Here is a 110,161-nt window from a genome sequence, read left to right as displayed (position 1 = left end):
GGCAGGACCGCGAGGGCGCCCTGCGCGAAACTCTCCAGCACACCCTGGACCGGCTGCGCGACTCGGTCGGCGCGGCCGTCTACATGAGCCGGTACGTCGACGGTGAGGTCAAGGTCACCCAGTGCGCGGTCGGCCCGGCCACGCCCGCGGTCAACGAGTGGGTCGACTTCCGTTACTCCGCCCACGCCACCGCGATCGGCAAGAGCCTGCTGACCCAGCTCGACCACAACGCGCGGCGCGACCACCTCTCCCGCCACAAGATGGCCCGCCTCACCTCGCGCACCATCACCAGCGACAAGCTCCTGCTCTCCCGCCTGGAGTCCCAGCCGCCGACGGTGCCCGTGCTGGACCTCCAGGAGTACGCGGTCGGCACGGTCTGCGCGGCGGTCCCGATCACGGCGGGCGCCTCGGTGGGCTGCCTCGCCCTGTCCCTCCCGATCGAGCACGCCCACCGCCTGCGCCAGGCCGCGGACGCCCTGAACCGGAACGCGGCGCCGGTGCTGCTGTCGCTGGCGATCTAGCGCAACCCCGTACCTGGTCCCGAGCACCCCTCGGGACCAGGTAGTATTTTCCTCGTCGCCGACCGCGGAAGCGGAAGGCGGGAGTCATGCGCCGCTAGCTCAGTTGGTTAGAGCAGCTGACTCTTAATCAGCGGGTCCGGGGTTCGAGTCCCTGGCGGCGCACACGGATGAGGGGCCCCTCGCTTCGAGCGAGGGGCCCCTTCTCGTCACCCAGGGCCGTCAGCGAGCGAGCAACCCCTCCCGCCCCCGCACCCGGTACTCCTCGACCAGCGCCGCCCTGTCCCCGGCGGTCAGCCTCCGGTACGCGGGCTCCCCCGGCGGCCGCCACCACACCGGATCCTCACACCCGAAGCCCTCCCGTCTGAGCGCCGCCCGCTGGATCTTGTTGGTCGCGGTCAACGGCATGCGCTCCGCCACCCGGACGAACCGGGGCGCCATCTTCGTGCCCAGGTCGGGCTGGGCGAGCAGGAACTCGGCGAAGGCCGGCGGGTCGAAGTCCCCGACGAGGGCCGCCATCACCTGGTCCCCGGCCACCGGGTCCGGCACCGCGTACACGGCGACGGCCGTGGCACCCTCGTACCGGGCGAGGATGTTCTCGATCATCGCGGCGGCCAGGTTCTCGCTGTCGACGCGGAGGCGGTCGTCGGCGCGGCCGGCGAAGTAGAGGTAGCCGTCGGTGTCCCGGCAGAAGAGGTCGCCCGTCCAGTACGCGCCGTCCCGGCGGCGCTCGGCCTCCGCCTCGGCGTTGCGCCAGTAGCCCTCGAACGGGTTCGGCCCTCGGTTGACCAGCTCGCCTATGGCCTCGTCCCCGTTGACCAGCCGCCCGGCGGAGTCGAAACGGGCCGGCGGGCACTCCTCGCTGGTCTCCGGATCGAGCACCACCAGCCCCGGCGCCGCCCGCCCCACCGCGCCGGACGGCGTGCCCGGCGACCACTGGATCGCGGCGCCGCCCTCGGAGGAGCCGTACCCCTCCACCAGCCGCACCCCGAACCGCCGCTCGAAGGCCGCCGCGTCCACCGCCCCGGCCTCCGTGCCGAAGCCGAGGCGCAGCGGGTTGTCCCGGTCGTCGGGGCGCGGCTCGGTGGCCAGGACGTAGCTCACCGCCCGGCCGACGTAGGTGAAGTACGTCGCCCGGTACCGGCGTACGTCCGCCAGGAACCCGGACGCCGAGAACCGCCGCCTGAGCGCCACCCCGGCCCCGGCCGCCAGCGCGGGCGCCCAGTCGGCGATCACCGCGTTGCCGTGGAACATCGGCATGCAGATGTAGTGCACGTCGTCCGGGCGGACCCCGAACTGTGCGGCGAGGGAGTCCCCGGCGGCGGCCAGGCGGCCCTGGGAGCAGATCGCGGCCTTGGGGGCGCCGGTGGAGCCGGAGGTGAAGTAGAGGAGCAGCCGGTCGGCCGGGGTGGCGCGGGCGGGATCCGGTACGGCGCCGGTGTACGGGGCCAGCAGGGCTTCGTACTCCGGGGTGCCGGTGACCAGGAGGCGTACTCCGGGCAGGTCGAGGCCGTCGAGGAGCCGGAGGTGGACCCGCTCGGTGACCAGGACCGGACACTCGGTGTGCAGGATGTCGCGGGCCAGTTCGGGGCCCCGGCGGGTGGGGTTGATCCCGGCGACCGCCGCGCCGGCCAGCGCGGCCGCGCCCAGCCACAGCGGGAACTCGGGGGTGTTGTCGAGCAGCACCCCGACGTGCGGTTCGGCGCCGGGCGGCAGCAGGTCGGCCAGGAGGGCGGCGCGGGCGGCGGCCCCGGCCGCGACCGCGTGGTGGGTCAGCACCCGCTCCTCGAACCACAGCCCCGGCCGGTGGTCGCCCCACCGCGCCGCCACCGACTCGGCGACCGTGCGTCTCCTGGACTCCCTGGGTTCCATGCGGGCGCACGGTAGTTGACATATCGTCAGATGTGGAGGCTCATGCTGTGGTACGTCACCATGAAGCCGACGCAGAACACCACGATCACGCCGAGGAAGCCCACCATGGCCAGCGCGCCGGCCGCGTTCTTGACCGGGCTCGGACGCTGGGCGGTGGCGGTGATCTCGTGGCCCTGCGCGTAGTACACGGTCACGATGTCGCCCTCGACGACCGTCGCCGGGCCGTTCTCCTCCTCGAACCGGACGGCACGGCCATCGCGCGCGGTGAACTCGTAGACATGGTGCAGCGTCGTGCGCACCGAGGTGTCGTTCGCACCGCCGTGCGTCGTCGTGAACATGCGCAGACACCGCGCCTCGGCCGTGAGGCCGCTGTTCCACGCGCCCCTGAGCTGCAACGACCGGCGCACGACCCGGTACGCCACGAAGAAGGCCACGGTCATGATGAGGCCTGGAATCACATAGAACATCGCGTCCATCGCGCTACCCCCGAGATGCGTACGCCGGCCCGAATGATCGGCGTGGCGGGAACGTACCCCGCCCACCGGCGCACGCTCCTCAAGAGAAGCTCTGAACCTGGGCGGCGGTCAGAACGTGACGTCCGAACAGGCGTAGAACGCGTTGCCCGTGTCGGCGATCGTCCATACCGCGAGGATGACGTGATGGCCGCTCAGCCCGGTCGGCAGGGTGCCGCTGTGGCTGAGGGTGGCGGGCGGGCGCTGACCGCCGTAGGGCACGGTCAGGAACGGGGTGGTGTTGAGGTCCGAGCGGGACAGGGCGTGGTTCTGGTTCCAGCCCTGCTTGGTGACGTAGTACTTGAAGTCGGTCGTGGCGTGCATGGCGGTGAACTGCCAGCGGAAGGTGTAGCTCTGACCGCCGTTCACCTTCGTCGTCGGCCAGGCCCCGCCGGACGGCGTCCTGGGCGAGCTGAGCTGGGCGAACCGGCTGAGGCCGCCGTTGCAGATCTGGCCGTCCGCCGGACCGGCCGCGGGGAAGCCCTTCGGGCCCTCGACGCTCTGCGGCTCCCACTGGATGTCGCCGCAGTTCGTCACCGTGCCGTTCTGGCAGAGCTTCTGCCTGCTGATGGGGAGATCGGTGTAGCCGTGACCGCTCGCGCCGCCGGTGGAGAGCACGAAGGCTCCGGCGGTGGCGAGGCCCAGCACGGCCGCGGACACCTTGGTCTGTGTGCGCATGCTGCCGCTCCTGGAGAACGTGGGGGAGGTTCAGTGAGCTGTGCAGGTCTAGACCAAGTTTCAGATTATTGCCGTTAGTTGAACATGTCCATACCAATCTGGCCCCCGGTTTTCGCTACACACCCGGCTGCGGCCGCCCCACGCAGAACGCCACCGTCAGATCCCTCACCAGCGACTTGCGTTCGTAGTCGTCGAGGTCGACGAGCCCCCGCACGGTCAGCCGGGTCACCGTGTCCTCGACCGAGTCGACGACCGAGGTGAGCATGCGGGACCGCTGCTGGGCGTCCATCGCGGCGATCCGCCGACGCTGCATCACCTCCGCCACCTCGGGCGCGTACTCGACCCGGACCGGCCGCACGGAGAACACCTCCAGGCCGACGGCCGCCGCGTCCGCGGCCACCAGCCGGGTCAGCGCGTCGCCCGCCGCCGCCACGAACGCCCGTCCGCCGTCCGGCACCTCCACCGGCACCCGGACCAGCGCCGCCTCCACACACTCCCGCAGGTACATCTCGTGGTCGTCCACACCGAGACAGGCCCGCGCCGTGTCCCGCACCCGCCACACCACCAGGACCACCACGCGCAGCGCCACCCCGTTGCCGTCGCCGGCGGGCATCGACCCACTGCGCCAGTGCCGCAGCCGTACGTCGACCCGGTGGCGCCGGGTCAGCGGGTTGACCCACAGCAGGCCGGTACGGCGAACCGTTCCTCCGTAGCGGCCGAACAGCCCGAGCACCCAGGCCCGTCCGGTCCGGCCCCGGGTGAGACCGCCGAACCCCAGCAGCCCGAGCGCGCCCGACCCGGCGTAGGCCGCCCACTGGGCCGGCCCCGCCGCCGCCCACCACGAGCCGGCCAGGCACCCGGCGATCCCGCAGGCCCCGGCGAGCACCCCGGCCGCCCCGGGCAGTGCCCGGGCCGGCCGTTCGACGAGCTCGGGGTCGGCCGCCGGCACCGGCCGCGGCCCCGCCGGCCCGGTCCGCCCCACCAGCCGCGGCTGCTCGCCCGTGCCCTGCCGGCGGCCCACCACGGCCGGCCGCAGCGGCACCGGCGCCGGGTCGGGGTCGTCGCGGAAGAGGAGGTGGACGGGGATCTCGGTGGTGGCCTCGTTGTGGATCAGCCGGGCGGGCCGGGGTGTTTCCCCGGCGGGTCCCTCGGAATCGGACGTGTGCTCAGTGGTCGTGCTCATGCGTGCCTCCAGCCTCCGCGCCAGACGCTTCACGAATGGATGGTCACAGGGGGGACGGCTACGAGAACAGCCGCCGCCAGGTCTCCGGCCCCGGGTAGCCGTCCGCCGCGCCGCCCCGCCAGCCCTGGGCGCGCTGGAAGGCCTCGACGGCCCGCCGGTCCGCCTCGCCCCAGCGCGAGTGGGGTCCGTCGGGGTAGTACCGGCCGAACCCCTTCTTCACCAGTTGCAGTCCGAGCCGGGAGACGTACGGGTTGTCCGCGCCGGGACGGAACAGGTTCCGGCCCGGGTAGCCGGCGACGCCGTGCGAGGCGGGGGCGCCGGGTGCGACGTCCTTGCCCTTGCCGGTCGCCAGCAACTCCCAGGTGCGCGGCCCGGGCAGCCCGTCCGCGCCCGCGCCCGTCCAGCCCTGGGCGAGCTGGAAGGCCCGCGTCGCCCGCCGGACCGCGTCGGTCCAGCGCGGGCCCGGCTCCTGGAGGTAGTACGCGCCGGCGCCCCGGGCGATCAGCATCCGGCCGAGCTGGGTGACGTACTTGTTGTCGGCGCCGGGACCGAAGTACACCGCCCCCGGGAAGGGGGCCGGTGTCGCTCCGGCGGAGGCGGGGGCGGCGTCGCCCGGCTTCGAGTCGGCCGTGGAGTCGGCCGAGGCGGTGGTCACCCCTTTGTAGCGGTAGGGCACGTACTTGTCGGAGTTGGTCCAGTAGGCGTACGGGGTGGCCTGGCGGCGGGCGTGCGGGGGTGTCTGCTCGTAGGCGGTGTAGTTGGTGTGCGTGTAGTCGGTCCAGCCGCCGAAGAGGACGACGTGCGAGCCCTTCTCCGGGTCGGAGGGGTTGTGGAAGAGCAGCATGTCGCCGGGTTGCAGCTCCTCCTTGGTGATCTTCACGCCGTACTGGTCGAGGCTGCCGGTCCATTCGTTGCTGCCCAGGTTCCAGGCCATCGAGACGTAGCCCGAGCAGTCCTGCCGGTACCCGTCGGACCAGTACTCGGTCATGCTGTACGGCACCTGCGCGGTGACCCAGGTCTTGGCCCGGTCGATGATCGCCGTGCGGGTGGTGGCGGGCGGGCTGGCCGGGTCGGCGGGCTCGGCCGGTTTGCCGCCGGGGCCGTGCAGCGGGGCCTTGGCGCCCTGCGGGGTGCCGGGCACGTCGCCGTCCGCCGGGGCGTGGGGGCCGCCGGGCCGGTCCGGGGCGTGGGCCGCGGCGAGGGCGGCGGCCGGGTGGCCCGCTACGACGGCGGCGGCGGACGCGGCGGCAGCCACGACCAGGGCCCGGCCGGCCGCCGGGTGGCCGCCGAGCCCGCCGGTCAGGGCCGAGGGGCGCAGGCGCCGCTGGTCGGCGCATCCGGGGCAGTCGCAGTCGCTCGCGGGGTCGACGTCCTCGAATACCGGAGCCACCATGCGATCTGCCTCACATTCCGGGTCGATGTCCGGGTTGAAATGTCCGCGTCTGTGCACGTTGATCAGTTTCCCAACTGTCGTCAACGTGCGCATGCTGACGGTCCGAATGATGTACGCGACACTCACCCGACCGGGGACACCTGACACCTCTGGCGGCACCCGGCCGGCACCCCGGTGGTCCGGAGCACCCTCCGAGGTCGGGTAGAGTTAACGACGTCAGCAGGCGCCGCTAGCTCAGTTGGTTAGAGCAGCTGACTCTTAATCAGCGGGTCCGGGGTTCGAGTCCCTGGCGGCGCACGATGACGATGGGTCTCTCGTACGAACGAGGGGCCCATCTTCTGTTTGGCCGGATACCCTCTGGCCATGGCAGCCCGAGACCTCCAGGAGCGGATCAAGAAGCTCATCGTCGACCGCAGGCTGCCCTCAGGGGCCCCGCTGCCGACCGAGCCCGAGCTGATGGAGTTCCTCGGCGCCAGCCGGAACTCCGTGCGGGAGGCACTGAAGGCGCTCCAGGCGATGGGCATCGTCGAGATCCGGCACGGCTTCGGCACCTACGTCGGACCCATGTCCTTCGCTCCCCTGATCGAGGGCCTCGCCTTCCGCACGGTCGCCGGGCACTACCGGGGCGAGGACTCCCTGCTCCAGCTGCTCGAGCTGCGCGAGGCGGTGGAGACCGGCCTGGTCTCCCGGCTGGCGGGGCGGCTGCCGGAGGCCGACCTGGTGGAGCTGGACCGGCTGGTCGACCGCATGGGTCAGCAGGCCGAGCAGGGCGCCGGCCTCGCGGAGACCGACCGCGCGTTTCACGCCACCCTCTACCGGGGGCTGGACAACACCCTGCTGAGCGAGGTGCTCGAGGCGTTCTGGGACGCCTTCCACCGCGTCCAGCGGGACCTGGTGGAGGTGCCGCAGGACCCGCGGATCACCTGTCGGCAGCACCGGGAGATCCTGGACGCGGTGCGCTCAGGTGACTCCATACGAGCGGAGCGCGCCATAAGGGACCACTTCGGCAACATTCGTGCACGGCTGTCCCCTGTGGCCGCGTTCGACCGGTGACCACCGCGCTCCGCGACTTGCGATCATGCTGGACAGCGTAGAACCCTGGTCGTTCAACATGCCGCCGATTCGCGGTAGTTGGGGGGCGAGTAACCGGTTGCGGGGGCTACGGGATGAGGGGTCCCGTTCATGAACGGATGCCGAGGGGGGCGTCCGGCGACCGGAATGTCACGGTTCCCTGCGCCCGGGGAGTGGAAGACATGGTGACTGTGACTCACCAGGACCAAACAGACACGCGCTGACCTGCGTGTGGGGGGATGACTCATGACGTCGACGCCGACGGGCGCCCGGCATAATCACGAATCGTCACACAGTGCACACGATCGATCACAAAACGGTCTTCTGAGGAGGCCATCGCACCGGACCACGAAGACCTTGCCGAGATACGACTACGAGCACTACAGCCGGCTCGCCGGACCCCTCACCCAGCCGGACCCTGACAAGCCCTACCGAGTGCGCTACCGCTCACTGCTCTCGCAGGAGCCGCACCGCGTCCGGGCCGCGCTCATGCTGGGCGCGGCACCACTGCTCTCGCTGGTCCTGCTGGTCTGGCTGCTCCAGCCCGGCCACTGGACCGAACGCGACTACCCGGCCTACGACTTCCTGCCGGCGCTCGATGTGGTGATGCTGGTCTCGATCGGCCTGATCGAGCTCTTCCGCTGCATGAACGTGCTGTCCAACGCGCACGCCACCCTCGTCGCCCGCGACCCCGTCCCGGTGGTGCCCGAGACCGGCACCCGGGTCGCCTTCATCACCACCTTCGTGCCCGGCAAGGAACCGCTGGAGATGGTGACCAGGACCCTGGAGGCGGCCGTCCGGCTGCGCCACCGGGGCGTCCTGCACGTCTGGCTGCTCGACGAGGGCGACGACCCGGAGGTGAAGGCGGTCTGCGCGCGCCTGGGCGTGCACCACTTCACCCGCAAGGGCGTCGAGCGCTGGAACCGGCCCACGGGCCCGCACCGCGCCAGAACCAAGCACGGCAACTACAACGCCTGGCTCGAGGCGCACGGCGACGCCTACGACTTCTTCGCCTCCGTCGACACCGACCACGTGCCGCTGCCCAACTACCTGGAACGGATGCTCGGTTACTTCCGCGACCCGGACGTCGGCTTCGTCATCGGCCCGCAGGTCTACGGCAACTACGACAACTTCGTCACCAAGGCCGCGGAGTCGCAGCAGTTCCTCTTCCACGCGCTCATCCAGCGGGCGGGCAACCGGTACGGCGCCCCGATGTTCGTCGGCACGTCGAACGCCGTGCGCATCAGGGCGATCAAACAGATCGGCGGCCTGTACGACTCGATCACCGAGGACATGGCCACCGGCTTCGAGATGCACCGCGCCGAGAACCCGGCCACGGGCCGCAAGTGGCGGTCCGTCTACACCCCGGACGTGCTCGCGGTCGGCGAGGGCCCGAACGCCTGGACGGACTTCTTCACCCAGCAGCTGCGCTGGTCGCGGGGGACGTACGAGACGATCCTCAAGCAGTACTGGAAGGGCTTCTTCTCGATGCCCCCGGGCAAGCTCTTCAACTACACGATGATGATCATCTTCTATCCGATGTCCGCCCTCAACTGGATCCTTGCGGCCCTGAGTTGCGCCCTGTTCCTGGGCCTGGGCGCCTCGGGTGTGAACATCGACCCGACCGTGTGGCTGATGCTGTACGGCAACGCCTCCGCGCTCCAGATCGGCCTGTACATCTGGAACCGGCGGCACAACGTCTCCCCGCACGAGCCGGAGGGGTCCGGCGGTGTCGCGGGCATGGTGATGTCGGCGCTGTCGGCACCGGTCTACGCCCGCTCGCTGATGGACGCCGTGCTGCGCCGCAAGAGCAGGTTCGTGGTGACCCCGAAGGGCGAGTCGGCCAGCCCCGACACGCTGTTCGGGACCTTCCGGATCCACTGGTTCTTCATCCTGGTCTTCGCCGGTTCGCTCGCCGCCGGCTTCGTCTTCGGCCACTCCCACCCGGCGATGATCACCTGGACCTCCTTCGCCCTGCTGGTCACGGCCTCACCGGTCTTCGCATGGCGGTACACGCTGCGGCGGGAGAGAAAACAGCCCGCCGCCACCGGTACCGATGCCACCGATGCCACCAGTACGGATGCCACCAGCGGCCCTGATGCCGCTCAGGGGCCGGCCAAGCCGCAGGACGCCGTGCCCGCGGGACTTGGGGGACGTGAGAAATGAACGACAGTGCCGGCCTCCGCCGGGCCCGTCGGTTCGCGATCGGTACGGCGGCGGTAGCCGCGCTGGCCGCGATGAACGGGCCGTGGGTGTACCGCGTCGGAAGCGAGGAGTACCACCAGTACAAGATCAACAGACCCGGGTACAAGGCCGAGAACGGCCACTGGGACATCGTCCAGTTCCCCGAGGAGTACCGCCAGGACACCATCCACGCGGCGCTCCTGCACACCGGCAAGGTGCTGCTGGTCGCCGGCTCGGGCAACAACCAGAAGAACTTCGACAAGAAGCGGTTCGACACCCGGGTCTGGGACCCCGTGAAGGGCACGATCAAGAAGATCCCCACACCCAAGGACCTGTTCTGCACCGGCCACACCCAGCTGGCCAACGGCAACCTGCTGATCGCGGGCGGCACGAAACGGTACGAGAAGCTCAAGGGCGACGTCACCAAGGCCGGCGGCCTGATGATCGTCCACAACGAGAACCCGGACAAGCCGATCACGCTGCCCGCGGGCACCGGCTTCACCGGCAGGGAGAACGGCAGGACCTTCGTCTCCAAGGACCCGGTGCTGGTCCCGAGGGCGAAGAAGGTCTTCGACAAGAAGACCGGGAAGTACCTGCGCAACGACCCCGGCCTCGGCCGGATCTACGTCGAGGCGCAGCGCAGCGGCACCAAGTACGAGACGGGCACCCAGGACAACTACCGCATCCGGGGCCTGACCGGCCTCGACGCGCGCAACACCTACGGCATCGCGCAGAAGCTGGCCCTCGACAAGAAGGACTTCCAGGGGATCCGGGACGCCTTCGAGTTCGACCCGGTCGCCGAGAGGTACATCAAGGTCGACCCGATGAACGAGGCCCGCTGGTACCCGACGCTCACCACCTTGAGCGACGGGAAGATCCTCAGCGTCTCCGGCCTCGACGACATCGGCCAGCTCGTCCCCGGGAAGAACGAGATCTTCGACCCCGGCACCAGGAAGTGGTCCTACACCGGGAGGGTCCGGCAGTTCCCGACCTACCCGGCGCTGTTCCTGATGCAGAACGGGAAGATCTTCTACTCGGGGTCCAACGCGGGCTACGGGCCGGACGACGTCGGCCGTGACCCGGGCGTCTGGGACGTGGGCACCAACGAGTTCACCAAGCTGCCCGGGCTGAGCGACCCGGACAGGATGGAGACGTCCGGCACGGTGCTGCTGCCGCCGGCGCAGGACGAGAAGTTCCTGGTGATCGGAGGCGGCGGGGTCGGCGAGTCCAAGCTGTCCAGCAGGAAGACCCGGCTGATCGACCTGAAGGCCGCCGACCCGAGGTTCACGGACGGGCCGTCGCTGGAGAAGGGCACCCGGTATCCGCAGTCCTCGATCCTTCCCGACGACACCGTGCTGGTGTCGGGCGGCTCCGAGGACTACCGGGGCCGCGGCGACTCCAACATCCACCAGGCGCGGCTCTACCACCCGGACAGCAACAGCTTCACCCGGGTCGCCGACCCGCTGGTGGGCCGCAACTACCACTCCGGGTCGGTCCTGCTGCCCGACGGCCGCGTGATGTTCTTCGGCTCCGACTCGCTGTACGGGGACCGGGCCGGCACCAAGCCCGGCACGTTCGAGCAGCGGATCGAGATCTACACCCCGCCGTACCTCTACCGGGGGTCGCGGCCGGCGCTCGGCGGAGGCCCGCGGACCATCGCGCGGGGCTCTTCGGGCACGTTCACCTCGCGGGACGCGGCGCACGTCAGGAAGGCGCGGTTGATCCGGCCCAGCGCGTCGACGCATGTGACGGACGTGGACCAGCGGTCCATCGCACTGGACTTCAAGACGTCCGGGGACAAGATCACGGTGACCGTGCCGAAGAACCGGAACCTGGTGCAGTCGGGGTGGTACATGCTGTTCGTGGACGACGGGCGCGGGACGCCCAGCAAGGCGCAGTGGGTCAAGGTGCCGTAGCGGCGCGGCGGGGCGTCACACGGACCGTGGGGCGCCCCGCGCCTGCGGACTACCTGCTGGCTTTCGCGAGGCGCAACGCGTAACTCGCCCACCAGTCACCGGCTTTCGGGCCGCCCTTGCAGGTTCCGTCCGACTCCCCCGGCCGCTTCACCCACAGGTACGCGTCCACCAGCGGGTCCGCCGTGCTGGTCGTCGGCGTGTCCCCCAGTGCCCGGCCCGGCGGATTGCACCACCGTTCGGCCGGATCGCCGCCCGTGTACGGGCCGTTGCCGTTGCGGCTGGTGTCGATGACGAAGTGCTTGCCGCCCACCTTGGCGGAGAGCTGCTTGCCGTAGGTGATGGAGTCGTGGGTGGAGTAGAAGTTGGCGACGTTGACGGCGAAGCCGTCGGCCCGGTCGATGCCCGCCCTCCGGAGGGGCTCGTCGATCTGGTCGGGGCGGCCCCAGCCGGCGTTTCCGGCGTCCAGGTACACCTTCGTGTTCTTCAGGGACTTGAGCCTGGTGACGGCGCTCTTGAGGAGGAAGTAGCGCTCCTCGCGGAACCGGTCGGGGGTGCAGCCGTCCACCAGGTGCAGGACGGCGTCGGGTTCGACGATCACCGTCGCGGCGCGGTCGCCGATGCCCCGGGCGACCGCGTCGACCCAGGCCCGGTAGGCGTCGCCGTCGGCGGCTCCTCCGCTCGAGTACTGGCCGCAGTCGCGGTGCGGGATGTCGTAGAGGACGAGCAGGGCCCTGCGGTCGGACCTCTCCGCGGCCTCCGTGAAGCCCCGGGCCTCCCGCTCGGGGTTCTCGGGGCCGATCCACTCCGCGGTCGGCTGCTCGGCCATCTTCCTGATCTGCTCGGCGGCGGACCTGTCGCCGTCCTTCTCGTAGGCGGCGACCTGCCGGGCCGCGTTCCCGTCCGGGTTCACCCAGAACGGGTCGGCGCCCTTGGGCTGTTGGGTGATCGTGAGACGCGGGGCGTCCCCCTTGTCCCCCCGCTCGGCCCCTCCCCCGGCCGAACACGCGGCGACTGATAACGCCGCCGCCAGGACCCCCGCCGACGCCGCGGCCCACACCGACCGGGCCCCCCAGCTGTCGTACATCCAATTCCCCCCTGGTGCACGGTATTTCAGGCGCCAATCGTGACATATCCGCCGGGCCGGCCACGAGGTCCTTCGAGGATGTCGGGAAGGGTGTGAGAAGGGTGTGCGGAGGATGCCGGGGAGCTGTTACGGCCCGGTGCGCATGGCCGGCCGCAGGTTAACCCACCGTGGTCTTCCACACCTCCCGTGCAGTACGCCGGGTCACTCCCGCAGCCCGCGCGCGCACGGTCGAGGACCAGCCCGGTCGGCGGCCTCCGGGGGAGCGGGGCGCCGACCGGGCCAGGTGACTCAGGGCCCGGTCCCCGTCAGATACGCCGACACCACCACGTTCGCCGTGTAGCTGCGGCTCGCCCGGTCGAAGGTGCCGCCGCAGGTGATCAGCCGCAGTTCCGCCCGCCCCGACTCGCGGGGGCCGTAGGCCTGCTGGGCGTCGAAGCGGTCGCGGGGCAGGACCCGGACGTCGTCCACGGTGAACTCGGCGACCCGGCCGTCGCTGCGGACCACCCGCACCGTCTCGCCGGGCCGCAGCGCGCTGATCCGGTAGAAGACGGCGGGCCGGGTCTCGGTGTCCACGTGCCCCACCATCAGCGCGGTCCCGGTCGCCCCGGGCTTCGCCCCGGCCGCGTACCAGCCGACCACACCGGCCTGGTCGAACGGCGGTGGATCGATCGCGCCCTGCCCGTCCAGGCCACGGGCCACCACCGGCGCCTGCACACCGAGGTCGGGAATGTCGATGCGCTGCGGCAGCGCCTCGCCCAACGGCCGGGCGGCGGGCGGCAGTCCGGACCCGTCTGGGCGTCCCACGGCGGCCACGTCGCCGGTGGCGGACCCCGGTATCCCGGCGGGTACGTCGGTCACCTCACGGCCCCACAGCCACAGCCCGAGCAGCAGCAGCGCCCAGGTCACGCCCGCCAGCAGCCGCCCGGTACCGGAGGAGGCCTCGTGGTCGGACATCACCGGCCGCCTCACCGGGTGCCGCGGCTCCGGCGGGCCCCGAGCAGCCCGACGGCGACCGCGGCGATACCGGCGAGGACCAGACCGGTCACCGCGTGGGCGGTACCGGGGGCGGCCGGGCGGGCGTCAGCCGAGGCGAGGCGGGCGGTTCCGCCGCCGCCCGCGTGGACGGGGGCGGTGGGTGAGGCGGGGGCGGCGGGCAAGGCCGGGGCGGCGGGCAAGGCCGGGGCGGCGGGCGAGGCCGGGGCGGCCGGTGAGGCGGGCGAGGCGTGGGCAGCCTGCGAGGCCGGGGCGACCGGTGAGGCAGGGGCGGCGGGCTGCCCCGAGGCTGTCGCCATGACGGTGATACTGCCGCCCACCACGTGGTCGGCGCAGGTGACCCGCACGTCGTGCGAGCCGGGCTTCAGCGAGGTGCGGATCCGGGTCTCGCCGGTGAGCGTGCCGTCGGCCCCGGTCAGCCGGGCGTCCGCGACGAACGCGTCCGAGACGGCGGTGCCGGCCGCCCCGGGGCAGCCGCTCACCCGGAGCGTCACGTCGGTGCCGGGGGCGGGGGGCGACGGGGCCACCGAGAGCCCGGCAGCACCGTCCGCCGCGCATGCCGCCGGGGCGAACGCGACCGCCATGACGAGTCCGGTGCAAAGAGTCCGGAGAGTGCGGAGAGTGAGACGCGCTGAGCCCATCGTAAAACCTCCAGGAATATCTGGAGGCTGCCCCGTCCGGCGCCCCTCCGCATCCTCGGGAGGCGCCGTGTTGCTCCGTACGGAGTAGGGGCTTCCGCAGGGCTGTCAGACCCGGTCGACGAGGTCCGCGATGGAGTCGACCACCTTGGAAGGCCGGTACGGGAAGTCCTCGACCTGCTCGGGCCGGGTCAGCCCGGTGAGCACCAGGAACGTCTGCATCCCGGCCTCCATGCCGGCCAGTACGTCGGTGTCCATGCGGTCGCCGATCATCGCGCTGGTCTCGGAGTGGGCGCCGATGGTGTTCAGACCGGTGCGCATCATCAGCGGGTTCGGCTTGCCCGCGAAGTACGGCTGCTTGCCCGTCGCCTTGGTGATCAGCGCGGCGACGGCACCGGTCGCGGGCAGCGGGCCCTCGGTGGAGGGACCGGTCTCGTCCGGGTTGGTGCAGATGAAGCGGGCGCCGCCGTTGATCAGGCGTACGGCCTTGGTCATGGCCTCGAAGGAGTAGGTACGGGTCTCGCCGAGGACCACGTAGTCGGGCTCGTGGTCGGTCAGGATGTAGCCGATGTCGTGCAGCGCGGTGGTCAGCCCCGCCTCGCCTATCACGTACGCCGACCCGCAGGGCCGCTGGTCGTCCAGGAACTTGGCGGTGGCCAGCGCCGACGTCCAGATGTTCTCGATCGGCACGTCCAGACCCATACGGACGAGCCGCGCGTGCAGGTCGCGCGGGGTGTAGATCGAGTTGTTGGTCAGCACCAGGAAGGGCTTCCCGGACTCGCGCAGCTTCTTCAGGAAGGCATCCGCGCCGGGGATCGGCACGCCCTCATGGATGAGCACTCCGTCCATGTCGGTGAGCCAGGACTCGATGGGCTTGCGGTCTGCCATGGGCCGTCTCCTGCCGTACAGCGTGCTGCGTGGGCCCCAGCCTAAACACACCTCCGATCTTGCGGGAACGGCCTGCTCACTGTGTGGTCGCCCGGCCTCAGCGCTTCCGCCGCGCGAGCAGCAGCGCCCCGCCGACGATGAGCAGGAGAGCGGCGGCCGTGAGCGCGCCGTAGGGGGTGCCGAGGCCGGTGCGGGCGAGTTCGTCGGCGAAGGGGAGGTCGTCGAGGGGGGCGGGGGTCGGCGGTGAGAGGGACGGCGAAGGGGACAGGGAGGGGGAGGGGGAGGTCGTGGAGACGGAAGAGGATGGAGAGACGACGAGGCCGGGGATCGGGGTGAGGGCGGGGGGCGGTGTAGCGGTGGACGTGATAGCTGGGTCGGGGGTCGCGGCGGTGGTACCGGCGGCGGTCGGCTCGGGGGCGGCGTCGCTGTCGATCCCGAACCGGTAGTCGCCTGACTCGCCCAGCCACTCGCCGTCGTCACCCCGCCGTTCCACGACGGCGGCCTTGGCGGTGACCTGGTTCGGTACGGCGTCCGAGGTGACCATGAGCCTGACCTTCACCGAGACGGTCTTGCCCGGACCCACGGCGAACCCCGGGAACCCGTCGTCGAAGGCCCCCACCAGTTCGTCCTCGTCGGTGCCCTCGAAGTGGACCGGGTGGGCGCGCGGACCGTCGTAGAACTCCATCCGGGCCTGCTCGGGCTTCAGGGCCCGCTTGTCGTCGACGAGCACGACGACCGGGTGTACGGCGGTGCAGGCGCGGTCGGTGGTGTTGGTGAGGTCGATGTACCAGGTGCCCAATCCTCCGCCGGCCTCGTACGACGTGGGCCCGCCGTGAATCCGGGCGCCGAGGGGGAAGTCCCGCTCCCCGGACCCGGCACAGTCGAGGTCGGCCTCCCGTCCGTGCGCCGGCCCCACGGGGCCGAGAACGACGGCGGCGGCCGCGGCGAGGCAGAGGGGCAGGGGCATACGCAGTCGCATGAACACATAACTCTCGGGCAGAGCGGCACCCGAACAACGCCACGCCGCCCCACCCCCCGAACGGCCGCCGACTTCCCCTCGTTCAGCACCCCGAACTTGCGAACCGTGGGCAGCCCACGTAGCTGCGGGCAATCGTGCGGCTGGGGCGGCACGGGTGGGCGCAGCGGCACCCCGCCAGCGCCGGGCCGTGCGACCCCTACCCCGACCGCAACCCCGGGCGCACCACCAACCCCGCCCCGGCAAACCCCCCGCCCACCCCAAACCGTCACCCATCCACCCGCCCGAACAACGGCCCCAACAACAACTGCGCCGCCCCCTCAGCCACCCCCCACCCCCCATCGCCGAAGGCAACCCGCACGGGCACCCCCACCGCCCCTTCCCGCCGAGCCCGCTCCCCCAGCACCGCCCCGACCCCGTCGACGAAGACCTCCGGCGCCCCCTCCACCGTCCGCCCGCCCAACAGCACCGCGTCGATGTCGAGCAGCCCCACCAGGTTCGCCGCCCCCGCCCCGAGCACCCGCGCCGCCTCCCCCGTCTCGCCGCGCGCCACGGCCCCGAGGCAGAGCACCTCCACGCACCCGCGGTTCCCGCACCCGCACACGGGCCCGTCGAGCTGGATCACCTGATGCCCGAACTCCCCGGCCCCGGTCCGCGCCCCGCGGTGCACCCGCCCTCCGATCACGAGCCCGGCCCCCAGCCCCGTACCGAGATGCAGATACGCGAAGGAGCCAACAGCTCCCGCCCCGCCAGAACCCAAGCCGTCAGAACCCGCCCCGCCAGAACCCAAGCCGTCAGAACCCGACCCGCCGGAACCCAAGCCGCCACAACCCGACCCGCCGGAACCCGAACCGCCGGAACCCAATCCCTCGGCACCAACTCCCCGCACCGCCAGCCCCAGCGCAGCCGCATTCGTGTCCTTGTCGACCACCACCGGCACCCCCAGCCGCCCCGCCAGCGCCTCCCGCAGGGGGAACCCGTCCCACTCCGGAAACCCGGTGACCCGGCGCAGTACACCCCGCGCATGGTCCAGCGGCCCGGGCAGCGCGACCCCGGCACCGAGCACGGTCGCCCCCGACTCGGACAGCAGTTCCCCCACCTGCCCGGCCACGGCCTCGACGACCACCTCCGCCCCGTCCCCCGGCCGGAGGTCGAGCGGCACCCTCCGCCCGGCCACCACGGCGCCCGTCAGATCGCACAGCACCACCCGCAGCTCGTCCCGGTCGAGATGCGCCCCCACCGCGTGCCCGGCCCCCGGCACCAGCCGCAGCACGGTCCGCGGCTTGCCCCCGGTGGACGCCCGCCGCCCGGCCTCGACCGCGAGCCCCTCCTCGCGCAGCCGCGCGGTGATCTTGCTGACGGCCTGCGGGGTGAGCCCGGTCCGTTCGGCCAGCTCCAGCCTGCTGATCCCCTCGGCCCCGGCGGTCCGCAGCAGATCCAGCACCAGCGCGGTGTTGTGGCTGCGCACCGCGAGCAGGTTCGCCCCCGCCGGCCCGCCGCTCCTCGTCCTGTTCACGGGACCCATTCTCCCCGCCGCTTGCACTTTGGCAACAGCGTTGCGAAAGTGGGAGGCATGACTGGAACTGGTACCCCTCTCCGCGTCGGCCTCATCGGCTACGGCCTCGCGGGCTCCGTCTTCCACGCCCCGCTGATCGCCGCCACCGAGGGCCTCGCGCTCGACACGGTGGTCACCTCCAACCCCGAACGGCAGGAGCAGGCGAGGGCCGAGTTCCCGGACGTCCGTGTCGCCGCCACCCCCGACGAGCTGTTCGACCGCGCCGACGAGCTGGACCTGATCGTCATCGCCTCCCCGAACAAGACCCACGTCCCGCTGGCCACCACCGCCCTCAAGGCCGGCCTGCCGGTGGTCGTGGACAAGCCGGTCGCGGGCACGGCCGCCGAGGCACGGGAGCTCGCCGCCCTCGCCGAGGAACGCGGCCTGCTGCTGTCGGTCTTCCAGAACCGCCGCTGGGACAACGACTTCCTGACCCTGCGGTGGCTCCTGGACGAGGGCGAACTGGGCGACGCCTGGCGCTTCGAGTCCCGCTTCGAGCGCTGGCGCCCGCAGCCCAAGGGCGGCTGGCGCGAGTCCGGCGACCCGGCAGAGATCGGAGGTCTGCTGTACGACCTCGGCAGCCATGTCGTCGACCAGGCCCTCGTGCTGTTCGGCCCGGCCACCCAGGTGTACGCCGAGACGGACATCCGCCGCCCCGGCGCCGAGACCGACGACGACACCTTCATCGCGCTGACCCACGCGAGCGGCGTCCGCTCCCACCTCTACGTCTCCGCCACCACCGCCCAGCTCGGCCCCCGCTTCCGCGTACTGGGCTCGCGCGCGGGCTACGTGAAGTACGGCCTGGACCCGCAGGAGGCGGCCCTGCGGGAGGGGCAGCGGCCCGGCTCCGGCTGGGGCGAGGAGGCCGAGTCCCTGTGGGGCCGCGTCGGCGCCGGCGAGTCCCCGCTGTCCGGCGGCGGCCGCCCCGTACCGACCCTGGCCGGCGACTACCCCGCCTACTACAAGTCCGTGGCCGCTGCCCTGACCGGCACCGGCCCCAACCCGGTGACCGCGCTGGAGGCGGCCGCCGCCCTCGACGTACTGGAGGCGGCCCGGCGCTCGGCCCGCGACGGTGTGGCGGTGGCACTGTGACCGACCACCCGCGGATCACCCCGAAGTTCGCCCCCGAACTCACCCCCTCGGTCGAGGAACTGGAGGCGCAGGAGCGCCGGCTGGTCTTCCGGCAGTTCACCCACGAGGACGCCTGGGCCCTGGGCTCCCTCCTGGTGGACCTGGCCAGGGAGCGCCAGGCCCCGGTGGCCATCGACATCCACCGCGCCGGCCAGCAGCTCTTCCACGCGGCCCTGCCCGGCTCGACCCCCGACAACGACGCCTGGATCGCCCGCAAGCGCCGTGTCGTGGAGCGCTACGGCTCCGCGTCGTACCTGGTCGGCGCCCGCTTCCGGGCCAAGGGCACGACGTTCGAGGAGTCCTCCCGCCTCGACCCCGACACGTACGCCGCCCACGGCGGCTCGTTCCCGGTCAACGTCGAGGGCGTGGGCGTGATCGGCGCGGTGACCGTGTCCGGGCTGCCGCAGTTGCAGGACCACCGGTTCGTGGTGGAGGCGCTGGAGCAGTTCCTGGACCGGGATTAACTGGATGCCCCCTCCGGTTGGCACCGTCACAGGTGCCGTAACAGGTGCCGCCACAGGTGCTGTCGCGGCACCACACCCGACCGGAGGGAACGAAACCCGATGAGCGTCGCTGCACTGAAGGAGACCGTCGGACGGTACGGCGTCTGGAGCGCCGGCCTCCGCGCGGAGGACCCCGCCCGGCGCGGCGAACTGGGCGAGGCCGCGGCGGAGCTGGAGGAGCTCGGCTACGGAGCCGCATGGCTGGGCGGCAGCAGCGCCGCCCGCCACGCCGTACCGCTCCTCGACGCCACCAGCACCCTCGTCGTCGGCACCAGCATCCAGAGCATCTGGCAGTACGAGGCCGGGGCGAGCGCGGCGGCCTTCGCCGAGGTGGACGCGGCCCACCCCGGCCGCTTCCTCCTCGGCCTGGGCGTCAGCCACGCCAAGCTCGCCGACCAGTACCGCCGCCCGTACTCGGCGCTGGTCTCCTACCTCGACGCCCTCGACGAGGCCGGAGTACCGGCCGGGCGCCGGGTCCTGGCCGCCCTCGGCCCGAAGACCCTGGAGCTGTCCCGCGACCGGGCGGCGGGCGCGGTGCCGTACCTGGTCACGGCCGAGCACACCGCACAGGCCCGCGAAATCCTGGGTGCGGACCCGCTGTTGGCCCCGGAGCTCAAGGTCGTCCTGGAGACCGACCCGGCCCGCGCCCGCTCCCTGGCCCGCGAGAGCCTCGCCCTGTACCTCGCCCTCCCGAACTACACCAACAACTTCCTCCGCCACGGCTTCACCGAGGACGACCTGGCCGACGGCGGCAGCGACCGGCTGATCGACGCGGTGTACGCGTGGGGCGACGAGGGCCGCATCCGCGAGCGGATCAACTCCTTCGAGGAGGCGGGCGCGGACCACATCGCTCTCCAGGTGGTGGACGGAGGCCCGAGGGACGGCCTCCAGCGGGAGGGCTGGCGCAGGCTGGCCGAACTGCTGGCCTGATACCCGCCCGAGGTCCGAGGGGCTAGGCCGGCTTGAACTCCTGCCGCTGACGCCCGAGCCCCTCGATCTCCAGCTCGACGACGTCCCCGGCGCGGAGGAAGGGCTTGGGCTCGGGCCGCCCGAGCGCGACCCCCGCCGGCGTACCGGTGTTGATCACATCTCCGGGGTACAGGGTCATGAACTGACTGACGTACCGCACCACTTCGGCGACCGGGAAGATCTGCTCGGCGGTGTTCCCGTCCTGCTTCAGCTCCCCGTTCACCCACAACTGCAGCGCCAGCGCCTGCGGGTCGGACACCTCGTCCGCCGTCACCAGCCACGGCCCCAGCGGGTTGAACGTCTCGCAGTTCTTCCCCTTGTCCCAGGTCCCGCCCCGCTCGATCTGGAACTCCCGCTCCGACACGTCGTGCGCCACCGCGTACCCGGCGACATGCGCGAGCGCCTCCTCGTGCGACCCCAGGTAGCGGGCGGTGCGCCCGATGACGACCGCGAGCTCCACCTCCCAGTCGGTCTTGGTGGACCCGCGCGGGACGAGCACGGTGTCGTAGGGGCCGACCACCGTGTCCGCGGCCTTGAAGAAGATCACCGGCTCGGCGGGCGGCTCGGCCCCGGTCTCGCGGGCGTGGTCGTGGTAGTTGAGCCCGATGCACACGATCTTGCCGATCCGCCCCAGCGGCGGCCCGACCCGCAGCCCGGTCGCGTCCAGCACGGGCAGTTCGCCCGCGTCCGAGGCGGCCCGGATCCGGCCGAGCGCGGCGTCGTCGGCGAGCAGCGCCCCGTCGATGTCCGGCACGATCCCCGACAGGTCCCGCAGGTTCCCCTCGGCGTCCAGCAACGCGGGCCGCTCCGACCCCGCCGTACCGACTCGCAGCAGCTTCATGATCACAATCTCCCTCGATCGCGGGCGCCCGCCCGATGTGTGCAGCCATCGGAGGACTGGTCGATCCTCCAAGCCGGATGTCCAGTCCGCAAGACCCTGTTCACGAACTGGACCGTGACCGGAAGGACGAAGGCCGGTTCGGCTCAGCGATACAGCGCCGCCCGCTCCACCGCGCTCCACGCCGTACTGGTCACCACGTACAGGGCGGCGGCCAGCGGCACCACGGCGACCGTGACGAGGGTGAAGAAGGACATGAACGGCATGACCTTGCTGACCGCTCCGAGGCCGGGAATCTGCTCCCCGTCACCCCCGCCGACGGCGACCGGGTCCTTGGCCGTCGCCATCGTCTGCTTCGTACGGCGGTAGTTGAACAGGGCGATGGCGGCGACGACCACGAACAGCCCGAGGTAGACCAGCCCGGCCGCGCCGAACACCCCGCCGTGGCCCAGCGCGTCCGCCCAACGCCCGCCGAGCGGCGCGGCGAACAGCTGGTGCGTCAGCAGCCCGTTGACCTCCCCGCCGACCGTCGAGTTGGAGAACAGGTGGTAGAGGAGGAAGAAGGCGGGGAGCTGGAGCAGGCTGGGCAGGCAGCCGGCCAGCGGCGACACCTTCTCCTCGGCGTGCAGTTCGAGGATCGCCTTCTGAAGCTTCTCCGGGTTCTTCCGGTGTCTCTTCCGCAGCTCGGCGACCTTCGGCCGGAGCTCGGCCTGGGCGCGCTGCCCGCGCGCGGCGGCCCGGGAGAGGGGGTGGACGAGGAGTCGTACGAGCGCGGTGAACAGAACGATCGCGGCAGCCGCCGCCGAGGCGTGGAAGAGGGGCTGGAGCAGATCGGCGAGCTGCTCGACGAGATGCGCGAAAACGGACATGGGTGAGCCCTCCGTGGGTCACGTCGTGCCGGAATGGAGACAGGCATGGCGGCATGACGACCCGCGCTGGGTCACGGATGTGAGGTCACGAATGTGAGGTCACGGATGCTGGGAGCGCTCGCGCCCTACGCGGTGGTCGTCGCGAGGGCGTGCCCGGGCGCCCGGGGCCGGCGGCGGCCCGCGGCATCGGGGTCACGTTGCGGCAGGAACGCCGTACGGCGGGCCCGGTCGCGTATGGCCGTACGTATTCGCGTGGGCGGCACGGCGGGCGCGGAGCGAGCGGCCAGGAGGGAACAGGCGGCGAGCGCGGCCCCGGCCGCGGCGGTCGCGGCGAGCGCGACGGTGGTGAAGAGGCTGCCGGTGTCGAGCAGCGCGACGGAGAGCAGGAAGAGCAGGAGGGTTACAGCGGGGCGTGCGGTGACCCGGTAACGCGCCATCGGCCCTCCCCCCTCACGATCCTCGTTCGATTATGCCTGTTCGGTCTCGATGGGCTGCAACAGCCGCTTGGGCTTGAGCAGCGCCCGGCTGACCGGATCGGCCGGGTCCGGGTCGAGTCCAGGACCCGGTGTCATGAGAACGTCCGGGACCGCCACGGAAGTTCCGCAGGCGGGACATTCGCCGGACGGCCCGAGTTCCGTACCGCAGTCCGCGTGGCGGAGGTATCGCAGCTGGGTCTGCATGAGCTGCTCGCGCCCCCAGAGGGCGAGCGCGCGCAGCGCGGGCCAGAGCGCGACGCCGCGCTCGGTGAGGACGTACTCGTCCCGGGGCGGCGACTCCTGGTACCGGCGCTTCTCGAGGATCCCCTCCTCCGTCAGCGTCCGCAGCCGGGCCGACAGGACGGCGCGCGGGATGCCGAGGTGGACGAGGAAGTCGTTGTAGCGCCGCACGCCGTAGATCGCGTCGCGGACAACGAGGAGCGTCCCGGCACTGCTGCAACAGTCCCTCGGCCTCTCCGCCATGGACACGGCATGGCTGTTCCTGCTCTGGTCCGGCCTGTCCTTCCTGGTCGCCCTCCAGGCGAAGCGCCTCGCGGGCCGGGTGGCACCGCGCCACCAACTGGCGGCCGGCTTCCTCCTCCACGCGGTGGGCGCCCTGTCGATGCTCGGCGCGCTCGGCGCGGGATCCTGGACCCGGCTACTGCCCGGCCTGATCATCGGCGGAGTGGGCAGCGGCCTGCTGAACGCGGCACTGCCGCTGCTCGCGGTCGAGTCCGTACCGGCGGCACGGGCGGCCATGGGCTCAGGAGCCCAGCAGACGTTCCGCTACATCGGCTCCTGCGCGGGCGTGGCCCTGACGATCGCCTTGGCCACGTCGTCCGGCGGGGGCCTGGCCCGGGGCGCCGATGTCGCGATGGTGGTGTCGGCGGGGCTGGCCGTGGTGGGAGCGGTGACGGTGGGTGTGGCCCGCGGGCGGGAGTAGCCTCAGCGGGGACGCCGGATCAGTGACTCCCCGCCGGATACGTGCGGTTCTCGGCGAGGCGGGCAGCGGCGGCCCGGAAGGTGATCCCGGATCGCGGAGCACCGAGGACGACGTCGAAGCCCGTGTCCGCACGGACGGACACCCGGACGTCCTGCGCTTCCTCGGCGCCCCACCCGGTGACCGTCAGACGGCGCACTCCCGTGAACACGACATGGAACTCGCAACCCTCGCCCCGCTCCACCTTCTCGAACCCGAGGGTCACCGAATCCCCGCGCTCGTCGATGTGCACGTAGAAGAGCCCGTACCCACCGGCTTCCACGAGCGCCGGCCAGTCACCGCCCATAGAAGCTCTTCTCCTCCGTTGCGGGCAGCGAGCGGTACCGCAGCGCATCGACCTTGCCCAGGAACAGATGCCGCCCACCGTCCGACCCGTCGGCCCCACCCCTGAACGCACTCACATGCCCCAGGGTCACGAACTCACTGCACTCGAACCGCAAGGACACCCCCTCGCCGGCCACTGTCACCCGCATACGCCGCTCGGTCCCGAACGGAGCGAGGTCGATGCCACTGACAGCGGGCGGATTCCATTCGCTGAGGGAAAGACGCTCCACCGCCAGGAACTCCAACTGACACTGCACGGTGTCCGCGCCCTCTTCGACCCACTCAGGTGGCGGGAACCGCGGGAAGGACGGCAGATCGACGCGCAAACGCACCGTTGGCCCCCGCCAGTTCAGGTTGAGGGACCGAATCCGGAAACGGCTCGGCTGCGCAGGAACCTCACCGTAGACGGCCAGGAGCGCTTCCGAGTTCACCAGACGCTCAGCGATACCCCGCATCCGTCACCCCTCCAGCCTCTGCGCAGTAATCGGCAACCCAGACGTCGAAGTCCTCCCGCCCGTGCAGGTACTGCCCTGGCGCCACCATGAGATCCACTCCGGACAAGCGGTCGAGCGCCATCCAGATCCTGTCGTCACGCAGTTCGGGCGCGTCCGACTCCATCGCGCTCATCGCCCAGTCGGCAAGCTCACCACGACTGACGGCCCCGGCAACGAGGAGGCTCAGCCGAGAGCGGATCTCGCCCGCCAGCCCTTCGGCGCCCATCAGGAACCAGAATCCGCCGGCCGTCCCACCGCCTGGCATCGCTCCCCGCCCCGGGTCAGCAGGCACTCGCCGCAACCCAGTCACCCGCACCCGCCAGCACGGGACCAGTCACTTCCTCCCCGCCGGAGACGTGAGCGAGCCACCGGAAGTCATCGCAACCGAAGAAGTCCTCACCCCACGAGTCCACCCAGACCCGAGCAGCACCGTCACCCGTCTCCGTGAGGTCCCACCAGGCCCAGCCACGGAACTCGTTCTCCGGATCGAACTGATAGAGCCAGTTCTGCAGCTCCCACTTCCCGTCCCCACCCTGACGGCACGCGACGGCGAACCAGTCGGGGACGAGATCGACGGGAAGATCCGAACCGTCGAAGGGATGGGACAGCGCGAGGCGCAGCGCGGCATCGAGCACCGCCCGCATCCGGGCGCCGAACTCCGCCACAGAGCATTTCGTGCGGACGTCGAAGGCGGAGAGGACGGGTGGCACCTCCTCCGGCACGGGCCGCCGCGCCAGCCTCAACCGCTCCCGCTCGATGTCCTCGATCTCGTGAATCACGTGTTGCTTCCTCCGACCACGATGAACTCCAGCACGCTGCCGGAGAGCTTGCCTCCACAAGCGCGCAGGTCAGCACCGCCGGCCGGATGAGTGACACGCAGAGGCTCTCCGACAACGGCCCCGGCGAAGTCCGCTTCGGTCGCCACCCCGGAAGCCACACGCTTGTCGAGCGGAACCAGATCGGTTCCATGAGGACCGGTTTCGGGTCTGCGCCATGCGCACCAAGGCCAAATCACTGCCCCCTATTGAAACTCGGAACGCTCTCGGTACTCCTCCAACGCCACCCGGAAGAACCGCGCACTGGAATCGTCCACGGGGTTGTCCATGTTCAGCATCGGGAGGTTCACCTCAACCGCCGAGATGAGGTTCTCCCGATCCGGTTCCTTATTCCATTCGGCGATCGCCTGGAAGGAGCGTGTCGCCCCGTAGTATGCGGGCTGGATATCCTCGTACCCGGACTGCACCTGCCAGCCCCCTTGGCCGTCGCGAGCCATCGGAAGTGTGGGGGGAACGATGATCAGGTCATGCCAGCCGTCACCTCGACGGTTCTCGAGGATCTGGGCCTTCTGGAAATCGGGGCGGCTGCCGTAGCGCTCGATCGCGAAGATACCGGCCATGAGCACTGCATCGACCGGCGTTTCGGCGCGTAGACCGCGTTCGAAGAGCACGTCGTCGCAGCCCTCAAAAACGCGCCGCCACCTGTCCAGGGTTTCGGCCTTCTGTGATGTGATGACGAGTTGCAAAATCGCTCTCTAATTGTGAGGTCTCGGTCAGGGAACCGGCATCCCAGGAAGGATACGGATACGTCCCATCTTCTCAAGGGCTTCCGTGGGCAGGGCCATGGCCTCGATGCCACCTGCCTCCACCAATTGGACTCTACTGATCTCCGGAATGTGATCAACATGGATGGTCGACCGTACCAGGGTGTACGGGCCCTCATGAGGAAACCGTCCGTACATCTCTCGTGCGTAGGCGGAAGCTCCCTCCGCCGTGCTGGAGAAATACTTCGTCTCGATGCCATCCGGATTTCGGAAGGTTCTGGTGCTCGCGATCTGGTCGAGCTCCTTGTTCATCACCGCGCGGTACACGTATATCTCACCTGGGTTCAGTTTGTCCTCACGGCCAGTACAGGACAGCAGACCCAGCGGATCGACCCAGGAATGGGGGTTGTCGACGTACCCGTAGTGGTTGGGATCCGGCTCGAGTCCGAGCGGGTCAGGCGAGGCATAGCGCCCGATCAGCGGGTCGTAGTACCGGAAGTAGTTGTAGTGCAGGCCGGTTTCCGGGTCGAAGTACTGGCCCGGGAAGCGTAGCGGGGTATATGCCGTGCTGCCGACGGCCCATGCCGTGGTGCCCCAGAGCGTGGCTCGGGTGCGCCAGGCTATGTCACCGTTCTCAGCGACGAGTTCCGTGGGAGTACCCACAAGGTCGGTGACGATGGCATAGAAGCGTGAGTCGATCTCGTCCTGTGACGAGTCGCCGGCGAATATCCGCTCGGTCTGGACGAGAGGCCGGTGCGCGTCGTACTCCCAGGTCAAGGTGACGGAGGACGGAAGGTCACCGTAACGCGTCGTCTGCTCGCAAAGTGTGGCGCCGTCCCAAGTGAAGTCGACTCGCTCGGCGACCGTCGTCCCGTCGCTGACGAGCTGTTCCTTCGCGATGCGCCGGCCCAGTGGGTCGTAGCTGTACCGCCACGTTGTTCCGTCCGGGGTGACGACCGATGTGAGCCGGTCCTCGGCATCCCATGTGTAACGCCAGATGTCGGGCTTGTGCGACAGACGGACCCGTCGGCGCAGGACCACACGCCCAGCCGCGTCGTACTCGTACCGGACGCCTCCGGCCCGCAGGACCCGGGTGCCGAGGTACTCGCGTCTCCCCTGTCCCTCCCCTCCCGGGTGGCCGGCCGGCCATGAGGCATCCGTCTGATTGCCCAGCGAGTCGTATGTGTAGGTCTCGCTCCACTCCTCGGCCCGCACACGCGCAACGCGACCGACCGGGTCCAGATCGAACTCCCGTGTGCTGCCGTCCGCCTGCCTGACGCCCGTCAGATGGCCGTCTGCCCGGTAGGTGTAGGACCGTTCCTGCACGGAGCGTCCCGCGGGGCCCGCGACGGTCTGGGTGTTCAAGCGCCCCAGTGGATCGAAGACGGAGGTGAGAGTCACGTGGTCGCCGATGCGGCGGGTGACCTCACGTCCCGCCGCGTCGTACGCGAAGCGCACGGTGCGTCCGGACGTCGCCAGCTCGCTGCGGTTCCCGGCCGCGTCGTAGGCCCAGGTGCTCACCACCCCGCCGGGCGTCGTACGGCGGGTTCGGCGACCGAGGTCGTCGTAAGCGCAGCTCAGAATGCGGCTCGGCAGTCCGTCCGCGGTGACCGTTTCCGCGCGCAGTTCACCGCGTTCGTCCCACGTCCTCTCCAGCACCACGTCAGCCCCGGAGGCACGGACCAGGCGACCCGCCGTGTCGTACGAGTAGTCGGTGGCACTGCCCGACACGTCCTTGCGGATCACTTGGCCCAGCGCGTTCCGCGAGTAGCAAATGACATCGCCGAGCGGCGTCGTGCGGGTGGCCAGACGACCATTCGCATCGAGCCCGTAGCGCTGTACTCGGCCGTCGAAATCCGACTCAGCGACCAGGTGACCGGCGGCGTCGTATTCGTATTCCCAGACCAGTCCGAGCGGGTTGAGTACTCGAGTGAGCCGGAGTTCTGTGTCGTAGGCGAACTCGTGACGCACACCGTCCGGGCCGGTGCGGGCCGAGAGCAGATCGAAGTGGGTGTATTCGAAGCGCGAGACGCCGCCGTAGGCGTCGGTGTGATGCGTGCGGTTCCCCTCGCCGTCGTAGAGCCACGTCTCCTGAGAGCCATCGGCCGCCGTGCGGCGGGCGAGCCTGCCCTCGACGGTCCACTCCAGATGTGTACCGGCCCCCAGCGGATCCGTCAGGACAACGGGACGGCCGAAAGCGTCCCGCTCACAGGAACTCACTCCGCCCAGAGCGTCGGTCACTTCCACGGGCAGGCCGGCCTTGTCGTTACGGAGCACGACGCTCTGCCCGAGGGCGTCGGTCACACGTGAGATCGCACCGACACGGTCATAGCCGAAGCGTGTCGTACGACCGACCGGGTCGATTACGGCCAGCAAGTTGCCCGAACCGTCGTACTGGTGCACCCAGCGTTCCCCACTCGGTCCCTTAACGGAGATCGGCTGGTCCAACTCGTTGTGCTCGGAGCGCACATCCCCGCCGTCCGGGCGGACGACCCGGATGACGCGGCCTCGGTCGTCGTGGGTGAATCGAGTGGTCTGGCCGAGTGGATCCGTGACCGCGACGAGTTGGAGGTTCTCGTCCCAATCCTGGGTGGTGACGTTGCCGAGCGGGTCCGTTTCACGGACCAGACGGAGGTCCTCGTTGTGCTCGTAGACACGGGTGTGACCGACGGAGTCCGTGACCCGCGTGGTGCGGGTGGCGGTGTCGTAGGTGAGAGCGGAGGCAAGAGCGCCGCCGGTGCCATCGGTCGCGATGACGCGGCCGTGGTCGTCGTACCGGTACCAGTACGTGATGTCGTTGCGGTCGGTCCAGGAGGTGATGCGGCCGTCGGTGTCGTAGGTGTACCGCAGTGGCAGGCCGGAGGAGTTCGTCTCCTCGGTCAGGTGGCCCTGCTCGTCGTAGCCGAAGGTGAGCAGGGTGGTGCCGGGCCGGTCCGGGGCCGCCGGGTCGATAAGGCGCAGCCCGGTGATGCGGGAGCGGGCGTGGTCGAGGTCGATCGCGATGCGGTAGCCGCCGGAGTGGACGACCGCGCCGGGGATGTCGCCCTCGGCGTACTCGATGGTGATGCGGTTGCCGTTGCGGTCCTGGATGTGCTGCAGGGGCAGGTCCACGGCCGTGTCGCCGGCGGCGGCCACCGGTGAGTGGAAGACGTACGCCAGCCCGGTGTCCGGGTCGCTGACACGCACGGCGCCGTCGACCTCCGCGTCCCAGGACAGCAGCAGCCGCGAGCCGGCCGTGACCGGCCGGACGGGCTCGTCGCTCTCCACGTCCGGGCGCGGGAAGCACAGCCGCGCCCCGTCCGCCGCCGCGTAGACGAAGCCTTCGTCATCGGCCTGGACGCGCTGGTCGAGCGTCGAGGCCCAGGACGGCCCGAACCAGCCGCCCCACCGGTACGACGAGAGGTGCGTGCGCTCCAGCACCAGCGGCAGCACCCCCGGCAGCGACACGTCCGTACGCGGCAGCGACATGTCCCCGGTGGCCACATCGATCGGGTCCCGCACGAACTTCTTGACCATGTTCCGGATCGAGGCCGGCAGCTTGTCGAAGCCCGGGTTCAGCTTCAGCCGCTCGAAGGCCGCGCAGTCCAGCCCCATCGACTTGCTCAGCTTCGCCAGAGCCGCCGGCCCCAGCGCCTTGAGCCCCTTGCCGAGGGCCTTGCCCAGCACGCCGAAGCCGACGCCCATCAACGCGCCTTCGGCCAGGATCCCCGCCAGCTTGTCCGGGTCCCCGAAGGCGGAAGGGTCCTCCAGCATCGTCTGGAAGGCGGTGAACTCCATCCCCTCCTTGGCCATCCGCCCGACCGCCGCGACCCCCCGGATCTCCTTCAGCGCCTTCAGCGCCCGCTCCACCCCCCGGATGACCTCCATCACCCCACGCACCACGGACCCGAGAGCCGTCCCCTCCTCCTCGATCCGCCCGACCAGCGCGACCACCTTCAGCGCCCGCTCACCGGCCATCAGCGTGGACGCCACCTCCGACGCACCCGCCGTCAGGATGGACAGCGCCAGCCCCGCGATCTCGAACTCCGCGATCTCCGCGAGCATCACACCGATCTCGGACAGCAGCTCATGCGCCTTGTCCGCGAAGTCGTCCAGCGCCTTCGCACCCTCCCGCAGCGAATGCGCCATATCCGTCGCGGACTTACGGGCCGCCTTGGACCGCTTGTGGAAGGCCTTGGCCGCCTTGCCCTCCCACACCACCCCCGCCAGCGCCCGATCGGAAGCACCGGCGGCGTCCTCCAACCCCTTGGCCAGCTGCCGCCACTTCTTCGCGATCTCCCGGACCCCGTCCGGATCCACCGCCGGATCCGAGATCCCCAGGAACTCCAGCCCACTGGCGATCGAATCGCCGAACATGTGGTTGAACTTGTTGATGTAGTGCAGCGGGTTGAGATCCACCATGACCGCGGCGCCTCAGCCCTTCTTCGCCCGGGCCTGGGCGGCCAGCAGCACGTCCAGCAGGTCGAAGGCGTCGGACACCTCACCGATCAGCTTGGCCTCCGCCTCCCACTCCTCGTCCAACTGCTCGGTCAGCTTGGACAGGGTGGTCATGCCCTTCTCTATCTCGTCCTTCGCACCCAGCAACGACCCGAGCGCCCCCAGCGCCTTCAGGTCGTGCTGCTGCTCCTTGAAGTCGGCGAGCGGCTTCGCCGTGTGATGCCCCACCGTCCGCAGCCCCGCGGCGGCCTTGTGCATCGACGTGGCTTCCTTCTTCAGGTCAGACATGCGGCCATCCCCCGTACTTCACTCTGTGCACATGCCAACCCCACGACACTAGGGAGACGGGTTATGCGGGAGGTATGGGGAAGCTCAAGCAGCGGCAAAGAACGCAGACCCGGCCCTCGCTGTATCTACGTACGCGGCCGCATCGACACCAACTTCCCCCACACCACCATCCGGTACCGGGAGGTGAAATCCGGGGTGCACGTCGTCAGGGTGATGTAGTACCCCGGCTCGCTGTACCCGTACGCCGGCCTGACGACGGACCGGGGTACGGGCCGGATGACCCCCGAGTCACGCGACGAGGTCTGCGGAAGGATCTTGTCGACCGTGTACGTGTACGTCGCCGAGCGCGTCTCGACCTCCACCGTGTCCGCGCGGCGCAACCGCGGCAGGTGGCGGAACGGCTCGCCGTGCGTGTTCCGGTGCCCGGCGACCGCGAAGTTCCCGGACTGGCCCGGCTGTTGGGTGCCGGGGTAGTGCCCCACGTACCCCCGGTTGAGGACGTTCGGCTTGCTCACGCCCTCCGCGATCGGGACGCGCAGCCCGAGGCGCGGGATGGTGAGGATGGCGTAGGCCTGGGAGCTGCGGGGTCGCGTCGAGTCGGTGCCGGCGGCGTACCGCTGCCCCGCGGTACTCCCCGTACCCGACGGGGAAGACGACGCCGTGGACGACGTACCCGCACCGGAAGACGCCCGGCCGGAGCCCCCACCAGCGCCCCCACCAGCGCCCTCGCCGGAGGAACCGCCGCCCCCCGCCCCCCATGCCCGCTCCAGCGCCTCCACCTTCCGCTCGGCCCCCCGCCGGGCCTCCCGGTTGGTCCACCACAGCTGGTGCACGACCAGGAGCGCGAGGACGACCCCGACGGTCACCAGGACCTCGCCCCCGCCCCACAGCACCCGCCGGCGCCGGGCGCGCCGCCGCAGGGTGCCGTGCCGCACGACAGGCAGCGGCCGAACGACGGAAGCCCGCATACGCAGTACGCCCCCTCACACGCCACCTCGACCAGGGCCGCCCGCACGATAAGGCGCGGGCCTCCAAGTCACCAGAGCCGCAGGGATACCGGTTGGCCGCCCACCGGCCGATCACTTCCTACACCGGTTTTAGAAAGGGCTGTCGCAACCCTCGACAACCCCACGGGCCACACCCGATGCTTCCCCTTGGCATGCGGGGGGACGAGTCGACACCGGCCCGGTCGAGGTACCACCGACCCGGACGACCGGTGTCCGAGCCGCACGGAGAGGCAGACGACACAAGCCATGATCCGACGCAGAACACTCCTGGCCGCCGCGGGAGGCGGCCTCCTGGGCAGCGCGCTCGCCACGGGCACCGCCCGCGCCGACGCGACGATCGCCGTCAACCCGTCGACGACCTACGGGACCTGGGAAGGCTGGGGCACATCCCTGGCCTGGTGGGCGAACGTCTTCGGCGCCCGCGACGACTTCGCCGACATCTTCTTCACCACCAAGTCGATGACGTACAACGGCACTTCACTCCCCGGCCTGGGCCTGAACATCGCCCGCTACAACCTCGGCGCGTGCAGCTCGAACAGCGTGGGCGGCGCGAGCATGGTGGCCTCCCCCAACATCCCCGCGTTCAAGCAGATCGAGGGGTACTGGCAGGACTGGAACAACGAGGACCCCACCTCCTCGGCCTGGAAGTGGACGGCGGACGCCACCCAGCGCGCGATGCTGGTGAAGGCGACGGCCCGCGGCGCGACCAGCGAACTCTTCGCGAACTCCCCCATGTGGTGGATGTGCCTGAACCACAACCCGTCCGGCGCCTCCGACGGCGGCAACAACCTCCAGTCCTGGAACTACCGCCAGCACGCCTCCCACCTCGCCGCCGTCGCCCTCTACGCCAAGAACAACTGGGGCGTGAACTTCGCGACCGTCGAGGCCTTCAACGAGCCCAGCTCCGGCTGGTGGACGGCGACCGGCACCCAGGAGGGCTGCCACATGGACGCGACCGTCCAGGCGGCCGTACTCCCCTACCTGCGCAGCGAGTTGGACAAGCGAGGCCTGACGACTACGAAGATCTCCGCGTCCGACGAGACGAGCTACGACCTGGCGCGCACCACGTGGGGCTCCTTCAGCTCCACCACGAAGGGCTACGTCAACCGCGTCAACGTCCACGGCTACCAGGGCTCGGGCGGCCGCCGGGACCTGCTCTACACGGACGTGGTGACGACCGCCGGCAAGGCCCTGTGGAACTCGGAGACGGGGGACAAGGACGGCACCGGCTACACGATGGCCTTCAACCTCCTCTACGACTTCCGCTGGCTGCACCCGACGGCCTGGGTCTACTGGCAGGTGATGGACCCGTCGACGGGCTGGGCGATGATCGCGTACGACCAGAACACCCTGCAGCCGACGACGATCCAGACGAAGTACTACGTGATGGCGCAGTTCAGCCGCCACATCCGGCCGGGGATGAAGATCCTGGACACGGGCGTGAGCAACGCGATGGCGGCCTACGACGCGTCGGCGAAGCGACTGGTCATCGTGGCGCTGAACACGTCCACCTCGGCCCAGACCCTGACCTTCGACCTCTCCCGCTTCACCACGGTGACGGGCGGCTCCGGCGGCCTGGTCCCCCGCTGGAACACGGTCACGACCGGCGGCAGCGACCTCTACGCCTCCCACTCGGACACCCACCTCTCCGGCAAGACGGTGAGCGTGCCCTTCGCGGCGCAGGCGGTGCAGACGCTGCAGATCGACGGAGTGACGGTGTAGGGCGACGGGCGACGGCGACGCGACTGCCCCTCGGCGGACCGGACGGGGGGGCACCGCGGACCGGTGACCGCGGGACTTGTAGGAGTTCGCCCCTCCCCTTGTCACCGGTCGGCAGTACGGTGTCCCCCATGCGCCCCGACACGCCTGCCGAGAACGTCGACCACACCGCCGAAGCGGCACGCCTGGAGCGGACCGCCGGCCTGTACCCGGAGGACGCCGAGGCCCTGCTCCTCCAGGCCGCGGCCCACCTGGAACTCTCCGGCGACCGCCCCGCCGCGACCGCGCTGTACGACCGCCTGCTGTCGCCTTCCGACGGCTCTTCGCCCGGCTCTTCGGCCCGCCTGGAGAACCCCCACCTCGTACGCGCCCTGAAGGCCTCCAACCTCTGGGAGTACGACCACGAGGCCGAGGCCCGCGCGATCATCGACGGCGTACGCGCGAGCGCTCCGCGGGATCCGGCCCCCTGGGTCATCGTGGCGGAGGCCCTCGAGTCCCACGACGAGCTGGAGGCGGCGCACGACACGTTCACGGAGGCCGCGACGCTGCTCCTGACGGACATCGCGGAGCCCCCCTACTCCACCCATCCCCTCCTCTACGGCCGCCACCGCGTCCGCCGCATGCTCGGCCTCCCCCACGACGACTGGGACGCCCTCGCCGACACCCTCCACTCCTCGCCCGTCTCCCTGGACGAACTCCACGACCCCAAGCGGGTCTGGTCCCTCGGCTCGGACAACCCCGCCGAACTGGAAGCGGAGATCTCCCGCCTGCGAGCCGAGCTCGGCACCTACCGCGAGGCCCTGTCCCGCCCCTTCCCGGTCGCGATCCTCCACTGGCCCGCCGACGAGCTGACCGAACTGCTCACCGCGTACCCGAGCCTCGCGACGGAGTACCCCTCCCACGACCAGCACCTCGCGACCATAGAGTCCTCGCTGAGGGAGCTGGCCTCCTCCGGCACCCCGAACCTTGGGATCGTGACGGGGACGGTGCCGTCCTATGAGGCCTTCGCCGCGTCGGAGGGGTCTTCCCCGGCGGACGTGACTTTGCTCCCGCAGTACGCGACGACGCTGGCGGCCCGGGGGCGGGCTGTGGCTTGGCCGCCTCAGCGGGGGGTGGCTTGCTGGTGTGCGTCGGGGCGGGGGTACGAGGGGTGCCACGGGGCGTGATCGGGTCGCCTCAACCTCGGCCTGCCTGCCGTCCAACCGCCTGAGGAAGCCCCCAACCAGTCGGGCTCAGCTCGATCCGGCGTAGGGGCGTTATGTACGCAAGGAGGGATATGGGAGGAAAATCCCAGGCCAAAGCTGCCGACAAATAAGGGACTTATCGCCCCTGTTCGGCATCCACCTCCCCCTATGTCCAACCTTTGCAGTACGGTCACATCCACCGTCTATTGGATGTAGGGGGCCGCTATCTGTGGAGCGGGCCCTGACCTGTGCATTTTGAGGAACCATGCCCTACGAGCCCGGCGCCGACTGGCAGTACGACGTCCCCACGACCGGCAGCAAGCGACTCCCCCCGGCGGCCAGGTCGTTCGAATCGCTCGCGCACCAGGGCTACGGCTTCGAGGCGGCCATCGCCGACCTGATCGACAACTCGATCGACGCGGGAGCCCGCAACGTCGTCGTGAGTTTCCTGCGGGACACCGGTGAGCGCGGCGGACGAGACCGCCTCGTCGGGCTGCTCGTCATCGACGACGGCCACGGCATGGACGAGGCGGGCCTGGACACGGCGATGACCGTCGGGGGGCGCGAGATGTACGCCGCCGGCGCCCTCGGGCACTTCGGCGCCGGGCTGAAGGCCGCCTCACTGTCGCACGCCGACGCGCTCACCGTGATCAGCCGAACCAAGAGCAGCCCGTCGGCCGGCCGCCGCTGGCTCACCGCCCGTGCGCAGGCTGATTTCACCTGCGACATCGTCGATGCGATGTACAGCCAGAGCCTGGTCGACCGCTACGACGGGATCATCGGCTGGCACGGCACGATCGTGCGCTGGGACCAGGTGCGCGCGTTCGAGACCATCACCACCGGACAGACTGACCGCTACCTCAATGACGCGATCGAACGGCTCGAGACCCACCTCGGTCTCTATCTCCACCGCTTCCTGGCCCACGACGACTTCCACGTAGACATCGTCGTCGAGGACGTACACACCCGCGAAGAGCTGGACCACCGGGGCGTGGAGCCCATCGACCCGTTCGGCTACCGGGTCCCGGGCCGCCCCGGTTATCCCCGCACGTATGTCGCGCCTGTCGAGGGCGTAGGCGATGTCGCACTCACCGCACACATATGGCCGCCCAAGTCACCGCTCGTCGCATACCGCGGCATCGGACCGCTCGCCGAGCGTCAGGGCTTCTACCTCTACCGCAACGACCGGCTCGTCCAGGCCGGCGGCTGGAACGACACCCGGAGCCCGGAGGGCCACCTGGCTCTCGCCCGCATCGCCGTCGATCTGCCGCCCGAGCCCAACGACGTGTTCGCCTTGACGGTCAAGAAGGACGGCGTCCAGGTCACGCCGGCGTTCGCCCGAGGGCTGGAGAAGGCAGCAGACGCCGCCACCGGCCACACCTTCACCGAGTACGTCCGCGAGGCCGAGACGACCTACCGCGAAGCCGCCAAGCGGCGTACCGAGGTCAAACGCCTGGCCGTCATCCCACCCGGAAAGGGCATCGACCCGAAGCTGAAGCGGACGCTGCGGGACGAACTGCCGCAGCTGGAGGGCGACGACCCCATCACCTTCACCTGGGCGAAGCTCGACGTACCTGCCGGAGCCGACTCCGCCGAACTGCTCTTCACGATCGACCACAAGGAGCGCCTGGTCGTCCTCAACAAGGACTACCGGCACGCGTTCAACGGCGGCCGACGCGGGGGCTCCAACGATGCCCCGGTCCTCAAGAGCCTTCTCTATCTGATGCTCAACGAGATCTTCCAGAAGGAGCGCGTCTGGGCCAACCAGACCGACAAGGTCGCCCTGTGGAACAGCGTGCTCGTCACCGCGGCCCGGGCCGAACTCGCTCGCGCCGAGGGTTAGCTCACCCCTCTCCCCCCACCCCTTCCCGTCCCCCTAGAGAGGCCGCCCAGCCGCCGTGACCGCCGAGAACACGCCGACCCCCGACTGTCTCACCGACCTCCACGGCGAGGTCCTCGACGCGATGAGCCGACGCGGCCCCAAGCACTTCGCCAAACTCGCCTTCGTGCTCGCCGACGCCGACGAACCAGCGGACACGGACATGTCCCACTTCCGCGACCGCATCCTGGCCGCTGACGCCGGCGACGAGTTGCTCGCCCTCTGGCGCAGCAAGCTCACGGCATGGGACTTCGAACAATCCCCCACATGGTCGGCCACCGCGCCTCGCACCCCGGAGCGCCGTGCCGAGGTCTACGACAAGCTCGCCTTCGGCGCGGACCTGCGCAAAGCGCTCGACACAGCCGTCCCGGTCCACAAAGAACCGGGCCCTGTCACCATCAGCCGTGATTTCGAGCCCTGGTACACCCGGGAGCAGGCCGCGAACCGCTCCTTCTACTGGACTTCGTACGAGCGGCTGCTGCGCCGCAAGGGCTGGAGCGACGCGGCGGTCTCCAGTCTGGACGAGGCCGCCCATGCCGTCGTGGAGCGGCTTGCCGACCCCACCCGCGACGACCCTTATGGCGCACGCGGGCTGGTCGTCGGCTACGTACAGTCCGGCAAGACCGCCAATTTCACCGGTGTCACGGCCAAGGCCATCGACGCGGGCTACCGCCTGGTCATCGTTCTGGGCGGCACCCTGAACCTGCTGCGCGGTCAGACCCAGCGCCGTCTCGACATGGAACTGATCGGCCAGGAGAACATCCTGGGCGCGGCCGACCCGAACGACCCGGACGCCCTGGTCGGCATCGACTACCAGGACGACGAGGACTGGCCCGCGAAGTTCGTCTCGTTCGGTGCCCGGCCCTCCCTGCTCGGTGCCTTCGACATCGAGCGTCTGACGTCTCGCGACCGTGACTACATGTCACTGGAGCGCGGCATCAGTGCCCTGGAGTTCGAGAAGCCCGATCGCACCCGGCCCCTGTACGCCCCGGCCAACCTGCACGCCGCTCGTGCCCGCGTCATGGTCGTGAAGAAGAACAAGTCGGTTCTGGAGAAGCTGGTCAAGGACCTCAAGAAGATCGGTCCGATCCTCGGGGAGATACCAGCCCTGATCATCGACGACGAGTCGGACCAGGCCTCGGTGAACACGACGGACCCCAAGAAGTGGGAGGCCGGCACGGTCACCCGGACCGCGATCAACGGCCAGATCAGCAAGCTGCTCAAGCTCTTGCCTCGCGCCCAGTACGTGGGCTACACCGCGACTCCCTTCGCCAACGTCTTCGTCGACCCGGGTGACGAGGAGGACATCTTCCCGCGCGACTTCCTGATCTCCCTGCCCCGCCCCACCGGCTACATGGGCGTACAGGACTTCCACGACCTGGACGGCGTCGAGGACGGCGAGGAGGAGGCCGAGAAGAAGCACGTCCGAGGCATCTACGACTCCACGGGCGACCGGCTCCAGGAGGCCTTGGACGCCTTCGTTCTCACTGGCGCACTCAAGCTGTACCGAGTTGACCACGGCGTCCCGGAGGGCCCATTCCGCCACCACACCATGCTGGTGCACGAGTCGGTCAGGATGGCCGAGCACGCCGCCCTCGCCCTGCGCATCAGCACGATGTGGCACAACGGGGCGTACACAGGGCCGGAAGGCCACGCCCGCCTCGCCTCCCTCTTCGAGAGGGACTTCCACGCGTACGCGGACGACGCCTTGCCCACCCCGGCGGCGTACGCGGACCTCAAGCGCTACATCTCCCGCGCCCACCAACTCATCGCCAAGGGTGGCACCCCGGTCATCGTCGTCAACGGAGACAGCGAACGCGACTACGCTCAGCCCGATCTGGACTTCGACCGCACCCCGAACGTGTGGAAGATCCTCGTAGGCGGCACCAAGCTGTCCCGTGGCTTCACGGTCGAAGGCCTGACGATCACGTATTACCGCCGCACCACGCAACAGGCCGACACCCTGATGCAGATGGGTCGCTGGTTCGGTTTCCGGCCCGGGTACCGCGATCTCGTACGTCTCTACATCGGCCGTGAGGAGTCTCTCGGGCGTGGCCGCACTGCCAAGACCGTCGACCTGTACGAGGCCTTCGAGGCGATCTGTCGCGACGAGGAACTCTTCCGCGCCGAACTGGCCCGCTACGCACCTTTGGTGGACGGCCGCCCCCAGGTCACCCCTGCGCAGATCCCACCGCTTGTGGCCCAGCACCTGCCGTGGGTGAAGCCGTCTGCTCGGAACAAGATGTTCAACGCGGAGTTGGTGGAGGTACGGTCACCGGGTACGCCGATCGAACCGGCGGCGTACCCGCAAGACGACAAGATGACGGCACGGAACACCGAGCGCTGGAAGCCCGTCCTCGCGGCAGTCAGTGGGGCCCCAACGACTTGCCGACTGCTGCCGGATGACACTTCACCGCTGTCCCGTAGCTTCCAGGCAGCTACCACGGTGATCTCGCACGCCCAGCTCCTTTCCATTCTCAGCTCGCTGGAGTGGGAAGAAGGCAACGTGCTCGCCCCGCACCTGACCTACCTGTCCCAGCTCGACGGACGTCTGGCCAAGGTCGATGACTGGCTGGTGATCGCTCCGCAGCGCACACAGCGCAACCGGATCGAGGCGACCGTGCTGGGCCAAGGCCCCTTCTCCCTGTTCCGCCGAAGCCGCCAGTCCGGAAAGCTGTCCTTTGGCCGCATCTCGAGCCTGGAACATCGTCTGTACGCCCAGCAGTTGATCGACGGATCAAACTCAGCCTTCGCTGGAGACAGCTCCGCCGTGCTCGGACCGACTCGAGGTGTCCTCCTCCTGTATCCCGTCGTAGAAGCCACCCAAGACGATGAGGTGGAGGTCGTTGCCGCAACAGGCAGTGCGGCGGCTGACCGGGTCATCATGGCTTTCACCATAATCCCACCGAAAACAGCCATCGACACGAAACAGCGTCTCGTGCGCTTCCAGACAAGGGATTCCACTCGTCCGGATGCGGTTGTCGTCAACGCGTCCTGAGGCGCCATGGCTCGACATGTAACGAATGACTCACCGGCGGGGAGAGCATGCTTCCTTTCGAAGAGGCCGATATCAAGGCCGCTGCTTCGGTCGCCCTACAGCATGCGGCGTCCGGAGTGGACCATGAACTCGACAAGGTCTACGAGCACATTAAGGCGCTCGACCCTACGGGCCGTCGGTTCGCCAGGGCCCTTCGCGACACCATCGACCAGCTGCTCAACGGCGAGGTAACCGGACGCTACGACTGGAAGACGCTCTTCAAGACCGAGAAGACTCACGCGGGAACTCTGGTGGAGATCAACTTCCAGCGTGAGTTCAGGTTCGCGGACGGCAAGGCTATGGACTACCAGATCGCCGGCGTCGACGTCGACTGCAAGTACTCCCAGCAGTTCGGCGGCTGGATGATTCCACCAGAAGCAGTGGGCCACCTCTGCCTGCTGGCTTGGGCGGACGACTACAAGTCTCTCTGGAGCGTCGGCCTCGTCCGGATACGCAACGAGTGGCTGAATACGGGGAACAACCGTGACCTCAAGCTCACGATCAAGGCGAGTCACCGAGACAAGATCAAATGGATCTGGCATGACGAGGATCTCCCGGAGAACGTGCTGCTCCACATGAATGCCGCAGACCGGGACGCCGTTTTCACAGCGAGCTCGGGGCAGCGCCGATTGAACGAACTCTTCCGGCGAGTCCAGAAGCGACGCATCGGCCGAAACGTGGTGCGCACAGTGGCCCAGCAGAAGGACTACATGAAACGGGTCCGCGGCAACGGCGGCAGCCGGTCGGCACTGAGGGCGGAGGGCATCCTCATCATGGGGGACTACGCCAGCCACCGCGAGATCGCCGACCGACTTGGCCTTCCTCTCCCCGAAGAAGGCGAATTCGTCAGCGCCCGTGTGGCCCCCTCCGGACCCCAGCACGGGGATGCCCCGCGAGTCTCCCTGGACGGGAAGGAATGGGTCCTCGCTCAGCCGGATGACCTGGTTGTACCCGCACCGGATCTTCCTTCCCACACCAGAGCAGACTGACGCCGGACGCGCCGTTCACATTTGCCTGCCGCAGTACCCTATAAGCAAATAAAGAGTCCGATTGCCACAAATAGCACACCATGAGATTCATCAAATGCTCGGTCCTCAACGTGCCCGGCCCCTACCTGATGATGGACGGCGGAGACCGGTCGCAGCGAGATCACCGAACAGGACTGTCTTCTCCTGATGGAACGTTGCCGCCAACTCTGCCCGGCTGATAGCTCACTACTGATGACTACTCCCACCCCAGAACCAGATCAGTCCAAGGCCGCCTGGGTGCCGCCCGAGGGCTCTTGGGCGTCGTCCGCCGCACGCCGCCGCAACATGCAGGCGATCCGGAGCCGGGACACCACGCCGGAACGGCTTGTCCGCCGACTGGTGCACGCCCAAGGTCTGCGCTACCGAGTGGCGGCTCGTCCGCTGCCCGACCTCCGTCGCACCGCCGATATGGTCTTCCGGCCCGCGAAAGTAGCCGTATTCATCGATGGGTGCTACTGGCACGGCTGCCCTGAACACTACGTTTCCCCGAAAACCAATCACGGCTACTGGTCCGACAAAGTGGCCCGGAACATGACCCGGGACCGCGATACGGACGAGCGCCTGCGGGCAGCCGGCTGGCTTGTCCTGCGCTTCTGGGAGCACGAGTCAGCGGAAGAAAGCAGTGCAGCGATCTGCCAGGCGGTGATATCGAGGCGTCCGGCCTCTCCTGCCGGCAAGGCAGACTCCGCTACAGAGCCAGGGACATCTTGAGTACCCGCCGGGCCATGATGTTGTCTTCGATCCGCAGAAGCTCATAGGCGATCTCCGCAAGCTGGCGCCCATCGCGTCCGGTCTGCGCGTAGCGGAGTATCACGTCTGCCTCGGAACCCAGCCCGCATGCCTGGCACGCGGCCACCGCGTGAGCCACTTCGGCCGGCTCGCTGGCCACGCCCACGTGCCTCAGGATGCCGGCAACATCCTCGGCCCTTCGGTTCTGCTTCATGTCCAGCAGAGTCAGCGCGGTGGGCCAACGACCTTGCGCGTGTTGCCGGTCCCCCTGCGCTCGGGGGACCGGCAACACGGTGCGCTCGCAGTTCGCGCACACAGCCGCCGGCGGTTCACATGCCTTGGCCCGAAGGTTCTCAAGCTCTTCCCAGGTGATTGGCATGGAGGCGTCGCTTGTCCTCGCGACTGTCTCGGCCAGTTCGTAGATTCCGCGGATCACCTCAGGCTTTGGCTTGTGGATACGTGCGTTGAGCAGGTCGGAGAGTGCGCTCGCCGAGGTGTCGCAGCCGCGGTCCCGCCTCGCCAGCTCCTTGTGTATCTCCCTCAGAGAGAGGCCGACCACGCTCAGCAAGCGGCGCACGGCCCTGGCCAGAGCCTTTCTCTCCTCCGGTATTCCAGCATCCAGTTCTTTGAAGCGACCCGGTCTCGGCACGCCAGCTCCTTCTGTCCCACCCCGTCAAAGCTTTGACGACAGTGTGCCTCTGCCCATCCCCCACTGGACCCTCAGTTTTGTCCGGATGCTCATCCGGACACCCAGACACTTCGCTTTCAGGCGGTCTTGCTGTTCCGTTGTGTCTTGCGGGCCACTGTCAGGCACCAACTGTCCTGACACGCAGTCGGGCTGGCCCGCTCAGGCTCTGCGAGGTGGAGATGAGCACGGCCTTGCCTTCTTGGCAGGACAGCAAACTGGGCACGATGAAGCGCGCCGCTCTCTGGCTCGTCCAGGTGGTCGGCGAGGGGAACGTCTTCACCAAGACGGAACTCCGAGACGCCTTTCCGGATGTGGCGCAGATCGACCGCCGCATGCGGGATCTCCGCGACTTCGGATGGAAGATCGACACCAAGCGCGAGGACATCGACCTCGATGCGAACGAACAGCGCTACGTCCAGCGCGGCGAAGCCGTCTGGGAGCCCGGCCGTGGCACTCGTCCGAAGAGCGCGATCACGGTGAACCAGCGCCGGGAGCTGCTGGCCGCCTACAACCACAAGTGCAGTTCGTGTGGTGCCACTCCCGGGGACACGTACACCGACTCGGAAGTCACCGCTCAGCTCGATGTGGCCAAGCGCGAGGTCCGTCTGCCGAACGGCACGAAGGCTCAGCAGTACGTCGTCGAGTGCAACCGGTGCCGAGTCGGCGGTATCGGTTCCACGTACGACGTGCCGGCGCTGCTCTCGGAGGCCTCCGCGCTCCCTTCGTTCGAACTCGACATCCTGAAGTCCTGGATCAGGGAGGATGCCCGGACCTTCAGTTCCGTGGAGGATGTCTGGGCGAAGTACCGGGCACTGCCGGCTGAGGCACGCGAAGCCTTCCGCAGCGGCTTGGGCTAAACGCCGATGGGGGCGGGCCAGCCGCCGGCGACCGCCCCCACCCGTTCCAAACCGGTCCCACAGACCGCTCCAGCTATGAGAGGTAATCATGCCGACGGACTTCGGCGTCCCGCCCACAGCGAACGAAATCCGCGCCAAGGTGGAGCAGCGTCTCCAAGACGCGCGCTCAGGAGACTCTGTACCCGAAACACTCCGGGTGGAGTTCCGGGGTCGTCCGATCCACGTCGAAGTCATCGACATGCCGGTGGATGAGCTCTACTACAATCCGGCAACTCACAGGGTCAGCGCACAGCGCGCCTACGACCCCGCACAGGAAGAGGCACTGACGAAGGACCACTGGTCCGAGGCCGGCCAGGGCTACCTGCACCAGCTGCTGATGGCGAAGCCGTCTGACCCGCACCTGCGCGACCCGGATTTCGAAAAGCTGAAGCAAAGCCTCCAGGACCACCATCAGAACGAGCCTGGGCTCATCTCCCGTGATGGTGTTCTCGTCAACGGAAACACCCGGCGAGCCGCTCTCAAGGAGCTCGGTGTCCAGTCCATCCGCGTAGGTGTACTGCCTGCCAGCTGCACCTGGGACGACATTCGCTCTGTCGAATTGTCGTTGCAGCTCAGGCCCGACCGTCGACGTGAATACTCCTACATCAACCGCCTGATGGCCGTTGAGGAGCAGATCCAGCAAGGTCTTCCTCTCGCTGCCATCGCCAAGCTGTTCCACACCTCGACACCCGCACTTGAGCGAGACACCTGGGTTCTCGGACAGTTGCGTGATCTAGTGAAGCGCAGCGAGCACGGTCGGGCCAAGCTACGACTGATGGATTTTGAAGACGCTCAGGAACGCTTCGCTGAGCTGTACCGGACCTACGTCAAGGAGAAGGCCAAGGACAAGGAGAAGGCCGACACCCTGCTTGAGTACCGGCTGGCAGCCATCGTCCTTGATGTCGCCAAGACCGACATCCGTTTCATCCGCACGGACTTCCGGGAAAGCTATCTGGCTCATCGTCTGCCTGAGGGTCCCTGGGACATGCCTGCGGCGTCTCCGAAGGCAGTCTCCATTCCGGGCCTCAACCGCAGTGTGCCAGGGCCTAGTTCTGAGACCGCCAAGGCGCGTGCCCTTACTGACACGCTCCTCAGAGCCAAGGCCACGCAGAACTCCGGGACCACCGCGACTCCCGAAGAGATGGTTGAGGCCAACCGCTCCATAACCCTGCTGGAGAAGGCGTTCGACGAATCGATCGATGCCGCTGAAGATGCGATCCGCAAGCAGAAGAAGCGGCTTGTCGCTCCCGACCGCATCATCGCCGCAGTCGATGATCTTCAGCAGTGCGTCACAGACCTGGTACTGGCGCGGGGCAACAACAGCCTGGACGAGGGTGCTTTCGACGACACGCTGATCGTGCTCAGGCAAACGCTGGCCAAGCTGTCAGCGGAGGCGTCAAGGAGCATCCAGCTCCCAGGGGAGGGCCTTTCGTGGCTGCGTGAGGCCGTGGCAGACCAGCGATGACGCACTCTGACCTCCCGTCTCTCCGGATTGCCTTCGACATCACCAGGACGCGGGCAGTGCTCCGTGCCCGGCCCGGTCTGGAAGGGGACTTCGGGATGCTGGCCACCCGGGTGACTCCGGGTGGCCAGCGTGGCCCGCTGACCTCGGATGCCGATCTGGACAGCTTTCTGTTCTCCATCGGCGAGCTGGCCAGCTGGCCCCACTCTGATGTCGAGTGGGAGCCTGAGCTGGCCAGCCTGGTCACCGGTGTCCTCGATGACGCCGAGACTGTGCAGACCCGGCTCAGCTCCTCAGCTGTCATTTCTGATGAGGTACCGCTCGCGCCCGACGGCGTACACGCACTGCTGGGCGCAGGCTGGCAAGCAGACCTCACTTCGTTCCAGCTGAGGGACATCACGGAGCTGCTGTCACTGGGACACGGCGCTAACTTCAGCGTTCCCGGTGCCGGCAAGACCCGGACGGCGCTGGCGGTTTTCAGTGCCTTGCGCGAGCGGGGAGAAGTCCGGCGCCTGCTCGTCGTATGCCCCAAGCCGGCGTACGAGGCCTGGCAGTTCGAAGGAGACGCCTGCTTCAAGGAGCCCTTGCTCACTTCCGTCATGGACAGTGGGTTCCCCGATCCACGAGCTGATGTCGTTCTGGTCAACTACGAACGGCTGGCTGGCTCTGTCAGCCACCTGTCAGAGTGGCTGCGTACGGCCCCGGCGATGTTCGTGCTTGATGAAGCGCACCGCATGAAACTCGGAGCCCGCGGCACCTACGGCTCCGCCTGTCTGTCGCTCGGGCCGCTGGCCCGGCGGCGCCTCATCCTCACCGGGACACCAGCTCCAAACGGTGCCCGGGATCTGGAGAGCCTCCTCTCGTTCGTCTGGCCAGGACGCGGCAAGCAACTCGTCGTCGAAGCGGTCAGCGGCGGGGATCTCGCTTACGCCAGCCAAGCCCTGCGCCCGCTGTTCACTCGGACGACGAAGAAGGAGTTGGGCCTCCCACCCTTCGAACCCACAGTCCGCTATGTCGATCTCCCGCCACTGCACCGCGAGTTGTACGACGCGCTCAAGGGGGATCCGTCCGCACGCCGAGGTGACCTGGCCGCACTCGGCAAGGCGGCCATGCGCACGCTCATGGCCGCAATCAGCCCGGCCCTGCTGGCCCCGAGCGACACCCCCTATGAAGCGCTCGCCTTTCAGCTTCCGGCGCTTGACGTCTCCGACGACGACTCGCTTCACTCTCTGCTCCAGCGGCTCCCTCGGCATGAACTGTCGCCCAAATACGAGGAAACCGTTCGCATCGTCGCGAAGAACGCACGGGCCGGCCGTAAGACACTGGTCTGGACTGGGTTCATTCGAAGCCAGAAAACCCTGGAGGAGCTACTGGCGCCGCATGCCCCAGCTTCCGTCCACGGAGCCACCCAGGACCGGGAAGCTGAGCTCAGCCGCTTCCGTGAGGACCCATCCTGCATGGTCCTGATCTCCAACCCCGCGACCCTGGGCGAGGGGATCAGCCTTCACCAGGTCTGCCATGACGCCGTGTACGTGGACCGCGACTTCATGGCCGGCCGCTTCCTCCAGAGCCTTGACCGCATTCACCGGCTAGGACTGCCCCCAGCAACCGAGACACGCGTGACCGTACTGGCCGCCCGGGGCACGATCGACGAAATCGTGGCCGTGCGCCTCGAAAAGAAGCTGCACTTCCTGGGCAGCGTGCTCGATGACCCGGCGGTGCGCCAGCTAGGCGACCTCCAGGAGGAGGAGAGCACGGGCCTGGGCATGGACGCCGATGACATCCATGCCCTGCTCGCGCACTTGAACAGCTGACTGCCCTGACGGACGGCTGAGCTGCGACACCGTCTACGTGCGCCGCGGCTCGGCCGCCCTCAGTCACTTGCTGGCGGCGCGGTTGCGGTCCGCCTTGAGCACTTCCATGATCGATTCGCCGATGGCCTGTGCGACGGGCGGCGGAAACGCGTTCCCGACCTGCCGGTACTGGGCCGTCTTGCCGCCCGAGAATTCCCAGTACGTCGGGAATCCCTGAATGATCGCAGCTTGGCGAACCGTGAGCATGGGCCCCCCGGCACGAAACAGATCGCGATCCTCAGTGCCGGTCGGCTTGCCGTCTACAGGCGCGTTGGCCACACCCATGCCCGAGACGCCCAGATTTGCCCATGCCTTCTTAGCCCGGCTGGGGCCGAGGTCAGCGCCACCGTGCTTCTTGGAACCGCCCACGAGCGTGGGGGCTACGCCCTTTTTGGAGCGGTCTGCCCAATCGTCGAAGACCTTCTGCGCCTGGGCGGCTTTAATTCCCTGCAAAAAGGGTGCGATGCGCTCTTGCATCGTGCCCTCAAGCGCCTCATAGACCGTCACCACCTCGGCGCTCGGCGCAGGAGCTTCGTACTTCAGATCCTTGAGCACGTCTTTCCGGAAAGCGACGAGAATGGAACGCGGCCGAAGCTGCGGAACACCGAACTCCGCCGCCTCGTAAACGTCCCACCCCACGACCTCGTAGCCTGGCCGCCCGTCCTCGTCAGCCCCCATCTCCTCAAGGCTGGCCTGGATCCGTGACCTGTAGTCGTCGAACTTGGGGTCCATGAGTCCGCGGACGTTCTCGATCATCACGGCGCGAGGACGGATGAGTTCGGCCAGCTCCAAGATACGCGGGAAGAGATCACGCTCATCGTCCTCACCGAGCTGCTTGCCAGCGTGAGAGAAGGGCGGGCACGGCACGCCTCCGGCAAGCAGGTCAACCTCACCCCGCTTGTAGAGACCGGCACTCTTCACCAAGTCACGCGCGGGGTCGAACTCCACCACGTCTTGGCAGAGAACATCGCAGTTGGCGCGCTCCCAGTCCCACTTGGGGTGCACCTCGATGTTTTCGCGCAGGGTCGCCACCGCATACTTGTCGATCTCGACGAGGGCGAGGTGCCTGAAGCCCGCCAGGTGCAGTCCGATCGCCTGTCCGCCAGCACCGGCGCAGATCTCGATCGACGTGTAGTCCCGGTCAGTGCCCGTCATGGCCCCTCCTCTTGCACGAATTCCAGTGACGCCTCATACGGCAGCCATCACAGAGGGTGACATGACCCACTGACATTGCGACTCGACACGGCGGCACACACCAGTGTGCGGCATCCTCTGCCCCACCTCGGTCACCAACAGCATGACAATTTCGAATGTCCGTACGATACCGCTGCGGCGCAAATCAACTGGGCACGTGACGAGCTGCTGCTGGCCTGCGCGCTCGTTGTCGAAAACGGCTGGCGTGAGCTGGGGCCAGCGGACGAGCGGGTGCAGCACCTGTCCAAGCTCCTTAGGAGGCTTCCGTTGCACGATGGCGCGGCGGAAGATCCACGGTTCCGCTCCCCTGGCAGCGTCAGCTTCAAGACCGGCAACATCGTGACAGCCCGTGCCGGGTATCACGGGGGCACCATGAAGGGCGGCCAGCTGACCCGTGAGGTGGTGGCCGACTTCACAGAGCGCACCGCCGAGATGCTCGCCGCCGCCCGCGCTCTGCGTGCGGGCTTGGCATCCGCCGAAATCGTCCGCATACCTGCCCAGGATGGCGAGACCGATTCGGCACGCGAGGGTCAGCTCCTCAGACGCTGGGCCCTCTACCGTGAGCGAAACAAGCCCCTGCGCGACCGAAAGATCCAGGCAGCCCTGGAAGAGGGCGCCCGTCTGCGGTGTGAGGTGTGCTCGTTCGACTTTGCCGCCGCCTACGGCGATCTGGGAGACGGCTACATCGAGGTCCACCACAGGCTGCCTCTCCACATATCGGGCGTGACGGAGACCCAAATCGCGGATCTTGCCCTCCTGTGCGCGAACTGCCACCGCATGTGCCACAAGAGCTACCGCGGAGAATCCTGGCGCACCCCGGACGCCCTCCGGACGCAGATACAGAAGTCCGCTTAAGCGCTGCCCCACTAGGCCGCGCCCGCTTCGGCTTCGTAGTGCATCTGAGCTTGGTCAAGGACGTCGTCCGGGTCATGGCCACGAGCAGCGGTCCAGTGGAGCAGGTCCGCGATCAGTTCAATAGCTGACTCCTCCATGCCTGCTTCCCGACCTTTGCCGCGCAGCCGAGCACGGCCATCAGTGCCCTGGTAGCCCTCAAGCGCTTCGACAGCTCGCTCAATGCGTCGGCAAGTGCGCCCCGCGCTGAGCCGGATCTCGCACCACACCGCCTTGCCGACCGCTGTCAGTATGGTTCCCCAGTCATCGGCCAGCGTTGCGAGCAAGTGCAGGCCGCGGCCGCACTCCTCGTCGCACTCCGCCGCCCTGAGGGTGGGGACCGCAGGGCTCTTGTCGTGCACCTCGAGTCGCAGCCGCTCGCCTCTCCACTCCAGGATCAGCGTCGCTGACGTGCCTTCGCCTACGTGTTTGATCACATTGGTCGCCAGCTCTGTCACGAGCAGACTGGCCTCATCAGCGGCCACGGGCATTCCCCACCGGTCCAGTTGCCTGGTCGTAGCTCGCCGCAGGAGCCGCACCTCTGCCGGCGCCGCCTCGAAAGGCAGGACGCAGCGGAGTCGGCGTTCGGGGGCCTCGCAGTCGGGCATGATCGCTCCTCCCTCCCAAGCTACGCAGAGCTGCGCCTGCCGTGTCCGTACGGCTGCACTACGTAGCTGTCGGTAAGGCGAGCATGACACAGAGAAATCTCGCTGTGTAACTTCTCATGAGAATCTATTGAGTGAATGCGATGGTGAGCCGCTGGGACGCGTACCTAGCCTGTTGGGATCTCGGGCATTGACCGAGGTACACAGCGAAGGAGCCGAATGTCAGAGCGGATGACCACCCGCCGCCGCCAACTGGGCGCCACTCTCCGCAAGTTTCGGACCCGCGCAGGGCTGACGTTGGAGGAAGCCGGGCAGCTTGTCGGTGTCTCGAAGGCCACAGTCAGCCGGTACGAGACCCAGGCCGGGCCGGTCAAGTGGATCGTCGTCGACGCCCTGTGCCGTGAGTACGGCGCGACGGAGGCCGAGCGGCAGGCCGTCGTCGGGCTCGCGAAGGACGCCAAACAGCAAGGTTGGTGGAGTTCCTTCGCCGACTCGATCCCCGAGAGCATGAACCTGCTGCTCACGCTGGAGGACGAAGCCGTCGGTGAGAGCCACTTCTCGTGCGTCTATGTACCGGGGCTCCTGCAGACTCGCGCATACAGCACAGCGCTACAGAAGGCGAACGAAGTACCCCTTGAGGCCCCGGAGATCGAGCGTCTGGTCGATATCCGGATGATGCGGCAGGACATCCTTGCCCGGCCGAAGCCGCTGCGGCTCTGGGCGATCCTCGACGAGTCCGTGATCCGCCGCGTCGTCGGGTCGCCGCAGATCATGAAGGAACAGCTCGACCGGCTGCTCGAAGCCAACGAGTCCCCTCACATCACCCTTCAGGTGCTGCCCTTCTCCAAGGGTGCTCATGCGGCGGCACTGGGCAGCTTCGTCATCATCGGTGGCCGTGAACCCGCTCTCGACGTGGTGTACGTCGACTTCCACACCGGCTCCCTCTTCCTGGAGAAGGACGAGGAACTGGAGCGCTACCGACTTGCGTTCGAGTACCTACGGGCACAAGCGTTGGACATGGAGGCTTCTTCCGCCGTGATCCACCGTGCTCGCAAGGAGTTGTGAATGACCGTCGGCACGCAGTCCGTATCCGACCCCGTCTGGTTCAAGTCGTCGTACAGCGGCGGGAACACCACCGAGTGTGTGGAGGCAGCCTTCGTAGCGGACTTTGTGCTGATACGGGACTCTAAGCGGCCCGGAGGGTCCCGCCTCACCGTGTCGGCCGAGGCGTGGCACAGGTTCTTGGTCACATCCGCGAAGTAGTCGAACGGCTCGTTGGCAACGACCTCAGGTGGGCCCGGAGTAAGGGCTGATTCAGCGGTCGGCCGGGAGTAGCTCCCCCATCCGTGGCAAGTCCGGCAAGTTCCTGTTTCCCGCCACGGCTTGGCGGCAGGCTCTGGCATACGGATCGTCACCCATGACGGAGGTGGACACCATGGCCCTGCGCCAGCTTGGCAAGGATCCCGAGAGCCCTAGCGGTGGCTCCCCCACGGTGTACCTGGACGACGAGAAGGACACCTATCTCGTACAGGGCTGGAAGGTGCTGGACGACGAGCGACTGGGCCAGATGGACATCCCCGGCCACGAGTCCGTGGTGGAGATTCCGCGACGCATGGTTCAGTTCTTCCTGGAGGTGCAGCATGGCCACGGTTCCGACGTTCGAGGAGCTGTTCCGCGACTGCCGTGAGTCGGCTGTCCATCTGGAGATGCGGGACTCCTACATGAGGTCGGACCCTGCCTATGTCGACTGGGCAGCCGGCGTCGCCATCGACCCAGCCGAGAGGTGGGCCGACTGGCTCACCCTGGTCTCCGAGGCGACGAGCCGGGGCGTGAAGGTCCGCCGCGCCCGCATCGTGTCCGAGCCGGTCAGCAAGTACATCCAGTTCGAGCACGAGGTGACGGATGGCCTGAACATCGCCGCGGGCGAGGACGTGCGCTGGCTCCCACGACGGAGCGCCACCGGCATAGCCTTGCCCGGCAACGACTTCTGGCTGTTCGACTCGTCCTTGCTGCTGGTGAACCACTTCGACGGCGAGGGCGAGTGGCTGGAGCCGTCCCTGAGCACGGACCGCCGGGAGATCGCGCTGTGCGCGAGCGCCTTTGAGGCGGTCTGGGAACTGGGCATCCCGCACACCGACTACCAGCTCGTTTGACCGGCCGGGGAAGGTCGTGAGGCGTGACGTTTGAGGGTGCCGGTGCTCATCTCTCGGGGTCCGGCCACGTCGCCACAAGGGCTCGCCTATCGGGAAAGCGGGGACCGAAGACCATCTCCTGGGTGGGCTCGCCGTTGAGCCAGCAGACTTGCTCGGGGCCGCCGTCGCCGGTGTCGAACAGGCAACACACTCCGCCGCTGGCGGCGGTGAGGTCGGTGAACGCCTTCCTGATGTTGGGCGACCGCGCGAACAAGCGGCTCATCCCGGACGTCGCTGCCGAGCATTCCACCGACGCATAACCGGGGTGCAGGAAGGACTCGAACCGGATCGTCGCGTAGATGTACCCGATCTGGATGCGCCCGTCCGCCTGGGGCTGATGGCCGCCCGTCTTCGCGTACTCGCGCAGTGCGTCATCGGCGTCGAACATGAGGGACGTGTCGAGATCGAGCGTGCTGCTCGTGGAGCAGTCGACCGGCTCGCTCTCGAAGTGGGACGTGAACGGGAGGACGAGCCGTTCACCGCCGGGCAGGGTGATGTCGAGGGGCGGCACGCGAGCAACCGGTGGCGCCAGTTGGGCCAGATTGGCCAGCGCCTTGGCTATGTTTCGGGGACGCAGGTAGATGTCGTAGCTGTAGACCAGTCCCATTCTTCCCCCTCTGCCGGGTCGAACCGCACCTTCTCATGACCCGCCTTGGTGGAGCCCGCCAGTTTTCCCCAGGGGTTGCGCCGATCCGGCTGAGTAAAGGGCGCTTCCGCTCCGCTGCGCTCTCGCGTCGGCTGGCGCCGATGGCCCTGCGGGCCACCCTTGACTCGGCTCGCGGAATCACGGGGGAGAAGCGAGCGGGCGGCGCGGGGAAAGTGGGGACCTGGGTGGGGTGCCCTTGGGTTGGCGTGAAGGGGAGCCTCAGGCCGGGCCTCCTCCTCGGATACTGGCGGGTATGGCGCTCTACGACTCGCTCGGTACGACCTATGCGCGGACACGGCGGCCCGATCCGCGGATCGCGGTGCGGATTCATGCCGCGCTGGACGGCATGGCTGATGTGATCAACGTGGGGGCGGGGGCCGGGTCGTATGAGCCGGAGAGGACTGTGCTTGCCGTGGAGCCCAGTCGGGTCATGGTGGATCAGCGGCCGGTGGGGGCCGCGCCGGCCGTGCAGGGGGTGGCGGAGCGGTTGCCGGTGCGGGATGGGGCCGCTGATGCCGTGATGGCGTTGCTCACCGTGCATCACTGGGGGGATCTGGCCGCGGGGGTGCGGGAGTTACGGCGGGTGGCTCGGCGGCGGGTTGTCGTGCTGACCTGGGATCAGGTGGTCTTTCGGGAGCGGTTCTGGCTCGTGCGGGAGTATCTGCCGGAGGCAGTGGCGTTTGATGATGCGCGGGCCGTGCCTGTGGAGGTGTTGGCTGAGCTGCTCGGTGGGGCTCGGGTGGAGGTTGTTCCTGTTCCGCATGACTGTACGGACGGGTTCGGGGCTGCTTATTGGCGTCGGCCCGAGGCTTATCTCGATCCGGAGGTGCGGGCGGGGATCTCGCTGTGTGCGCAGACCGGGGAAGACGTCATCCGGACTGGGCTGAGCCGGCTTGCGAATGATCTGGCGAGTGGGCGTTGGCGCGCGCGGCACGCTGAGCTGCTGGGGCTCGATGCCATCGATGTGGGTTACCGGCTCCTCGTGAGTAACGTGTGACGTCTGACGAGGGGAGCAGGGGCCAGCATGAACGCGGTGGTTACGGCGGTCAGCAGCAACGGCGAGTACTCGTTCACCAAGCCCAACCGGGAGAGCATCAAGCTGCTCGCACGGCTTGGGGTGGAGGGGGACGTGCATTCCGGGGTGACGGTCAAGCATCGGTCCCGGGTCGCGCAGGATCCCACGCAGCCGAATCTTCGGCAGGTGCACCTCATTCATGAGGAGCTCTTCGGGGAGGTGGAGGGTGCGGGTTTTCGGGTTGCGGCCGGCGAGCTCGGGGAGAACATCACCACCCGGGGGATCGATCTGCTGGCGCTGCCCACCGGCACGCTGTTGCGGATCGGGGACGAGGCCGTGGTCGAGGTGACCGGGCTGCGGAATCCGTGTCTTCAGATCGACAACTTTCAGCGGGGACTGTTGAAGCAGGTCGTCGGGCGAGGGGAGGACGGGAGCCTCGTGCGGAAGGCCGGTGTGATGAGTGTCGTGGTGGTGGGCGGGGTCGTGCGGGCCGGGGATGCGATCGGAGTCGAGCTTCCGGAGGGGCCGCATCGGCCGTTGGAGCGCGTCTGAGTCGCCCAGTGGGCCGGGCCGCCGCCACATCGATTCGGCGGCGCGGCGGCCCGGCCCGGCGGATGGTCAGCGAGTGGTCACGGGGTGCGGGACAGGTCCGCTCGGCCGAACAGCAGGGCGTAGCCGGGCGGGAGTTGGGCGATGATGCGGGTGATCAGGTCGTCGCCGACAAGGTCAGGGAGCACGCTGAGGACCGAGCTGACGTCCCAGCGGGCCATGGCGGGGGTCGCTCCCTCGATGCGGGCCGCGATCGAGTCGACGAACTCGGGGGCGGTCCGGGGGTGGGTGGCCGGAATCTGGGAGGCCACCGTCTTCGCCGCCTCCTCGGGGAGGGCGCGGGCCAGGGCCACGCGTTCGTCGCCGATCACGTGGGCGCCGAGGGCCGTCAGAACTGTGCGGGTGATGTGTTCCGCCTCCTCGCGCGTGGGGTAACGGCCGGCTTCCTGGACCTTCTCGATCAGGTCCGTCCAGGTGCCTCCTCCGGTCCGTGCGCCCGGTGCGGCTTCATGCGGTTCGTGCGGTGTGCGTGGTCCGCTCAGTGTCGTCGGCGTCGGCAGTGTCACTCTGGGCACTGTCACGGTCGGCACCGTCGTCGCGGTCATCGTGTGTGGGCTCCCTTGCCTGGGTGACCTCGTCCCGCGGGCCGGGGAGGGGGTGCCGGCCCGCGGGACGCTTCTTTCCTGGTGCGGCAGTCGACTGGTTCGGTCAGCTGGTCGTTCGGCTGGTCCTGTCAGCTGGTTCGGTCAGCTGGTCCTGTCAGTTGCTGCGGTCAGCCGCTGATCTGCCTGCGGCCGGTTTCGCCGCCCGTGATCTGGATGCGGCGCGGCTTGGCCTGCTCGGCCACCGGGATGCGCAGGGTCAGGACTCCGGCCTCGTAGGAGGCGTCGATGCGCTCCGTGTCGAGGGTGTCGCCGAGGAAGAGCTGGCGGGTGAAGGAGCCCGTGGGCCGTTCGGCGACGAGTAGTTCCGCGCCCTCGGGGGCGGGGGACCTGCGCTCGGCACGGACGTTGAGGACGTTGCGTTCGACGTCCAGTTCGATCGTCTCGGGGTCGACGCCGGGGAGGTCGAAGTGGACCAGGAAGTCGTCCCCGGAACGGTAGGCGTCCATCGCCATCGCGGACGGGCGGGCGTCGGATCCGAAGACCTGCTGCGCGAGACGGTCGAATTCGCGGAACGGGTCGGTACGCATGAGCATCACGGGTCACTCCTCTCTTCGGGTGCTGGGTGCGATGCCCTACGGCTTCTTATATAACTCCGAAGAGGAAAGTTGACAACCCCCGACTCAGGTTCAGCGTGTCGTCGATCCGGGAGTTAGTTTCGGCGCAGACAGCAGAAGGAGGCAGGTATGGCCAGGGTTCCCAGTTCGGTGGTGGCCGCCACGGGGCTCGTCGGTGGGTACGGTGTCGCCCGCTGGACCAGGAAGCGGCAGCTCGGCGGGGCCGTTCTGGCCGTCGCGGGGGCGGCGGCCGCGCAGCAGTGGCGCAGGCAGGCCGGCGGGAAGGCCGCGGGTGCGCTGAGCGCCGTTTATGTCGCCGCGTTCGCCGGGTCGCATCCGCTGGCGAAGAAGGTCGGGGCGTGGCCGTCGGTGTTCGGGGTCGCCGGGGCCGTGGCGCTGACCTCCTGGGCGGTGGCCGACCGGCGGGCGTAGCGGCCAGGGAGGCATGAAGCAGGGGTGGCGTTCTGGCATTTTTCCGTTGGATGCTGGCGATAACGCCACTTCCGCAAGATCATCGCGCGGCCTAGCGTCAGCCCGTGAACAAGTTTCTCCTCGCCGTCCACGTCCTCGCCGCGATCGTCGCCGTCGGGCCCGTCACCGTCGCCGCCAGCATGTTCCCGCCCGCCGCCCGGCGGGCCCTGGCCGCGCCGGACGATCCCCGGGCCGGTGAGACCGTGCGGCTGCTGCACCGGATCTGCAAGGTGTACGCCGTCGTCGGTGTCACCGTCCCGGTCTTCGGGTTCGCCACCGCCAGCAACATGGGTGTGCTGGGCAGCGCCTGGCTGATCGTGTCGATCGCGTTGACGGCGCTCGCCGCGCTGGTGCTGGTCGCGCTGGTGCTGCCCGGGCAGAGCGCGCTGGTGGAGGGCGGCGGTACGCGCGAGGCGACCGTCCGGGTCGCCATGTTCACCGGGATCTTCAACCTGCTCTGGGCCGCCGTGACGATCCTGATGATCGTGCGGCCGGGATCGACCACCGGGGCCTGAGTCCCTGACTGGGATTTTTTGTTATCGGCCGGTCCGGGCCCCGTCTCCGGGGCATGCACGAGACTCGACACCTCACCCGCCGCGGTCTGCTTAACGCCGCGGGAGCCGTAGGGGCCGCGGGCGCCCTCGTGGGCGTCGCCGCCCCTTCCGCCGCGGCCGCCGGCGCGGCCTTCGCGCACCCGGGGCTGCTGCACACCCGTACCGACCTCGACCGCATGGCGGCCAGGGTGAAGGCCGGTGCCGCCCCCTACACGGCCGGATTCGCCAAGCTGACCGCCAACCGGCACGCGCAGAGCGGCTGGCGGGCCAACCCGCAGGCGACCGTGTACCGGGGGGCGGGCAGCCCGCAGAACTACGCGATCCTCTACAACGACATCCACGCCGCCTACCAGAACGCCCTGCGCCACCATGTCAGCGGCGAGAGCGCCCACGCGGACACCGCCGTGGCGATCCTCAACGCCTGGTCGGCGAAGCTGACCTCGATCGCGGGCAGCGCCGACCGGTTCCTCGCGGCCGGGCTGTACGGCTACCAGTTCGCCAACGCGGCGGAGCTCGTCCGCGACCACCCCGACTTCGACCTGGCGGGGGCGAAGAAGGTGCTGCGGGAGGTGTTCTCGCCGCTCAGCGAGTCCTTCCTGAGCCGGCACAACGGCGCCGTCATCACCAACTACTGGCCCAACTGGGACCTGACCGCCATGGCCTGCGTCCTGGCCACCGGCATCTTCTGCGACGACCGGGCCAAGGTCGAGCGGGTGGTCAAGTACTTCAAGAACGGGGCCGGGCTCGGCTCGGTGAGGAACGCGATCCCCGTGGTGCACGACGACGGGCTCGCCGAGTGGCTGGAGGCCGGCCGCGACCAGGGGCACGCGCTGCTCGGCGTCGGGCTGATGGGCACCGTCTGCGAGATGGCCTGGAGTCAGGGGATCGACCTGTACGGGTACGACGACAGCCGCTTCCTGAAGGGCGCGCAGTACGTGGCCAGGTGGAGCCTGGGCGGCACTGTCCCGTACACCGCCAACACCCGGAAGAAGGGCGCCGTCAACGGCTGGTCCGGTTCGGAGACCGCCAGTGCCGCGGCGGGCGTCGACCCGGGCATGATCCGGCCGATCTGGGCGATGATCGCCAACCACTACACCAAGCGCCGGGGGCTGTCCGCCACCTACCTGACCCGGGCCGCCGCCAAGGCCGCGCCCGAGGGCGGCGGCGGGGACTACGGGCCGAACAGCGGCGGGTACGACCAGCTCGGCTTCGGCACGCTGGCGTACACGCGGGACAAGGCGGCGGACCCGACGGCCGCGCCGACCCCGGCGGCCACCGCCAAGGCGTCCACGAGCGGCTCCGGGACCCGCCCGCGGTCGGCCGCCTCCCCCTCACCCGCCACCGGTTCCGGCTCCGGCTCCGGCTCCGGCTCCGGCAACGACCACGACCTCGCCGCCACCGGTTCCAGCGACCTCCTCGGCTGGTCCGCCGCCGCGGGTGTCACCGCCGTGGCCGGAGGGCTGCTCCTGCTGCGGCGGCGGGACCGGGGGCGGCGCGGGAGCGAGAGCTCGTAACCGCGCCGCCCCCGCGCCCGCTACGCCGTCCGCCCCTCCCGCGTCCTCGCCGACTTGGAGCGGGCGGCGGCGTCCTTGCGGCCCTTCGTCACCGCCTTCGCCTTGCCCGCCGCGGCCGACAGCGGGCGGGCGACGTCCTCCAGGGAGCGGCGTTCGGCGTCGACCGCGAGGAACGCGGCGACCAGGCCGGCCGCGCACATCAGGGACGCGCCGATCTGGAAGGCGAGGACCGTGTCGCCGACCTTGCCGGTGCTGGTGAGGTCGGCGAACAGCAGGGGGCCGCTGATGCCGCCGGCGGCGGTGCCAAGGGCGTAGAAGAAGGCGATGGACATCGCCCGGGTCTCCATCGGGAAGACCTCGGAGACGGTCAGGTAGGCGCTGGACGCGCCGGCCGAGGCGAAGAACAGCACCGCGCACCAGCACGCCGTCAGGGTGGTCGCGCTCAGCGACCCCCGGTCGAACAGCCAGGCCGTGCCGAACAGGAGCAGGCCGGACAGGAGGTAGGTCGAGGAGATCATCACGCGGCGGCCGACGGTGTCGAAGAGTTTGCCGAGCAGCAGCGGGCCGCAGAAGTTGCCGACCGCGATGACGGCGAAGTAGTAGCCGGTGCGGTCGGAGGGCACGTCGAAGAACTTGGTGAGGATCGCGCCGAAGCCGAAGGTGATGGCGTTGTACAGGAACGCCTGGCCGATGAAGAGGGAGAACCCGAGCACGGACCGCTTGCGGTACTGCGCGAACACCGTGCGGGCGATCTCCAGGAAGCTGACGGTCCCGCGCTGGTGGATCTCCAGCTCGCCCTCGGGCTCCGCGAGCGGCTCGCCCTTGTCCGCCTCGACCTGCTGTTCTATCGAGGAGACGATGTCCTCCGCCTCGCGTTCCCGGCCGTGGATCAGCAGCCAGCGCGGGCTCTCCGGCACATGGCGGCGGACCAGCAGGATCACCAGGGCGAGGACGGTACCGAGCGCGAAGGTCAGGCGCCAGCCGACGTTCTCGGGCAGCAGGGCCGTGTTCAGCGCGACGATCGACAGCAGGGAGCCGCCGACCGCGCCCAGCCAGAAGCTGCCGTTGATGACCAGGTCGACGCGGCCCCGGTACTTCGCCGGGATCAGCTCGTCGATCGCGGAGTTGATCGCCGCGTACTCGCCGCCGATGCCGAAGCCGGTCAGGAAGCGGAAGAGGAAGAACCACCAGGCCTGGGTGGAGACGGCGGTCAGCGCCGTCGCCGCGAGGTACACCGCGAGGGTGATCATGAAGAGTTTCTTGCGGCCGAAGCGGTCGGTCAGCCGGCCCCAGAACAGGGCCCCGGCGCAGGCGCCCGCGACGTACAGCGCGGCCGCGATGCCGGTGACCTGCCCGGAGGAGATCGACAGCCCGCTGCCCGGCTCGGACAGGCGGCTCGCGATGTTGCCGACGACCGTCACTTCCAGGCCGTCGAGGATCCACACGGTGCCCAGGCCGATGACGATCGTCCAGTGCCACCGGGACCAGGGCAGGCGGTCGAGCCTGGCGGGGATGCGGGTGGTGACGGTCCCGCCGGCCGGGGCCTCGGCTGTGCTCATGGACTCCCTCCTCCTGACCTTCTTCGCAAGGTCGGAGTGCGGGTTCCCGTGACCTGCGCCCGTACGCTCCTACGCCCCCAGCACCCGCGACACCGTGAAGATCAGCAGCCCCACCAGCGAGCCCACCACGGTGCCGTTGATCCGGATGAACTGCAGGTCACGGCCGATGTGGGCCTCGATCTTGCGGGTGGTGTGCTCGGCGTCCCAGCTCGCGACCGTGTCGGTGATCAGGGAGGTGATCTCCTTGCGGTAGGTGGTGACGACGTGCACCGCCGCGCCCTCGACCCAGCTGTCGACCTTGTCCTGGACCTTGGGCTCGACGGCCATCCGGGAGCCCAGGGAGAGCAGGGAGGCGCGGACCCGCAGCCGCAGTTCGCTGCGCTCGTCCTCGGCCGCGGAGACGATCATGGCGCGTACGGCGGTCCAGGCGGACGCGATCAGGTCCTGGACCTCGCCGCGGCCCAGCACCTCGCCCTTGAGGCGCTCCACGCGCGCGCGGGTGTCCGTGTCGGACTGGAGGTCGGAGGCGAAGTCGGCGAGGAAGCGGTCGAGGGCGCCGCGCGCGGGGTGGGACGGCATGTCCCGCATCTCCGTGCAGAAGCGCAGCAGCTCCTTGTAGACGCGTTCGCCGACCTTCCTGTCGACGAAGCGCGGGGTCCAGCCGGGGGCGCCGCCCTGGACGGCGTCCATCACGCTGTCGCCGTGCAGGACGAGCCAGTCGTGGGCGCGGGCGACCACCAGGTCGACGACCCGTTTGTGGCCGCCGTCCGCGACGATCTTCTCCAGCATCTTGCCGATGCCGGGCGCGATCTCCTGGGCGTCGGCGCGGCGGGTGATCGCCTCGCCGACCACCGCCTGCACGTCCTGGTCGCGCAGCACGGTCAGCGCGCCGCGCAGGGCGGTGGCGAGTTCGGCGGTCACCCGGTCCGCGTTCTCCGGTTCCGCCAGCCAGGCGCCCAGCCGGCTGCCGATGCCGACGGCGCGCAGCCGCTGCCGTACGACGTCCTGGGAGAGGAAGTTCTCGCCGACGAACTCGCCCAGGGAGACGCCCAGGGCGTCCTTCTTGGTGGGGATGATCGCGGTGTGCGGGATGGGCAGGCCGAGGGGGTGGCGGAAGAGGGCGGTGACCGCGAACCAGTCGGCCATGGCGCCGACCATGCCCGCCTCGGCGGCCGCGGCGACATAGTCCGCCCAGGCGCCGGCGCCCTCGTGGGAGGCCACCTTGGCGAGGACGTACACCACGGCCACGAACAGCAGCATGGCGGTCGCCGTGAGCTTCATGCGCCGTACCCCGCGCTGCCGCTCCTCGTCGGCGGGGGTGAAGGCGGTCATGGTGCGGTAGGACGGCGCCGTGCCGCCGGGTGCCCCCGCGGCCGTTCCCGGCGTTCCCGAGTCGGCTCCCCGTGTCCCTGAGGCCGCTTGCGTTCTCGTTTCCGTACGTTCCATCTGCTCCACCCGTCCGGTGATCCCGCACACAATTGTCCCTTCCTGACCTACTCCCGGAACAGAAAGGGAGTTCCCGGCGTCAATGTGGGCGGGTTCATGACGCATCATGGACTCATCAGATCGGAGCCTTGGGCTCCCATCGCCCGAGGAGAACAACACACGCATGACCAAGCGTCATGGTTATGCCCTGCTCAGTGCGCTCGTCGCACTGGTCGTGGCCCTTTCCGCCGCCATCTGTGTCGGGTTCGCGGCCGACGAAGGCACTTCCAGCGGCACCGTCGCCGACGACCGCCCCCACCACGGCACCGCCGTCGCCCCCGCCTCCACCGGCACCTGGGTCGGCGCCTGGTCCACCTCCCCGGCGGGAGCCGAACCCGGCACGGAGACGAACGGCATGGCGGGCCGCTCGGTGCGCAACGTCGTGCACGCCGGCACCGGGGGTACGAGTGCCCGCGTCACGCTGTCCAATCTCTACGGCCAGTCCCCGCTGACCATCACGCACGCCACGATCGCGGTCGCCGCCGGCGACAACACGGCGGAGGCAGCCGCGGAAACGATGCGGCGGCTCACCTTCGGCGGCAGCACGAGCGTCGTCATCCCGGCCGGCGGCCAGACGGTCAGCGACGCGGTCCGCGTCACCATCCCGCTCGGCACGGACGTCCTGGTCACCACCTACTCCCCCACCCCCTCGGGCCCGGTGACCTACCACCCGCACGCGCAGCAGGTGTCGTACATCGCCGCGGGCGACCGCACCGAGGACACCACGGCCGCCGGCTACACCGAACAGACGCCGTACTGGCGCTACCTGACGGCCCTTGACGTGCTGAGCAACGAGTCCGACGGCACCGTCGTCGCGCTCGGCGACTCCATAACCGACGGCATAACCTCCACCGTCGGCGCCAACCACCGCTGGACCGACGTGCTCGGCGAGCGGCTGCGCACGGCCGTCGAGGGCGGCGCCGACCTGCCCCGCTACAGCGTCGTCAACCAGGGCATCAGCGGCAACCAGGTCCTCGCCGACGGCCTCGGGCGGCCCGCCGACAACCAGAGCGGGCTCGGCCGCTTCGGCCGTGACGTGCTCTCCCGTACGAACGTCAAGGTCGTCGTCATCGACCTCGGCGTCAACGACATCCTGCGCAACCCGAAGCTCGCCGACCCCGCGAAGGTCACCGCCGGTCTGCGCACCCTGGTCCGCCAGGCCCACGCCCGCGGCCTGAGGGTCGTCGGCGCCACCTTGATGCCGTTCGGGGGCCACCGCGGCTACACGCCGGCCCGTGAGGCGGTGCGCGAGCAGATCAACGCCGAGATACGCGCGGGCCGGGTCTACGACGCCGTGGTCGACTTCGACAAGGCCCTGCGGGACCCGTACGACCCGCGCCGGCTGCGCTCCGACTACGACTCGGGCGACCACCTGCACCCAAGCGACCAGGGCTTCCGGAAGATGGCCGAGGTGTTCGACCTGCGCGAGCTGAAGGGCGCCGGACAGGCCGAGCTGTAGGCACCGCCCCGCGCAGTCGTGCCGCCGGGGAGCGGCTCAGCGCTCCCCGTACCGGCGGTGCTCCCGCTCCTCACGGCGGTGCTCCCGCTCCTCGCGGCGACGCTCGTGCCGGGCCTCGCCCAGCTCGTGCCGCCGGGCCTCCTGCAACTCGTGCCGCTCCGCCCTGCGGTCCAGCTTCTCCTGGCGCCGCTCCTCCTTCAGACGGGCCCGCTCGGCCCGGGTCCGCTTGCGTTCGATGCCGACGCCGCCCCAGAAGGCGAAGCCCGACACGATCACCCGCGGGGCTCCCGGCTCCCCGGGGACGCCGTCCTCACGGTGGTCGAAGCCGCCCATGATCCCGAAACCGCGCACGACGACCTCGACGCCGGGCGGCACCACGATCTGCACCCCGCCCATGATCGCGACGCAGTTGATCTCCACCTCGTGGTCGGCGAAGTCCGCCTCCCGCAGGTCGATCTCCCCGCCGCCCCAGAAGGCGAGGCAGTTGAACCGCTTCGGCATCGTCCAGCGCCCCTTGCGCTGGAAGCCGGACATGATGGCGACGGCCCCCGCGGACGAGCCCTCGCGGCCCACGATCCGACCCGCCCAACTCCCGTCCGGGACAGGCTCCTTGCGCATCGACACGGCGGGCGCGGCAGCGGGCACCGGCAGGTCGCGGGTGATCGGCGTCAGCTCCCCGTAGGTGCGCGCCTTGTACGTCGCCTCCAGCCGCTCCTCGAACTCCTCCATTTCGAGCCGCCCTTCGGCCAGGGCGTCCCGCAGGATCTCGGTGACCCGCTCACGATCGGCGTCGGAGGCACGGAGTTCCGGGGCGTTGTCCGTCATGGCAGCAGCCTACGAGTTCGCCGCGCGCAGGGCTATGACACCGGCTCCTCCCGGCTGCCGCCCCGCGCCTCCCGGGCCGGCTGCTCCGGCTGCTCCGACTTCTCGGCGTACATCGTCGCGATCACCGCCTCGATGTCCGGCTCCCGCACCGACAGGTCCACCAGCGGATACTCCGCCGCGACCCGCGCCACCAGCGGCGCCGCCGACTGCGCGGCGGGGAACGCCAGCCACTGCCGGGGCCCCTCGACCCTGACCACCCGCGCCTGAGGCACCTCGATCGGCGGCAACTCCCGCTCCAGGTCCACCACCAGGGTCCGCTCGCTCTCCCCCACCTCGTGCAGGCCCGCGAGCGGACCGTCGTACATCAGCCGGCCGTGGTCGATGACCATCACCCGCGAGCACAGCTGCTCGATGTCCTGGAGGTCGTGCGTGGTCAGCAGGACCGTCGTGCCGCGCTCGGCGTTCAGCTCCCGCAGGAAGCCACGCACCTTGGCCTTGGAGATGACGTCCAGGCCGATGGTCGGCTCGTCGAGGTAGAGCACCTCGGGGTCGTGCAGCAGCGCCGCGGCGATGTCGCCGCGCATCCGCTGGCCGAGGGAGAGCTGACGGACCGGCACGTCCAGCAGGTCGGACAGCTCCAGGAGTTCCACGCAGCGTTCCAGGTTCTCCTCGTAACGCCGGTCCGGGACACGGTACATGCGGTGCACCAGCCGGTAGGAGTCGATCAGCGGCAGGTCCCACCACAGCGTCGTACGCTGCCCGAACACCACCCCGATGCGGTGCGCCAGGCGGGAGCGCTCGCGGGAGGGGTCGATGCCGGCGACCCGCAGCCGGCCGCCGCTCGGGGTCAGGATGCCCGTCAGCATCTTGATCGTCGTCGACTTCCCGGCACCGTTCGGGCCGATGTAGCCCACCATCTCGCCGCGCGCCACCCGGAAGGAGATCGAGTCGACCGCCCGCACCTGCCTGCGCTCCCGCTTCAGGAAGCCGGCCTTCTTGCGGACGTCGAAGACCTTCTCGACGCGGTCGAGTTCGATGAAGCCGCCGTCCACCGCGGCGGCGTCGTCCATTGCGAGGTCCATTGCGAACTAGCTCCCTGTACTCCGATACGACCGAAGCCCCGTCCGCCACGCCAGCCCGGCGAGCGCCAGGCACGCCGTGGCGGCGAGCGGCGGCGTGAACGCCATCCACCTCGGCAGGTCCAGTGGGTACGGCCGCCCCAAGACGTAAGTCGCCGGGATCCAGTTGACGAAAGCCAGCGGCAGCACGAAGGTCACCCCGCGCACCAGCTCCGTCGCGAACACCGTCGGCGGGTACTGCAACATCGTCGTACCGCCGTAGGTGAAGGCGTTCTGCACTTCGGAGGCGTCCTGGGCCACGAACTGGAAGGCCGCGCCCGCGAAGAACACCGCGCAGAAGATTCCACAACCGCTCAACAGCATCACCGGCATCACCAGCACCTTGAGCGGCGTCCAGTCGATGTCGACCCGCACCAGCGCGTACGACAGCACCAGCAGCCCCTGCGTGACCCGCCCGAGCCGCCGCAGCGCGAACTGGTCGGCGGCCATCTGCGCCAGCACCGGTGCCGGGCGCACCAGCAGCGTGTCCAGCGTGCCGTCGCGCACCCGCCGCCCCAGCTTCTCCATGGACCCGACCGTCAAGTCGGCGAGGCCGAAGGAAACACCGGACAGGCCGTACAGGAAGGCGACCTCGGACAGCGAGTAGCCGCCGAGCGCGTCGACGCGGGAGAACATCAGCAGGACCGCGACGAAGTCGAGCATGGTCGCCGCGAAGTTGCCGACCGTGGTCATGACGAACGAGGCACGGTACGCCATCGTGGAGCGGATCCACATCGCGGCGATCAGACGGTACGCCCGCAGCCCGTCCGCCACCCGGGAGGCCTCAACCACCCTGCACCACCACTCTCCGCGTCGCGACCGCCTGGAGCATCCGCCCGGCCGCCAGAAGCGCCACCGCCCACGTGATCTGGAAGGCGTACGTGCCGAGCGGGTCGGCGTGCCCGAGCAGCACGTCCGCCGGCGCCTGGAGCAGCGAGGACCAGGGCAGAGCCCGTACGACATCGCCCAAGGCGCCCGGGAACACATTGAGCGGCAGCAGCATTCCGGAACAGAACCAGCCGACCAGCCACGCCATCTGGGTCACCCCCGTCCCGTCCAGCAGCCAGAACGCCGTCAGCGCCACCAGGTACCGGATCCCGAAGCTGACCAGCATCGCGAGCAGCACGGCGAGCAGGAACGCGCCCCAGGTCGCAACGTCCGTGGGCAGAGCCAGGTCGAAGAACAGCCCCCCGAAGAGGAAGGGCACCACACCGCGCCCCAGTAACTCGAATCCCGCCCGCCCCAGATCGGCCGACAACCACCACAGCTGAAGATCGACCGGCCGGTACAGGTCGATCGCGATGTCCCCCGTACGGATGCGTTCCATCAGTTCGCCCTCGACGCCTCCGCCACCGCTGGCCAGGGTCTTGAACAGCGCCTGCCCGAGCCACACATAGGTCACGGCCTGCGCCTGGTCGTAGCCCCCGAGGTGGGGCCGCTGGTCCCACAGGGCCAGGTAGGTGTAGACGAGGATCAGACCGAATACCGTGTTGGTGAACACCCCTGCCGCGGTGGCCGCGCGATACGTCGCGTACCGTCTGAAACCCCCCGCCGCGACGGCCGCGTACAACCGTCCCGCGCCCACGTCGATCTACCTCCCGGAGCTTTTGACACCGAAGCGCAGGAGCCTACTGCGCGGCCGGTCCGGCCGACCACGCATTTTCCTGCCGGACGCGCGCCGGAATCCGGGAACGGAACGCTTGGTGCGAGAGTCTTCACTCGGGGGTGCAGAAGGCGTACGAGTGCGTACGGCGACACGACGTTACACAGGAGTCCGTGCACGACATGAGCGACGAGCCGCAGCCGCAGCAGCCGAACAAGGGCGGGGCGCCGGGAGAGCCACTGGCGGCTGAAGGGCCCGGAGAGCCGGAGGGCCGGGAGGAGACGGCGGACAAGAGCGACAAAGCCGATAAGGCCGCCAAGTCCGACCGGAACGGCGGGAACGGCGACCAGGGCGAGAACCACGCCCCGGCGGCGCCGACGCCCCCCGCAGCCGCGGAGCCCGGGGCGGCCGAGAAGACCCAGACCCTCCGGCGCATCAAGGCGACCCAGGCGACGCCCTCGACCCCGAAGGGCACGGCTGCTCCGACGACCCCTGCGGCTCCGTCGGCTCCGTCGGCGCCCTCGGCCAAGGGGAACGCAGCGGCCAAGGCGCCCCGGGAGCCCGGGGAGGCCGGGGCTGCGGAGAAGACCCAGGTCCTCCGGCGCATCAAGGCGACCCAGGCGACTCCCGCGACACCGTCGGCTCCCGCGGCCGCGGACGGTACGGCGGCCCCGGCGGCCCCGAAGAGCCCGACGGCCCCCGCTGCCGCGCCGGGTTCGGCGGGTACGGCGGCCAAGGCCGCTGAGGGAGCTGAGGCAGCCGAGAAGACCCAGGTCCTCCGGCGCATCAAGGCGACCCACGCGACCCCGGCAGCCCCCGCGGGCCCCGCCGGTCCCGCGACCCCCGCGGCTTCGGCTGGTCCGACGGCCCCGGCGGCCATGGCGGGCCCGACGCCCCCGGCACGCAGGGTGCCCCAGCAGCCCAAGGCGCCGGACAGGACCCAGACGACCGGGGCAACCGGGACGACCGGGGCGGCCACCGCTGCCCAGGCGGCGCACGGGTCCGAGGCCCCCGCGACCACCCGGCTCCCCCGGCAGACGGCCCCGGCCCCCGCCGCGGCCACCCCCACGGCCAACGCGGCCGACGGAGGAAGCGACGGGCCCGGCACCGGCGACGGCAAGGGGAAGAAGCCCAAGCGCCCCAAGCGCACCGGCTTGCGCCGGCTGGTCCCGACCTGGCGGATGGTGCTCGGCACCTTCGTCATCGGCGTCCTGCTGCTCTTCGGCCTGTTCTTCCTCGGCTACTCGATGGTGAAGATCCCGCCGGCCAACGCGCTCGCCATGAAGCAGAGCAACGTCTTCCTCTACGCGGACGGCTCCCAGCTGGCCCGCGACGGCGAGGTCAACCGGGAGAACGTCACCCTCGCCCAGATCTCCAAGGACGCCCAGCACGCCGTGCTGGCCGCCGAGGACCGCGACTTCTACACCGAGTCGGCAGTCGACCCCAAGGCGATGATCCGCGCCGCCTGGAACACCGCGACCGGCAAGGGCAAGCAGTCCGGCTCGACGATCACCCAGCAGTACGTGAAGAACTACTACCTCGCGCAGGAGCAGACCGTCACGCGCAAGGCCAAGGAGTTCTTCATCTCGATCAAGCTGGACCGCAACAAGACCAAGGGCCAGATCCTCGAGGGCTACCTCAACACCAGCTACTTCGGCCGCAACGCCTACGGCATCCAGGCCGCCGCCCAGGCCTACTACGGCCGGGACGCCGCCGGCCTCGACCCGGCCCGCGCCGCCTACCTCGCCGCGCTGGTCAACGCGCCCAGCGAGTACGACGTCGTCGCCCACCCCGAGAACAAGTCGGCGGCCGTCGCCCGCTGGAACTACGTACTCGACGGCATGGTGAAGAAGGGCTGGCTGAGCCAGTCGAAGCGGACCGGCATGAAGTTCCCGATGCCGAAGGAGCAGACGACCTCCACCGGTCTGTCCGGGCAGCGCGGCTACATCGTCTACGCGATCAAGGACTACCTCGTCCAAAACAAGATCCTCACCAAGGACCAGCTCGAAGCGGGCGGCTACCGCATCACGACGACCCTCCAGAAGAGCAAGCAGAACGCCTTCGTGAAGGCCGTCGACGACAAGCTGATCTCCAAGCTGGACAAGAAGAACAACAAGGTCGACAACTACGTCCGCGCGGGCGGCGCCTCCGTCGACCCCAAGACCGGCAAGGTCGTCGCGATGTACGGCGGCATCGACTTCGTCAAGCAGTACACCAACGGCGCGACCCGGGGTGACTACCAGGTCGGCTCCACCTTCAAGCCGTTCGTGTTCACCTCGGCGGTCCAGAACGGCTCGACCACCCAGTCCGGCCAGACCATCACGCCGAACACGTACTACGACGGCACCAACCAGCGGCCCGTCCAGGGCTGGAGCGGCGGCGCCTACGCCCCGGAGAACGAGGACTCCAAGTCGTACGGCGAGATCACCGTGCGCAAGGCGACCGACCTGTCCGTGAACTCGGTGTACGCGCAGATGGCCGTCGACGTCGGCCCGACCAAGGTCAAGCAGACCGCGGTCGACCTCGGCATCCCGTCCGGCACCAAGGACCTCCAGCCGTACCCGTCCATCGCGCTCGGCACGGCCACCGCGAGCGTCCTGGACATGGCGGAGGCGTACGCCACGCTCGCCAACCACGGCAAGCACGGCACGTACACGATGATCGAGAAGATCACCAAGGACAACAAGAGCGAGGTACGACTGCCCGAGCAGACGACCAAGCAGGCCGTCAGCCGCGAGGCCGCCGACACCACGACCTCCATCCTCCAGAGCGTCGTCCAGACCGGCACCGCGACCGCCGCCCAGCAGGCCGGCCGCCCCGCCGCCGGCAAGACGGGCACCGCGGAGGAGGACACCGCGGCCTGGTTCGCGGGCTACACCCCCGACCTCGCCACGGTCGTGTCCGTCATGGGACAGGACCCGGAGACGGCCCACCACAAGCCGCTGTACGGCGCCCTCGGCCTGCCCCGCATCAACGGCGGCGGCGCGCCCACCGAGATCTGGGCGCAGTACACCAAGAACGCGCTGAAGGGTAAGGCGGTGAGCGACTTCGACCTGGAGCTCCAGCAGGGCGCGGACGTCCAGGCGCCCAGCTCCAAGGCGCCCAGCCAGCCGGCCACCGGCACCCCCACCGAAGGTGGCACCCCGACCACCGGCAGCCCGGACACCCAGGGCCAGACGGCCGGCCAGACCGACGGCGGCACCACCACCGGCACCGGCGACGGCGGCACCCCCACCACCGGCAGCCCGGACACCCAGGGCCAGACGGCCGGCCAGACCGACGGCGGCACCACCACCGGCACCGGCGACGGCGGCACCACCACCGGCACAGGGGACGCCGGCACCACGACCGGCACGGGCGACGGCGGCACACCTACGGGCGGCGGCGCGCCCGGAGGAGCCGGGGACACCGCGGGCGCCTTCGCTCCGCAGGCGGCATTCAGACGCCAGTGACCGCGAACAAGTGAAAGGGCTGGTGACCGTAGACGGTCACCAGCCCTTCCGCTTGTCGCACGTACGACGCACGACGTATGGCGTACGGCTACAGATACAGCCCCGTGGAGTCCTCCGACCCCTCGAACCGGTCCGCGGCCACCGCGTGCAGATCACGCTCGCGCATGAGCACGTACGCGACGCCCCGCACCTCGACCTCGGCCCGGTCCTCCGGGTCGTACAGGACCCGGTCGCCGGGCTCCACGGTCCGTACGTTCTGACCGACCGCGACGACCTCCGCCCAGGCCAGCCGACGCCCGACCGCCGCCGTCGCGGGGATCAGGATGCCGCCGCCCGAACGCCGCTCGCCCTCGCCGGTCTCCTGCCGGACCAGAACCCGGTCGTGCAGCATCCGGATGGGCAGCTTGTCGTGATGGGTGCTGTGCACGTTTCTGTTGGCGCTCACGTTCTCGAACCTACCTGCCTTTGCCGCGCCCGGACGCCGCCGGGTCAGCCCTTACGACGGCGAGTCCCCAGGGCGAGCAACCCCACGAGCCCGACCGCCACGAGCGCGACGGGCACGACGCGCTCCAGCCGGGGGGCTCCGGCCTCGTCCACGAACTGGGCCCGTACCTCGCTCACGGCCCGGTTGACCTGGATGTAGGCGCGCCCGAGGGTGTGGTCGATGTTCGAGACCACCTTGGCCTTGGCGTCTCCGACGATGGTCTTCGGATGCACCCGCACCCCGATCTCGTCCAGCGTCTCGGCCAGCACCTCGCGGCGGCGCTTGATGTCCGCCTCGATCTGCGCCGGGGTTCTGGTGTCCGACGTCTCCGCCACCGTACGGCCTCCGAAGTCTGATGGGTGCGCTTTGTGCTGGACAGTCTGTCAGCTCCGTGGCCGACAGCACCGTCAGGACCCCCGGTTACGCTAGATCGATGAGCGAGCGACTCCAGCCCGGGGACGTGGCCCCCGCCTTCACCCTGCCCGACGCCGACGGCACCGAGGTGTCCCTGGCCGACCACAAGGGCCGCAAGGTCATCGTCTACTTCTACCCCGCGGCACTCACTCCAGGCTGCACCAAGCAGGCCTGCGACTTCACCGACAACCTCGACCTCCTGGCCGGCGCGGGCTACGACGTCATCGGCATCTCCCCCGACGCCCCCGAGAAGCTCGCGAAGTTCCGCGAGAAGGAATCCCTGCGGGTCACCCTCCTCGCCGACCCCGACAAGAAGGTCACCGAGGCCTACGGCGCCTACGGCGAGAAGAAGAACTACGGCAAGACCTACCTCGGCGTCATCCGCTCCACGATCGTCGTGGACGAGGAGGGCAAGGTGGAACGAGCCCTGTACAACGTCAGGGCAACGGGCCACGTGGCCAAGATCATCAAGGACTTGGGGATCTGAGGATGCCGCCCGGCCAGTAGCATGGCCGGGCAGCACCGGGCGGCCGTGGTGGAATTGGCAGTCACGCTGGGTTTAGGTCCCAGTGGGGTAACTCCCGTGAGGGTTCGAGTCCCTCCGGCCGCACCAACTACTGACCGAGCAGTTCTCGTACCACCGGCACCAGTGCGCGGAACGCCTTCCCCCGGTGGCTGATCGCGTTCTTCTCCTCGGGGGAGAGTTCCGCGCAGGTCCGCGTCTCGCCCTCCGGCTGGAGGATGGGGTCGTAGCCGAAGCCGTTCGTGCCGGCGGGGGCGTGGCGCAGGAGCCCCCTCAGCCGGCCCTCGACCACCCGCTCCCGGCCGTCCGGCAACGCCAGTGCCGCCGCGCAGGCGAAGTGGGCCGCGCGGTGTTCGTCGGCGATGTCGGAGAGCTGGGCCAGCAAGAGGTCCAGGTTGGCCTTGTCGTCGCCGTGGCGGCCCGACCAGCGGGCCGAGAAGATGCCGGGGGCGCCGTTCAGGACGTCGACGCAGAGGCCGGAGTCGTCGGCGACGGCGGGCAGGCCGGTGGCCTGGGCGAGGGCGTGGGCCTTCAGCAGGGCGTTCTCGGCGAAGGTGACGCCGGTTTCCTTGACGTCGGGGATGTCGGGGTAGGCGTCCGCGCCGACGAGTTCGTGGGGCAGGCCTGCGTCGGCGAGGATCGCCCTGAGTTCGGTGATCTTTCCGGCGTTTCGGGTGGCGAGGATCAGGCGGGTCATGAACCCAGTATCAGGGGGTGCAGACCTTCGTCAGTTCGCCGGTCGCGTCGCGGACGGGGCGGAGGTCCGGGGTGCTGTCGCCGTCCTTGATGGCGGTGCGGACGTTGTCGACGGCTTTGTTGAGGTCGTCGACCGCCTTGTTGACGTCCGCGTTGTCCGTCTCGTTCTTTATCTCCTTCAGGTCCTTGTCGATGTCGTCGAGGGAGGCGTCGGCCCGTTTCGGGTTGACGGCCGCGTGGGCGGCCGCGAACTGTAAGTCGGTGACGTCGTCGGCGACGGAGTGGGCGGTCTGCATGCAGTCCAGGGCCTTGTCGACGGCGGAGCAGCCGGCGGCCAGGCAGGCGGTGACTGCGGTGCCGGCGGCGGCGAGGGCGATCGCGGTACGGAGGTGTCGGCGCGCGGCCATGGCTGGGTTCCCTCCCCTGGTCGGGCCCCCGCGGGAGGCCCCCGTTGATATCCGTTGGGACGCGGGGGCGGGGGGTCGGGTTGCGTGCGCCGACCACCCCGCCCGATGCTCCCGACGCCGGCTGGGGGACGTCTCGAGTGCCGCCTGAGGACCGCCTGAGGCCGGTTACCTGGCGAGGACCGTTTCGAGCGCCTTGCGCTGGAGGTCGGCCAGCTCGGTGCAGCCGGCGACGGCGAGGTCGAGCAGGGCGTTGAGCTCGTCGCGGGCGAAGGGTTCGGCCTCGGCGGTGCCCTGGACCTCGACGAAGCGGCCGTCGCCGGTGCAGACGACGTTCATGTCGGTCTCGGCCTTGACGTCCTCCTCGTAGCAGAGGTCGAGGAGGGGGGTTCCGCCGACGATGCCGACGGAGACGGCGGAGACCGTGCCGGTCAGCGGCTGGCGGCCGGCCTTGATGAGTTTCCTGCCCTGGGCCCAGGCGACGGCGTCGGCGAGGGCGACGTACGCGCCGGTGATGGCGGCGGTGCGGGTGCCGCCGTCGGCCTGGAGGACGTCGCAGTCGAGGACGATGGTGTTCTCGCCGAGCGCCTTGTAGTCGATGACGGCGCGCAGGGAGCGGCCGATGAGGCGGCTGATCTCGTGGGTCCGGCCGCCGATGCGGCCCTTGACGGACTCGCGGTCGCCGCGGGTGTTGGTGGAGCGGGGCAGCATGGCGTACTCCGCGGTGACCCAGCCCTCGCCGCTGCCCTTGCGCCAGCGGGGGACGCCTTCGGTGACGGAGGCCGTGCAGAAGACCTTGGTGTCGCCGAAGGAGACGAGGACGGAGCCCTCGGCGTGCTTGCTCCAGCCGCGTTCGATGGTGACCGGGCGGAGCTGTTCGGGGGTGCGGCCGTCGATTCGAGACATGGCGACGAGCCTAGTCGCAGATGGGGGCGGGGCTCCTCCCCCGGTGGGAGCAGCCCCGTCCGGGTGAGCCGGGGGCTCACATCATGTCTTCGATCTCCGCGGCGATCGGGTCGGCGTCGGTGCCGATGACGACCTGGATGGCGGTGCCCATCTTGACGACGCCGTGGGCGCCGGCGGCCTTCAGGGCGGACTCGTCGACCAGCGAGGGGTCGGCGACCTCGGTGCGCAGCCGGGTGATGCAGCCCTCGATCTCCTCGATGTTGTCGATGCCGCCGAGCCCGGCGACGATCCTCTCAGCCTTGCTGGCCATGTCCGTCTCCCTGAATCCCATGGTCCGAACCGCTGTGTCGCGGTAGTCACAGTTGTCCGATTTCGCTCGCTTTCATGTCGGACATACCGAATGATGGCGACCGCGACAACGGAACCGAACTGTATCGACTGGTCTACACCAGCTGACCGATGGTCGCCAAGCCCGGCAGGCAGTGGGCATCCCTGATTGGGAATGGCGGGTTCCTTATGCCGCCTTCATCTGCTACAACATGGTCTACACCACTCAGTGGTGTAGACCAGAGACGCCGCCGTCCTCCCTCCCCACGCCATGCGGGCGGCGCCATGCCCATATGGAGGAAGTATGAGCACCGCCACCGCGCCCACGACGGCGGCTCCCCCGAAGAAGCGGGGATCCGGCCTGTTCCAGGGCCTCCAGAAGGTCGGCCGCAGCCTTCAGCTCCCGATCGCCGTGCTCCCGGCGGCGGGCATCCTGCTCCGGCTGGGCCAGCAGGATGTGCACGACAAGCTCAATCTGCCCGACAAGGTCACCGCGGTGTTCGCAACGGCCGGTGGCGCGATCTTCGACAACCTGCCGCTGCTGTTCTGCATCGGTGTCGCGATCGGCTTCGCCAAGAAGGCGGACGGCTCCACGGCCCTTGCCGCCCTGGTCGGCTTCCTGGTCTACAGCAACGTCCTGAAGGCGTTCCCGGTCACCGAGGCGAAGGTCCAGAAGGGCGCGGACATAGCCGCGACCTACAACAACCCCGGGGTCCTCGGCGGCATCCTGATGGGTCTGCTGGCCGCCGTGCTGTGGCAGCGCTACCACCGCAAGAAGCTGGTGGACTGGCTCGGCTTCTTCAACGGCCGCCGTCTGGTCCCGATCATCATGGCCTTCGTCGGCACCGCCATGGGCGTCTTCTTCGGGCTGGTCTGGAAGCCGATCGGCGAGGGCATCTCACACGTCGGCGAGCAGATCACCGGTCTCGGCGCCGCGGGTGCCGGTCTGTTCGGTCTGATCAACCGCGCGCTGATCCCGATCGGCATGCACCAGTTCGTGAACTCCGTCGCCTGGTTCCAGATCGGCGACTTCAAGAACTCCGCCGGCACGGTCGTGCACGGCGACCTCACCCGCTTCTTCGCCCACGACCCGACCGCCGGACAGTTCATGTCGGGCTTCTTCCCCATCATGATGTTCGGCCTCCCGGCCGCCGCGATCGCCATCGCCCACTCCGCCCGCCCCGAGCGCCGCAAGGCCGTGCTGGGCATGATGATCTCGCTCGCGCTCACCTCCTTCGTGACCGGTGTGACCGAGCCGATCGAGTTCTCCTTCATGTTCATCGCCCCGGTGCTGTACGCGATCCACGCGGTGCTCACCGCCCTGTCCATGGCGATCACCTGGGCACTCGGCGTGCACGCGGGCTTCACCTTCTCCGCGGGCTTCATCGACTACGCGCTCAACTGGAACCTCGCCACCAAGCCCTGGCTGATCATCCCCATCGGCCTGGTGTTCGCGGCGATCTACTACTCGGTCTTCCGCTTCGCCATCACCAAGTGGAACCTCCCCACCCCGGGCCGGGAGCCCGAGGAGGAGGTCGAGGACCTCACCAAGGCGTGAGTCCCGCCCCGGCACGACGAAGGCCCCGGAACCGTGGAGGTTCCGGGGCCTTCGCGTACGCGCACGTACGCGGGGGTCAGATCTCGTACGACTTCCTCGGCACCGCCAGCTCCACCGGCCCGTCGAAGACCTCGCGGGCGTCGGTCAGGTTGGCCTCGGGGTCGGTCCACGGGGGGATGTGGGTGAGGACCAGGCGGCGGGCGCCGGCGCGGGCGGCGGTCTGGCCGGCCTCGCGGCCGTTGAGGTGGAGGTCGGGGATGTCCTCCTTGCCGTGCGTGAACGCGGCCTCGCACAGGAACAGGTCGGCGTCCCGGGCCAGCGTGTCGAGCGCCTCGGTGACGCCGGTGTCGCCGGAGTACGTCAGCGACTTCCCGCCGTGCTCGAGGCGGATGGCGTAGGCCTCCACGGGGTGGCGGACCCTCTCGGTGTGCACGGTGAACGGGCCGATCTCGAACGTGGACGGCTTGACCGTGTGGAAGTCGAAGACCTCGCTCATGGAGGAGGCGGTGGGGGTGTCCGCGTAGGCCGTGGTCAGGCGGTGCTCGGTGCCCTCGGGGCCGTAGACCGGGATCGGGTCGCAGCGGCCGCCGTCGTGGCGGTAGTAGCGCGCCACGAAGTACCCGAGCATGTCGATGCAGTGGTCGGCGTGCAGATGGCTGAGGAAGATCGCGTCGAGGTCGTAGAGACCGCAGTGGCGCTGCAATTCGCCAAGGGCGCCGTTGCCCATGTCGAGAAGCAGCCGGAAGCCGTCGGCCTCGACGAGGTAGCTCGAGCAGGCCGATTCCGCGGACGGGAACGACCCCGAGCAGCCGACGACGGTGAGCTTCATGAAGCAGAAACCTCCGTTGGCGGGATAACCGGGATAGCCGGGATAGCCGGGATAAGGGGCGAAATCGGGGAGCTGACAGGGGTCGTGCGGTGCGTCGAGCGTAAGGCGCAAAAGCCCCGGTCGCTCCTCCGCCAGGGGCCGTTGTGGGCGAACTCACCTGTGCTGTCACCGGTTCGGCTGGACCCGGGACGCAAAAGGCTAACGAGAGGGCGCGCAATGGGATTCGCACGCCGGTAACGTCATCCGTATGGACACGTCCTGGTGGCTCGCGCTCGCGGCAGTGGTATTGCTCGCGCTGGTAGCCACGCTAGTCGACGGCTGGGGGCGGGGCCGTCGGCCGCCGCGGCGCAGGACCCGCCCGCCGGGCCGCCCCGAGGGCTTCCACGGCCAGGCGGCCCGTCCGCACCCCGGGGACATCTGGTGGGCCAGCGTTCCCTACGAGGACGGTCCGGGCGGCAAGGACCGGCCCTGCCTGGTGCTGGCGGTGCGCGGCGACCGGGCGACCGTAGCGAAGATCACCAGCAAGTACCACGACGAGCGCGCCGGGGTGATCCCGCTGCCGCCGGGTTCCGTCGGGGACGCGCACGGGCGGCCGAGCTTCCTGGAGACGGACGAGCTCAGGCACGTGGCGGTGTGGGACTTCCGGCGCCGGGTGGGCGTGGTGGACCCGGTCCTATGGGACCAGGTGCGGCACTTGGCGGGCTGAACCCGCCGTCTCGCAGGCCGCGTACCCGCCGTCCCGCAGGCCGCGTATCGGACTCAGCGGACCTCCACGGTCACCTTCCAGTCCTGGATGCCCTTGCAGGACAGCTGACCGGGGCGGCTCGCGCACAGCGGGCGGGACGAGGTCAGGTGGGCCGTGCCGGGCGCGACCGCTTCGAACGCGGCGACCGCGTCGCCCGGCTGGATCACGAACCCCGGGTTGGTGGCCTTCAGCGCGCCGCCCTCGGCGGCGACCGGTTTCCAGGGCCGGCTCTTGGTGCCGTCCAGGGTGAGCCGGAGCACCTGGCCCTTGGCGAGGCAGACGGTACGGCCGTTGTCGGTGGCGTCGAGCTGGGTGCGGGGGGTGCAGGACCCGGCGGGCCCGGTGGGGGAAGGGGACGGCGGGGCCGACGGTGACGTGCTCTGGGACGCCGAGTCGCTCGGGGTCGGAGTCGGGGATGGGGTCGGGGACTGCGAATGCGGGGGTGACTGCGACTGCGAGGGGGACACCGAGCCGCCGGCCTTCCCTCCCCCGTCCTGCGAGCCGCAACCGGCGAGGAGCAGTGCCGCCGCGGTGGCGGCGACGGCGAAGGTGCGGTGGAGCGTCGTACGGGGCATCGGGTGACGGCGCATGGGGGGGTCCGCCCTTTCCGCGGTGACCGGTCCTGGTACGGGTGTGACGTACCCGACGCGCATCCGGATCCGCTCCGCGAAGGGCCCCGGCCTGAGTCGCGGCCGGGGCCCTCCTCTCAGCGGCGTTGCGTCAGCTGGTCGTCACGGCCGTGTCGTCGAGGACGAAGCTGGTCTGGAGCGAGGAGTCCTCGACCCCGCTGAACTTCAGCGTCACCGTGGATCCGGCGTAGGAGGACAGGTCGATGGACTTCTGGGTGTAGCCGGAGGCCTTGTTGAGGTTGGAGTAGGTGGCCAGGGTGGTCGAACCGGCGGTCACCGTCAGCTTGTCGTAGGCGGTGCTGGTGCTGGTCTCCGCCGTGTCGACGTGCAGGTAGAAGGTGAAGGTGGCCTTGCAGCCGGAGGGGATGGTCACCGACTGGGACAGCGTGTCGGTGTGCGTGGAGCCGTAGCCGTCGAGCCAGGCGTAGTACGAGCCGCCGTGGGCCGTCTCACCGCTGTCGTTGGTGATGACGCCGCTGGAGGCGGTCCAGGTGGTGTTGCCGGACTCGAAGCCGGGGTTGCCGAGCAGCTGCGCCGAGGTGCAGGTGCCGCCGCCCCCGCTGGTGCTGACCGTCCAGGTGAAGGAGGCGGAGCCGGAGGCGCCGGTGGAGTCGGTCGCGGTGACGGTGACGCTGTAGGTGCCCGCGGTGGACGCCGTGCCGGAGATCAGGCCGGTGGAGCTGTTGATGGACAGGCCGGTGGGCAGGCCGCTCGCGCTGTAGGTGAGGGTGGCGCCCGCGCTGTCGCTGGCGCTGATCTGGAGGCTGGCCGTGCCGCCGGTGGCGGTCGACTGGCTGCCGGGGTTGGTGACGGTCACGGTGTTGCCGGTGCTGGTGCCGGAGGTGAAGGCGGCGGTGCCGTCAGGGGTGCCCCAGCCGGTCGGGCCGTCGTAGCCGGTGGTCGCGGTGCAGAAGTACGAGGTGGAGCAGCTGCCGTTGTTGCCGCTGGTGACGTCGTACAGGTTGCCGGTGTGGCTGTAGGGGTACTTCGCCGGGTAGTCGCCGGCGCCCGGGGTGCCGGCGAGGGCGTAGACGCCCGCGATGATGGGTGCGGAGGCGCTGGTGCCGCCGTAGACCGCCCAGCCGGAGCCGCCGTAGGTGTCGTAGACCGCGACGCCGGTGGCCGGGTCGGCGACGGCGGAGACGTCGGCCTCCATGCGCTTGGAGCAGCCGGTGTCGGTCTGCCAGCTCGGCTTCGGGTCGTACGAGGAGCAGCCGGAGCCGGTGCCCTCCGTGCTGGAGGTCTTCCACACCGACTCGGTCCAGCCGCGGGAGTTGGACGAGGTGGACAGCGCGGTGCCGCCGACGGCGGTGACGTACTGGGAGGTCGCCGGGTATTCGGCGCCGTAGGCCTCGTCGCCGGAGGAGACGGTGATGGCGACGCCGGGGTGCTTGAAGTAGGAGGTGTCCTCGCTGGTCTGGGAGGAGGACTCGGAGCCGCCCCAGCTGTTGGAGACGAACTTGGCGCCGAGCGCGACGGCCTCGTTCTCTGCGGCGCCGAGGTCGGAGTCGGTGGCGGAGTTGGCCTCGACGAGGATGATGTTGCAGTTGGGGCAGACCGCGCTGACCATGTCGATGTCCAGCGCCTCCTCGCCCGCCCAGCCGCTGTCGTTGGACGGCAGGGAGGTGGTGGAGCCGGTCTGGCTGACCTGCTTGAAGCAGCCGTTGGCGACCGTGCACGCCGACAGGCCGTACGTCGAGCGGTAAGTGGCCAGGTCTGAGGCCGCGTTGGGGTCGTTGTAGGCGTCGACGACGGCGACGGTCAGGCCGGAGCCGCCGGTCGAGGGCAGGGCGTACGCGCTGTGCAGGTTGGCCGGGCTGAGGCCGGAGGGCGCGGCGGCGACGGCGGCGGCGAGCCGCTGCCTGATGTCGGTGCGGCGCTGGGCGAAGCAGGCGGCGTGCCCGGGTTTCGCGGTGGCGCACAGGTGCTTGGTGGGCACCTTCTGGCCGGCCTTGCCGGTGGAGTGGAAGGTCTGCCGTTCGGGGGCGGTGAGCGCCTTGGCGTTCTGGGCGGTGCGGGAGGTGTGGGTCGCGGTGGCGGGGGCGGCCTGGGCTCCGGCCGTGGGTGCCGCGACGAGTCCGGCGACGGTGAGGGCGAGGGCGGGCACGGCGACGGCGAGGAGTCTGCGCAGGCTCCGTCTCCGCCTGCTCGGGCGTGACTCACGCATGGGGTTCTGCCTCCATCGGTGGGGTCGAGCTGGATGGGCAGGCCCGTGACGCGCGTAGCGGCGGCGAGACCGCGCAGTCATGAGCATGACATTTCTGGGAAGGGGAACACCCCGCGTGCCGAGCTGAGCAAGACATGACAGGGTGCGGGCAGAACGTAGTCCCCGCGACCGGGCGGCGGCAGACCCGGACAGGGTTCTTTGCCGTCCTGTGGACAGCGCTTAGCCCCCTCATAGGAGGGGGATGGCGCTTCGATGATGAGCCCTATGCCCAGAGCTGGCCCTGGAGCGTCTCGATGGCCTCCTCGGTGGTGGCCGCCGTGTAGACGCCGGTCGAGAGGTACTTCCAGCCGCCGTCGGCCACGACGAAGACGATGTCGGCGGACTCCCCCGCCCTGACCGCCTTGTTGCCGACGCCGATCGCCGCGTGCAGGGCGGCGCCGGTGGAGACGCCCGCGAAGATGCCCTCCTGCTGGAGGAGTTCACGGGTGCGGGTGACCGCGTCGGCCGAGCCGACGGAGAAGCGGGTGGTGAGGACGGAGGCGTCGTACAGCTCCGGTACGAAGCCCTCGTCGAGGTTGCGCAGGCCGTACACCAGGTCGTCGTAGCGCGGTTCGGCGGCGACGATCCGCACGTCCGGCTTGTGCTCGCGCAGGAAGCGGCCGACGCCCATCAGGGTGCCGGTGGTGCCCAGGCCCGCGACGAAGTGGGTGATCGAGGGCAGGTCGGCGAGGATCTCCGGACCGGTCGTGGCGTAGTGGGCGCCCGCGTTGTCCGGGTTGCCGTACTGGTAGAGCATCACCCAGTCCGGGTGCTCGGCGGACAGCTCCTTGGCGACGCGCACGGCGGTGTTGGAGCCGCCTGCCGCCGGGGAGGAGATGATCTCCGCGCCCCACATGCCGAGCAGGTCCCGGCGCTCCTGCGAGGTGTTCTCCGGCATCACGCACACCATCCGGTAGCCCTTGAGCTTGGCGGCCATGGCGAGGGAGATGCCGGTGTTGCCGGAGGTCGGCTCCAGGATCGTGCAGCCGGGGGTCAGCCGGCCGTCCTTCTCCGCCTGCTCGATCATGTGCAGCGCGGGGCGGTCCTTGACCGAGCCGGTCGGGTTGCGGTCCTCCAGCTTGGCCCAGATACGGACCTCGGGGGACGGCGACAGCCGCGGCAGGCGCACCAGAGGGGTGTTGCCCACCGCGGCCAGCGGGGAGTCGTAGCGCATCGCTGATCAGCGGCCGATCAGACCATGCCGCCGGCGACGGCGGGCAGGATCGTCACGTTGTCGCCGTCGGACAGCTTGGTGTTGATGTTGTCGAGGAAGCGGACGTCCTCGTCGTTCAGGTAGACGTTGACGAAGCGGCGCAGCTGACCGTTGTCCACGATGCGGGCCTGGATGCCCGCGTGCCGGGTCTCGAGGTCGGCGAACAGCTCGGCGAGGGTCTCACCACTGCCCTCCACCGCCTTCTGACCGTCGGTGTAGGTGCGGAGGATGGTGGGGATGCGGACCTCGATGGCCATGGTTGCGGGCTCCTGTCGGAAGGTGTCTGGTCTGTGGGCGCGCGGCGGCGCGGAATGCGGGTCGTGCTCGGGGTGCCGCGGCTCAGGCCGTACGGCGGCAGGGCAGCGTCAACAGATGGCGCTGTTCAGCCTGCACAGGTCGACGTGCAGCCGCGCCACGAGCAGCAAACTCGGCGCCTTCTCGCTCACGTCGTTCAGAACCATGGGCTCATCGTATCGATTCCCGGTCCGGGTCCCGGAGTGTGATCTCGCATGCTGGATGAATTCCGATCGAACTGCGAGATCGCAGTGGGACCATGGCGAGATCGTGTGGGCTCAGTAGCTCTCCACGACCTTGACCTCCTCCTCCGTGACCTCGCCCGCCACGATGCGGTACGAGCGGAACTGGAAGTCGCCGAGGCCGTCGGTGTCGGCGGTGGACACCAGGACGTAGTGGGCGCCGGGCTCGTTCGCGTAGCTGATGTCGGTGCGGGACGGGTAGGCCTCGGTCGCCGTGTGGGAGTGGTAGATCACCACCGGCTCCTCGTCGCGGTCGTCCATGTCGCGGTAGAGCTTGAGGAGGTCGCCGGAGTCGAACTCGTAGAACGTGGGCGACATGGCCGCGTTCAGCATCGGGATGAAGCGCTCGGGGCGGTCCGAACCCGCCGGGCCCGCTATGACGCCGCACGCCTCGTCGGGGTGGTCCTTGCGCGCGTGCGCGACGATCTGGTCGACGAGGGCCTGGGTGATGGTCAGCATGTTCGCCAATATAAGCAGTAGGGCCGCTCCGTACCGAGGTGTGGTACGGAGCGGCCCGTATGCCGGACGCCCTGAGCGGCAGCCGCAGCGGGTGCCACGAGAACCCGCTGCGGCCGGACGTCCGCGGTGAGGGTCGGGGTGCGGGTCAGCCCACCTTCTCCAGCTCCGGCTCCCGGCGGTCGGCGACCTCCGGGTTGCGGGCCTTGAGCACCAGCCAGCCGACGCCGAGGGCGGCGGCCCAGCCGGCCATCACGTACAGGCACACACGCGAGTCGGCATCGTAGGCGATCAGGCCGGTGACGAAGAGCAGGAAGGCGATGGCGATGTACGAGCAGACCGCTCCGCCCGGCGCCGGGAAGGAGGAGGCGGGCAGCCGGCCCGCGTCCACCGCGCGGCGGTAGAGGACGTGGCTGACCAGGATCATCAGCCAGGTCCAGATGCCGGCCGCGGTCGCCACGGAGGTGACGTAGCCGAAGGCCTTCTCCGGGACGATGTAGTTGAGGATCACGCCGATGCCCATGAAGGCGACCGAGACGGTGATGCCGAGCGCGGGCGTCTTGGAGGCGGAGAGCCTGCTGAAGACGCGGGGGGCCTCGCCGTTGTCCGCGAGGGTGCGCAGCATGCGGCCCGTGGAGTACATGCCGGAGTTGCAGGACGACAGGGCGGCGGTGAGCACCACGAAGTTGACGATGCCGGCGCCGGCCGGGATGCCGATCATCGCGAACGCCTTCACGAAGGGGCTGACGCCCGCCGCGAACTGGGTCCACTTCACCACGCACAGGATGACGGTGAGGGCGCCGACGTAGAACAGCGCGATGCGCCAGGGCAGCGTGTTGATGGCCTTCGGGAGGGTCTTCTCGGGGTCCTCGGACTCACCGGCCGTGACGCCGACCAGCTCGACGGCGAGGTAGGCGAACATGACGCCCTGGAGGGTCATCAGGGAGGAGCCGACGCCCTTGGGGAAGAAGCCGTCGAACTGCCAGAGGTTGGCGACGGAGGCGGTGTCGCCGGCGGCGCTGAAGCCGAAGGTGAGCACGCCGAGGCCGATCACGATCATGCCGACCAGCGCGGTGACCTTGACCATCGAGAACCAGAACTCGATCTCGCCGAAGAGCTTGACGGAGATCAGGTTGGCCACGAAGAGGACGACGAGGAACACCAGTGCCGTCACCCATTGGGGGATGGCCGGGAACCAGTAGTTGACGTAGATCGCGGCGGCCGTCAGTTCGGCCATGCCGGTGACGACCCACATCAGCCAGTACGTCCAGCCGGTGAAGTAGCCGAAGAACGGTCCGAGGAACTCGCGGGAGTACTCCGCGAAGGAGCCCGAGACCGGCCGGTAGAGCAGGAGCTCGCCGAGCGCCCGCATGATGAAGAAGATGATCACGCCTGCGAGGGCGTACATGAGGATCAGGCTGGGTCCGGCCTTGGCGATGTTCGCCCCGGCACCCAGGAACAGGCCGACGCCGACGGCGCCGCCGATCGCGATCATCTGGACCTGCCGGCTGCCGAGCCCGCGCTCGTAGCCCTCTTCCGGTGCCTCGGTGGCCTCGGTGACCTGCGAGGAGGTCATGTGTGGTGCGCCTTTCTCCATGCCGACCCGGGCCGCTGGTCGGCCTCGGATCGGGTTTCGATCCCCCCGGATGACTGGAGTGAGCGGGTTTCGCGAGCCCGCTCGTGCCTGGCCGGCTGTTGCCGGCTCGGTGGCGCACCCGGCCGAACATGGGTGGTGTTCGCCGGGCGGTCGTGAAGATTTATCACGGCCGCAATATTGATCACCCGTACGGAATGTTGCGCACCCCACAGGAAGAAGGGGACAAATAACCCCCAGATGCGGCAAAACAGGCCGCAACGGTAACAGGATCGTTATCCGGATTTGAGCGTCCGCTGAGCGAACACGAAATCGGATCGAGTCAGGGCATAAGGGTCGAGACGAGCGTCTCCTGGAGCCCGCCCAGCCAGAGGTACGCCATCACCATCGGCTTGCGCGGGTCCTCGTCCGAGAGCCGGTAGAGCAGATCGGTGTCGTCCTCGTCGGCGATCTCCAGCCGTGCGCCTATCGCCAGGCGGAGGTCGTTGAGGGCGCCCAGCCACCGCCGGGACTCCTCGGTGCTCAGGCTGAGCACCGCCTCGTCCTCGCCGGCGACCCCCAGCGCGTCCAGCGAGCGGATCACCGACAGCGCGTTGTCCCGCTTGCCCGCGCGCAGGTCGTTCTCGGTGAAGCGGCGGAACTCGGCGGAGTACGCGCGCTGCTCCTCGGCGTCCCCCGGCGAGACGGGAGTCTGCTCCGGGTCGCAGTAGGCGTCCGGGAAGAGGCGCCGCAGCACCGGGTCGGCGGGCGGCTCGCTCGGGCCCTCGGCGAACAGCTCGGCGAGCGGGTCCGCGGGGGCGTCCTCGGCGGGGCCGGGGCCGATGAGTTCCAGGAGCTGGACGGCCAGCGACCGGATGATGGAGATCTCGACGTAGTCGAGCGCGACGGCCGCGCCGCCGCCGGGGAGCGGTTCGAAGGTTCCGGGCATCGGTGGGTCGTTTACTCCGGTCTACTTCCGGTTACTTCGGATACTTCCGGTCACTTCCGGTCCTGCTGAAGCGTGGCCCACAGGCCGTAGCCGTGCATCGCCTGCACGTCGCGTTCCATCTCCTCGCGGCTGCCGCTGGAGACGACCGCGCGGCCCTTGTGGTGGACGTCGAGCATGAGCTTGGTGGCCTTGTCCTTGGTGTACCCGAAGTAGGACTGGAAGACGTAGGTCACATAGCTCATGAGGTTGACCGGGTCGTTGTGGACGATCGTCACCCAGGGGAGGTCGGGCTCGGGGACGGCGAAGACCTCCTCCGCCGACTCGGTGCGTTCGATCTCTACGGGAGCGGGTGACGTCACAGTGCCATGCTGCCACGCACGCCAGAAATCGTCACACTGACGAGATAGGAGTACCATCGACTGCCATGAACACAGCAGACCTTGGGCTGCCGGTGGACGTTCCCTCGACGGCGCTCTTCACTGACCAGTACGAGTTGACGATGCTCCAGGCCGCCCTGAAGGCGGGTACGGCCGAACGGCACAGCGTCTTCGAGGTCTTCACCCGGCGGTTGCCGGACGGGCGCCGCTACGGCGTCCTGGCGGGCGTCGGCCGGGTGCTGGACGCCGTGGAGAACTTCCGCTTCGACAACGGCGTCCTCGGCTTCCTGCGCGAACGGCAGATCGTCGACGAGACGACACTCGAGTGGCTCGCCGGCTACCGCTTCTCGGGTGACATCTGGGGCTACCCCGAGGGCGAGGTGTACTTCCCCGGCTCGCCGCTGATGCGGGTCGAGGGCACCTTCGCCGAGTGCGTGCTGCTGGAGACGGTGATCCTGTCGATCCTCAACCACGACTCGGCGATCGCGGCCGCGGCCTCCCGGATGGACTCGGCCGCGGGCGGCCGGCCGCTGATCGAGATGGGCGCCCGCCGCACCCACGAGCTGTCCGCCGTCGCCGCGTCCCGCGCCGCCTACATCGGCGGCTTCGCCTCCACCTCCGACCTCGCCGCCGGCTTCCGCTACGGCATCCCGACCGTCGGCACCTCCGCCCACGCCTTCACCCTGCTGCACGACAGTGAGCGCGACGCCTTCCAGGCCCAGGTCGACTCGCTGGGCCGGGGCACCACCCTGCTGGTGGACACCTACGACGTCGCGGAGGCCGTCCGGACGGCCGTCGAGATCGCCGGGCCCGAGCTGGGCGCCGTGCGCATCGACTCCGGTGACCTGCTGCTGGTCGCCCACCGGGTGCGGCAGCAGCTGGACGAGCTGGGAGCGCGGGACACGAAGATCATCGTGACCTCGGACCTGGACGAGTACGCCATCGCCTCGCTGGCGGCGGCGCCGGTGGACGCGTACGGCGTCGGCACCCAGCTGGTGACCGGCTCCGGGCACCCGACGTCCGCCATGGTCTACAAGCTCGTCGCGCGCGCCGAGTCCGACGAGCCGAGGGCGCCGCTGACGGCGGTGGCGAAGAAGGCCAGGGGCGGCAAGACCTCCATCGGCGGCCGCAAGTGGGCCGCGCGGCGGCTGGACGCGTACGGGGTGGCTGAGGCCGAGGTCGTCGGCACGGGCCCGGTCCCCAAGGAGCTCGCCGACCGGCAGCTCCTGGTCGAGCTGGTCAAGGGCGGCGAGGTCGTCGCCCGCGAGCCGCTGGACGCCGCCCGCGACCGGCACGCCGCCGCCCGCGCCAACCTGCCGCTGTCCGCGACCCAGCTCTCCCGCGGCGAACCGGTCATCCCCACGGAGTACGTCCACGCGGGCTCAGGCAGCTGACGCCCGCCGCCACCGCGAGCCCGGCCGGACACGGGGAGGGACCGGGCGGGGCGAACCGTCCGGGCGGTCCCGGGGCCCGTCCGCGGCGAACCGCTCACTCCGGCGGAGTACGTCCAGCCGGGCTCGGGTAGCTAGCCCTTGTCGTCACCGCGAGCGCGGTCGAGTACGGGGGGAGGGCGCCGGGCGCCGTGGAACGGGCGGGAACCGGCCGGGCGGAGCCCGGGGCGCGTCGGCGGAGCGGGCCGCGCCCGCGCGCGGTGCGTGCCCCCTCCCGCGCCCGGTGCGAAGTCTCTAGGCTCGGAGGTTCCCTCCCGGGCCCGCGCCCCCTCACCACTCGAGATCCCATAGCCGAAGGACACCGACCATGCGCCGCGCCTTGATCGTCGTAGACGTGCAGAACGACTTCTGCGAGGGGGGCAGCCTCGCGGTGGCCGGTGGTGCCGACGTGGCCGCCGCCATCACCGAGCTGATCGGGCAGGCCCCCGCCGGATACCGGCACGTGGTGGCCACCCGCGACCACCACATCGCGCCCGGCGGTCACTTCGCCGACAACCCCGACTTCGTCCACTCCTGGCCCGCGCACTGCGTCGCCGGCACCGAGGGCGTGGGCTTCCACCCGAACTTCGCGCCCGCCGTGGCCTCGGGCGCGATCGACGCCGTCTTCGACAAGGGGGCGTACGCGGCGGCGTACAGCGGCTTCGAGGGGGCGGACGAGAACGGCGTCGGCCTCGCGGACTGGCTGCGGGCCCGGCAGATCGACGAGGTGGACGTGGTCGGTATCGCCACCGACCACTGTGTGCGGGCCACCGCGCTGGACGCCGCCCGCGCGGGCTTCCGCACACACGTGCTGCTCGACCTGACCGCCGGGGTGGCCGCGGAGACCACCGAGCGGGCACTGGAGGAGCTGCGCGAGGCGGGGGTGGAGCTGACCGGCAAGCCGGTCGTCTCCGGGTGACCGGGCTTGTTCCCCCCGCCCCCGCTCCCCCTCACGCCTGGGCCGTCGGCTGTCTCAGCAGGGACCGGATCGGGCGCCACAGCTCCGTGACGAGCTCGGGCGGGGTGACACCGTTGTCGGGGGCCGTTCGCCATATCAGGCCGTCGGGGTGGTGCAGCACCGCGGTGATCTCGTCCGGGGTCGGCGGGGCCGCGTTGCCCCGCAGGTAGACCGCCCGCATGCCGAGATTGCGCAGCCTGGTCAGGGCGCGGGCGCGGTTCTGGGCGTGGACGAGCACCCGCACGCTGCCGGGGCCGCCGGCCGGGGGACGGGGCAGGTTCAGCGCCACCACAACCGTGCCGTTCGGCAACTTGCAGAAACCTCCTGCGGCCATGCGGTCATACCCCCGTGTCGGTCGGTGTCAATAAGAGAGCCACAGGACGCACCTAAACACGATCGGCGGCAGCCCGCCAAGGGGCTACCGCCGATACGCTTCTGACCTGCGAAAACGCGGACTACTTCACCGCGGGTCCGACTTCCAGCTCGACCGTCGAGCCGTCCTTGCCCTGCTTGAGGATCTTGATCTTGGTGTTGGTGTCAGTGATCTTGACCCCGGCCGCCGGGTTCGAGGCGTCGTAGTAGGTGCTGGTGTGGTCGTTGAAGACCGACACCCCCTTCGACGACTTGATCTTCGTCGCGACGTCCGCCTTGTGCAGGGTGATGCCGTCGGTGCGCTCCAGGCTGAAGGGCGAGTCGTAGGCCTGGATGCGGTTGCGCATCAGCGTGCCGTCGGTCCACTTCAGCGGGGCCGGGTGCGAGTCGATCGGCAGGATCAGGCCGGTGCCGGCGTGGTCCTTGGTGTTGTCGTCCGCCTGGGAGGTGTCCCACTTCCAGATCAACAGGCCGTTCTGGTAGGGGTAGTGCTCCACCCAGTCCGGACGGGTCGTCGAGAAGCCGAAGTTGTACGGGCCGACCTTGAGGGTCTTGTCGTACGACACGTACTGGCGGTTCTCCGCGATGTAGTACTGCTTGTAGTCCTTGGTGAAGGACGAGCCGATGCGGGAGAAGCCGTTCGCGGTCCAAGCGGCGTCCGCGCTCTCGGCGTTGTCGGAGAACAGCGCCGAACCGTCGGCGGTCAGCGTGATCTCGTCGGCCGCGAAGCCCTTCAGGGCCACACCGCCGTCCGTCTGGTAGCGGAAGCGGAGCTGGATCTTCTTGCCCGCGTACGCGTCGAGGGAGTACGACAGCTTCTTGTAGCCGTCGACCGTGCCGGTCAGGGCCGGGGTGTTGCTGGCGTCACGCGGGATGGCCTGGCCGTCCACCGTGCCGTCCAGCGCGGTCCAGTTGGCGCCGCCGTCGGTCGACACCTCGGTGTAGAGGTAGTCGTAGCCCGCCTCGATGTCGTAGTAGCCGTCGAGGCTCAGCGTCGCCGAGGACTTGCCGGTGAGGTCCACGGAACGGGTCAGCGTGTTCTTCAGGTCGTTGCCGCTGCCGCTCCACCACTGGGTCGAGCCCTGCGCGGGGGTGACGACCTGGGTGGTGACCGCCTTGTCGGGCAGGTTGACCACCAGCGCCTGCCGGTGCTTGGTGTTGTACTCGGCGACACCCAGCTTGTGCCAGGACTTGATGCCGGCCTTGGCGGTGTCGTAGTTGAGCCAGCCCAGCTGGAGCTTGTCCCAGGCGTTCATGTCGCCCGGGAGGTCGCCGATGGCCTCCTTGCCGGTGCCCAGCCAGGAGCCGGAGGACATCAGCGTCCAGAAGCCGGTGGAGTTCTCGCCGCCGTTGGTGTCGTACTCGTCCGGCAGGCCGAGGTCGTGGCCGTACTCGTGGGCGTAGACGCCCAGGCCGCCGTTCTCCGGCTGGATGGTGTAGTCGCCGACCCAGATGCCGCTGTCGCCGATCTGCGTGCCGCCGAGCTTGTTGCCCGTCGGACCGGTGGCGCCGGCGTCGGTGCCGAAGGCGTACCAGCGGTGGGCCCAGATCGCGTCGGTGCCCTGGACGCCGCCGCCCGCGGACTCGTCCTCACCGGCGTGCACGATCTGGAAGTGGTCGATGTAGCCGTCCGGCTCGTTGAAGTTGCCGTCGCCGTCGTAGTCGTAGCGGTCCCACTGGTCGAACTGCGCCAGGTCCGCCTTGATGGCCGCGTCGGACTTGCCGGCCGCCTGCTGCTGCGCGACCCAGGCGGACACACCGTCGCTGACGACGTTCCACACGCTCGGGCAGTTGGTGGAGCCGCAGGCGTTGTTGCCGTAACGGGCCTCGTTGTACGGGACCTTGACCCAGTCGGCGACCTCGCCGTCCACCGAGTAGCGGCCCGAGGACTGCTTCTCGTAGTACTTCTTCACCGACTCGGTCTTCTTGCCGGTGCCGAAGTACAGGTCCTGGAAGTGCTTCTGGTTGTAGTCCTTCTGCCAGGCCGTCGAGTTGTCCTTCGTACGGTCCGGCGCGGCTATCTGGTTGTGCAGGGGGCCCGCGGTGCCGCCGTACTTCGGGTCGGTCTTGTCGCCGAACTCGACCAGGATGGTGAAGATCTTGTCGGTCTTCTCCCGGCTCAGCTCGACGTACTTGCCGTCGCCCTTCTTGCTCTTGAGCTGGACGACCTTCGAGCCGTTGCGCTCCTTGGCCTTGGCCTTGCCGGATATGACCTGGTTGAGGGCCTCTTGGCGCTGGGCCTCCTGGGTCTTGCTCAGCGGGCCGTCGAGGTCGTGCTCCTGCTGCTTCACCGGCGCCGGGTCGTGCCGGTTGGCGGCAGCGGACTTGGCGGTGGTGCTCGCCTCCGCGACAGCGAAGGTGGAGAACGTGGCGGAGGCCGCCGCGAGCGCGACGCCGATCGCGGCCGCTCTGAACGTCCAGGGTCTGCTGGTCACTTGAGTTCCTCCCCCGCGTCCGCGCGCACGGAAGGAGGGTCCCGGTCATGGAAGGAAGCCCGTGCGCGCCTGATCAACGCGTGTAGTCAAGTGACGACATTTGACTAGAGGTTTAAGAGAAAAGACAGACCTTGACTTGAGCAGGTCAACTGCACTATGCGGAGCGGGGGTTCGCTTTACGAACACCTCGCGTCCCGCTCGACGGGCGCGTGAGCCCGTCCACTTGCTGGACTCATGACTCCGTGCGCCCCCTGTGCACCGGTACCGTGGGTTAGGTCACGCTTACCAGCCGTTCCACTCGGGCATGCAGGCGAATAGAGTCGAATGGTGGAACGCCCCGAAGTCGGCGGAAACACAGGCCGGCGTCCCGTCTCACCCCCAAATCTTCCGAGGACACGATTGCCATGCCTCGTCCGACCGCCGCACAGCTCGCCTACGGTTCCTGCACCGTGATCTTCTCGACGCTCGCCATGCTGCTGCTGTCACAGACGAGTTCGGGCCTCGGGATCGCGGTCATCGCCCTCGCCGCGCTCGCCCTCGGGCTCCTGGTCGCCATGACGGTCCCGCTGCCGGGGCCACGCGCGGTCGCGGCCCCGGCCGAGGAACCGGCCCCGGTACCGGTGGCCCGCGAGCGGGTGCCCGTGCGGCGGGAGCCGGTGGCCGCATCGGCCGAGCCGGTGCGCGAGCCCACGGCTCCCTGAGGCCCGCCGGCCCGTCAACCGGTGCTGACCACCACCGTCTTGGCGGCCTTGCAGTGCAGCCCCTGCTTGTAGGGCTTGTCGAAGAAGCTCCAGCCGCCGCAGATCGCCGTCCAGATGCAGGCGCAGCAGAACGCGAACGGCAGCCACAGCACCAGGGCGCGCAGCAGTGAGGTCTGCGTGGAGGGCGTGCTGCCGTCGTTGAGGTTGGCCACCCGCATGCGCAGCCACTTCTTGCCGAGGGTCTGGCCCGACCTGGCGATCAGGACGGTGTCGTAGGCGACGTAGAGCACGGCGGCGATGAGCGACTGCGTGAACCCCTTGCCGACCTCGACCCGGTTGCCGCTCATCTGGTACTCGCGCACCCCGAGCCCCCAGGTGATCAGCACGACCACGATGCCCACCAGGATCATGTCGATGATACGGGCCAGGGTGCGCTTGCCGCTGTCCGCGAGCGGGGGCATACCGGCGAGCGGGTCGCTGGGGTAACCGCCGGCTCCGTAGGGCGGGGGCTGACCGCCGTAGGGCGGGGGCTGGCTGCCGTACGGGGGCTGCTGACCGCCGTAGGGCGGAGGCTGCTCACCGCCGCCGGGGGGCTGCTGACCACCGTACGGCGAGCCCGGCCCCTGGTCCGGCGGGGGCTGTTTCCTGAACGGGTCGTCCTCCGGGGGCTGCGGTCCGGAGCCGGGGGGCGGTTCGCTGCTCATGGCCCGAGTCGATCGCGAACCCCCCGGCTCCGCACCCGGCGGACGGCCGTCCGGAGTACGCGGGCCGGACCGGTCCTAGCCCGCCACGAAGGTGTGGGCCGCCTTGTCGTGCCAGCACTGGCGCCAGGGCCGGTCGAACAGGCACCACAGCACGCCGACGACACCGATGCCGAGCAGGCCGGGGACGCTGTAGACCAGCCAGCGGCGCAGCGCGAGCCCGAAGGACGGCGGCTCGTGTCCCTCGATGTCCCGTACCTGGAGGCCGCACAGCTTCTTGCCCAGCGTGCGGCCCCACTTGGCGGTGGGCAGCACCTCGTACAGCACGCCGGCGAGGAGCAGGACGGCGAGGACGATGCCGAGGCAGGCGCCGGTCGTGCCGTCCAGCAGCCAGACCGTGACGGTACGGCCGGACAGCTTGGCCGCGTCGATCTTCTCCTGGACGTGGTCGATCGCCTTGGCCCCCAGCGGTACGGCGGCCGCGGCGGTGACCGCGCCGAGGACCAGCGTGTCGACCAGGCGGGCGGCCAGCCGCTTGCCGAGGCTCCCGGGCCGGGCCGCCGCCTGCCGTCGGGCGACCGCCTGGAACGGGTCCTCCACCGGCGGCTTCCACGGCGTCACGGGCTGCTCGTCCCCGGCGCCCGCGAGCCGGTGCACCTGCTGGGCCCAGGACGACTGACCGCCGCCCATCCCACCGGCCATCGGGGTACCGCCGCCGCCCAGGGGGGCGCTCGCCTGCGGAGGCACCGAGGCGGCGGCCGGAGCCACCGGCGGCTGGGAGACCGGCCCCGGCTGGGCGCGGCCCGTGTCGCCCTGCGCCTGCCCGGGGACCTGGGCCTGACCGTGGCCCGGGGCGCTTCCCTGCGGCGGGGCCGAGGCCTGGCCGGGGACCCTGGCCTGGCCCTGCCCCTGCGCCTGCGCCGCCGCGCGGGCCGCGGCGGCCTTGCCCGCGCCGAAGCCGGGCCCGGAGGGGGCCCCGGAGGAGGTCGCGCCACCCGCTTGCGGCCCGCCGGAACCGGCCCCGACCGGGCCCTGGACACCGAACCCGGACCTCGCGCCTCCCGCCCCCTGACCGCCCTGGGCCCCGCCGGCGCTCTGGCCGGGGGCCGGGCCGTTCGAGGAGACGGGCCGGAAGGTCATCGTCCCGTCGTCCGCCGGGCCGGCGGAGCCGGCTGCCGGGCGCCGGAAGACGAACGTGCCGCCCGAGTCGATGTCGCCGGGCGCCGGATCGGCGGGCGGGATCGTCGCCGTGCCGTCGGTGCGGGCGGCCCGGCCGTCCGGCTGGGCCGGGGAGTCGGCCGGCGTCCGCGGATCGGCGCCCCAGGAGACCCTGCGGTCCTGGTCGCCCCCGAAGCCGGACTGCTGTGCCCGGTCGGCACCCCACGCCGACGCCGGTTCCGCCGGGCCGCCCGCCGGCGGGTCCTCGTCGAAGAAGTGCGGGCCGGTCTCCTCGACCGACGGCGGGGCCGACGCCGGGCCCTGAGACCGCTCCGGCCAGTTGCCGGGCGGCGGGGCGAGCGTCTCACCGTCCTCCGGCGCCGGCCGGCTGGTGCCCGGCACCCAGGCGGCGCCGTTCCAGTACCGGACGTAGCCGGGGATGGACGGGTCCGGGTAGTAGCCCTCACGGGGCCTGTCGTCGCCGGGGGCCGGGGTTGGGGCGCTCATGTCCGCGTCGTCCCGTATCTGCTCGGGGGTCGTATAGGGGGCTCCACATCTATCAGACGCACGCCGTCCCGAGCGCCAGTCACGCAGGACCCACCCCTTTCCGGGCGACCCCGTGCTAGGGCTTCACAAGTCCCGGTGCCCGGGGACGACGCGGGTTCGAAAAAAGTCCCCCGAACATCCCCGAACCCGCGTAATGCCCGGGCCCCGGCCGCCTCTCACCTCGTACGGGCCGCCTCCCCGCGGCCCCGGCGAGAGAGGAGCCGCACGTCATGCAGCACACCGTGGTGGAACGCGAACTCGAACTACTGCTCATCCTGTCCCCCGACCGGAGCATCCCGGTCCCGGCCCGGCTCGGGTACCGCTCGGACGACCCGTACGCCGTCCACATCACCTTCCACATCACCTCCGAACAGCCCGTGAACTGGACGTTCTCACGCGACCTGCTGGTGCAGGGGGTGTTCCGGCCCAGCGGGCAGGGCGACGTCCGGGTGTGGCCGACGCGGGTGGAGGGGCGCGGGGTCGTCCTGATGGCGCTGAGTTCACCCGACGGTGACGCCCTGCTCCAGGCACCGTCCGCCCAGCTGTCCGCCTGGCTGGAGCGCACGCTGCGCGCGGTGCCCGCGGGGAGTGAGGCCGAGCGCCTCGGGATCGACGACGCGCTCGACCATCTCCTCGCCCAGTGAGCCGGGCGGGGCACCGTCAGAAAAGCTTGCCGGGGTTCAGGATTCCCAGCGGGTCGAACACCTGCTTGACCGCGCGTTGCATCTCCAGACCCACCGGGCCGACCTCGCGGGCGAGCCACTCCTTCTTCAGGACGCCGACGCCGTGCTCGCCGGTGATGGTGCCGCCGAGTTCCAGGCCGAGGGCCATGATCTCGTCGAAGGACTCGCGGGCCCGCCGGGACTCCTCGACGTCCTGGGCGTCGAAGCACACGGTCGGGTGGGTGTTGCCGTCACCGGCGTGGGCGCACACGCCGATGGTCAGCCGGTACTTCTCCGCGATCCGCTCGACTCCTTCGAGCATCTCGGCGAGCCGCGACCGGGGCACGCACACGTCGTCGATCATCGTCGTGCCCTTGACGGCCTCCAGGGCGACGAGGGCCATCCGGCGGGCCTGGAGGAGGAGTTCGGACTCGGCGGCGTCCTCGGCCGGGACCACCTCGGTGGCGCCCGCGGCCTCGCACAGCGCGCCGAGGGCGGCGAGGTCGGCGGCGGGGTCCGGGGTGTCGAAGGCGGCGAGGAGGAGGGCCTCGGTGCTCTCCGGCAGGCCCATGTGGCCGAGGGCGTTGACCGCCTTGACGGTCGTACGGTCCATCAGTTCGAGGAGGGACGGCACATGGCCGCCCGCCATGATCCGGCACACGGCGTCGCAGGCGTCGGCGGCCGAGGAGAACTCGGCGGCCAGCACCAGCTGCCGCGGCGGCTTGGGCCTGAGCGCGAGCACGGCCCGCACGACGATGCCGAGCGAGCCCTCCGAGCCGACGAACAGGCGGGTCAGGTCGTAGCCCGCCACGCCCTTGGCGGTACGGCGGCCGGTGGACATCAGGCGTCCGTCGGCGAGGACGACGTCGAGGCCGAGGACGTACTCGGCCGTCACCCCGTACTTCACACAGCACAGCCCGCCGGAGCCGGTGCCGATGTTGCCGCCGATGGTGCACATCTCCCAGCTGGAGGGGTCCGGCGGGTAGTACAGGCCGTGCTCCTCGACGGCGCGGGAGAGGGCGGCGTTGATCACGCCCGGTTCGACGACCGCGACGCGGTCGACCGGGTTGATCTCCAGGATGCGGTCCATCCTGGTCAGGGACAGCACGATGCAGCCGTCGGAGGCGTTGGCCGCTCCGGACAGGCCGCTGCGGGCGCCCTGCGGGACGACCGGCACGCGCAGCTCGGTGGCGGTGCGCATGACGTGCTGGACCTCCTCGACCGTACGCGGCAGCACCACCACGGCCGGGGTGCCGGCCGGGCAGAAGCTCGCCATGTCGTTGGCGTAGGAGGCGGTGACATCGGGGTCGGTGAGGATCGCCTCGGCCGGCAGGCCCGCGAGCAGCCGGTCGGTGAGGTTGCCCTGGGCTTCGTCACGCGGGGCTTCGATACGGCTCATGATCACAGCGTCGCACCCGGGGCCATCGGTGTGAACCCCGTCCATGGCTCCCTTGGGCCACCCGGATGTGGTCGTCATATTGACGCACAGTGTGCGCCATGGAGAAGCGACAGTCCGGTCCGGCAACGTCCCTGGTGGCCGAGCGGCCCCCGCGGCGCCGTCGCCGCCTGCTGCGGCGGGTGCTGGTGGCCTCGGTGACGGGCACCGCGGCGGTCGGCGGCGCGCTGATGCTGCTGCCGAAGGAGCCGCCGCCCAGGACCGGCCTGCCCGCGGAAGGCCCCAGGGCGCAGGCACCGGCCGCGGTGGCCGCCGGGGTGCCGGCCGCGCTGCCCGACCTGACCCGGCTGATCGAGGACCGCGAGAACCACCTGCGGACACATCCGCGGGACGCGCTGGCGTGGGCGGTCCTGGGGACCGCCTATCTGGAGCGGGGCCGGCGGACCGCCGACGCCGCGAACTATCCGCGGGCCCAGCGTGCGCTGCTGGAGTCCCTCACCGTCAAGAGCGGCAAGAACGTCGAGGCGCTGGAGGGGCTCGCGGCGCTGGCGAACACGCGCCGGGACTTCGGGGTGGCCCGGGACTGGGGCGAGCAGGCGCAGAAGCTGGCGCCGAAGCGCTGGACGACGTACGCGGTGCTGATCGACGCCTACACCGGGCTCGGCGACTACAAGGCGAGCCGGGGCGCGCTGGACAAGCTGCTGGCGCTGCACACCAAGGGCGCCGCCCGCCCGGCGGTGATGGCGCGGGCGTCGGCCGTCTACCGCGACCGGGGCTGGCGCGAGGACGCCGCGGCCCAGCTGGCCGACGCGGCGGCGGCCGCCCGGACCCCCGCCGAGCAGGCCGACTACCTCGCTCGCGCCGGGCAGCTGGCCTGGGAGCGGGGCGACCGCGAGGACGCGCTGCGCCACTTCCAGGAGGCCCTGCGCCTCGACCCCGGCCAGCGGGCCGCGGCGGCCGGCCGGGGCCGCGCCCTGGCCGCGCTGGGGCGCACCTCCGCGGCGCTGACCGCCTACCGGGCGGCGCTCGCCGCCCATCCCTGCCCCGAGTACGCCCTGGAGCTGGGCGAGTTGTACGAGTCGCTGGGCCGGGAGGAGGAGGCGCAGGCGCAGTACGACCTGCTGCGGGACCGGGCGGCGCGGGACGAGGCCGACGGGGTGGACGAGGAACTGCTCCTCGGGCGGTTCGAGGCGGACCACGGGGACCGGGAGGAGGCCGTCGAGCTGTTGCGGGACGAGTGGGACATGCAGCCGGGCATCGAGGTGGCCGACGCGCTGGGCTGGGCGCTGCACCGGGTGGGTGAGGACGAGGAGGCGCTGGAGTACGCCCGGATCGCGACGGACAAGGAGAAGGGAGGCGGTGTGCGCAGCGCGCTGTACTCGTTCCACCTGGGCATGATCGAGGGGGAGTTGGAGCTCACCGGGCCCGCGCGGCGCCATCTCCAGGAGGCGCTGCGGATCAACCCGTACTTCTCGCCGCTGCGGGTGCCGGTCGCGCGGGCGGCGCTGGCCCGGTTGGGTGAGCCGCCGGACGAGGACCCGCCGGAGAGCTGAGCTACTGCTTGTAGTAGACCGAGAGCCGGCGCGCGCCCACTCCCCCCGACGCGAAGCCGATGCACAGCCACTGGGCCGGGGACCGGCGCACGGCGAGGCCCTCGGGTTCGCGGTGGTCGAGGGAGTAGCCGGCCTCGGTGCGCCGCTGCTGGAGGAGTGCGCCGGTGTGGATGTCGAGGCAGGACAGGTAGGCGTTGCCGTGTCCGGCGGGCGGGTTGGCGGTGCTGTCGTAGGCCGATCCGGCGAGCTGGTAGAGGTGGTCGCCGCACAGGGCGTACCCCTGGAACGGAACTTCTGGGTCGGGGTGGGCGCCGGTCTGGGCGAGGTCGGCGACGGGGTTCGCGTAGTCGCGGGCGACGAAGGCGTCGAGGTCCCAGACGCGGTAGCGGGGGACGTCGTGCAGGTGGTGGCGGACGGCGATGCGGCGGCTGGCCATGCACACGGCCGGCTGGTTGTTCTTCGAGCCCTTGACCGGGTAGCGGATCCTGACGTCCTGGGCCGTACGGGTGGCCCCGTTCACGAAGTGGAAGCGGGTGACGCCCCTGCCGTAGCCGTGCAGTGCGTCGGCCTCGGTCCAGATCCAGGCGGTGCCGTCGGTGTCGTTCTGGACGCCCATGCTGACGCCGTGCCCGAAGCCCTTCAGGTGCATGTGGCCCAGGGCGCCGCCCTTGAAGTCGAGCCGGTTCAGGCACAGGTCGCCCGCTTGGCGGCCGCCCCTGGTGAGCTGGAGGACGTACAGGTGCCGGTTCACCTCGTCGAGGGCGAAGGACTGCGGGACGGTCGGCTCCCGGAGGGTGCCGAGCCGGTGCAGCCAGCGCTGGGACGGCGCGGCCAGGTCGACGCGCTGGTCCACCGTGCTCACGGGACCACCTCACATCCTGCGGGTGCCGCTCTGGCACCCGCAGGACATGAGAACGTCAACCGGCGTCCGCCGGTAGTCCGTTCGGCGGATTCACAGGTTTCCGCGCCGCTCCTGCTCCCGCTCGATCGCCTCGAACAGGGCCTTGAAGTTGCCCTTGCCGAAGCCCATGGAGCCGTGCCGTTCGATGATCTCGAAGAAGACGGTCGGACGGTCCTGGACCGGCTTGGTGAAGATCTGGAGCAGGTAGCCGTCCTCGTCGCGGTCGGCGAGGATCTTCAGCTCACGCAGGGTCTCGACGGGCACCCGGGTGTCGCCGACCCACTCGCCGAGGGTGTCGTAGTAGGTGTCGGGGGTGTCCAGGAACTCCACGCCGGCCGCGCGCATGGTGCGCACCGTCTGCACGATGTCGCCCGTGTTCAGCGCGATGTGCTGGACGCCGGCGCCGCCGTAGAACTCCAGGTACTCGTCGATCTGGGACTTCTTCTTGGCGATCGCGGGCTCGTTGATCGGGAACTTCACCTTGAGCGTGCCGTCGGCGACGACCTTCGACATCAGGGCGCTGTACTCGGTGGCGATGTCGTCGCCCACGAACTCCTTCATGTTCGTGAAGCCCATGACCTTGTTGTAGAACTCCACCCATTCGTTCATCCGGCCGAGCTCGACGTTGCCGACACAGTGGTCGACGGCCTGGAAGGTGCGGTGGGCGGGCGGCTCGACCATCGGCTTCGCGGCGACGTAGCCGGGCAGGTAGGGGCCGGTGTAGCCGGAGCGGTCGACGAGGGTGTGGCGGGTCTTGCCGTAGGTGGCGATCGCGGCGAGGACGACCGTGCCGTGCTCGTCCTTCAGCTCGTACGGCTCGGCCACCGAGCGGGCGCCGTGCTCGATGGCGTAGGTGTACGCGGCACGGGCGTCGGGGACCTCGATGGCCAGGTCGATGACGCCGTCGCCGTGCTCGGCCACGTGCTGGGCGAGGAAGTGTCCCCAGGTGGTGGCGGGCTTGATCACCGAGGTGAACACGAAGCGGGCGGAGCCGTTCTCCAGGACGTAGGAGGCGGTCTCGCGGCTGCCGTTCTCCGGTCCGGAGTAGGCGACCAGCTGCATGCCGAAGGCGGTGGAGTAGTAGTGCGCGGCCTGCTTGGCGTTGCCCACGGCGAAGACGACCGCGTCCATTCCCTTGACCGGGAAGGGGTCGGCCTGCCGGGCGGTCGTGTCGGGAGTGTGGTGTGTGGTCTGCGTCATGTCCGAAGGGTGGCTCCGGTCTGCAAGGTGCGCAATAGTTTGCGTATTCACTGGGCATTCTGCTCAGCGGTACGGCCGTTTCGGCGGCCTTTCTGTACATGATGACCAGGGTGATCAGGGTGACCACGACGACCACCCAGGAGGCGGACATGGCGATCGATCAGCTGGACGGGCGCATCATCGTGCTGCTGGCCCGGGAGCCGCGTATCGGGGTCCTCGAGATGTCCCGGAGGCTGGGGGTGGCGCGGGGCACGGTGCAGGCCCGGCTGGACCGGCTTCAGTCGAACGGAGTCATCCGCGGATTCGGTCCGCAGGTGGACCCGGCGGCCCTCGGCTACCCGGTCACGGCGTTCGCCACGCTGGAGATCCGGCAGGGGCAAGGCGCCGACGTACGAGCCCACTTGGCGACCGTGCCGGAGGTGCTGGAGCTGCACACCACGACCGGCAGCGGGGACATGCTGTGCCGTCTGGTGGCCCGCTCGAACGCCGATCTCCAGCGGGTGATCGACCGGGTTGTCGGCTTTGATGGCATCGTCCGGGCCGCCACCGCGATCGTGATGGAGAACCCCGTCCCGCTGCGGATCATCCCGCTGGTGGAACAGGCGGCGGAACACCCGGAGGAGAGGACGTCCTAGCCGATCTGTGGGGTGAGGCCGAGTGAGCTTCTGGGAGTACCTGGCCGACCGCCACCAGCAGTTGCTCGCGGACGCCTGGCAGCACGCCTCCGCCGTCCTCCAGTGCATGGCCCTGGCCACCGCGCTGGGCGTGCTGATCGGCGTCGCCGTCTACCGCCGCGACTGGGCGGGCAACCTGGCGACCACCGCCGGCTCGGCCCTGCTGACCGTCCCGTCGCTGGCCATGATCGGCCTGCTGATCCCGGTCGTCGGCCTGGGTGTGGCGCCCACGGTGATCGCCCTGACGCTGTACGGGCTGCTGCCGGTGGTCAGGAACGCGATCGTGGGGCTGCGCGGGGTCGATCCCGACCTGGTGGACGCGGCCCGGGGCATCGGGATGTCCCGCCGGGCCCGGCTGCTGCGGGTGGAGCTGCCGCTGGCCTGGCCGCCGATCCTGACCGGCGTCCGGGTCGCCACCCAGATGCTGATGGGCATCGCGGCCATCGCCGCCTACGCCTCCGGACCCGGCCTCGGCAACGAGATCTTCCGCGGCATCGCCTCCCTGGGCAGCGCCAACGCCCTCAACCAGGTACTCGCGGGCACCCTCGGCATCATCGCCCTGGCCCTCCTGTTCGACGCCGCGTACGTCCTGCTCGGACGGCTGACCATTCCCAGGGGGATCCGTGACTGAGACGCCCACGACCGGCATCCGGGCCGCCACCCGGACCCTGATCGGGCTCACCACCGGAGGAACCCGTGGCTGAGGCGTCCGCCGGCGGGGCGGCCATCTGGACGTCTCAGCCGTCCGCCAGTGGGGCGGCCATCGAGTTGGAGAACCTCACCAAGCACTACCCCGGCAGCCCGCACCCGTCCGTCGACCACGTCAGCATGGCCGTCGAGGCGGGTGAGACGGTGGTCCTGGTCGGGCCGTCCGGGTGCGGGAAGTCCACGACGCTGAAGATGATCAACCGGCTGATCGAGCCGACCGGCGGCCGTATCCGCATCGACGGTGAGGACGTCACCGGCATGGACCCGGTACGGCTGCGCCGGCGGATCGGGTACGCCATCCAGTCGTCCGGGCTCTTCCCCCACCTGACCGTCGCCCAGAACATCGCGCTGGTGCCGCGCATGGCCGGCTGGCCGAAACCCCGGATCCGGGAACGGGTGGCGGAGATGCTCCACCTCGTCGGGCTGGACCCCGGCGAGTTCCAGGACCGCTACCCGCGCCGGCTCTCCGGGGGACAGCAGCAGCGCGTCGGCGTGGCGCGGGCGCTGGCCGCCGACCCACCGGTGCTGCTGATGGACGAGCCGTTCGGCGCGGTCGACCCGGTCACCCGCGACCGCCTCCAGGACGAGCTGCTCCGGCTCCAGCGGGAACTGCGCAAGACGATCGTCTTCGTCACCCACGACTTCGACGAGGCGATCAAGCTGGGCGACCGGATCGCGGTACTGCGCGAGCGTTCCCGCATCGCCCAGTTCGCCACCCCGGAGGCGATCCTCACCAGCCCGGCGGACGACTTCGTCTCCGGCTTCGTCGGCGCGGGCGCCGCCCTGAAGCGGCTGAACCTCACCCGTCTACGGGACCTGAGGGTCGGGAACCACCCGACGGCGACCGTGGACACCCCGCTCCAGGAGGTCCTCGACGGGCTGCGCGGCAGCGGCGCCACCGAGATCCTCCTGCTCGACCGGCACCGCCGCCCCCACGAGTGGCTCAGGCCCGGCGACCTGACGCGGGCCCGGGGTTCGCCGGCCCGCGCGGGCAGACCGGTGCGGCACACGGTGTCCCGGGAGGCCACGCTGCGGGACGCGCTGGAGGCGGTGCTGAGGAGCGACGCGGGGCGGGTTCCGGTGACGGGGCGGCACGGCGTGTACGAGGGCGTGGTGGACATGGAGACGCTGATAAACCGCGTGCGTGAACTGCTGGACGCCGACCGCCTGAACGCCCTGGAGCACCGCAGCGGGTGGGCGCGTGCCGGGGAGCGGGCGAAGTGATCACCTCCGGGCAGGAGCGGCCGGCGGAGTCCGGTGGGCCGGGAGGCGTCGGGGAGCCACGGGCGCCGCGGGGAGCCGCGCCGCCGACGCGGTCCACCGGGAGGCGGTTCACCTGGCAGAAGCTCACGCTGCTGCCCGCGTTCCTCGTCGCGGTGCTGCTGGCGACCTGGCTGTGGTTCCGGCAGGCGCACCTGGACGCGGTCTCCGCGAACGCCCTGTCGAACGGTCAGGTCTCCAAAGCCCTGTGGCAGCACATCGAGCTGACCGTGATCTCGACCTTCTTCGTCCTGGTCATCGCCGTCCCGCTGGGCGTGCTGCTGACCCGTGAGGCCTTCCGGGGGGCCGGTCCGGTGGTGACGGCCCTCGCCAACGCGGGCCAGGCGACACCCGCGATCGGCCTCCTGGCCCTGCTGGTGATCTGGCTCGGCATCGGCCGGAAGGCCGCCCTGATCGGCATGATCGCCTACGCCGTCCTGCCGGTGCTGGCCAACACCGTCGCGGGCCTGCGGGCGAACGACCCGACCCTGCTGGAGGCGGCCCGCGGCATCGGGATGTCCCCGCTCGGCGTGCTGACCCGGGTGGAACTGCCGCTGGCCGTCCCGCTGATCCTGGCGGGCGTCCGTACGGCCCTGGTCCTCAACGTCGGCACGGCGACCCTGGCCACCTTCGGGGGAGGCGGCGGTCTGGGCGTACTGATCACCGCCGGCATCACCAACCAGCGCATGCCGGTGCTGGTGCTGGGCGCGGTGCTCACGGTGGTACTGGCCCTGCTGGTGGACTGGCTGGCCTCGCTGGCCGAGGTGCTGCTGCGGCCGCGGGGGCTGGAGACGGCGGGTTGGGAGCCGGGAAGGTGAGACGGCTCGCCGCCCCGCTGGCCGCCGGGGCGCTGCTCGTCGCCTGCGGCTGCGGCCTGAGCAGCGGCTCCCCCATGGCCGACGACGTCGGGCCCGGCTCGATCGGACGGGGCGAGCCGCTCAGGGGCGCCCGTCTCACCGTGACGTCCAAGGCGGACACGGAGAGCCTCATCCTCGGGGCGATGGCGGGGATCGCCTTCCGGGCGGCCGGCGCGGACGTCCTGGACCGGACCGGCATCCAGGGCTCCATCGGCAGCCGGGAGGCGGTCAGGGGCGGGGACGCGGACGCCATGTACGACTACACGGGCACCGCCTGGATCACGTACCAGGGCCACAGCGAGCCCGTTCCCGACCCGCACGAGCAGTGGCAGGCGGTGCACGACGCCGACCTGCGCAACGGGCTGACCTGGCTGCCGCCGTCCCGGCTCAACAACACCTACGCGCTGGCCATGAACCGGGCCGCCTTCAAGAAGTACGGCACCCGGACGCTGTCGGACGTGGCCGCGCTGTCCAGGTCGCGCCCCGGGGCGGTGACGCTGTGCGTGGAGGGCGAGTTCGCCAACCGGACGGACGGGCTGCGGGGCATGCAGCGGGCGTACGGCATGCGCGTGCCGGCCAAGGACATCACGCAGATGGACACGGGGATCATCTACACCCAGGTGGCCAAGGGGAGTTGCACATACGGGGAGGTCTTCACCACCGACGGCCGCATCAAGTCGATGGACCTGGTGGTGATGGAGGACGACCGCAAGTTCTTCCCCGACTACAACGCGGCCCCTGAGGTCAACTCCCGGACCCTGAAGCGGTGGCCGGCGATCACGGGCGTCCTGGACCCGATCACCAGGAGGCTGGACAACACGGTGGCACGGGAGTTGAACGCGAGGGTGGACGTGGGCGGGGAGGATCCGCATCAGGTGGCGTTGGAGTGGATGCGGGCGGAGGGGTTCGTGAGGTAGTACCGCGGCCGGCCTCGCAGCGGCAGCGCGGCCCGGCGACCGCATCCCAACTGGGGCGGTCGAGGAGGCGTGGACTTCGACGGTACCGAGTTCGAGGGCGTCGGCCCCGAGGGGCGGGGGGCGGTCGAGATGTTCCTGCACGAGGTCGCGCACACCCACGCCCGGGAGCTGTCCACCTGGCTCGGCACCCGTGACCGCCGGCCCAGGACCTGGCAGCGCGCCACCGACATGAGCGACATGACGCTACGGCTCACGCCCGAACTCGCCGACGAACTCGTCCACAAGGTGCACGACCTGATCGACGCCTACCGCCTCGCCGCCACGCGCGAACCCGCCCCGGCGATGGCTTAGCAGCTCGGTACGGAGCCCTTCCCCTTCTCCAGGGCCACCAGGGAGTTCACCGCTCCCTTCAGCGTGGTCACCGGAACCAGCCTGAGCCCCTTCGGCAGCTCCCCCTTGGCGTCGGCGCACTCGGCCTTGGGGACCAGGAAGACGGTCGCCCCGTCCCGCCGGGCGGCCTGCGTCTTGAGGCCCACGCCGCCGACCGCGCCCACCGTGCCGTCGGCGTCGATCGTGCCCGTTCCGGCGATGGTGCGGCCACCGGTCAGGTCGCCGCCGCTGCCGTCACCGTGCAGTTTGTCGATGATCCCGAGGGAGAACAGCAGCCCCGCGCTGGGCCCGCCGACATCGGCGAGCTTGAGGGTGACCTTGACGTCCTTGCTGTTCAGGTTCAGGTACCTCAGCGCCGCCACGGTCGCCGCGTCCTGGGACTGCTGCATCTGCTCGATGTTGTGCTTCTCGATCTCCTTGACGGTGTCACCGCTCGGGTAGACCGCGTCGTGCGGCATGACCGCGCGGTCCGTGCGGAACCAGTTGTCGAGCAGGTCGCCCAGCGACACGCGCGTGTCCGGAGAGGTCGCCTCGATCGTCGTCATCCGCAGCTGCCCGCTCGTCGCGCGGGTCGGCGCGCCGGAGACGGTGATCACGGCGGTGCCCTTGTTCTTGCCCAGCACGTTCGCCGTCATCCCCGGCTGCGCCACCGAGAACGGCAGCGGGGCGAAGACCGCGGTGGCGATCAGGGCCACGACGGGCGTGGCGCAGACGGCGACGGCCTGGAGGCGCGTGAGACGAGAGAGCACAGGTTCAATCTACGGGACGACCGCTTCCGGCCACGGTCCGGTCAACCCGGGTCAGCCCAAGTCAGCCCGGGTACAGGTCCCGTCGCTCCCGGGCGAGACCGCCCGGGCCGTGCTCCGCCGGGTTCAGCGCAAGGCCTCCGCGACCTCGCGTGCCGCGTCGACGACCCGCGGCCCCACTCGCTCCGGCACGGCGTCCGCGAGCATCACCACACCGACACTGCCCTCGACCCCCGTGACCCCGAGCAGTGGCGCCGCGGCCCCGCTGGCCCCGGCCTCCAGCTCCCCGTGCGTCAGGGTGTACCCCGGCTCCGCCGACGGCGACTGCCGCGCGGAGAGGATCGCCTTGCCGGCGGCCCCCCGGTCCAGCGGATGCCGGAACCCCGCCCGGTACGCCACGTGGTAGTCCGTCCACGTCGGCTCGACCACCGCGACGGCCAACGCCTCGCTGCCGTCCACCAGCGTCAGGTGCGCGGTCGCCCCTATGTCCTCCGCCAGCGACCGGAGCGCGGGCAGCGCGGCCTCCCGTACCAGCGGATGCACCTGCCGCCCCAGCCGCAGCACCCCGAGCCCGACCCGGGCTCGTCCGCCCAGGTCGCGGCGTACGAGCGCGTGCTGCTCAAGGGTGGCGAGCAACCGGTACACAACGGTCCGGTTGACGCCCAGCTTGGTGGAAAGCTCGGTGACGGTCAGCCCATGGTCCGTGTCGGCCAGCAGCTTGAGGACACGCAGTCCCCGGTCGAGCGTCTGAGAGGTCTCCGCGGTCACGACGCCCACTCCTTCGTGGTGAGGTCGGCAACCCCTGCGCGGCGGATGCGTCACCGAGTCCCGTCAGCGACGCGCTTTCAGAGGCCGCCGATCGGCAGGACGGTCCGGCGGCTCCGGGCCCAGTCGCTTCACGGCTGCGCTCCGCGGCGGCGCTGCCACGGGGCGTGTGCGTAGCGGGACAGTAGCGAAGCCGGTTCGCTGAGCGGAAGTCTCCGTCCAGAATCCGGGCATCGTCCGGGATGACCTGCGACCTTCGTCCGGATACGTACAGCGCGCCCCGGGCGCCGCACGCCCCCGAAAACCGCGGCGGCGTCGGCGGCGGCGTCACTTCATCCGTGTCGCCCACTCCTGCACCTTGGCGATCCGCTGCCGCAGCTGACCGGCCGTCGCCTCGGCGCTCGGCGGGCCGCCGCAGACGCGCCGCAGCTCGGTGTGGATCACCCCGTGCGGCTTGCCGCTCTGATGGACGTACGCGCTGACCATGGTGTTGAGCCGCTTGCGCAGCTCCATCATCTCCTTGTGCGAGACCACCGGCCGCCGCTCCGCGGGCAGCTCCAGCAGGTCGGCCTCCTCGTCCGGCTTCTTGCGGCTGTGCGCGATCTGCCGGGCCTGCCGCTTCTGGAGCAGCATCTGCACCTGGTCGGGTTCGAGGAGCCCCGGGATGCCGAGGTAGTCCTGCTCCTCCTCGCTCCCCGGGTGGGCCTGCATGCCGAACTCGGCGCCGTCGTACAGCACCCGGTCGAAGACGGCCTCGGACTCCAGCGCCTCGAAGGAGAACTGCTCCTGCTCGCCGGTGTCCTCGTCCTGCTCCTTGTTCGCCTCGTCCATCTCCTTCTCGGACTCGGCGTACGGGTCCTCCTCGCCCTCCTTCTTCGGCTTGTCGAGGGCGTGGTCGCGCTCGACCTCCATCTCGTTGGCGAAGGTGAGCAGGTCGGGGACGGTCGGCAGGAAGACGGACGCGGTCTCGCCGCGCCGCCGGGACCGTACGAAACGCCCGACGGCCTGGGCGAAGAAGAGCGGAGTGGAGATGGTGGTGGCGTACACGCCGACCGCGAGCCGGGGTACGTCGACGCCCTCGGACACCATGCGGACGGCCACCATCCAGCGGTCCTGGTTCCCGCTGAAGTCGTCGATCCGCTTCGAGGCACCGGCGTCGTCGGACAGCACGAGGGTGGCCTTGTTGCCGGTGATCTCCCGGATCAGCTTGGCGTACGCGCGCGCCGAGTCCTGGTCGGAGGCGATGACGAGGGCGCCCGCGTCCGGGATGGCCTTCCTGACCTCGGTGAGCCGCTGGTCGGCGGCGCGCAGCACGGCCGGCATCCACTCGCCGCGCGGGTCGAGCGCGGTGCGCCAGGCCTGGCTGACGGCGTCCTTGGTCATCGGCTCGCCGAGCCGGGCGGCGACCTCGTCACCGGCCTTCGTGCGCCAGCGCATGTTGCCGCTGTAGGAGAGGAAGATGACGGGCCGGACGACGTGGTCGGCGAGCGCGTTGCCGTACCCGTACGTGTAGTCGGCGGCGGACCGCCGGATCCCGTCCTGTCCCTCCTCGTACGTCACGAAGGGGATGGGGTTGGTGTCGGACCGGAACGGCGTACCGGTGAGCGCGAGCCGCCGGGTGGCCGGCTCGAACGCCTCCAGGCACGCCTCGCCCCAGGACTTGGAGTCACCGGCGTGGTGGATCTCGTCGAGGATGACGAGCGTCTTGCGCTGCTCGACCCGGTTGCGGTGCAGCATCGGCCGCACGCCGACACCTGCGTACGTCACCGCGACGCCCTGGTAGTCCTTGCCCAGGGGCCCCGCGCTGTACTCGGGGTCGAGCTTGATGCCCACCCGCGCGGCCGCCTCCGCCCACTGCTTCTTCAGGTGCTCGGTCGGCGCGACCACGGTCACCTGCTGCACGACGTGGTGGTGCAGCAGCCAGGAGGCGAGCGTCAGCGCGAAGGTCGTCTTGCCGGCGCCCGGCGTGGCGACGGCGAGGAAGTCACGCGGCTGCTCCTGGATGTACTTCTCCATCGCCCCCTGCTGCCAGGCACGCAGCTTGCTGGCGGTGCCCCAGGGGGCGCGGCCCGGGAAGGCGGGAGAGAGGTGGTGGGAGTGGGTGGAAGCGGCGGTGGTAGTCACGGTCTCCGTGCGGGGGTTGAGCGGCTCGGCTGGGTATGACAACCGGGCCACCCTACCGGCGGGCCGGAGGTGTCCATGCGCGGACGAGGACGGGTCGGGGTGGGTGGGACCCACGTCACAGAGAACGCGCTTCGGTTCAGCGCGCGAAGCGCGGCAACTGCGCCGCGATCTTGGGGACGTCCAGGGCGCCCTGGCAGACGTCCAGCACGAATTGCTCCGCCTCGTCGACGTCGAAGTCCGCGTCGAGCGGATGCCCGTTCATGTGCAGGAAGACCCAGGTGGCATACCAGGCGATGCGCTTGTTCCCGTCGACGAGGGCGTGGTTACGGGCGAGGGACTCCATCAGCGCGGCAGCCTTCTGCCATACGTCCGGATAGGCGTCCTGGCCGAACACGCTTGACTGCGGACGCGCCAGGGCCGAGTCCAGCAGCCCGTAGTCACGAACCTCGTCCGCCCCGAGCCGCTGGGCGAGGTTCAGCAGCTCCGGCAGAGTGAGGTAGTGCATCAGGCGAGCCTCCGGTTCAGCTCAGCGCTGGCCTTCAGTACATGCTCGGCCGCCTCGTTGAACAGCCGTGAGTGCTCGTTTATGGCGGCGACCACCGCGTCATGCGCGAAGGCCTGCATGCTGCGGCCCTCGGCCGCCGCGCGTTCCCGCAACGCCTCGAGCTCTTCGTCCGTAAACCGCAGGTTCAGTCCAGCCATGCCTCGACGGTACTACGTGGTACCACGCAGTGTCACCTGGAGTCCGCCCGCAAGCGCGCCGTCACCCAGGCCCCCACCAGCGCGACTGCGGCCATCGGCAGGAACACCGCGGCGAAGGCCGCCGGGTGGGTGCCGGAGGCGGTCGTGGCCTCCACCGCCGTGGCGGTCGCCGAGTGGCCGCCGCCCAGCGCCGCGAAGGCCGCGCCCGCCACCGCGAGCAGGACGACGTTGGCGAGGGCGTCGGAGATCTGGAGTGCGGCCGAGTTGGCGCCGGCCTCCTTGGGGGCGGAGAGCTGGAGCAGGAGCACGCTGGTGGACGAGATGACCAGCCCCATGCCGAAGCAGCCGAAGGCCCAGGCGACAGCCACCGTCCAGGCGGGCACGGAGTGGATCAGCACGCTCGGCGCGGTGGCGACGGCGGCCGCCACCAGCACCATCCCGACGGTCATCAGCCGCTCCCGGTACGGCTCCACGCGCGGCCGCGACTGCACCCAGGAGGCGACCGCCCAGGTCACCCCGCCCGCCGCGAGCGAGAGGCCGGCCAGTGTCGGGGACAGCCCCCGCTGGGTGACCAGCATCAGCGGCACGAAGGACTCGGCGGCGATGAAGGAGCCGGCGGCGACCCCGCGCAACAGCACGACCGACGGCAGCCCGCGCGCCGCCCGGTAGGTGCCGCGGGGCAGCAGTCCGAGCACGGCCGGTACGAGCAGCGCGGCGCCGGCGGCACCGGGCAGCACGGAGATCCACCGCAGGTCCTGCGCGGCGTACTGGAGCAGCCCCGCGCCGAGGGAGATCCCGAGCGCGAGCCGGATGCGCCGCCGGTCGAGGGCGGCGACCGCTCCCGCCTCGACGGGCCCTCCGGCCCGCCGCCGTATCTGCGGCAGGGCGAGCCCCAGCGGGAAGACGACCAGCACCGGGATGCCGAGGAACACCCACCGCCAGCCGAGGTGCTCGGTCACCGCGCCCGCCGCCAGGGGGCCCACGACCGACGGCACGACCCAGCTCGCCGCGAACGCCGCCATGATCGCCGCCCGCAGCCGCTCGGGATAGGCCCGGCCGACCACGACGTACAACGCCACGATCACGAGCCCGCCGCCGAGCCCCTGCACGGCCCGCCCCACGATGAACACCCACATCGTCCCGGCGGTACCGGCCACCACCAGCCCCGCCGCGAAGGACCCGATACCGGTGGTCAGCGCCCCCACCGGGCCCCGGCGGTCGGACCACTGCCCGGAGAGCACCATCCCGAACAGACTCGTCGTGAAGTACCCCGAGAACGCGAACGCGTACAACGACACCCCGCCCAGCTCCCGCGCGGCGACCGGCATCGCCGTACCCACCGCGGTCGCCTCGAAGGCGATCAGCAGCACGACCGACACGATGCCGATGCTCAGCGCACGGTAGGCCCGCCCGAGGACCGAGTCCTCCGGGGCGTCGGCAGGGGCGTCAGCGACTCCGGTGTCGCTTCGTTCAAGGGCAGCCATGGTCGCCAGCGTAAGGTGCGCTGCCGGGTTTGACCCCTGTCCGAGGCGGTCCGCCTTGTCCCCCGCCTTCATGAACGGCGTATGGCAGTCCTGTTGCAGCCCCGCCGATCCTCTTGAGCCGCTTCCGGGGCGACCGTACATTCATTTTCACGAACACGGCCGTGTGCCCGAGTGGTTTAGGGACTCGCCTGCAAAGCGAGTTACGTGGGTTCGATTCCCGCCACGGCCTCCAAAACGAAAGTGAGTGGGTTCGATTCCCGCCACGGCCTCTTGACGCACCTGATTTCAGTGGCAAATTGTGGTCTTGACGTAATTTCCGTTGGCGTCGTACATTTCGCGGATGACGCACGTCTGACCGTTATTGTAATTGTTGCGGTTGTTGTTGTAGTTGTTGCTACCGCAACTATAGGGGTGACGATCGCACCAGTTCTGGGGCAGTTGCGCAGTGGCATGATGATGGGCCGGCGTAACGGCAGGAGCCGCAGCCGCCGCAGGGTAAGCCGCCGAGAAGGCGAGCGCCACTACTGCACAGAACATGCCCCCGGATGTGGGTATTCGCCGCCACGTATTCCGAGTCATGGCAACGCTCTCTTTTCTGGGAGAATTTCCTTGCGGCGCCGTAACTCCAGGCTCCTCCTGCCTCTCACGCCTCGCAACCGATGTCTTCCTCGGCCCCGGTCAGAGCACGCCGCCCGCTTCGTCCTGGAAGAGTTCTGTCCAGTAGTGCCAGTCGGCGTCGGTCGTGGTGCCGGTGGGGTCCACGGACGCCAGGGTCTGGATCATGGCGGCGGCCAGCTGGTCGTAGGCCTCGGTGGTCAGTTCGTGGTTCAGGTGGTCGTCGATCGTCCGCTCGTGGTGCAGGAGCCAGAGGGTGAAGGCGAGGGTGGAGACGTCCGTGTTCAGCGGGTACAGGGTCGCGTCGGGTTCGCTGAAGTTGAGGACCGCGCCCGTCGTGCCGTCGACCACCAGGCTGTTGTCCTCGACGAGGTGGCCGAGGCGTATGAGGCGGTCGGCGTGGGCGGGGAGGTACTCCAGGGGGTAGTCGTCGGCGCGTTCCGACATGAAGTACTCGGTCAGCGTGGGGAGGGGGACGTCCGTGTCCAGGTGGAAGAGGACCGCGTCCTCGGGCAGGCCGGTCTCGCGCAGGAAGCGCCGCGTGGGCTCGTGGGTGAGCGTGCCGGGGAAGTCGACCTCCTCGAAGCGGGCCACGCGGCCCTGGCCGAACTCCTGGTCCAGCAGCCGGCCGGGGAGGTCCAGGGCGAGGCCGGAGTCCGTGCCGGGGCCCGCGACCAGGGCGAGGGGGCGGATCAGCGCGGCCGCCTTCCAGTACGGCGGGATCTCGCCGTCCGCGCCCTCCTCGAAGAGGGCGAGGAGACGGCGGGACGCCTCGGTGGCCGCCTTGGTGCCGTAGCGGCCCGCGTAGGCGGCGAACTCGCCGCGCAGTCCGGCCAGTTCCTCGGTGACGGAGGCGAACCGCACGAGCGCCTCGAGCGAGGGCGCGAACGGGCGGCTGTCCATGGCGTCGAAGAGGTACGTGGTCGTGACCTCGCCCGTGCCGCCGTCGAGGAGGAGGGATTCCGGGTCCATGCCCGCGGGGTTGAGCAGTGCGCCTATCACCAGCCGGTCCCGCAGGTCCTCCGCCGGGCGGTCGGTCGCCTCCGCCAGCGTGCGCAGCCCGTCCGTGCGCAGCGGCTCGAACGTCAACAGGGCGCTGTCGGCGGGCAGTCCGGGGCCGGTCAGCCAGTGGCGCGTCGGCGCGTGGGTGACGTACGGACCGAGGTCGTCCTCGGTCAGGGTGATCACCGCGACACCGGTGTCGGTCGTGCTCATCGCTCCCCCGCGATTCCAGTCGTACCTGGTACGTCGAACGTCCTCGTCGGAGCGGCCTGGCAGCCGTCCCCCACTGCTCAGCACACTACGCCGCCCCACTGACAACGCGCCCCGGGAAAAGGACGTCAGGCGACCCGCGCCCGTTCCGCCCCCGCGAGAATCGCGTCCACCGTCTCGGTCACCGTCAGCTCCGAGGTGTCCAGCCACAGTCCCGTGCGGGGCGTCTCCGCCCGCAGTCCCGCGTCCAGCTGCTCCACCGTCCACGCGCCGTACCCGGTCTTCGGCCGCCCGGCCTCCCGCGCCGCCACCACCTCGGGCGCCGGGGTGAGCACGACCACGTGCAGCGGGCGGGTGCGGACCAGCTCGACGTACTCGGTGAGGGCCACGCCCAGCAGTACGTCCTGCACGACCGCCGTGAAACCGGCCGCCGCGTACTCGTCCGCGGTCGCCGCCGAGAGGCGTCGGCGCAGGCGGAGCTGGGTCTCGGCCTCGCTGCCGGCGGCGGACCCGGGGACGTACTCCTCGCGGCCCGACACGATCATCCGGCGGAAGACGTCCCCACGCACGTGCGCCGCCCGCGGCAGCCTTTCCGCCAGCGCCTGGGCGACGGTCGACTTCCCCGACGCCATCACCCCGGTGACGACCACGACCCCGTGCATCAGACGACTCCGTGCATCAGACGACTCCGTGCATCAGGCGCCCC

Annotated in this window: 108 protein-coding genes, 4 tRNA genes and 1 pseudogene (1 of these 113 only partly in view); 47 read left to right on the top strand and 66 right to left on the bottom strand. The window is 70.0% G+C overall.

Annotation, left to right across the window (positions count from 1 at the left end; translation table 11 throughout):
• Both ACFY01_RS32385 and ACFY01_RS32380 read left to right on the top strand, forming a co-directional pair.
• Nucleotides 1-521: the 3' portion of an IclR family transcriptional regulator gene (locus tag ACFY01_RS32385; protein WP_390739305.1), read on the top strand. The gene continues 238 nt to the left of window position 1, outside the view; only the last 521 of its 759 coding nucleotides appear in the window; the start codon falls outside the window, past its left edge; the stop codon is at nt 519-521.
• 88 nt (nt 522-609) lie between these two features.
• Nucleotides 610-683 (top strand) — tRNA-Lys (locus ACFY01_RS32380).
• A gap of 57 nt (nt 684-740) precedes the next feature.
• Here ACFY01_RS32380 and ACFY01_RS32375 read toward each other — a convergent pair.
• The 5 genes from ACFY01_RS32375 to ACFY01_RS32355 all read right to left on the bottom strand — a co-directional run bounded on the left by ACFY01_RS32375 (nt 741) and on the right by ACFY01_RS32355 (nt 6,156).
• A complete protein-coding gene (locus ACFY01_RS32375; RefSeq protein WP_390739304.1) occupies nt 741-2,390 on the bottom strand; it encodes an AMP-binding protein in 1,650 nt (549 codons plus the stop codon).
• A 26-nt stretch (nt 2,391-2,416) separates the two neighbouring features.
• Nucleotides 2,417-2,866 carry a hypothetical protein gene (locus tag ACFY01_RS32370; protein ID WP_390739303.1) on the bottom strand — a complete coding sequence of 150 codons (450 nt, stop codon included), beginning with the start codon at nt 2,864-2,866 and terminating at the stop codon, nt 2,417-2,419.
• Nucleotides 2,867-2,974: 108 nt separating this feature from the next.
• Nucleotides 2,975-3,580 (bottom strand): lytic polysaccharide monooxygenase, encoded by a 606-nt coding sequence (locus tag ACFY01_RS32365; RefSeq protein ID WP_390739302.1) that lies wholly within the window; start codon nt 3,578-3,580, stop codon nt 2,975-2,977.
• A 115-nt stretch (nt 3,581-3,695) separates the two neighbouring features.
• Nucleotides 3,696-4,763 (bottom strand): SPFH domain-containing protein, encoded by a 1,068-nt coding sequence (locus tag ACFY01_RS32360; RefSeq protein ID WP_390739301.1) that lies wholly within the window; start codon nt 4,761-4,763, stop codon nt 3,696-3,698.
• Between the two features lie 58 nt (nt 4,764-4,821).
• Nucleotides 4,822-6,156: a peptidoglycan-binding protein gene (locus tag ACFY01_RS32355; RefSeq protein ID WP_390739300.1), complete on the bottom strand. Its 1,335-nt coding sequence runs from the start codon at nt 6,154-6,156 to the stop codon at nt 4,822-4,824.
• Nucleotides 6,157-6,379: 223 nt separating this feature from the next.
• On the opposite strand from ACFY01_RS32355, the gene ACFY01_RS32350 reads away from it, so the two are divergent.
• The 4 genes from ACFY01_RS32350 (at nt 6,380) to ACFY01_RS32335 (ending at nt 11,327) form a co-directional block, all read left to right on the top strand.
• A tRNA-Lys gene (locus ACFY01_RS32350) sits at nt 6,380-6,453 on the top strand.
• 66 nt (nt 6,454-6,519) lie between these two features.
• A complete protein-coding gene (locus tag ACFY01_RS32345) occupies nt 6,520-7,209 on the top strand; it encodes a FadR/GntR family transcriptional regulator (RefSeq protein ID WP_390739299.1) in 690 nt (229 codons plus the stop codon).
• Nucleotides 7,210-7,473: 264 nt separating this feature from the next.
• A complete protein-coding gene (locus ACFY01_RS32340) occupies nt 7,474-9,393 on the top strand; it encodes a glycosyltransferase family 2 protein (RefSeq protein ID WP_390739298.1) in 1,920 nt (639 codons plus the stop codon).
• Entirely contained in the window at nt 9,390-11,327 is a 1,938-nt protein-coding gene (locus ACFY01_RS32335; RefSeq protein ID WP_390739297.1) for a galactose oxidase-like domain-containing protein, read from the top strand. Before ACFY01_RS32340 ends, ACFY01_RS32335 begins: the two co-directional genes overlap by 4 nt.
• 49 nt (nt 11,328-11,376) lie before the next feature.
• Here ACFY01_RS32335 and ACFY01_RS32330 read toward each other — a convergent pair whose 3' ends face one another.
• The 6 genes from ACFY01_RS32330 to ACFY01_RS32305 form a co-directional block, all read right to left on the bottom strand.
• On the bottom strand, nt 11,377-12,411 hold the full coding sequence (locus ACFY01_RS32330) for a glycoside hydrolase family 6 protein (RefSeq protein ID WP_390739296.1): 1,035 nt from the start codon (nt 12,409-12,411) through the stop codon (nt 11,377-11,379).
• 288 nt (nt 12,412-12,699) lie between these two features.
• Complete coding sequence (locus ACFY01_RS32325) at nt 12,700-13,365, bottom strand: class F sortase (protein WP_390739295.1); 666 nt, start codon at nt 13,363-13,365, stop codon at nt 12,700-12,702.
• Between the two features lie 11 nt (nt 13,366-13,376).
• Nucleotides 13,377-13,988 (bottom strand): hypothetical protein, encoded by a 612-nt coding sequence (locus ACFY01_RS32320; RefSeq protein WP_390739294.1) that lies wholly within the window; start codon nt 13,986-13,988, stop codon nt 13,377-13,379.
• A 162-nt stretch (nt 13,989-14,150) separates the two neighbouring features.
• Nucleotides 14,151-14,930: an HAD-IIA family hydrolase gene (locus ACFY01_RS32315; protein WP_132851492.1), complete on the bottom strand. Its 780-nt coding sequence runs from the start codon at nt 14,928-14,930 to the stop codon at nt 14,151-14,153.
• A gap of 97 nt (nt 14,931-15,027) precedes the next feature.
• Nucleotides 15,028-15,909, bottom strand: coding sequence for an LPXTG cell wall anchor domain-containing protein (locus tag ACFY01_RS32310; RefSeq protein WP_390739293.1), 882 nt, complete (start codon nt 15,907-15,909; stop codon nt 15,028-15,030).
• A gap of 265 nt (nt 15,910-16,174) precedes the next feature.
• Entirely contained in the window at nt 16,175-17,431 is a 1,257-nt protein-coding gene (locus ACFY01_RS32305) for an ROK family protein (protein ID WP_390739292.1), read from the bottom strand.
• Nucleotides 17,432-17,479: 48 nt separating this feature from the next.
• Between ACFY01_RS32305 and ACFY01_RS32300 the strand changes: the two genes are divergently transcribed.
• The 3 genes from ACFY01_RS32300 (at nt 17,480) to ACFY01_RS32290 (ending at nt 20,025) form a co-directional block, all read left to right on the top strand.
• Entirely contained in the window at nt 17,480-18,553 is a 1,074-nt protein-coding gene (locus ACFY01_RS32300) for a Gfo/Idh/MocA family oxidoreductase (RefSeq protein ID WP_390739291.1), read from the top strand.
• Nucleotides 18,550-19,056, top strand: coding sequence for a heme-degrading domain-containing protein (locus ACFY01_RS32295; RefSeq protein WP_390739290.1), 507 nt, complete (start codon nt 18,550-18,552; stop codon nt 19,054-19,056). Before ACFY01_RS32300 ends, ACFY01_RS32295 begins: the two co-directional genes overlap by 4 nt.
• Nucleotides 19,057-19,155: 99 nt before the next feature.
• Entirely contained in the window at nt 19,156-20,025 is an 870-nt protein-coding gene (locus tag ACFY01_RS32290) for an LLM class F420-dependent oxidoreductase (protein WP_390739289.1), read from the top strand.
• Nucleotides 20,026-20,047: 22 nt separating this feature from the next.
• Here ACFY01_RS32290 and ACFY01_RS32285 read toward each other — a convergent pair whose 3' ends face one another.
• The 4 genes from ACFY01_RS32285 to ACFY01_RS32270 form a co-directional block, all read right to left on the bottom strand.
• Complete coding sequence (locus ACFY01_RS32285) at nt 20,048-20,905, bottom strand: fumarylacetoacetate hydrolase family protein (RefSeq protein WP_390739288.1); 858 nt, start codon at nt 20,903-20,905, stop codon at nt 20,048-20,050.
• 143 nt (nt 20,906-21,048) lie between these two features.
• Complete coding sequence (locus ACFY01_RS32280) at nt 21,049-21,771, bottom strand: YidC/Oxa1 family membrane protein insertase (RefSeq protein ID WP_390739287.1); 723 nt, start codon at nt 21,769-21,771, stop codon at nt 21,049-21,051.
• 125 nt (nt 21,772-21,896) lie between these two features.
• Nucleotides 21,897-22,208 (bottom strand): DUF6412 domain-containing protein, encoded by a 312-nt coding sequence (locus ACFY01_RS32275; RefSeq protein WP_390739286.1) that lies wholly within the window; start codon nt 22,206-22,208, stop codon nt 21,897-21,899.
• A gap of 30 nt (nt 22,209-22,238) precedes the next feature.
• Complete coding sequence (locus ACFY01_RS32270) at nt 22,239-22,730, bottom strand: winged helix-turn-helix transcriptional regulator (protein ID WP_390739285.1); 492 nt, start codon at nt 22,728-22,730, stop codon at nt 22,239-22,241.
• Between ACFY01_RS32270 and ACFY01_RS32265 the strand changes: the two are divergent.
• A pseudogene (locus tag ACFY01_RS32265) lies at nt 22,690-23,190 on the top strand (MFS transporter); the annotation flags it as partial. The gene ACFY01_RS32270 and the pseudogene ACFY01_RS32265 overlap by 41 nt on opposite strands.
• 19 nt (nt 23,191-23,209) lie before the next feature.
• Here ACFY01_RS32265 and ACFY01_RS32260 read toward each other — a convergent pair.
• From ACFY01_RS32260 to ACFY01_RS32225, 8 genes are all read right to left on the bottom strand, one after another.
• Nucleotides 23,210-23,533, bottom strand: a complete 324-nt coding sequence (locus tag ACFY01_RS32260; RefSeq protein ID WP_390739284.1) for a hypothetical protein — start codon at nt 23,531-23,533, stop codon at nt 23,210-23,212.
• The gene (locus tag ACFY01_RS32255) at nt 23,523-24,026 is read right to left on the bottom strand and encodes an Imm50 family immunity protein (protein ID WP_390739283.1); all 504 of its coding nucleotides are present in this window, start codon (nt 24,024-24,026) and stop codon (nt 23,523-23,525) included. Before ACFY01_RS32255 ends, ACFY01_RS32260 begins: the two co-directional genes overlap by 11 nt.
• A complete protein-coding gene (locus ACFY01_RS32250; protein WP_390739282.1) occupies nt 24,010-24,291 on the bottom strand; it encodes a DNA-binding protein in 282 nt (93 codons plus the stop codon). The genes ACFY01_RS32255 and ACFY01_RS32250 overlap by 17 nt, the downstream gene beginning before the upstream one ends.
• A 55-nt stretch (nt 24,292-24,346) precedes the next feature.
• On the bottom strand, nt 24,347-24,844 hold the full coding sequence (locus ACFY01_RS32245) for a hypothetical protein (RefSeq protein ID WP_390739281.1): 498 nt from the start codon (nt 24,842-24,844) through the stop codon (nt 24,347-24,349).
• Nucleotides 24,845-25,086: 242 nt separating this feature from the next.
• Nucleotides 25,087-25,587 (bottom strand): hypothetical protein, encoded by a 501-nt coding sequence (locus ACFY01_RS32240; RefSeq protein ID WP_390739280.1) that lies wholly within the window; start codon nt 25,585-25,587, stop codon nt 25,087-25,089.
• 27 nt (nt 25,588-25,614) lie between these two features.
• Nucleotides 25,615-30,006 (bottom strand): RHS repeat-associated core domain-containing protein, encoded by a 4,392-nt coding sequence (locus ACFY01_RS32235; protein WP_390739279.1) that lies wholly within the window; start codon nt 30,004-30,006, stop codon nt 25,615-25,617.
• Between the two features lie 12 nt (nt 30,007-30,018).
• Nucleotides 30,019-30,330 (bottom strand): hypothetical protein, encoded by a 312-nt coding sequence (locus ACFY01_RS32230; protein WP_390739278.1) that lies wholly within the window; start codon nt 30,328-30,330, stop codon nt 30,019-30,021.
• A gap of 125 nt (nt 30,331-30,455) precedes the next feature.
• Nucleotides 30,456-31,298 carry a class E sortase gene (locus tag ACFY01_RS32225; protein WP_390739277.1) on the bottom strand — a complete coding sequence of 281 codons (843 nt, stop codon included), beginning with the start codon at nt 31,296-31,298 and terminating at the stop codon, nt 30,456-30,458.
• 285 nt (nt 31,299-31,583) lie between these two features.
• Here ACFY01_RS32225 and ACFY01_RS32220 point away from each other — a divergent pair, with 285 nt between their 5' ends.
• The 6 genes from ACFY01_RS32220 to ACFY01_RS32195 all read left to right on the top strand — a co-directional run bounded on the left by ACFY01_RS32220 (nt 31,584) and on the right by ACFY01_RS32195 (nt 40,895).
• Nucleotides 31,584-33,059: a beta-1,6-galactanase gene (locus ACFY01_RS32220; RefSeq protein ID WP_390739276.1), complete on the top strand. Its 1,476-nt coding sequence runs from the start codon at nt 31,584-31,586 to the stop codon at nt 33,057-33,059.
• Between the two features lie 128 nt (nt 33,060-33,187).
• Nucleotides 33,188-34,222, top strand: coding sequence for a hypothetical protein (locus tag ACFY01_RS32215; RefSeq protein ID WP_390739275.1), 1,035 nt, complete (start codon nt 33,188-33,190; stop codon nt 34,220-34,222).
• A gap of 283 nt (nt 34,223-34,505) precedes the next feature.
• Entirely contained in the window at nt 34,506-36,083 is a 1,578-nt protein-coding gene (locus ACFY01_RS32210; protein WP_390739274.1) for an ATP-binding protein, read from the top strand.
• Between the two features lie 121 nt (nt 36,084-36,204).
• Nucleotides 36,205-39,117 (top strand): Z1 domain-containing protein, encoded by a 2,913-nt coding sequence (locus ACFY01_RS32205; RefSeq protein WP_390739342.1) that lies wholly within the window; start codon nt 36,205-36,207, stop codon nt 39,115-39,117.
• Between the two features lie 47 nt (nt 39,118-39,164).
• Complete coding sequence (locus tag ACFY01_RS32200; protein ID WP_390739273.1) at nt 39,165-40,145, top strand: NaeI family type II restriction endonuclease; 981 nt, start codon at nt 39,165-39,167, stop codon at nt 40,143-40,145.
• Nucleotides 40,146-40,376: 231 nt separating this feature from the next.
• Nucleotides 40,377-40,895 carry a very short patch repair endonuclease gene (locus ACFY01_RS32195; RefSeq protein WP_390739272.1) on the top strand — a complete coding sequence of 173 codons (519 nt, stop codon included), beginning with the start codon at nt 40,377-40,379 and terminating at the stop codon, nt 40,893-40,895.
• On the opposite strand, the gene ACFY01_RS32190 is transcribed toward ACFY01_RS32195, so the two are convergent.
• Nucleotides 40,873-41,562: a hypothetical protein gene (locus tag ACFY01_RS32190; RefSeq protein WP_390739271.1), complete on the bottom strand. Its 690-nt coding sequence runs from the start codon at nt 41,560-41,562 to the stop codon at nt 40,873-40,875. The two genes, ACFY01_RS32195 and ACFY01_RS32190, sit on opposite strands and share 23 nt — an antisense overlap.
• Nucleotides 41,563-41,780: 218 nt before the next feature.
• On the opposite strand from ACFY01_RS32190, the gene ACFY01_RS32185 reads away from it, so the two are divergent.
• From ACFY01_RS32185 to ACFY01_RS32175, 3 genes are all read left to right on the top strand, one after another.
• Nucleotides 41,781-42,458, top strand: a complete 678-nt coding sequence (locus ACFY01_RS32185; protein WP_390739270.1) for a hypothetical protein — start codon at nt 41,781-41,783, stop codon at nt 42,456-42,458.
• Between the two features lie 88 nt (nt 42,459-42,546).
• Complete coding sequence (locus ACFY01_RS32180) at nt 42,547-43,962, top strand: transcriptional regulator (protein ID WP_390739269.1); 1,416 nt, start codon at nt 42,547-42,549, stop codon at nt 43,960-43,962.
• Nucleotides 43,959-45,773, top strand: a complete 1,815-nt coding sequence (locus ACFY01_RS32175; RefSeq protein ID WP_390739268.1) for a DEAD/DEAH box helicase — start codon at nt 43,959-43,961, stop codon at nt 45,771-45,773. Before ACFY01_RS32180 ends, ACFY01_RS32175 begins: the two co-directional genes overlap by 4 nt.
• A gap of 63 nt (nt 45,774-45,836) precedes the next feature.
• Here ACFY01_RS32175 and ACFY01_RS32170 read toward each other — a convergent pair whose 3' ends face one another.
• On the bottom strand, nt 45,837-46,967 hold the full coding sequence (locus ACFY01_RS32170; protein ID WP_390739267.1) for a DNA cytosine methyltransferase: 1,131 nt from the start codon (nt 46,965-46,967) through the stop codon (nt 45,837-45,839).
• A 75-nt stretch (nt 46,968-47,042) separates the two neighbouring features.
• On the opposite strand from ACFY01_RS32170, the gene ACFY01_RS32165 reads away from it, so the two are divergent.
• Nucleotides 47,043-47,861 carry an HNH endonuclease gene (locus ACFY01_RS32165; RefSeq protein ID WP_390739266.1) on the top strand — a complete coding sequence of 273 codons (819 nt, stop codon included), beginning with the start codon at nt 47,043-47,045 and terminating at the stop codon, nt 47,859-47,861.
• Between the two features lie 11 nt (nt 47,862-47,872).
• On the opposite strand, the gene ACFY01_RS32160 is transcribed toward ACFY01_RS32165, so the two are convergent.
• The gene (locus tag ACFY01_RS32160) at nt 47,873-48,505 is read right to left on the bottom strand and encodes an ATP-binding protein (RefSeq protein ID WP_390739265.1); all 633 of its coding nucleotides are present in this window, start codon (nt 48,503-48,505) and stop codon (nt 47,873-47,875) included.
• A gap of 216 nt (nt 48,506-48,721) precedes the next feature.
• Between ACFY01_RS32160 and ACFY01_RS32155 the strand changes: the two genes are divergently transcribed.
• The 4 genes from ACFY01_RS32155 to ACFY01_RS32140 all read left to right on the top strand — a co-directional run bounded on the left by ACFY01_RS32155 (nt 48,722) and on the right by ACFY01_RS32140 (nt 50,655).
• Nucleotides 48,722-49,567: a helix-turn-helix domain-containing protein gene (locus ACFY01_RS32155; protein WP_390739264.1), complete on the top strand. Its 846-nt coding sequence runs from the start codon at nt 48,722-48,724 to the stop codon at nt 49,565-49,567.
• Complete coding sequence (locus ACFY01_RS32150) at nt 49,568-49,765, top strand: DUF397 domain-containing protein (RefSeq protein WP_390739263.1); 198 nt, start codon at nt 49,568-49,570, stop codon at nt 49,763-49,765. It begins immediately after the preceding gene.
• A gap of 172 nt (nt 49,766-49,937) precedes the next feature.
• Nucleotides 49,938-50,189: a hypothetical protein gene (locus ACFY01_RS32145; RefSeq protein WP_390739341.1), complete on the top strand. Its 252-nt coding sequence runs from the start codon at nt 49,938-49,940 to the stop codon at nt 50,187-50,189.
• Entirely contained in the window at nt 50,143-50,655 is a 513-nt protein-coding gene (locus ACFY01_RS32140) for a DUF6879 family protein (protein WP_390739262.1), read from the top strand. Before ACFY01_RS32145 ends, ACFY01_RS32140 begins: the two co-directional genes overlap by 47 nt.
• Before the next feature lie 46 nt (nt 50,656-50,701).
• Here the strand turns inward: ACFY01_RS32140 and ACFY01_RS32135 are convergent, their stop codons facing one another.
• Nucleotides 50,702-51,301: a hypothetical protein gene (locus ACFY01_RS32135; RefSeq protein WP_390739261.1), complete on the bottom strand. Its 600-nt coding sequence runs from the start codon at nt 51,299-51,301 to the stop codon at nt 50,702-50,704.
• A 292-nt stretch (nt 51,302-51,593) separates the two neighbouring features.
• Between ACFY01_RS32135 and ACFY01_RS32130 the strand changes: the two genes are divergently transcribed.
• Entirely contained in the window at nt 51,594-52,337 is a 744-nt protein-coding gene (locus ACFY01_RS32130; protein ID WP_390739260.1) for a class I SAM-dependent methyltransferase, read from the top strand.
• Between the two features lie 27 nt (nt 52,338-52,364).
• Nucleotides 52,365-52,907 carry an MOSC domain-containing protein gene (locus tag ACFY01_RS32125; protein WP_390739259.1) on the top strand — a complete coding sequence of 181 codons (543 nt, stop codon included), beginning with the start codon at nt 52,365-52,367 and terminating at the stop codon, nt 52,905-52,907.
• Nucleotides 52,908-52,984: 77 nt separating this feature from the next.
• On the opposite strand, the gene ACFY01_RS32120 is transcribed toward ACFY01_RS32125, so the two are convergent.
• Nucleotides 52,985-53,509 carry a DUF2267 domain-containing protein gene (locus ACFY01_RS32120; RefSeq protein ID WP_390739258.1) on the bottom strand — a complete coding sequence of 175 codons (525 nt, stop codon included), beginning with the start codon at nt 53,507-53,509 and terminating at the stop codon, nt 52,985-52,987.
• Between the two features lie 167 nt (nt 53,510-53,676).
• A complete protein-coding gene (locus ACFY01_RS32115) occupies nt 53,677-54,102 on the bottom strand; it encodes an Hsp20/alpha crystallin family protein (protein ID WP_390739340.1) in 426 nt (141 codons plus the stop codon).
• Between the two features lie 150 nt (nt 54,103-54,252).
• On the opposite strand from ACFY01_RS32115, the gene ACFY01_RS32110 reads away from it, so the two are divergent.
• From ACFY01_RS32110 to ACFY01_RS32100, 3 genes are all read left to right on the top strand, one after another.
• Entirely contained in the window at nt 54,253-54,555 is a 303-nt protein-coding gene (locus ACFY01_RS32110; RefSeq protein ID WP_390739257.1) for a hypothetical protein, read from the top strand.
• A gap of 104 nt (nt 54,556-54,659) precedes the next feature.
• Nucleotides 54,660-55,109 (top strand): hypothetical protein, encoded by a 450-nt coding sequence (locus tag ACFY01_RS32105; RefSeq protein ID WP_390739256.1) that lies wholly within the window; start codon nt 54,660-54,662, stop codon nt 55,107-55,109.
• A 53-nt stretch (nt 55,110-55,162) separates the two neighbouring features.
• A complete protein-coding gene (locus ACFY01_RS32100) occupies nt 55,163-56,662 on the top strand; it encodes an alginate lyase family protein (RefSeq protein ID WP_390739255.1) in 1,500 nt (499 codons plus the stop codon).
• Between the two features lie 20 nt (nt 56,663-56,682).
• Here the strand turns inward: ACFY01_RS32100 and ACFY01_RS32095 are convergent, their stop codons facing one another.
• Together ACFY01_RS32095 and ACFY01_RS32090 are read right to left on the bottom strand one after the other, a co-directional pair.
• A complete protein-coding gene (locus tag ACFY01_RS32095; protein ID WP_390739254.1) occupies nt 56,683-58,221 on the bottom strand; it encodes an MFS transporter in 1,539 nt (512 codons plus the stop codon).
• Nucleotides 58,222-58,290: 69 nt separating this feature from the next.
• Nucleotides 58,291-59,553, bottom strand: coding sequence for a DUF445 domain-containing protein (locus tag ACFY01_RS32090; RefSeq protein ID WP_390739253.1), 1,263 nt, complete (start codon nt 59,551-59,553; stop codon nt 58,291-58,293).
• Nucleotides 59,554-59,830: 277 nt separating this feature from the next.
• Here ACFY01_RS32090 and ACFY01_RS32085 point away from each other — a divergent pair, with 277 nt between their 5' ends.
• Entirely contained in the window at nt 59,831-61,165 is a 1,335-nt protein-coding gene (locus tag ACFY01_RS32085; RefSeq protein WP_390739252.1) for an SGNH/GDSL hydrolase family protein, read from the top strand.
• A gap of 36 nt (nt 61,166-61,201) precedes the next feature.
• On the opposite strand, the gene ACFY01_RS32080 is transcribed toward ACFY01_RS32085, so the two are convergent.
• From ACFY01_RS32080 to ACFY01_RS32065, 4 genes are read right to left on the bottom strand one after another with little or no spacing between them, the layout of a single operon-like run.
• Nucleotides 61,202-61,990 carry a DUF1707 domain-containing protein gene (locus ACFY01_RS32080; protein WP_390739251.1) on the bottom strand — a complete coding sequence of 263 codons (789 nt, stop codon included), beginning with the start codon at nt 61,988-61,990 and terminating at the stop codon, nt 61,202-61,204.
• 32 nt (nt 61,991-62,022) lie between these two features.
• A complete protein-coding gene (locus ACFY01_RS32075) occupies nt 62,023-63,072 on the bottom strand; it encodes an ATP-binding cassette domain-containing protein (protein WP_390739250.1) in 1,050 nt (349 codons plus the stop codon).
• Nucleotides 63,073-63,078: 6 nt separating this feature from the next.
• Complete coding sequence (locus tag ACFY01_RS32070; protein ID WP_390739339.1) at nt 63,079-63,843, bottom strand: ABC transporter permease; 765 nt, start codon at nt 63,841-63,843, stop codon at nt 63,079-63,081.
• Nucleotides 63,844-63,892: 49 nt separating this feature from the next.
• On the bottom strand, nt 63,893-64,693 hold the full coding sequence (locus ACFY01_RS32065) for an ABC transporter permease (protein ID WP_390739249.1): 801 nt from the start codon (nt 64,691-64,693) through the stop codon (nt 63,893-63,895).
• 896 nt (nt 64,694-65,589) lie between these two features.
• Here ACFY01_RS32065 and ACFY01_RS32060 point away from each other — a divergent pair.
• On the top strand, nt 65,590-68,163 hold the full coding sequence (locus ACFY01_RS32060; RefSeq protein WP_390739338.1) for a transglycosylase domain-containing protein: 2,574 nt from the start codon (nt 65,590-65,592) through the stop codon (nt 68,161-68,163).
• Between the two features lie 88 nt (nt 68,164-68,251).
• Here ACFY01_RS32060 and ACFY01_RS32055 read toward each other — a convergent pair whose 3' ends face one another.
• Complete coding sequence (locus ACFY01_RS32055; protein WP_361796174.1) at nt 68,252-68,608, bottom strand: co-chaperone GroES; 357 nt, start codon at nt 68,606-68,608, stop codon at nt 68,252-68,254.
• 44 nt (nt 68,609-68,652) lie between these two features.
• Nucleotides 68,653-68,982, bottom strand: coding sequence for a DUF3618 domain-containing protein (locus ACFY01_RS32050; RefSeq protein ID WP_390739248.1), 330 nt, complete (start codon nt 68,980-68,982; stop codon nt 68,653-68,655).
• Nucleotides 68,983-69,080: 98 nt separating this feature from the next.
• On the opposite strand from ACFY01_RS32050, the gene bcp reads away from it, so the two are divergent.
• A complete protein-coding gene (gene bcp, locus ACFY01_RS32045; protein ID WP_390739247.1) occupies nt 69,081-69,548 on the top strand; it encodes a thioredoxin-dependent thiol peroxidase in 468 nt (155 codons plus the stop codon).
• A 39-nt stretch (nt 69,549-69,587) separates the two neighbouring features.
• Nucleotides 69,588-69,674: transfer RNA gene (locus tag ACFY01_RS32040), tRNA-Leu, on the top strand.
• A gap of 1 nt (nt 69,675) precedes the next feature.
• Here the strand turns inward: ACFY01_RS32040 and rdgB are convergent.
• The 4 genes from rdgB to ACFY01_RS32020 all read right to left on the bottom strand — a co-directional run bounded on the left by rdgB (nt 69,676) and on the right by ACFY01_RS32020 (nt 71,900).
• A complete protein-coding gene (rdgB, locus tag ACFY01_RS32035; protein ID WP_390739246.1) occupies nt 69,676-70,281 on the bottom strand; it encodes an RdgB/HAM1 family non-canonical purine NTP pyrophosphatase in 606 nt (201 codons plus the stop codon).
• 10 nt (nt 70,282-70,291) lie between these two features.
• Nucleotides 70,292-70,687, bottom strand: coding sequence for a hypothetical protein (locus tag ACFY01_RS32030; RefSeq protein ID WP_390739245.1), 396 nt, complete (start codon nt 70,685-70,687; stop codon nt 70,292-70,294).
• A gap of 165 nt (nt 70,688-70,852) precedes the next feature.
• Nucleotides 70,853-71,590 carry a ribonuclease PH gene (gene rph / locus ACFY01_RS32025; protein WP_390739244.1) on the bottom strand — a complete coding sequence of 246 codons (738 nt, stop codon included), beginning with the start codon at nt 71,588-71,590 and terminating at the stop codon, nt 70,853-70,855.
• 76 nt (nt 71,591-71,666) lie between these two features.
• The gene (locus ACFY01_RS32020; protein WP_390739243.1) at nt 71,667-71,900 is read right to left on the bottom strand and encodes a glucose PTS transporter subunit EIIB; all 234 of its coding nucleotides are present in this window, start codon (nt 71,898-71,900) and stop codon (nt 71,667-71,669) included.
• Nucleotides 71,901-72,221: 321 nt separating this feature from the next.
• Here ACFY01_RS32020 and ACFY01_RS32015 point away from each other — a divergent pair, with 321 nt between their 5' ends.
• The gene (locus ACFY01_RS32015) at nt 72,222-73,475 is read left to right on the top strand and encodes a PTS transporter subunit EIIC (protein ID WP_390739242.1); all 1,254 of its coding nucleotides are present in this window, start codon (nt 72,222-72,224) and stop codon (nt 73,473-73,475) included.
• Nucleotides 73,476-73,551: 76 nt separating this feature from the next.
• On the opposite strand, the gene ACFY01_RS32010 is transcribed toward ACFY01_RS32015, so the two are convergent.
• Nucleotides 73,552-74,304 carry an MBL fold metallo-hydrolase gene (locus ACFY01_RS32010; protein ID WP_390739241.1) on the bottom strand — a complete coding sequence of 251 codons (753 nt, stop codon included), beginning with the start codon at nt 74,302-74,304 and terminating at the stop codon, nt 73,552-73,554.
• A 247-nt stretch (nt 74,305-74,551) separates the two neighbouring features.
• Between ACFY01_RS32010 and ACFY01_RS32005 the strand changes: the two genes are divergently transcribed.
• Nucleotides 74,552-75,010, top strand: coding sequence for a type II toxin-antitoxin system PemK/MazF family toxin (locus ACFY01_RS32005; protein ID WP_390739240.1), 459 nt, complete (start codon nt 74,552-74,554; stop codon nt 75,008-75,010).
• 53 nt (nt 75,011-75,063) lie between these two features.
• Here ACFY01_RS32005 and ACFY01_RS32000 read toward each other — a convergent pair whose 3' ends face one another.
• The 9 genes from ACFY01_RS32000 to clpS form a co-directional block, all read right to left on the bottom strand.
• Nucleotides 75,064-75,639 carry a hypothetical protein gene (locus ACFY01_RS32000; RefSeq protein ID WP_390739239.1) on the bottom strand — a complete coding sequence of 192 codons (576 nt, stop codon included), beginning with the start codon at nt 75,637-75,639 and terminating at the stop codon, nt 75,064-75,066.
• A gap of 130 nt (nt 75,640-75,769) precedes the next feature.
• Nucleotides 75,770-77,845, bottom strand: coding sequence for a putative Ig domain-containing protein (locus tag ACFY01_RS31995; protein WP_390739238.1), 2,076 nt, complete (start codon nt 77,843-77,845; stop codon nt 75,770-75,772).
• A 262-nt stretch (nt 77,846-78,107) separates the two neighbouring features.
• On the bottom strand, nt 78,108-79,058 hold the full coding sequence (locus tag ACFY01_RS31990; protein WP_390739237.1) for a PLP-dependent cysteine synthase family protein: 951 nt from the start codon (nt 79,056-79,058) through the stop codon (nt 78,108-78,110).
• A 17-nt stretch (nt 79,059-79,075) separates the two neighbouring features.
• Nucleotides 79,076-79,354, bottom strand: a complete 279-nt coding sequence (locus ACFY01_RS31985; protein ID WP_390739236.1) for a MoaD/ThiS family protein — start codon at nt 79,352-79,354, stop codon at nt 79,076-79,078.
• 108 nt (nt 79,355-79,462) lie between these two features.
• Entirely contained in the window at nt 79,463-79,558 is a 96-nt protein-coding gene (locus tag ACFY01_RS31980) for a putative leader peptide (RefSeq protein ID WP_361450311.1), read from the bottom strand.
• 111 nt (nt 79,559-79,669) lie between these two features.
• Nucleotides 79,670-80,092, bottom strand: a complete 423-nt coding sequence (locus tag ACFY01_RS31975) for a Mov34/MPN/PAD-1 family protein (RefSeq protein WP_390739235.1) — start codon at nt 80,090-80,092, stop codon at nt 79,670-79,672.
• A gap of 145 nt (nt 80,093-80,237) precedes the next feature.
• Complete coding sequence (locus tag ACFY01_RS31970) at nt 80,238-81,665, bottom strand: amino acid permease (RefSeq protein WP_390739234.1); 1,428 nt, start codon at nt 81,663-81,665, stop codon at nt 80,238-80,240.
• A gap of 340 nt (nt 81,666-82,005) precedes the next feature.
• Nucleotides 82,006-82,611: a DUF2017 domain-containing protein gene (locus ACFY01_RS31965; RefSeq protein ID WP_390739233.1), complete on the bottom strand. Its 606-nt coding sequence runs from the start codon at nt 82,609-82,611 to the stop codon at nt 82,006-82,008.
• Nucleotides 82,612-82,661: 50 nt separating this feature from the next.
• On the bottom strand, nt 82,662-83,027 hold the full coding sequence (gene clpS, locus ACFY01_RS31960) for an ATP-dependent Clp protease adapter ClpS (protein WP_390739232.1): 366 nt from the start codon (nt 83,025-83,027) through the stop codon (nt 82,662-82,664).
• 8 nt (nt 83,028-83,035) lie between these two features.
• Here clpS and ACFY01_RS31955 point away from each other — a divergent pair, with 8 nt between their 5' ends.
• Nucleotides 83,036-84,382 (top strand): nicotinate phosphoribosyltransferase, encoded by a 1,347-nt coding sequence (locus ACFY01_RS31955; RefSeq protein WP_390739231.1) that lies wholly within the window; start codon nt 83,036-83,038, stop codon nt 84,380-84,382.
• 364 nt (nt 84,383-84,746) lie between these two features.
• Complete coding sequence (locus ACFY01_RS31950; protein WP_390739230.1) at nt 84,747-85,337, top strand: nicotinamidase; 591 nt, start codon at nt 84,747-84,749, stop codon at nt 85,335-85,337.
• 31 nt (nt 85,338-85,368) lie between these two features.
• Here the strand turns inward: ACFY01_RS31950 and ACFY01_RS31945 are convergent, their stop codons facing one another.
• Nucleotides 85,369-85,710 carry a hypothetical protein gene (locus ACFY01_RS31945; RefSeq protein ID WP_390739229.1) on the bottom strand — a complete coding sequence of 114 codons (342 nt, stop codon included), beginning with the start codon at nt 85,708-85,710 and terminating at the stop codon, nt 85,369-85,371.
• Between the two features lie 121 nt (nt 85,711-85,831).
• Nucleotides 85,832-88,183 carry an immune inhibitor A domain-containing protein gene (locus ACFY01_RS31940; RefSeq protein ID WP_390739228.1) on the bottom strand — a complete coding sequence of 784 codons (2,352 nt, stop codon included), beginning with the start codon at nt 88,181-88,183 and terminating at the stop codon, nt 85,832-85,834.
• Between the two features lie 404 nt (nt 88,184-88,587).
• Here ACFY01_RS31940 and ACFY01_RS31935 point away from each other — a divergent pair, with 404 nt between their 5' ends.
• A complete protein-coding gene (locus tag ACFY01_RS31935) occupies nt 88,588-88,884 on the top strand; it encodes a hypothetical protein (protein ID WP_390739227.1) in 297 nt (98 codons plus the stop codon).
• A gap of 14 nt (nt 88,885-88,898) precedes the next feature.
• Here ACFY01_RS31935 and ACFY01_RS31930 read toward each other — a convergent pair whose 3' ends face one another.
• Together ACFY01_RS31930 and ACFY01_RS31925 are read right to left on the bottom strand one after the other, a co-directional pair.
• Entirely contained in the window at nt 88,899-89,588 is a 690-nt protein-coding gene (locus ACFY01_RS31930; protein WP_390739226.1) for an RDD family protein, read from the bottom strand.
• A 75-nt stretch (nt 89,589-89,663) separates the two neighbouring features.
• The gene (locus tag ACFY01_RS31925; protein ID WP_390739225.1) at nt 89,664-91,250 is read right to left on the bottom strand and encodes an RDD family protein; all 1,587 of its coding nucleotides are present in this window, start codon (nt 91,248-91,250) and stop codon (nt 89,664-89,666) included.
• 269 nt (nt 91,251-91,519) lie between these two features.
• On the opposite strand from ACFY01_RS31925, the gene ACFY01_RS31920 reads away from it, so the two are divergent.
• The gene (locus ACFY01_RS31920; protein ID WP_390739224.1) at nt 91,520-91,933 is read left to right on the top strand and encodes an SsgA family sporulation/cell division regulator; all 414 of its coding nucleotides are present in this window, start codon (nt 91,520-91,522) and stop codon (nt 91,931-91,933) included.
• 16 nt (nt 91,934-91,949) lie between these two features.
• Here ACFY01_RS31920 and ACFY01_RS31915 read toward each other — a convergent pair whose 3' ends face one another.
• Nucleotides 91,950-93,356 (bottom strand): FAD-binding oxidoreductase, encoded by a 1,407-nt coding sequence (locus ACFY01_RS31915; RefSeq protein WP_390739223.1) that lies wholly within the window; start codon nt 93,354-93,356, stop codon nt 91,950-91,952.
• 92 nt (nt 93,357-93,448) lie between these two features.
• Here ACFY01_RS31915 and ACFY01_RS31910 point away from each other — a divergent pair, with 92 nt between their 5' ends.
• A complete protein-coding gene (locus ACFY01_RS31910) occupies nt 93,449-94,900 on the top strand; it encodes a tetratricopeptide repeat protein (RefSeq protein ID WP_390739222.1) in 1,452 nt (483 codons plus the stop codon).
• A 1-nt stretch (nt 94,901) separates the two neighbouring features.
• Here the strand turns inward: ACFY01_RS31910 and ACFY01_RS31905 are convergent, their stop codons facing one another.
• The gene (locus ACFY01_RS31905) at nt 94,902-95,762 is read right to left on the bottom strand and encodes a Teichoic acid biosynthesis protein C (Precursor) (RefSeq protein ID WP_390739221.1); all 861 of its coding nucleotides are present in this window, start codon (nt 95,760-95,762) and stop codon (nt 94,902-94,904) included.
• 90 nt (nt 95,763-95,852) lie between these two features.
• Entirely contained in the window at nt 95,853-97,001 is a 1,149-nt protein-coding gene (hppD, locus tag ACFY01_RS31900) for a 4-hydroxyphenylpyruvate dioxygenase (RefSeq protein WP_390739220.1), read from the bottom strand.
• Nucleotides 97,002-97,150: 149 nt separating this feature from the next.
• Here hppD and ACFY01_RS31895 point away from each other — a divergent pair, with 149 nt between their 5' ends.
• The 6 genes from ACFY01_RS31895 to ACFY01_RS31870 all read left to right on the top strand — a co-directional run bounded on the left by ACFY01_RS31895 (nt 97,151) and on the right by ACFY01_RS31870 (nt 101,768).
• Nucleotides 97,151-97,636, top strand: coding sequence for an Lrp/AsnC family transcriptional regulator (locus tag ACFY01_RS31895; protein ID WP_390739337.1), 486 nt, complete (start codon nt 97,151-97,153; stop codon nt 97,634-97,636).
• Between the two features lie 22 nt (nt 97,637-97,658).
• Nucleotides 97,659-98,306 (top strand): ABC transporter permease, encoded by a 648-nt coding sequence (locus ACFY01_RS31890; protein WP_390739219.1) that lies wholly within the window; start codon nt 97,659-97,661, stop codon nt 98,304-98,306.
• A gap of 65 nt (nt 98,307-98,371) precedes the next feature.
• On the top strand, nt 98,372-99,607 hold the full coding sequence (locus ACFY01_RS31885) for a betaine/proline/choline family ABC transporter ATP-binding protein (RefSeq protein ID WP_390739218.1): 1,236 nt from the start codon (nt 98,372-98,374) through the stop codon (nt 99,605-99,607).
• On the top strand, nt 99,604-100,461 hold the full coding sequence (locus tag ACFY01_RS31880; protein WP_390739217.1) for an ABC transporter permease: 858 nt from the start codon (nt 99,604-99,606) through the stop codon (nt 100,459-100,461). Before ACFY01_RS31885 ends, ACFY01_RS31880 begins: the two co-directional genes overlap by 4 nt.
• A gap of 74 nt (nt 100,462-100,535) precedes the next feature.
• A complete protein-coding gene (locus tag ACFY01_RS31875; protein WP_390739336.1) occupies nt 100,536-101,417 on the top strand; it encodes a glycine betaine ABC transporter substrate-binding protein in 882 nt (293 codons plus the stop codon).
• Between the two features lie 69 nt (nt 101,418-101,486).
• On the top strand, nt 101,487-101,768 hold the full coding sequence (locus ACFY01_RS31870) for a hypothetical protein (RefSeq protein ID WP_390739216.1): 282 nt from the start codon (nt 101,487-101,489) through the stop codon (nt 101,766-101,768).
• Here ACFY01_RS31870 and ACFY01_RS31865 read toward each other — a convergent pair.
• The 6 genes from ACFY01_RS31865 to ACFY01_RS31840 form a co-directional block, all read right to left on the bottom strand.
• The gene (locus ACFY01_RS31865; RefSeq protein WP_390739215.1) at nt 101,765-102,556 is read right to left on the bottom strand and encodes a S16 family serine protease; all 792 of its coding nucleotides are present in this window, start codon (nt 102,554-102,556) and stop codon (nt 101,765-101,767) included. The genes ACFY01_RS31870 and ACFY01_RS31865 overlap by 4 nt on opposite strands.
• Nucleotides 102,557-102,679: 123 nt before the next feature.
• A complete protein-coding gene (locus ACFY01_RS31860; protein WP_390739214.1) occupies nt 102,680-103,321 on the bottom strand; it encodes an IclR family transcriptional regulator in 642 nt (213 codons plus the stop codon).
• A gap of 324 nt (nt 103,322-103,645) precedes the next feature.
• The gene (locus tag ACFY01_RS31855; RefSeq protein ID WP_390739213.1) at nt 103,646-105,442 is read right to left on the bottom strand and encodes a DEAD/DEAH box helicase; all 1,797 of its coding nucleotides are present in this window, start codon (nt 105,440-105,442) and stop codon (nt 103,646-103,648) included.
• Nucleotides 105,443-105,578: 136 nt separating this feature from the next.
• Nucleotides 105,579-105,947, bottom strand: coding sequence for a type II toxin-antitoxin system death-on-curing family toxin (locus ACFY01_RS31850; protein ID WP_390739212.1), 369 nt, complete (start codon nt 105,945-105,947; stop codon nt 105,579-105,581).
• Nucleotides 105,947-106,144, bottom strand: a complete 198-nt coding sequence (locus tag ACFY01_RS31845) for a hypothetical protein (RefSeq protein WP_390739211.1) — start codon at nt 106,142-106,144, stop codon at nt 105,947-105,949. Before ACFY01_RS31845 ends, ACFY01_RS31850 begins: the two co-directional genes overlap by 1 nt.
• Nucleotides 106,145-106,176: 32 nt before the next feature.
• Entirely contained in the window at nt 106,177-107,628 is a 1,452-nt protein-coding gene (locus ACFY01_RS31840; protein ID WP_390739210.1) for an MFS transporter, read from the bottom strand.
• Nucleotides 107,629-107,785: 157 nt separating this feature from the next.
• Here ACFY01_RS31840 and ACFY01_RS31835 point away from each other — a divergent pair.
• A tRNA-Cys gene (locus tag ACFY01_RS31835) sits at nt 107,786-107,860 on the top strand.
• Nucleotides 107,861-108,306: 446 nt separating this feature from the next.
• On the opposite strand, the gene ACFY01_RS31830 is transcribed toward ACFY01_RS31835, so the two are convergent.
• Complete coding sequence (locus tag ACFY01_RS31830) at nt 108,307-109,458, bottom strand: SUKH-4 family immunity protein (RefSeq protein WP_390739209.1); 1,152 nt, start codon at nt 109,456-109,458, stop codon at nt 108,307-108,309.
• Nucleotides 109,459-109,583: 125 nt separating this feature from the next.
• A complete protein-coding gene (locus ACFY01_RS31825) occupies nt 109,584-110,117 on the bottom strand; it encodes an AAA family ATPase (protein ID WP_390739208.1) in 534 nt (177 codons plus the stop codon).
• Nucleotides 110,118-110,161 lie beyond the last annotated feature (44 nt).

The organism is Streptomyces sp. NPDC001480 (genome assembly GCF_042894725.1).
Classification (GTDB): Bacteria; Actinomycetota; Actinomycetes; order Streptomycetales; family Streptomycetaceae; genus Streptomyces.
Note: the sequence above shows the minus strand (reverse complement) of the source record. Positions and strands in the feature narration are given on the sequence as shown.

What these genes read in the sequence shown, in the direction of transcription:
- ACFY01_RS32375 (WP_390739304.1), bottom strand. Translation starts at nt 2,390, where the DNA reads ATGGAACCCAGGGAGTCCAGGAGACGCACGGTCGCCGAGTCGGTGGCG.
- ACFY01_RS32370 (WP_390739303.1), bottom strand. Translation starts at nt 2,866, where the DNA reads ATGGACGCGATGTTCTATGTGATTCCAGGCCTCATCATGACCGTGGCC.
- ACFY01_RS32365 (WP_390739302.1), bottom strand. Translation starts at nt 3,580, where the DNA reads ATGCGCACACAGACCAAGGTGTCCGCGGCCGTGCTGGGCCTCGCCACC.
- ACFY01_RS32360 (WP_390739301.1), bottom strand. Translation starts at nt 4,763, where the DNA reads ATGAGCACGACCACTGAGCACACGTCCGATTCCGAGGGACCCGCCGGG.
- ACFY01_RS32355 (WP_390739300.1), bottom strand. Translation starts at nt 6,156, where the DNA reads ATGGTGGCTCCGGTATTCGAGGACGTCGACCCCGCGAGCGACTGCGAC.
- ACFY01_RS32345 (WP_390739299.1), top strand. Translation starts at nt 6,520, where the DNA reads ATGGCAGCCCGAGACCTCCAGGAGCGGATCAAGAAGCTCATCGTCGAC.
- ACFY01_RS32340 (WP_390739298.1), top strand. Translation starts at nt 7,474, where the DNA reads ATGACGTCGACGCCGACGGGCGCCCGGCATAATCACGAATCGTCACAC.
- ACFY01_RS32335 (WP_390739297.1), top strand. Translation starts at nt 9,390, where the DNA reads ATGAACGACAGTGCCGGCCTCCGCCGGGCCCGTCGGTTCGCGATCGGT.
- ACFY01_RS32330 (WP_390739296.1), bottom strand. Translation starts at nt 12,411, where the DNA reads ATGTACGACAGCTGGGGGGCCCGGTCGGTGTGGGCCGCGGCGTCGGCG.
- ACFY01_RS32325 (WP_390739295.1), bottom strand. Translation starts at nt 13,365, where the DNA reads ATGTCCGACCACGAGGCCTCCTCCGGTACCGGGCGGCTGCTGGCGGGC.
- ACFY01_RS32320 (WP_390739294.1), bottom strand. Translation starts at nt 13,988, where the DNA reads ATGGCGGTCGCGTTCGCCCCGGCGGCATGCGCGGCGGACGGTGCTGCC.
- ACFY01_RS32315 (WP_132851492.1), bottom strand. Translation starts at nt 14,930, where the DNA reads ATGGCAGACCGCAAGCCCATCGAGTCCTGGCTCACCGACATGGACGGA.
- ACFY01_RS32310 (WP_390739293.1), bottom strand. Translation starts at nt 15,909, where the DNA reads ATGCGACTGCGTATGCCCCTGCCCCTCTGCCTCGCCGCGGCCGCCGCC.
- ACFY01_RS32305 (WP_390739292.1), bottom strand. Translation starts at nt 17,431, where the DNA reads ATGGGTCCCGTGAACAGGACGAGGAGCGGCGGGCCGGCGGGGGCGAAC.
- ACFY01_RS32300 (WP_390739291.1), top strand. Translation starts at nt 17,480, where the DNA reads ATGACTGGAACTGGTACCCCTCTCCGCGTCGGCCTCATCGGCTACGGC.
- ACFY01_RS32290 (WP_390739289.1), top strand. Translation starts at nt 19,156, where the DNA reads ATGAGCGTCGCTGCACTGAAGGAGACCGTCGGACGGTACGGCGTCTGG.
- ACFY01_RS32285 (WP_390739288.1), bottom strand. Translation starts at nt 20,905, where the DNA reads ATGAAGCTGCTGCGAGTCGGTACGGCGGGGTCGGAGCGGCCCGCGTTG.
- ACFY01_RS32280 (WP_390739287.1), bottom strand. Translation starts at nt 21,771, where the DNA reads ATGTCCGTTTTCGCGCATCTCGTCGAGCAGCTCGCCGATCTGCTCCAG.
- ACFY01_RS32275 (WP_390739286.1), bottom strand. Translation starts at nt 22,208, where the DNA reads ATGGCGCGTTACCGGGTCACCGCACGCCCCGCTGTAACCCTCCTGCTC.
- ACFY01_RS32270 (WP_390739285.1), bottom strand. Translation starts at nt 22,730, where the DNA reads ATGGCGGAGAGGCCGAGGGACTGTTGCAGCAGTGCCGGGACGCTCCTC.
- ACFY01_RS32260 (WP_390739284.1), bottom strand. Translation starts at nt 23,533, where the DNA reads ATGGGCGGTGACTGGCCGGCGCTCGTGGAAGCCGGTGGGTACGGGCTC.
- ACFY01_RS32255 (WP_390739283.1), bottom strand. Translation starts at nt 24,026, where the DNA reads ATGCGGGGTATCGCTGAGCGTCTGGTGAACTCGGAAGCGCTCCTGGCC.
- ACFY01_RS32250 (WP_390739282.1), bottom strand. Translation starts at nt 24,291, where the DNA reads ATGGGCGCCGAAGGGCTGGCGGGCGAGATCCGCTCTCGGCTGAGCCTC.
- ACFY01_RS32235 (WP_390739279.1), bottom strand. Translation starts at nt 30,006, where the DNA reads ATGGTGGATCTCAACCCGCTGCACTACATCAACAAGTTCAACCACATG.
- ACFY01_RS32230 (WP_390739278.1), bottom strand. Translation starts at nt 30,330, where the DNA reads ATGTCTGACCTGAAGAAGGAAGCCACGTCGATGCACAAGGCCGCCGCG.
- ACFY01_RS32225 (WP_390739277.1), bottom strand. Translation starts at nt 31,298, where the DNA reads ATGCGGGCTTCCGTCGTTCGGCCGCTGCCTGTCGTGCGGCACGGCACC.
- ACFY01_RS32220 (WP_390739276.1), top strand. Translation starts at nt 31,584, where the DNA reads ATGATCCGACGCAGAACACTCCTGGCCGCCGCGGGAGGCGGCCTCCTG.
- ACFY01_RS32215 (WP_390739275.1), top strand. Translation starts at nt 33,188, where the DNA reads ATGCGCCCCGACACGCCTGCCGAGAACGTCGACCACACCGCCGAAGCG.
- ACFY01_RS32210 (WP_390739274.1), top strand. Translation starts at nt 34,506, where the DNA reads ATGCCCTACGAGCCCGGCGCCGACTGGCAGTACGACGTCCCCACGACC.
- ACFY01_RS32205 (WP_390739342.1), top strand. Translation starts at nt 36,205, where the DNA reads ATGAGCCGACGCGGCCCCAAGCACTTCGCCAAACTCGCCTTCGTGCTC.
- ACFY01_RS32200 (WP_390739273.1), top strand. Translation starts at nt 39,165, where the DNA reads ATGCTTCCTTTCGAAGAGGCCGATATCAAGGCCGCTGCTTCGGTCGCC.
- ACFY01_RS32195 (WP_390739272.1), top strand. Translation starts at nt 40,377, where the DNA reads ATGACTACTCCCACCCCAGAACCAGATCAGTCCAAGGCCGCCTGGGTG.
- ACFY01_RS32185 (WP_390739270.1), top strand. Translation starts at nt 41,781, where the DNA reads ATGAGCACGGCCTTGCCTTCTTGGCAGGACAGCAAACTGGGCACGATG.
- ACFY01_RS32180 (WP_390739269.1), top strand. Translation starts at nt 42,547, where the DNA reads ATGCCGACGGACTTCGGCGTCCCGCCCACAGCGAACGAAATCCGCGCC.
- ACFY01_RS32175 (WP_390739268.1), top strand. Translation starts at nt 43,959, where the DNA reads ATGACGCACTCTGACCTCCCGTCTCTCCGGATTGCCTTCGACATCACC.
- ACFY01_RS32170 (WP_390739267.1), bottom strand. Translation starts at nt 46,967, where the DNA reads ATGACGGGCACTGACCGGGACTACACGTCGATCGAGATCTGCGCCGGT.
- ACFY01_RS32160 (WP_390739265.1), bottom strand. Translation starts at nt 48,505, where the DNA reads ATGCCCGACTGCGAGGCCCCCGAACGCCGACTCCGCTGCGTCCTGCCT.
- ACFY01_RS32155 (WP_390739264.1), top strand. Translation starts at nt 48,722, where the DNA reads ATGTCAGAGCGGATGACCACCCGCCGCCGCCAACTGGGCGCCACTCTC.
- ACFY01_RS32150 (WP_390739263.1), top strand. Translation starts at nt 49,568, where the DNA reads ATGACCGTCGGCACGCAGTCCGTATCCGACCCCGTCTGGTTCAAGTCG.
- ACFY01_RS32145 (WP_390739341.1), top strand. Translation starts at nt 49,938, where the DNA reads ATGGCCCTGCGCCAGCTTGGCAAGGATCCCGAGAGCCCTAGCGGTGGC.
- ACFY01_RS32140 (WP_390739262.1), top strand. Translation starts at nt 50,143, where the DNA reads ATGGCCACGGTTCCGACGTTCGAGGAGCTGTTCCGCGACTGCCGTGAG.
- ACFY01_RS32135 (WP_390739261.1), bottom strand. Translation starts at nt 51,301, where the DNA reads ATGGGACTGGTCTACAGCTACGACATCTACCTGCGTCCCCGAAACATA.
- ACFY01_RS32130 (WP_390739260.1), top strand. Translation starts at nt 51,594, where the DNA reads ATGGCGCTCTACGACTCGCTCGGTACGACCTATGCGCGGACACGGCGG.
- ACFY01_RS32125 (WP_390739259.1), top strand. Translation starts at nt 52,365, where the DNA reads ATGAACGCGGTGGTTACGGCGGTCAGCAGCAACGGCGAGTACTCGTTC.
- ACFY01_RS32120 (WP_390739258.1), bottom strand. Translation starts at nt 53,509, where the DNA reads ATGACCGCGACGACGGTGCCGACCGTGACAGTGCCCAGAGTGACACTG.
- ACFY01_RS32115 (WP_390739340.1), bottom strand. Translation starts at nt 54,102, where the DNA reads ATGCTCATGCGTACCGACCCGTTCCGCGAATTCGACCGTCTCGCGCAG.
- ACFY01_RS32110 (WP_390739257.1), top strand. Translation starts at nt 54,253, where the DNA reads ATGGCCAGGGTTCCCAGTTCGGTGGTGGCCGCCACGGGGCTCGTCGGT.
- ACFY01_RS32100 (WP_390739255.1), top strand. Translation starts at nt 55,163, where the DNA reads ATGCACGAGACTCGACACCTCACCCGCCGCGGTCTGCTTAACGCCGCG.
- ACFY01_RS32095 (WP_390739254.1), bottom strand. Translation starts at nt 58,221, where the DNA reads ATGAGCACAGCCGAGGCCCCGGCCGGCGGGACCGTCACCACCCGCATC.
- ACFY01_RS32090 (WP_390739253.1), bottom strand. Translation starts at nt 59,553, where the DNA reads ATGACCGCCTTCACCCCCGCCGACGAGGAGCGGCAGCGCGGGGTACGG.
- ACFY01_RS32085 (WP_390739252.1), top strand. Translation starts at nt 59,831, where the DNA reads ATGACCAAGCGTCATGGTTATGCCCTGCTCAGTGCGCTCGTCGCACTG.
- ACFY01_RS32080 (WP_390739251.1), bottom strand. Translation starts at nt 61,990, where the DNA reads ATGACGGACAACGCCCCGGAACTCCGTGCCTCCGACGCCGATCGTGAG.
- ACFY01_RS32075 (WP_390739250.1), bottom strand. Translation starts at nt 63,072, where the DNA reads ATGGACCTCGCAATGGACGACGCCGCCGCGGTGGACGGCGGCTTCATC.
- ACFY01_RS32070 (WP_390739339.1), bottom strand. Translation starts at nt 63,843, where the DNA reads ATGTGGATCCGCTCCACGATGGCGTACCGTGCCTCGTTCGTCATGACC.
- ACFY01_RS32060 (WP_390739338.1), top strand. Translation starts at nt 65,590, where the DNA reads ATGGCGGGCCCGACGCCCCCGGCACGCAGGGTGCCCCAGCAGCCCAAG.
- bcp (WP_390739247.1), top strand. Translation starts at nt 69,081, where the DNA reads ATGAGCGAGCGACTCCAGCCCGGGGACGTGGCCCCCGCCTTCACCCTG.
- rdgB (WP_390739246.1), bottom strand. Translation starts at nt 70,281, where the DNA reads ATGACCCGCCTGATCCTCGCCACCCGAAACGCCGGAAAGATCACCGAA.
- ACFY01_RS32030 (WP_390739245.1), bottom strand. Translation starts at nt 70,687, where the DNA reads ATGGCCGCGCGCCGACACCTCCGTACCGCGATCGCCCTCGCCGCCGCC.
- rph (WP_390739244.1), bottom strand. Translation starts at nt 71,590, where the DNA reads ATGTCTCGAATCGACGGCCGCACCCCCGAACAGCTCCGCCCGGTCACC.
- ACFY01_RS32020 (WP_390739243.1), bottom strand. Translation starts at nt 71,900, where the DNA reads ATGGCCAGCAAGGCTGAGAGGATCGTCGCCGGGCTCGGCGGCATCGAC.
- ACFY01_RS32015 (WP_390739242.1), top strand. Translation starts at nt 72,222, where the DNA reads ATGAGCACCGCCACCGCGCCCACGACGGCGGCTCCCCCGAAGAAGCGG.
- ACFY01_RS32010 (WP_390739241.1), bottom strand. Translation starts at nt 74,304, where the DNA reads ATGAAGCTCACCGTCGTCGGCTGCTCGGGGTCGTTCCCGTCCGCGGAA.
- ACFY01_RS32005 (WP_390739240.1), top strand. Translation starts at nt 74,552, where the DNA reads ATGGACACGTCCTGGTGGCTCGCGCTCGCGGCAGTGGTATTGCTCGCG.
- ACFY01_RS32000 (WP_390739239.1), bottom strand. Translation starts at nt 75,639, where the DNA reads ATGCGCCGTCACCCGATGCCCCGTACGACGCTCCACCGCACCTTCGCC.
- ACFY01_RS31995 (WP_390739238.1), bottom strand. Translation starts at nt 77,845, where the DNA reads ATGCGTGAGTCACGCCCGAGCAGGCGGAGACGGAGCCTGCGCAGACTC.
- ACFY01_RS31990 (WP_390739237.1), bottom strand. Translation starts at nt 79,058, where the DNA reads ATGCGCTACGACTCCCCGCTGGCCGCGGTGGGCAACACCCCTCTGGTG.
- ACFY01_RS31985 (WP_390739236.1), bottom strand. Translation starts at nt 79,354, where the DNA reads ATGGCCATCGAGGTCCGCATCCCCACCATCCTCCGCACCTACACCGAC.
- ACFY01_RS31980 (WP_361450311.1), bottom strand. Translation starts at nt 79,558, where the DNA reads ATGGTTCTGAACGACGTGAGCGAGAAGGCGCCGAGTTTGCTGCTCGTG.
- ACFY01_RS31975 (WP_390739235.1), bottom strand. Translation starts at nt 80,092, where the DNA reads ATGCTGACCATCACCCAGGCCCTCGTCGACCAGATCGTCGCGCACGCG.
- ACFY01_RS31970 (WP_390739234.1), bottom strand. Translation starts at nt 81,665, where the DNA reads ATGACCTCCTCGCAGGTCACCGAGGCCACCGAGGCACCGGAAGAGGGC.
- ACFY01_RS31965 (WP_390739233.1), bottom strand. Translation starts at nt 82,611, where the DNA reads ATGCCCGGAACCTTCGAACCGCTCCCCGGCGGCGGCGCGGCCGTCGCG.
- clpS (WP_390739232.1), bottom strand. Translation starts at nt 83,027, where the DNA reads ATGGTACTCCTATCTCGTCAGTGTGACGATTTCTGGCGTGCGTGGCAG.
- ACFY01_RS31955 (WP_390739231.1), top strand. Translation starts at nt 83,036, where the DNA reads ATGAACACAGCAGACCTTGGGCTGCCGGTGGACGTTCCCTCGACGGCG.
- ACFY01_RS31950 (WP_390739230.1), top strand. Translation starts at nt 84,747, where the DNA reads ATGCGCCGCGCCTTGATCGTCGTAGACGTGCAGAACGACTTCTGCGAG.
- ACFY01_RS31945 (WP_390739229.1), bottom strand. Translation starts at nt 85,710, where the DNA reads ATGGCCGCAGGAGGTTTCTGCAAGTTGCCGAACGGCACGGTTGTGGTG.
- ACFY01_RS31935 (WP_390739227.1), top strand. Translation starts at nt 88,588, where the DNA reads ATGCCTCGTCCGACCGCCGCACAGCTCGCCTACGGTTCCTGCACCGTG.
- ACFY01_RS31930 (WP_390739226.1), bottom strand. Translation starts at nt 89,588, where the DNA reads ATGAGCAGCGAACCGCCCCCCGGCTCCGGACCGCAGCCCCCGGAGGAC.
- ACFY01_RS31925 (WP_390739225.1), bottom strand. Translation starts at nt 91,250, where the DNA reads ATGAGCGCCCCAACCCCGGCCCCCGGCGACGACAGGCCCCGTGAGGGC.
- ACFY01_RS31920 (WP_390739224.1), top strand. Translation starts at nt 91,520, where the DNA reads ATGCAGCACACCGTGGTGGAACGCGAACTCGAACTACTGCTCATCCTG.
- ACFY01_RS31910 (WP_390739222.1), top strand. Translation starts at nt 93,449, where the DNA reads ATGGAGAAGCGACAGTCCGGTCCGGCAACGTCCCTGGTGGCCGAGCGG.
- hppD (WP_390739220.1), bottom strand. Translation starts at nt 97,001, where the DNA reads ATGACGCAGACCACACACCACACTCCCGACACGACCGCCCGGCAGGCC.
- ACFY01_RS31895 (WP_390739337.1), top strand. Translation starts at nt 97,151, where the DNA reads ATGGCGATCGATCAGCTGGACGGGCGCATCATCGTGCTGCTGGCCCGG.
- ACFY01_RS31875 (WP_390739336.1), top strand. Translation starts at nt 100,536, where the DNA reads ATGGCCGACGACGTCGGGCCCGGCTCGATCGGACGGGGCGAGCCGCTC.
- ACFY01_RS31850 (WP_390739212.1), bottom strand. Translation starts at nt 105,947, where the DNA reads ATGCACTACCTCACTCTGCCGGAGCTGCTGAACCTCGCCCAGCGGCTC.
- ACFY01_RS31845 (WP_390739211.1), bottom strand. Translation starts at nt 106,144, where the DNA reads ATGGCTGGACTGAACCTGCGGTTTACGGACGAAGAGCTCGAGGCGTTG.
- ACFY01_RS31840 (WP_390739210.1), bottom strand. Translation starts at nt 107,628, where the DNA reads ATGGCTGCCCTTGAACGAAGCGACACCGGAGTCGCTGACGCCCCTGCC.
- ACFY01_RS31830 (WP_390739209.1), bottom strand. Translation starts at nt 109,458, where the DNA reads ATGAGCACGACCGACACCGGTGTCGCGGTGATCACCCTGACCGAGGAC.
- ACFY01_RS31825 (WP_390739208.1), bottom strand. Translation starts at nt 110,117, where the DNA reads ATGCACGGGGTCGTGGTCGTCACCGGGGTGATGGCGTCGGGGAAGTCG.